A 114,564-nucleotide genomic window follows, 5' to 3' on the forward strand; every position below is an offset into this window, starting at 1 on the left:
GCAGATCGCCGAGAAGCCCAGGGCGAGGAGAAGGGAATTGTAATCAAGCATCATGCCGGGCGCGCTCTTCAGCGTGAAATAACCACATCTCTCACGCGGCGCACATTAGCCACCGCCTCTATCAAACCAGTTACCTGAATTATTAAAATGCTAAAAAATACCCGAACGATAACGTGCCGGATTTCAGCACAGGCGCAATCGATACCCTGACAGAATACTCTTTCCAGAACGTTTCGAACTCCAGGATGTCGCTACAAAAGCAGATCAGGAAGAGGACAGCAAGCGGAAGGCCGCGTTGGGTGAGAAACCGTTGCCTTCTCAAAGCGCTGACGGCGGGCCCCCGCCGCGTAGTGCCGACCGATAGCGGGGTGGTTCTCGTCTCGAAAATCAGGCGATTGGGCCTGGTCGTTTTGTCCACTCAAGGCATTGCCGTCCCGGTCTCCCTATCCGCCCCAGACAACCGCCTGTTCGTGTCTCTTGATGAGGTGTTTCAACTCTTCGAAGCGGTGGGCAATATGCTTTGCGAAATTTTCAACGGCCGGCATGCGCGCCGCATCCTTCTGTCGCAAGAGCACCAAAGCGCGTTCGGGATGAGGGATCTGCACGGGCAAGGCCGTGATGGATCGATCGTTTCGCATCGAAAATACCGTCGAATGCGGGAGAATTGTCAGGGCGTCCGATCCCTTGAGGTAGTTGACGACATTCATCAGCGAGCCGCCGGAGTAGCGGATCTTGGCTTCCGTTGCTCCAAGTGACAGAAGCAGGCTGTGCAGGTCGGCCAAAAGGGGGCTGGTGGGCGGCGGGGCGATCCAGGGATAGTCAAGCAGCGCCGCCGGCCGCAGTTTCCTGCTTATCAGCAACGGATGTGTCACCCGACAGGCTATCACATTGCGGCCGGGCAGTATCTCCTGTGCAATCAGGCCGGATCCCTCATCGAGAAGATCGATCGGGCAGATCGCCAGATCCAGTTGCCCCGATGTCAGTCCTGACTTCAGATCCTGGATATACCCATAGCTCTGTTCGATACGGACATCTGGATGGCCGGTCTGGAAGTCGGCGGCCATGCCGGCGATCAGGCCGTCCATGAAGTAGGGGGTTCCCCCGATGCGCACCACACCGCTACGTCCGAGGCGGAAACTGTCAATTGCCTCGCTCGCCTTGCGCGATGCCGTAATGACCGCCATGCCATGTTGCGCCAGTTCGCGGCCCAGGGGCGTGGGCATGAGTGGACGCCGGCCCTTGACGAAGAGCGGTTCGCCGACCCGCTTTTCGAGGATCGCCAGCGTGCGGGAGACCGCCGGTTGGGTCAGCCCCAGCAGGGTTGCGCCTTCGACCACGCCGCCGGCCTTAACGACGGCAGCAAGCTGCACGAGATGCTTCTCTTCGATCTTCATACCAAATGCTTATATTATTTGACAAAGAAATCATCAAACGTGTTTTTCGTTCTGCTACCTTTCGGATGGGAGACGTTCTGGGAGGAGCATTCCATGGTTACAGCTCGCAACAAGGCGGGCGCCGGCATGTCCATCACGCCGGACATCTTTGCCGAACGTTTCGGCGATCGCCGAAGCGAAAAGCTACCGGCGACCCTGATTGCATTCGCCTTCCATTTGCAGGCGCTGGTACGCGAGATCCGTCCGTCACGCGCGGAATGGCGCGCCTTCCTCTCGCTCCTCAGAGACATTGGCGACTACAGCGACACGCGACGTGACGAGTGGGTGCTGATTTCGGATCTCTTTGGCATTTCTGCGCTGGTGGAGGAAATCAACGATCGGCGTCCGGCAGCGGCAATCCCCAATACAGCGCGTGGACCGTTTTACCGGGCCGATACGCCCGACAGGCCGCTCGGCGCGAATATCTGCCTCGATGGCAAGGGCGAGCCGCTTTCCGTTTCCGGCAAGGTGGTCGACCTCGATGGCCTGCCGATTGCGGGTGCGCGCGTCACGACATGGCAGGCCAATGGCGAAGGCTTCTACGAAAACCAGCAGCCGGATCGCCAGCCCGAGTTCAATCTGCGCGGCCGTTTCACGACCGAGGCGACAGGCTGCTTCCACTACAGGACGGTCATGCCTTCGGGTTATCCGGTGCCGCTGGTGGGTCCCGCAGGCGAACTTCTGGCCCGTGCCGGATTTCCTCCGCAGCGGCCTGCTCATCTTCAGTTCCTGATCGCCGCAGAGGGTTTCGAAACCATCACAACCCACATCTTCGATGCGGAAGATCCGGCCCTTGTATCCGATCCCCTGTTTGCCGTGCGGCCGCAACTCGTCAAGTCGTTCCGGCGCACGCCTGCCGGACGGGAACTTGAGGTGAGCTTCGTCATGGTGCGCGAACGCCAGGAGGCACTGCGATGAGCCGTGATTTCGTCTACGAGGTCAATCGTGCCACGGTTGTCTTTGGCGCCGGGCGTCTGAGTGAAGCGGCCGAATGGGTGCGCAAGCTTGGCAAGTCTCGGGCGCTCGTCCTGTCGACGCCGCATCAGGCGCGGGAGGCGGAAGCGCTGGCGAACGATCTCGGCGAACTCTCCGCCGGCTGCTTTGCCGGCGCCGTGATGCATACCCCCGTCGATGTCAGCGAGCATGCCGTCGCCGTATTGCAGGCGGCCGGGGCCGACTGTGTCATTTCCTTTGGAGGCGGCTCCACGACCGGTCTCGGAAAGGCGATCGCATACCGAACCGGCGTCGCGCAAATCGCCATTCCGACCACTTACGCCGGGTCCGAGGTCACGCCGATCCTGGGCCAGACCGAAGGGGGCCGCAAGACCACGTTGCGTGATGTCAAAATCCTGCCGGAAGTGGTGATCTACGATCCGAAGCTCACGCTCGGCCTGCCGGTTCCGATGACTGTTGTCAGCGCACTCAACGCACTCGCGCACGCCATGGAAGGGCTCTATGCGCGTGACCGCAATCCCATTTCCACGATGATGTCCGTCGAGGCTTTCCGCACCTTCAAGTCATCGCTGCCGGGTCTCGTCGAGAAACCGGACGACCTCGATCTGCGTGCGGAAGCGCAATATGCCTGCTGGCTGGCCGGTACAGTCCTCGGCACGGTCGGCATGGCGCTGCATCACAAGATCTGCCACACGCTGGGCGGCAGCTTTGATACGCCGCATGCTGAAACCCACGCGGTCATGCTGCCTTACACCACCGCCTACAATGCTGTTGCGGTTCCTCGGCTCCTGGCGCCGATCGGCGACATCATGGGCGGCAGCCCGGGGGCCGGCCTCTTTGATTTCTCGAAGTCGCTGGGCGCTCCCGTGTCGTTGCGCGATATCGGTTTCGACGAAGCCAACCTCGACCGCGCCGCAGATCTGGCTGCGGAAAACCCCTACTGGAATCCCCGGCCGATCGATCGTCGCTCGATCCGGGACCTCCTGCAGGCCGCTTATGAGGGGCGCCGGCCGGAGAATTGAAGACGAGATAATGCACTCAAATCATGCAACAGGGAGGAAGATGCATGTTTACGAGACGCGATTTTATGAAGACGACGGTCGCCGCCGGCGCTCTGGTCGGTACATCCGGACTGGCCATGCCGGCCCTGGCCAAGGGCTCCAAGATCAAGCTTGGCTATGTCAGTCCGCAGACGGGTCCGCTCGCCGGCTTCGGGGAAGCGGACAAGTTCGTCATCGATGCCTTCCTGAAGGCCAATGGCGACAAGTTCGACGTGGTGGTCAAGGACAGCCAGTCCAATCCGAACCGGGCGGCGGAAGTCGCCAAGGAGTTGATCGTCAACGACGAGATCGACCTGATGCTGGTGGCCTCCACCCCGGAGACGACCAATCCGGTTTCGACCACATGCGAGGCTGAAGAGGTTCCCTGCATCTCCACGGTTGCACCATGGCAGCCCTGGTTCATCGGCCAGCAGGGCAATCCCGGCGATCCGCAAAGCTGGAAGCCCTTCAACTTCGCCTATCATTTCTTCTGGGGTCTCGAAGACGTGATTGCCGTCTTCACGGGCATGTGGTCCCAGATCGAGACCAACAAGCAGGTCGGCGGTCTTTTCCCGAACGACGGCGACGGAAATGCATGGGGTGACCCGAATGTCGGCTTCCCGCCTGTGCTGAACGCGCAAGGTTACGGCCTCACCGACCCCGGTCGCTATCAGAACATGACCGACGACTTCTCCGCGCAGATCGCCGCGTTCAAGAAGGCGAATTGCGAGATCCTGACGGGCGTGATGATCCCGCCGGACCTCACTACCTTCTGGAACCAGGCGCAGCAGCAGGGCCTCAAGCCCAAGATTGCCTCGATCGGCAAGGCCATGCTCTTTCCGCAGGCGGTCGAAGCGCTCGGCAAGGGCGGGCACAACCTGTCGACGGAAGTCTGGTGGACGCCGACCCATCCGTTCAAATCGTCCCTGACGGGCCAGACGGCGGCGGAAGTCGCGGCGGAGTTCACCAAGGTGACCGGCCGTCCCTGGACTCAGCCGATCGGTTTTGCGCATGCGCTTTTCGAGCTTGCCGTCGACGTGATGAAGCGGGTGGAAGATCCGACGGACGGAGAGGCCGTTGCCGCCGAAATCGGCAAGACGAAGCTCGATACGCTGGTCGGGCCCATCGCCTGGGGCAGCGACAAGCTGCCGCCCTTTGCCCAGAAGAATATCGCCAAGACACCGCTTGTCGGCGGACAGTGGCGTCTCAAGGACGGGGGCAGCTACGAGCTCGTCGTCGTCGAGAATTCCACGGTGCCGGAGGTGCCGCTGGGCGGCAAGATGGAAGCGTTGAGCTGATATGCAAGAACTGGCCGGCGGCTCGTCCGCCGGCCGCAAACCTGCTCGGGAACGATCGATGACATTGCTGCAACTCGATGGAATTTCGAAAAGCTTTGGCGCACTGACGGTGGCCGAGGCGATCGCCTTTTCGGTTTCGGAGGGCGAAGCGCTGGGTATCATCGGGCCCAACGGCGCGGGAAAGTCGACGCTTTTCAACCTGATAACCGGGACCATGGCCTCGGATGCCGGAACGATCCGCTTCCTCGGCAAGGACGTGACCCGGGTCAGTCCCATGCAGCGCTGCCTGTCAGGCATGGGGCGGACCTTTCAGATCCCGCAGCCGTTCGAGAAGCTGACGGTCTTTGAAAACCTGCTGGTCGCAGGCACTTTCGGCCAGCAGAAGCGGGAAGCGGACATCGTTTCGGACTGCGCGGACATCCTGGTCGAGACCGACCTTATTGCCGAGGCCAACACGCCTGCCGGCAGCCTGTCGTTGCTGCAGCGCAAGCGGCTGGAACTGGCGCGTGCGCTGGCAACCCGGCCCAAGCTGCTGCTGCTCGATGAAATCGCTGGTGGCCTGACGGAAGGTGAATGCAGCTTGCTGGTCGAGACCATCCGTTCGATCCATCGCAGCGGCGTGGCCGTCATCTGGATCGAGCATGTCCTGCACGCCCTGAACTCGGTCGTCGAACGACTTCTCGTCCTGCATTTCGGCCGCATCATCGGCATCGGCACACCGGATGAGATGATGAACTCGCCGGAAGTTCGCGAAATCTATCTGGGGATGGAGGTGTGATGACGCTGCTTCAGACATCCGGCCTGACCGCCCATTACGGGGATTTTCAGGCGCTTTTCGGCGTTGACATGCATCTTGAGGCCGGAGAAACGGTCGCCGTCATCGGCGCAAATGGCGCGGGCAAGACGACGCTCATGCGGGCGATATCGGGGGTTCTTGCAAGTCAAGCCGATGCGATCCTCTTCAACGGCCGACCGATCGGCGCGCTGTCCTCGCCGGATGTCGTGAGACTTGGCATCGCCATGGTGCCGGAGGGGCGCAAGCTCTTTCCGTCCCTCACGGTCGAAGAGAACCTCCTGATCGGAGCCTACGGAACAGAGGGAAGCGGCGCCTGGGATCTGCATAGGATCTATGATCTCTTTCCGGTTCTCAAGGAGCGCCGCCGGTCTCCGGGGACCGCGCTCTCCGGCGGGCAGCAGCAGATGGTGGCAATCGGGCGGGCGCTGATGTCGAATCCCAAGCTGCTCTTGTGCGACGAGATCAGTCTCGGTCTGGCGCCGGTCGTCGTGAAGGACATTTACGCCGCCTTTCCGCAGATCAAGGAGACCGGGGCTTCCATCGTGATCGTGGAACAGGATATCGGCCACGCGCTGCGGGTCTCCGATCGCGTATACTGCATGATGGAGGGTCGCATCACGCTCTCGGGCCGTTCGGCGGACGTGTCGCGCGAGGACATTCACAAGGCCTATTTCGGAGCCGCGACCCATGAACATCATTGACACACTTGTTCAGGGCATCCTGCTTGGCGGTCTCTACGCGCTGTTTGCGGCGGGCCTCAGCATCGTGTTCGGCATTATGCGGCTGGTCAATCTCGCGCATGGCGACCTCATCGTGTTTGCTGCCTTTGTGATCCTGACGCTGACGTCGCTCCTCGGGCTCAATCCGTTCCTGTCCGCCCTTGTCGCGGCGCCGTTGATGTTCGCTGCCGGCTGGATGCTGCAGTATTTTCTGCTGAACCGGACGCTCGGAAAGGATATCCTTCCGCCGCTGCTCGTAACGTTCGGCCTTTCGATCATCATTCAGAACGGATTGCTGGAGGGCTTCACCGCCGACAGCCGGCGCATTGCGATGGGCTCGCTTGACGCGGCGACGATCTCGCTCGGCAGCGTCAACATCGGCGTCATGCCGCTTCTGACCTTCCTCTCCGCCATTGCCGTGATCGTCGCGCTGAACCAGCTGATTTACCGCGCACCCATCGGCCGGGCATTTCGCGCCACGTCGGATGACCCGGTGACGGCAGGGCTGATGGGGATCAGGCCGAAGCGGATCTTCGCCACCGCCACGGGCATCGCCATGGTCGTCGTGACCGTTGCCGCACTCTATCTCGGAACGCGTGCCAATTTCGATCCCTCGGCCGGCCCGTCGCGCCTGATCTACGCTTTCGAGGCGGTCATCATCGGAGGGCTTGGTTCCCTTTGGGGGACACTCGTCGGCGGCGTGATCCTCGGGGTTGCCCAGACGGTCGGCGCTAGCATCAATCCGGAATGGCAGATCCTGGCTGGCCACATCGCCTTTCTCGCTGTTCTGGCCTTCAAGCCGCGCGGCTTCTTCCCGCGCGCTTTCGATTGAGGTGCAACGATGACTTCAAAAGCTCCGAGCTGGACCATGGCGACTGGCACGCGCGCATCTTCGCTCTTCGGCGTTGCGGCAGCCGTGCTCGTCCTGGTCGCAGCGGCGGCGCCGTTCCTGGTTCCCCGCGACGTCCTTCAGGACCTGTTTTTCATCCTGACCATGCTGGTTCTGGCGCAAAGCTGGAACCTCCTGGCGGGCTATGCCGGCCTTCTCTCCATCGGCCAGCAGGCCTTTGTCGGGTTCGGGGCGTATTCGATGTTCGGCTGCGTCATCCTCCTTGGAATGGATCCGCTGCTGGCGACGCTGCTTGCCGGCGTCCTTGCGGTCCTGCTTGCGATCCCGGCCGGCTTCTTTTCCTTCCGTCTTCAGGGGGCCTATTTCGGCGTCGGCACCTGGGTCATTGCCGAGGTGGTCCGACTGATCGTCGCGCAATGGAAGACACTTGGCGGTGGCACGGGCACTTCCTTGCCGACCGAAGCACGCAAGGAGATGCTCGGCGTCGGTTTCCTGAAAGACGCCTTCGGCATGAAAACGTCCGAGGCGAGCGATGTGCTGACCTACTGGTTTGCACTTCTTCTCGCCGTTGCCACCATCCTCGTCTTCTACCGCATCCTTCGCACGCGTCAGGGCCTCGGCCTCGCCGCAGTGCGCGACAACGAGACGGCGGCCCGCGCCGTGGGTGTCAATGCGCAGCGCATGAAGGTTTTCGTGTATCTGGTCACGGCCTTCATCACAGGCATCGCAGGCGCGCTGATCTACGTCCAGAAGGCGCGCATTTCGCCGGACGCGGCCTTCTCCGTCGTCGACTGGACGGCCTATGTGCTCTTCATCGTCGTCATCGGCGGCATCGGTACGATCGAGGGTCCGATCGTCGGCATCATCGTCTTCTTCATTCTTCAGAAGACGCTCTCGGATTTCGGATCGATCTACCTCCTGATCCTCGGCTTCATCGGCATCGCGACCATGATCCTTGCGCCGACGGGTCTCTGGGGGCTCTTTTCGGAAAAGACAGGCATTCAACTCTTTCCGGTCAGGCGCAGGCTCGTCCTCACGCAACCGGCATCCGTTCAAAATCAGGCCAGTTAGGGAGGACTAAATGGCAGACTTTTCAACTGACGTTCTCATTGTCGGCATGGGCCCGGCGGGCGGCGCAATGGCGGCGCTGCTTTCGAGCTACGGCGTCGACAATATGGCGATCAACCGCTACCGCTGGCTCGCCAACACACCGCGCGCGCATATCACCAATCAGCGCACGATGGAGGTCATCCGCGATCTCGGCCTGGAGGTCGAGCAGGAGGCCTATCTCTATGCGACAGCCCAGGAATACCTTGGGAACAACGTCTTCTGCGCGTCGATTGCCGGCGAAGAGATCGGCCGCATGTACAGCTGGGGAACCCATCCGAAGTCTAAGGCCGAGCATCTTCTGTCGTCTCCGAGCCTGATGAACGACCTTCCGCAGACCTATTTCGAGCCGATCCTTCTGAAGACGGCGTGTTCGCGCGGCACGCAGCCGCGAATGTCCACGGAATATCTGTTCCATGTCCAGGACGCCGACGGGGTGACGACCACCTGTCTGGACCGGCTGACCGGGGCAGAGTTCACGGTTCGCTCGAAATTCCTGATCGGCGCGGATGGCGGCAATTCGAAGGTGGCCGAACATGCCGATCTCCCCTTCGAGGGGAAGATGGGCGTGGCGGGGTCCATGAACATCGTGTTCAAGGCCGATCTCAGCAAATATGTCGCGCATCGGCCTTCGGTTCTCTACTGGGTCCTGCAGCCCGGCGCGGATGTCGGCGGCATCGGGATGGGCCTTGTTCGCATGGTGCGGCCCTGGAACGAATGGCTCATCAACTGGGGCTACGACATCAATCAGCCCGCGCCGCAGGTCGACGAGGCCTTTGCGAAGAAGGTGGCGCGCGACCTGATCGGCGATCCCGATATTCCGATCGAGATCACCTCGACAAGCACATGGACGGTGAACAACATGTTCGCGACCCACATGCAGAAGGGGCGCGTCTTCATCATGGGCGACGCCGCCCATCGTCATCCGCCGTCCAATGGTCTGGGCTCCAACACATCCATCCAGGACGCATTCAACCTAGCCTGGAAGGTGGCGCTGGTCGCCAAGGGACAGGCCGGAATGGGGCTTCTGGACAGCTACAGCGCCGAGCGTGCGCCCGTCGCACGCCAGATCGTCACTCGGGCGAACAAGTCGATCGAGGAGTTTGGTCCGATCTTCAAGGCTCTCGGGCTGCTCGATTCCGTCGATCCGGTGAAGATGCAGGAAAACATGGATGCCCGTTGTGGCACGACACCGGAGGCCGAAGCGCAGCGCAAGGCCATTCGCGAAGCCATCGCCTACAAGGTCTACGAATTCGACGCGCATGGCGTGGAGATGAACCAGCGCTACACGTCAAATGCCGTTGTGACGGATGGTCAGACGGAGCCCGCATTCACCGAGGACGCGGATCTGCACTTCCAGCAGACGAGCTGGCCCGGTGCGCGTTTGCCACATGCCTGGCTGTTCTCCGACGACGGCGGGAAAACCTCCACGCTCGACCTCTGCGGACATGGCATGTTCAGCCTTCTGACTGGTCCCGGCGGTGCCGATTGGGCGAAGGCTGCTGCGACGGTCAGCCAGGCGTTCGGCATTGATGTAGCGGTCCATATCATCGGCCCGCGCCGCCCCTGGCAGGACTTCACGGGCGACTGGGCACGCATCAACGAGATCTCCGACAGCGGCGCCTTGCTGGTCCGTCCAGACCATCATGTCGCATGGCGTTCCTTCGGCGCCGTTGCCGATCCGGCCGCCGAACTGCACCGCGTGCTCGCGGCAATCCTGAACAGATAGAGGGAGGCAAACATGGAAGCGCACGAGAAAGGTTTTTTCACGGAAGAGAATTCCGTCGAGGTCGTCACAGGGCGCAATGCCAAGGCCGAGAACCCGCGCCTTGTGCAGGTGATGGAAGTTGTCACCCGCAAGCTGCACGAAGCCGTCAAGGAACTGGAGCCGACGCAGGACGAGTGGCTTGAGGCAATCATGTTCCTGACCAGGACTGGCCAGATATGCAACGAGTGGCGCCAGGAATACATCCTGCTTTCCGATATCCTCGGGGTGTCCATGCTCGTGGATGCCATCAACAATCGCAAGCCGTCCGGCGCGTCGGAATCAACGGTTCTCGGACCCTTCCATGTCGAGGGAGCGCCCCATCTGGAAATGGGCGCCAATATATGCCTCGACCAGAAGGGGGAGGACATGTTCATTGAAGGGCGTATCCTGGATACCGACGGCAAACCGATCGAGGGTGCGGTTATCGACGTGTGGCAGGCCAATGATGAAGGCTTCTACGACGTCCAGCAGAAGGGCCTGCAGCCGGACTTCAACCTGCGTGGCATCTTCAAGACCGGCGCGGATGGCCGTTACTGGTTTCGCGCCGTCAAGCCGAAATACTACCCGATCCCGAATGACGGCCCCGTCGGACAGCTGTTGGAGGCGCTTGGCCGCCATCCCTATCGCCCCGCACACCTGCATTACATCATCAAGGCCGATGGCTACGAGACGCTGACGACCCACATCTTCGATCCGGATGATCCCTATATCAATTCGGATGCCGTCTTCGGCGTGAAGGAAAGCCTGCTTGCAGAGTTTGTCATGACCCACGACGAGGAGCGCGCGGCACGCTATGGCTTTGCTGGAGATTTCTGGGATGTGAGACACGATTTCGTGCTCGCGTCAAAGGCGACGAAGGCTCATTGAAGGGCACTATTCCATCGCGCAGTGGCCAAGGTGTACCATCTTTTCCACCTGCAAATGAGAGAGGCCTGCCAATTTCCATTGGCAGGCCTCATAGCAATTGAAAGCGGTGCGCCGTCAGGGACGCACGGCCTTTACTGCATTTTCCGCCACCGCCGGCGCTGAGTTGCCCCATGCGCTGCGCAGGAAGGTTTCAAGCGTGGCGATCTCGCCATCCGAAAGCCGGTCGGCGAAGGCCGGCATCTTCAACCGCTCGGGCCGCTTTTCGGTGGAGGGCATCTCTGCGCCGTGGAGAATGACCTCGGTCAGCCCCTTGGTCGTATCCGCCATCACCAGCGAGTTTCCGGCCAGTGCCGGGAAGACGCCGGGCGCTCCCTGACCGTCCGGCATGTGACAGGCACTGCAGTTGTTGAGATAGAGCAGCTCTCCATCGCTGAGGTCCTTCGCCGCCTTGAGCTTGGCCGTCGTCGGATCGTCGGCGGCATCGAGGCGATCCGTGGTGCGTTTGTCCGCAGATACCGGCTTGGGGTTTGGCTTGACGTCCGAAATCGCCCGCAGGTACGCGACCATTGCGTCGGCATCCTCGTCCTTCATGTACTGAAGCGAGTCACCCACAACGAGCTGCATCTCACCGGTAACCGCGGAATGGGCGTTGCGGCCGGTGGTGAGATAGTCCTTCAGGTCCTGATCGGACCAGGTCTGAAGAGCCGACTTGGCTGTGCGGAGATCCGGAGCTATCCAGCCGTCGATTTCGCCGCCGGTCAGGAAGGCAGGATCGTCGGCACTCTTCCCGTCCTCGGCCATGAACTGATCGCGCGGGCTGTGGCAGGCCGCGCAATGGCCGAGCGCCTGCACCAGATAGGCGCCTCTTGCCAGAGCATCGCTCTCGGATGCCTTGCCGTCGGGATGGAAGCCGGGCTTGTCGAGTGCCAGCCAGTTCCAGAGGCGGATGCCCCAGCGCTGGTCGAACGGAAAGGCGAGTTTCGTCTCCTTCACCGCGTTGTCGACCGCCGCGACATCGTTATGGACGTAGTCCCAGATTGCGCGGATATCCTCTTCCTTCAGATGCCGGTAATTCTCATAGGGCATCGCCGGGTAGAGGTGCACGCCGCCGGGCGCAATCCCGTCGACGAGGGCGGCATGGAACTGCTCATAGGTCCAGTTGCCGATGCCGGTCTTTGCATCGGGGGTGATGTTGCTTGACCAGATTGTGCCCATCGGGCTTTCGATCGCGCGGCCACCGGCAAACGGTTTGCCGCCTTCGGCGGTGTGACAGGCCTGACAGTCGGCCATCTGCGTGGCGTATTTGCCTTGGCCCGCCGCCGGCTTCCAGTCGGCGGCAACGGTGCCGTCCGGCTTGGTGAGAAAGGGCGGCACAAAGATGATGGCCGCCAGCGCCACGAGGCCAATGACGGCGAGCGCAAGGATGATGCGAATAAAGGTTTTCATGATCCGCACTCCTCACATCAACGGTCTTGGGTTGGGCAAGTAGTCCTTGCGCAACGCCTCGAGCGCCCAGTAGGCGAGACCGCCGACCGCGCCTGTCGGGTTGTACTGCAGGTTCTGGGGGAAGGCGGAGGCGCCCATGACCCAGACGTTATGACAGTCCCAGGTCTGGAGATGCCGGTTGATCGCCGAGGTCTTCGGGTCGATGCCCATGATCGCGCCGCCGACATTATGGGTCGACTGGTAGGGGCGCACGTCATATTGCGCGCCGTCGACCTTGTAGCCGGAGGCCATGGCATCCGGGTTCATGCTCTTGGCGATTTCCTCGATCCTTGCCTTCATGAACTGGGTCATCTTGATGTCGTTGTCCTTCCAGTTGAAGGTCATGCGCATCAGCGGACGGCCGTGCCGGTCCTTGTAGGTCGGGTCGAGATCGAGACAGGTATCGCGATAGGCCATGTTCGAGCCGTGCGAGCCGATCGAGAGATTGTGGCCATACCATTCTCCCACCGCCGCCTTCCAGCCGGCGCCCCAGCCGGGCGTGCCCGGCGGAAGCGACATCTGCTGGATCGGGCGGCCACCGGTGTGGCCGCAGGTGATATAGCTCCCGCCGATGAAGCCTTCCTTGCCGAAATCGATCTGCGACATCGAGAAATCGTCGATCGTCATGCCGCCGGAGCCGGTGCCCACGAACGGGTTGAACACCTTGTCCTTGAACCAGAGGCCGGTCCCGCCGGTCATCTGGTAGGAATAGTTCCGCCCGACCACGCCCTCGCCGGTATCCGGATTGTAGGGCTGGCCGATCTCGGAGAGCAGCAGAAGATGGACGTTGTGCAGCGAGTAGGCGCAGACCAGCACGAGATCGGCCGGCTGGAAGACCTCCTCCCCGGTATTGTCATCGAAATAGGTCACGCCCGTCGCGGTCTTGCCATCGGCGGCCTTTTCGATCTTCAGCACCTCGCACTTGGTCTTGTAGCTGAAGTTCGGCTTGCGTTTCAGCGCATCGAGAATGCAGACCTGCGGTGACGACTTCGAATAGTTGTTGCAGCCGAAGCGTTCGCAGAAGCCACAATAGTTGCAAGGGCCGAGCTGCATGCCGTAGTCGTTGACATACTGGACCGAGGCATTGGCCGAAGGGCGCGGGAAGGGGTGATACCCCATCTTGCGGGCGGCATCGGCAAACAGCTCCGAATCCCATGTGTTCTTCAGCGGCGGCATCGGATAGTCGGCGGAGCGCGGCGCCTCGAATGGATTGCCACCCTCCTGGATCTGGCCGTTGAGATTGCCGGCCTTGCCGGCGATGCCGGCGACGCTCTCGAACTTGGTGAGGAAGGGCTCCATTTCCTCGGCCGTCACGCCCCAGTCCTGAAGCTGCATGTCTTCCGGAATGATATCGGCGCCGAAGGTCTCCTCAACATAGGAGCGCAGCCGGTATTCGACCGCCTGCGGCCGCCAGGTCTGGCCGTTCCAGTGAACGCCGGCGCCGCCGACGCCGTCTCCCGGCAGGAACGAGCCGAGTTGACGATAGGGAAGTGCCGTTTCCTGCGTGTTGTGACGCACGGTCAGCGTGGAGTTGGCCGGTTTCTGCATCAGGCCGTAACGCACGCCGTATTTCAGTTCGTCGAATGTGTTGGGATACTGGAAGTCGGGAACCGTGTTGCGGTCCTCTCCGCGCTCGAGCGCGAGGATTTCAAGGCCTTCGCCGGCCAGTTCCATGCCCATGATCGCGCCGGTCCAGCCGAGCCCGATAATAACGACGTCCTTTTTGGGATCCGTTCTGGTTGCCATGGTTTACGCCCTCTCCCCGTTGATCGCGACGGGACCCAGCGGATATTTCGCATTCTCGCGACCCGGCCAGGAGGTGAAGGCACCACGCGCGCCCGGGAAGCCGATATAGACCCAGGCCTGCATGTCGTGATTGCCGCCGTAACCCGGATCGGCGAAATAGCCTTCCTTTGTGTTGGCGAGCAGGAAGGAGAAGAAGTCCCGAAGCTCGGGATCGAGCGGCACTTCACCCTTTTGCAGCGAGGTCAGTGCGGCGTCTTGTTTTGCTGGGTCGAGGGTTTCGAAACTGCCGCCATGGGTCTTGTCGCACCAGTCCTGAAACGCCGGAATTGCCTTCCGGTAGATTTCCGCCGGCGTCAGCGGGCTCTGGAAGCCGAGCGTGGGCGTGGCGGCCGGGTCAAACGGGCCTTGCATGTACCAGTCCGAAGCCTTGCCGAAGTCTCCTGCGAGCTGCCGGTCGATGAAGACCGGCACCCGACATTCGATCGCGCCGGGTCCGTCGCCGTCCGAGGGAATGAGTCGGGCGCAGGCGGCCATCACGAAGGCCCATTCCGCGTCGTTGAGATAGACCCGCTCGTATTGATCAAGCGGCGGTGGGGCTTCCTTCTCGGGCGTTTGTGCACTGGCCGTACCGGCAAGCGAAGCTATCGCCATCCCTACGGCGCTTCCCTTGAGGAAACCGCGCCGGGAGGGGCGTCCTGGCATATCTCTCATGATGTTTTTCCTTTCGCCGGCTGATGCCGGACTGATCCTTCCGCCGATGCCGGTTCCGGGACATTTCCCGAATTGGCAACCGCTCCGTCGTTCCCGGCGCGCCCGGAAACGTATGTCAGTTGCAAGCGGCAAACTGACAAACGCTAAAGTCTCACATTCCGTTCCCTACCGCCAGAGAGTTGTCACCCTATCGTGATACAATCAAAGGGTACCTGCATGTTTCGGGATCGGGTTTTCGCGAGCGCAGACGAGAATTTTTGCGCTCGATCACTAGTAGCCACGACGTTTACCTGCATCCTGCCCGACACCGATGCGGGATTGAACCGACACCAGTTTTTGGCGCCCTGACCGCAGACGGCTGCTAAGCCGCGGCAACCGGTATGGTGCTTTCGCGTGACCATGTCAGCGTGACGGCCTCGCCGTCACCGAGACTGTTCGATCCGGTATTGGGAAGGCCCACTCGGATTTCGCGACCGTTGTGATTGACGAACAGCGTGGTGCTGTTGCCGGCGAAGAGCCGGCGCTCGATACGGCCTTCCAGCACGTTGTCCAGTCTCGGCTGTTCAGCCGAGACGATTCGGATCCGCTCCGGTCGAACGGCACAGCGGATCACCCCGGACTGCATGTCGTTGCTGTCGGCGACGCGAACTGCGCGGCCGTCCGTGAGCATGACGCCACTGTCCTGCCATTCGCCCTCGAAAATATTGGCGTCCCCGAGGAAGGTCGCGGCAAAGAGGGTCTTCGGGCGATTGTAAATATCCTCAGGCCGTCCTTCTTCGATCAGTCTTCCATCCTTGAGAAGGCCGATGCGATCGGCCATGGTCAGGGCTTCCTCCTGGTCATGGGTCACGAAGACGGTGGTAATGCCAATTTCCCGTTGAATACGTTTTAGTTCGACCTGCATGTCGAGACGCAGGGCTTTGTCCAGTGCCCCGAGGGGCTCGTCGAGAAGCAGTACGCGAGGATTGATGACGATCGCGCGCGCGAGCGCCACACGCTGGCGCTGTCCACCGGAAAGCTGATGCGGCTTGCGACCTTCGAGCTTTCCGAGCTGAACCAGATCGAGGGCGTTCATGACCTTCTTTCGTATTTCCTCGCGCGCGACGCCCCGCACGCTGAGGCCGAAGGCGACATTGTCGAACACCGTCATATTGGGAAACAGCGCGTAGTTCTGGAACACCATGCCGATGTTGCGCTTTTCCAGGGGAACCCGCTCGACGCTTTCGCCATTCATCTCGATGTGGCCGGTGTCGGGATAGTCGAAGCCGGCGATCATTCGCAGCAGCGTGGTCTTGCCGCTGCCGGACGGGCCGAGAAGTGCGTAGAAGCCGCCATCCTCGAAGCGCACCGAGATGTCGTCGAGCGCCTTGTAGATGCCGAAGCTTCGTGACAGGTTTTTCACCTCGACGCTGGCCATCAGCTATTTCCTCCGAATTTGTAGAAGCGGGCGGTCACCAGCATCAGGACCATGGACATGACGATGATGATCGTCGACACCGCGTTGATCTCGGGCGTGAAGCCCTTGCGGATCGCTGCGTAGATTTCAACTGGAAGCGTCGTTTGCCCCGGGGTCGCCAGGAAATAGGAGACGACGAACTGGTCGAAGGAAACGGCGAAGGCGAAGAGCCCGCCGGCGACGACGCCCGGCGCAAGATAGGGCAGGGTCACCCTGCGGGTGATCTGCCACTGGCTGGCGCCCAGCGAGCGGGCCGCCTCCTCCAGCTCCGGCGCGAAGGTCTGGAGGCGGGCATTGAGCACGATGATGACATAGGGCAGGGCGAGCGCCACATGGCCGAGTATGATGGCGTGCAGGCCGCGGCCTATTCCAATGCCGTAGAAGAAGACGAGCATCGCCGTGCCGGTGATCAGCCACGGAATGGCGATCGGCGGCAGCAACAGGGCCTGAAGCAGCTTCTTGCCCCTGAACTCGTAGCGGAAGAACGCCAGCGATGCGGCCGTGCCGATAACCGTCGCGACAATCGTGGTGATGACGGCGATCTGTAGGCTGTTGAGGGCGGCGCCGATCAGTTGGCCGTCCTGCGACAGCGCCTGATACCACGTCGACGACCACGTCAACGGTAATTGATAGAAGGGCGAGGCGTTGAACGACATCAGTCCCATGATGACGATCGGCAGATACAGGAAGGCCAGGAGAAGGCCGACGTAGAGACGTCCGACGGCGTTGAGGAGGCGCGTGGTCTTGCTCATGCGGCTTTCCTCATGACGGGGGAGGCCAATGCCAGGATGGCGAGGACGAGTGCCAGCAGGATGAAGGAGAGTGCGGCGCCGAGCGGCCAGTTGAAGACGGCGACGAACTGGTCCTCGATGACGGTTCCGTAGAAGGTGCCGGTCCGGCCGCCGAGGATGCGGGGCTCCATGAACGAGCCGATCACCGGCACGAAGACGAGAACGGCTCCGGCGATGATGCCCGGCAGCGACAGCGGCAGAATGATGCGCCTCAAAATCCGGAAACGCGATGCGCCGAGCGACCGCGCCGCCTCGATGAGGCTGTCGTCGATCGCCTGGATGCTGAGGTAGCAGGTGAGCACGATATAGGGCACATAGGAATGCACTAGGCCGATGATGACGGCCGGATAGGAATACATCAGGTCGATATTGACCTTGAACTGCAGGATGGCGTTCAGCGCCGTATCCAGTATGCCGCCGCTGCGCAGCACCATCGCCCAGGAGAAGATGCGGACGAGCCCATTGCTCCAGAAGGGCAGGATGACGAGCAGGAAAATCGCTTCCCGGGTTCTGCCCTTGAACACCTTGGCCAGTACGTAGGCCGACGGAAAGCCGAGAATAATGCACCATACCGTGACCTCGAAGGCCAGGCGCAACGATGACAGCAGAAGCTTTGCGTAAACGTCGCTCGAAAAGAAATCGGCGTAGTTCGACAATGTCAGCGACCAGGGCTTGCCCATGAAAGGCATGTCGCTGGCAAAGCTGAAGAAGACCATGGCCGACAATGGCAGGAAGATTGCCACCATCAGCCAGAGATAGGCGGGAAGGAGCAGCGGCGCGGCGGCTTTCGCCGTCGAACGATGCCCAAGCCGGGATTGTGATGCGCCCATGCCGTGCTCCTTCCCTGATCGTGACTACTTCACATTGACCTTCAGTTCCTGCCAGATCTGCAGGTACTTCTCGCGGTCGGCATCCGAGACGGGCGCCTGGAACTGGATGCGCGACGCGACCTGCGGGTCGCCCATGACCTTTCGGTTGAATGCGTCTTCCGGCAGTTCGGCGACGGCTGCAGTGTTGGCCGAAACCGGTGCGCCGACCTTGTTGTCCCATTCCATGTAGAATTTCGGATCGATCATGTAGTTGATGAAGGCTTCAGCGCCCTCGACGTTTTTCGACCCCTTGGGGATGGAAAAGGCGTCAAGCCAGCCGACCGCGCCTTCTTCCGGAACGACGAATGTGACCGGAAGGCCGAAGTTCTTCTTGGCGCGCGAAGCCGAACCGCTCCAGTAGGTGCCGACGTCGATCTGGTTGGCGGCAACCATCTGGTTCCAGTCGTTCTCCGCACTCCAGAACATGCGGATCTGGGGCATCAGGGACGCAAGCTTGGCCTTGACCGCATCCATGTCCTTGATGTCGTTGATGTTCTGCCCGGTTGCAATGGCGCCGAACTGAATGGCTTCGAGGGCGTCGTCGCGCAAGACCACGCGTCCCTTGTGGGCTTCATCCCACATCACCTGAATGGAGGTCGGGGTCTTGTCGAAGGCCTTGTCGTTGACGGCGATGGAGGTCAGGCCCCAGACCCACGGCACGCCATAGGTCTGGCCGTCGTGGTTGAGCAGGGGCGACTTGGCCTTTTCCTCGCTGATGTTCGCCGCATTGGCGATCTTGCTGGTGTCGATCGGCTGGATGAGCCCTTCCGACGTCGCCTGGTCGTTGAAGGCCGCGTTGATCATCACGACGTCGTAGAGGCCGGGATTGGTCCGCAGCTTGGTCAGCATTTCCTGTTCGGAATTGAAGTAATCGTTGATGACCTTGTTTCCGGTGGCCTTTTCGAAGGCTTCCACGGCCCAGGGCTCGTCGGTGCCGTAGCCCTTCCAGTTGAGAACATGGACGTCGGCTGCCATTGCGCCGGATTGCATCAGCACTGTCATTATGGCGGTGGTCGCCAGTATCGAATAGGATTTCATGTCTGCTTCCTCTCAGATTTGATGTGCCTGTTCTTCTTCTTTTTCAGTCGATTATGGTTTCCCCGGCACGTTTCAGGAATTCTTCGACTTCTTGTCTGTATGGGGCATTGGAGCCGCCGCGGCGGGTTGTCGAGATGGCGGCGGCGGCATTGGCAATGCGCAGTGCATTCAGGGGCGGCTCATTGCGGGCAAGCGCCGCGGCCATCGCGCCGGAATGGACATCACCGGCGCCATTGGTGTCCACCACGTCGACCCGGAAGGCGGGGACAAAGGCGGGTTGTTCGTTTCTCAAGGCCAGCAGCGCGCCATCGCCGCCGCAGCGTATGATCACGCCTTTCGCATGTGGACAGGACCGGTCAAGCAGCCTTGCTGCCAGATCCTCCAGACCGGCTTTGCCGGCGATCGCTGTTGCTTCCGCACGGTTGCAGGTCAGCCAGTCGGCGCGTTTCATGACCCGTGCCAGGATATTCTCCGGGATATGGTCGACTACGCCGGTGGGATCGAACATGAAGGTCACATTGCCCGGCAGGCCTTCTATGAAATCTGCCAGGATATCGCGACATTCCGGATAGGCGAGCGTGTATCCGGAGGTGAAGAACCAGTCCCCGGCCTTTGGGGCGATGGAGCGAAGATCGTCGGCCTCGATGAGTGCCTCCGCCCCCTGTCGGGAGACGAAGGTTCTTTCCCCGTCTGCGGTGACCAGCACGATACAGGTACCGGTGTCTGCGCCGGTTGCCCTGGTTTGGATGCAATCGATGCCTTCCGCCTGGAATGCCGCCGCGAGCAGGGCGCCGACGGGTCCGGACCCGATCTTGCCGGCATAGGCGCAATCGAGGCCGCTTCGGTGCGCCGCGACCAGCATGTTGAAGCCGCCGCCGGGCAGGGCCGAAAAGCCTGACGCCAGGAGGTCTTCGCCGGGTATGGGCAATCGATCGATTTCATAGACGTAATCGACGACGGCGCTGCCGATATGAAAGAGCCGGGGTTCAGGCATGCCGCACCTTCTGGCTCTCGGCCAGTGTCAGGCGACGATCGACAAGGGCCTCAGCCAGTGAACGGGCCTTCTCCGGATCGAACTCCTTGAGGCCGGTGATCATGTCGTCCGCGACCGACGAGAGACCGCCGCAGGCGCCTGCCATAGAGCAGGCGATGGCGCCGATCGTGTCGGTGTCGCCGCCGAGATTGGCGGCGATGACGGCCGCCTTCCAGCAATTGCCATCAGCCAGGGCCAGGACCGCAAAGGCGGCCGGAACGGATTCCTGCGAGGCGACGCTCGTACCGATGAGATCGAACATTGCTTGGATATCCGCCGTGGTTCGGGCCTGTTCGGCCAGAGATACAGCCCAGGCGATCCGTGCAGAAATGCGTCCGCCGGCAACCCAGGCTCCTTCGCTCTCCGCAGCCTTTGCAGCTTCCAGTGAGGCCGGTATGGCTTCACGCCACACAGCGCCGTCCAGCCCGCAACTGACGACGGTGGCAACGGCCGCCGCGGCGGCAATGGCGATCGAGGTATTGTGTGTCGAGCGGCACGTCTCGGCGACGGTCTGCACCAGTTGGCGCGACGCAGGCAGCATGATGCCGGCGGGTGCTATGCGCATGGCCGCTCCGTTCGTGTCGCCGTATCGGCCGGCCTGTTCCGGCGGGACGCCGGCATTGATCGCGTCAATGGCGCGCTTGGTCGAAGGGCCGAGGAGATCATAGCCGCCACGGGCGCGGATGCTCTCTTCCCAGGCGAGCAGCGCGTCGATCCACAGCCTGTGATCGAAGCCATCCCGCGATTGCAGAAGGACGTCGCCAAGAAGCAGGGTCTGCTCCGTGTCGTCGGTGATCGCGCCGGCCGCAAGGCCTCGGGAGACAGGGTGATCGTCGGTCGGCGCGACAAAGCCCTCGACGTGCCCATAGAGTTCGGCGATCCGCTGGGGCGAGAGAAGTTGCGTCGGCATTCCCATGGCGTCGCCGATTGCGCCGCCTGTCAGTGCCGCTACCGCTCTGTCGACCATCTTCTCGCGGGAAACCGTCATGCTCAAAATTCCAGATGAAGTGCAAAATATGTGGGGTTCAAAAGGCTGGTGACATATTCGATCGGGCGGCCGTCCGCGCTACGCGACAGGCGCCTTGTCCGCAGAAATGCGGCACCTTCGGCGCATTCCAGGAGGGCTGCGTCCTCCGCCGACAACAGGGCAATGTCGGCCCACTCTTCGCCGTTCGTCGGAATGAGCCCCGCAACCCGCAACGTCTCCCGCAGCGAGCCGGACTTGAGACCGCTTAGCGGTACGCTCTCCAGTTCCGGCGACATCGGCAGGCGGCTGCGTTCCAGCGACACGGGGACCTGCCCTTCGGACAGGCGGCGCAGGCGATCGACGGCGATGAAGGTGTCGTCTTCGATTGAAAGCTGTTCCGCAAGATCGGCATCCCGCAGCATCTCAATTCGCAAGACGCGCGTTTCGGTCTGCGCTCCGGCATCGGCAAGGGCTCTCGACCAGCCGGCCGCATCATCGATGGTCTTTCCGTTGAAGGTCACAAAGGAGCCGATCCCGACCTTGGTGGTGATCAGGCCACGGCTGTTCAGTTCTTCCAATCCCTTGCGGAGTGTGTTGCGGCTCACCGAAAACCGCCGGACAAGCTCGTTCTCGCTCTGCAGCCGATCGCCGAAGGCCAGCCTGCCGGAGCGGATTTCCTCTTCCAGCACGCTGGCGATCTGCCGCGGCTTGGCGACGCCGGGTTCGAGCTTAACCTTCATTGCGGCTGTATTCTCCAGTCAACTTGTTCATTGAACCTGTTCAAACCTGTTTACATACGTTCCATGGCGCGACGTGTTAGTCAATTGGGAAAATATCTCGCACCGCGATGCGTTATGCTTCGCGGCAAGCCGTGCAGGCGGCAACCCGATGGCTGGGGGTAACGAGCCGGATCTTGAGAACCTGCCGCAGAGCTGTCGAGAGCCAGTGTCGCGGGCTCAATGCATCGCGTGAATGCGCGTCAAAAGGTCGTCGGGGCGGGTTGAAAGAAGACGAACTGGCCATTGGAAACGCGGAACATGTCGCAGTTCCTGCGAACCGTCCCGTCGGCGTGCAACCTGAATACGCCGGCCGCGCCACGGAAGCCGGACGGCGTCGTCAGATGCGCCTCGTCGAGGCCCTGGCGGCCATATCGGCGGGCTATGCCAAGGGACATGGCGGCGGCGTCATACGCATAGGCTGCGTCGAGGCTGACGGGAAAGCCGGTCTCGCGGAGATAGCGATCGCCGATACGATTCTGGATGTTGTAGCCGAAGCGGCAGACGAGCGCGCCGGAAAGGTCCGGCGCGCGAAGCGCGTCGACCGGGGTTGTCTCGGCGATGACGAGCTTCGCACGGGCGGATGCCGCGCGCCCTTCCTGGATGCTCCTTACGATCTGTGGCGCATTCTTGATGCCGGGAAACAAGACGATGAGGTCGTATGCTTTCATCGCCTCCGCCTGCTTGCCGCTCGGCGGAGCCTCGCCCACGGGGATGGTTGCTGCGATGGAGCCGCCGAATGCGGCAACCTCCTGCTTCGCGCGCTCGATCTCTGCCTTGCTGTAGCCCGCCGGGGCGAGCAGCACACCCTTTTGGGCGCCTTCGGCCGTGGCGAAGGAAACGGCCTCGATGATGCCGTCGACGGCGTTGGATTTGAAGAGATACGCATCGGATTTTGGCGGCAGGGCTCCGTTGTCTGAAAGCAGGATGATCTCTGCATCGCGTCCCGCGAGCGCCCGGCGTATGTCCGGCAGGTAGGACGGTGGCGCGGACGTCAGCAGCACCTTGATGCCGGCTGTACCGAGCTTGCGGGTTGCCGCCTCCACCTCATCGGGCTTGTCGCCGCTTTGCTCCACCCGCATGGAAAATTCGCCGCCACCTAGATCGCGGACGGCCATCGACGCTCCGGCTCGCCTGTCGCGCTCCGCCTGGCTGGCGGGTTGGTCCGCCGGCTGAAAGCCCAGATATCCGATGAGAGGATCGCCGGTGCCGATGGTCTCGCTCTTCGGCTGCGGGCCACCGGCGTGCGCCGACGTCTTCCCCGCCGGTGTATCGATGCCTTCGGCGAGGTCGCCGGTCTGGCAGCCGGCGAGAACGGAAAGGAGCAGGGCCACGCAAAATGGCTTCCTGAGTTCCACGCGCATCACCATGTTGATCCTAACCTCATACGCACTCGACCAGACCGCGATTGGAGGCGCTCCTCAGTGCCATGTGGACAGCTTCCTCCATCGCGACATACACAACTACGCATCGACCAGCCAATGGCACGTTGCGCGGTAATGAGACTTTATCACCGACAGCGCTGCCACATCAGACATTGGCCTGATGTGGCGTGCTGGTTCCGTCATCATAGAGGATATGAACGGTGTTCGAAGCGTAATTGAACCCGTTGAGAATTGCGACGGTCTGATAGTTGTCGCCGCTCCCGTTGGTATCCACCTGAACAAGTGCGTCGCTACCGGACTGCACCACCTGCACATAGCCGGAGGCATGCGGGTCCGTGACGCCCGCCAATCCATTCAGGAGCGACGTGAGGTCCACCGTATCCTCGTTCGCATGATAGTCCGTGATGATGTCGTCAATGCCGATGGCGAGAGTGTCCGCACTGATGACGAACGTGTCGTTACCGATGTCGCCCGTCATGTGATCCGCACCATAGCCGCCGTCGAGGAGGTCATTGCCAAGTCCGCCCAGCAAGGTGTCATCGCCCAGCCCGCCATGCAGCGAGTCGTTGCCCCCGCGTCCTTCAATCAGGTCACTCAAATTTCCACCGGTAAGGGAGTCATTTCCGGTTTCGGAGCCGTAGATAACATTCGGTTGATCATCGACACCATTAACCGTAATCGATGGGTTTCCGGGGTTGTAGAAATTGAGTTCGTAGTTGAGAAGGCGGGCTTGCTCATTCCCCCCTACAACGTCATCGTAGATGAGCTCCCAACTGTCACCTGTAGCCGGATGATTGGTGGCAAGGTAGTTTGCGAGCGTCTGGGAGAGGTTGTTCGTATTGTATATATCCGTGAATTGAATGGTTGTTTCCATCAATTGACCATTGAAGGTCCAAGTATTGTCGTCGGTTGGAGTGTGAAACACAGCTTGGAAGAGAATGCCATCAACCTTGATGTATACGTCGACCTGCTTTTCCAGATCGGCACCATTTTGATCGCCTGACTGAATGGGAACTGTCGCACCATTCTTGTGCTGAAAGTCGGTTTCAAATGTTATTGACCCGGAGGATGGGTCGCCGGCAATGGAACTGGCGAACGCAGCATCGAGAATAATACTGCCCACTTGGTCGTGACCCGAAGTGAGCGGAGAGTTGCCGTCGCCGATCTGCCCATCGGGACCCGGGAGATTTGTTGGTGCAACTTCGTTGATGGAGACAGTGTAGGAGGTCGTTGCATTTCCGTCAGTGGCATCGAGGTTGAGGACGACTTTCGGCGTATCGTCAACTGCGGATGTTGGTCGATAGACGAGATCGTCTAATCTATTGATGCCATTTTGAGAATCAAAGAGCACAGTGGTTCCGGTCACAGCAAAGTAAGTACCAGAAACACTGTCATAGTAGTACACGCCGGTCGGTGAATTGGTTGCCGTAACAATCAGGTGGTCTGCAATGTCTACGTCTGTCGGAATGTTTACATGTAGGGGATAACCAGCGGAATATTCCGGTGCCTGCTGAGCGGGATCGCTGGGGAGCCAGGCAGTACTACTCTGCACAACCGGCACGTCGTTTGTGCCGGTGATTGTGACGGTTATGGTGCGATCGACGGTTCCGGAATGGCCGTCATCGAGCGTGATGGTGAAGGTCTCTTCCTTGGTCTGTCCTGCGGCGAGGTATTCGACGGCAGATGCCGCAACGGAATAGTTCCAGGTGATGACACCGCCGGTTCCGTCGCTGTCGGAGGCCTGGGTGGTGACGCTTGCCGTGAGCGTGCCGAGGGCACCACTGGAGCTGACGATGGTCGGCTGGATGGTGTGGGTGTCGAGCAGGTCGACATCGGAGAAGCCGATTGTGCCGCTGTCGGTGAGGTTGCCGACGGGAGTGACGAGTTCGGTGACGGCACCTGTGACGTCAGTGGCGTCGACGACCGGCACGTCGTTTGTGCCGGTGATTGTGACGGTTATGGTGCGATCGACGGTTCCGGAATGGCCGTCATCGAGCGTGATGGTGAAGGTCTCTTCCTTGGTCTGTCCTGCGGCGAGGTATTCGACGGCAGATGCCGCAACGGAATAGTTCCAGGTGATGACACCGCCGGTTCCGTCGCTGTCGGAGGCCTGGGTGGTGACGCTTGCCGTGAGCGTGCCGAGGGCACCACTGGAGCTGACGATGGTCGGCTGGATGGTGTGGGTGTCGAGCAGGTCGACATCGGAGAAGCCGATTGTGCCGCTGTCGGTGAGGTTGCCGACGGGAGTGACGAGTTCGGTGACGGCACCTGTGACGTCAGTGGCGTCGACGACCGGCACGTCGTTTGTGCCGGTGATTGTGACGGTTATGGTGCGATCGACGGTTCCGGAATGGCCGTCATCGAGCGTGATGGTGAAGGTCTCTTCCTTGGTCTGTCCTGCGGCGAGGTATTCGACGGCAGATGCCGCAACGGAATAGTTCCAGGTGATGACACCGCCGGTTCCGTCGCTGTCGGAGGCCTGGGTGGTGACGCTTGCCGTGAGCGTGCCGAGGGCACCACTGGAGCTGACGATGGTCGGCTGGATGGTGTGGGTGTCGAGCAGGTCGACATCGGAGAAGCCGATTGTGCCGCTGTCGGTGAGGTTGCCGACGGGAGTGACGAGTTCGGTGACGGCACCTGTGACGTCAGTGGCGTCGACGACCGGCACGTCGTTTGTGCCGTAAATCGTAACTGTGAGTGTGGATGTGCTTTCCCCGCCACGCCCATCACTGACAGTGTAGGCGAAGGTGTCCGTGGTTGTTTCACCTGCTGCGAGCGCCTGGACCTTCGCGTCGGCGTTGTCGAGGGTATAGGAATAAGTGCCGTCCGGATTCAGCGTCAGTTTGCCGTATATTCCCGCGACTTCAGTGCCGACGTTTCCTGCCTGGCCGTCGACGGCGACCACGGTCAACGGGTCATTGTCGGGATCGGTGTCAGTCTGATCGCCGTACGCGGTTTCATCTGACGAATGAAAATGTGAAAGGGTCTGTAGAATATTGCCGGTTGCGATTGAGGCGAGCTTCCCGTCCTCTTCCACCCAGTTTGTGTCATCGAGGGCGATCGGTGGAGTGTTGATTTCGATGCTCTGCTGTTCCGCCGGCGGGGTGATGATGTCTTCGGTTGGGGCGCCGAACTGCAGTTCAGTGGCGCCCAGCAGATCGATGACGGGGCCGGCGGAGCCGATGTCGGCGGAAACATCCGAGTTGTCGCCACCCGAGCTCTGTGTGTTGTTGGCGACGGCCACGGTGCCGTCTGGGCCGGCGGCGACGTTGATGCCGTTGGCCTGCAGGGCTGCGACCAGCGTCTGGGGGGTGATTTCGACATTGCCGATGAGGAAGGTCGGGATGTTTTGCGAGCCCTTCTCGATGATGATCTCGGAACCGTCGGGCTGAACGAGGACGAGATTGTTGCCCTTCACCACGATGTTGTCGATCGAAACGCCGGCCGGCAGCTGGACCTGGTTCTCGGCATTGGCGGTGACAGTGGTCGGCTGGCCGGGCGTGGGAAGCAACGGCTGTTCTGGCTGGGGCGGCTGCGCGGCATTTCCGGTCGCGGGGTCGACAAAGGTCGGTTCGGCATTCTGCGCCACTCGCACGGTGCGGTTCGAATGGTCGGCGGCGCTGTCCGTGCCGCTTGTGTTGTTTTGAGCCGAAGTTTCCGTATTGACGCGATCCAGCATGGTCTTCTCCCGTTCGTTAGGGATTTGTAAACCACGCCGGTTTTTACTTATCAATTCGAATTTTACTTATTCAGAGTAAGTATATATATCCCGTTATGCTATTTAATGTTATTTTTACCGATGGTTAATTGCTGTATATATCTAAATATATACGCCCGGAATTTCCGACGTTAACGATCGTCGGACGTGTTCTTCACTTTTGGCTTCGGTCGCCCCCATGGCTCGATCGAATTTCCAGCGCCTATAGGGTTCGAGCTGCTGTTTCCCGTTTCGCGGCGGGATGGCCAGCTTGGCGGCCGTTTGCCCCTTCAAACGACGGGCGCCTCAGGTTGCGGTTTCTCATAAAATTTTAGCTGATAAATTATGTAAATATAAGTCAAGTATATTCACCGAGTATTTCTCCCTAGTTGCTATTCTTATTTGCAAGAACGGGGAAATATTCGATGGTCAAGAACAAGAAGAAACCAATCTTTCTTCAAGCAGCCGCTCTGGCCGGGGTGATGGCGCTTGCCGGTCCCGCAAAGGCAATCGAGCTGCCGGTTCTCAACGCCTCTTCCAGCCTTGTCATGGCTGCCAACAGCCTTGTCTTCCAGGTGAGCTCATTGCCGGCGGTGGCGTCGGTAATCAGCAACATGGCCGGTCGGTTGTCGACGGATATTCTGGGCAAATCCATGCCCCAGAGGCAAGCGCCGCAGACGTCCGAGGCGACGGCGGTGTTCGCGTCGGTTCCGATCAGCTTCAATCGTCTGCCGGCTTCCGACAGCTGGAAGAAGGTGAGGCCCTATCTCGATCTGCGTGTGTCAGATGCCTGCGGGCAGAAGTCCGGTTGCGCCAGCCGCGAACAGCAGCTGGAGCGGATCGTTTCGACCGCCAAGAGCATGCCGTTTGCCGACCGGCTTTCGGCCGTCAACCGCGCGGTCAACGGCATGATCGCATACACGTCGGACAAGGCGCTCTACGGCAAGCGCGACTATTGGGCGAAGCCGTCCGAAACACTGCAGCTCGGCAAGGGGGATTGCGAGGATCTCGCGCTATTGAAGATGACTGCGCTGAAGGCCATGGGCGTTCCGGAGAAGAGCATGTCCATCGTCGTCCTGAAGATCACCAACCGGAACATTTTCCATGCCGTGCTGGCGGTTTCGACCAGCCAGGGTCACTATATCCTCGACAACCTGCGGACCAACGTCGCCATGGACACCAGCTATTCCAACTATGTGCCGCTCTATTCGATGAGCGCCGACCGGTCGTGGATCCATGGCTTTGCCAAGGGGAGCGCCAATGTGGCCGCACAGGGCGTGGCTCTGGAAGGCAGCCTGCCGGGCTGATCCCGGCGGGAGTCCCTTGGTGTCCGTCAGTTCAGAATAAAGCCGATGATGGCGCCCTGGCCCGAAGGGTCGGCTAGTACCGTGTTGACGCGTCCCTTGACCACGCGATCCTGCATGGCGATGGCATAGGTGGTGGATACCGGGCTTCGCGGTGACGCCTTCAACTGCGTCATCAGCGTTTCGAGCGGTGTTTCGAGCTGCAACTTCATGCTTGCCGAGAGAGATTCCGATGCGACGTGCGACAAGCGTGCCTGCAGCAATGTCAGGAACGCGGCGTTATAGGTTATGATCCGCTTGTTGCCCGAGATGGCGAAAGATGCTGTCGGGCTCGCGGCCACCAGGCCGATGATCAGGTCGGATGCGCCCGGCCTAAGCTTGTGGTGCTTGCGAATATCCTCGAGGATGCCGAGGCGTATGGCGGCTGTCAGGTTGCCGAGATTGACGTAGCGCTCTGCGTACTCGCCGATGATTGCATTCGCCCGCTTGCCTTCGTGCGCGGCGATCTCGGCAAGAGCATTCCAGAAGCCGTCCTCAAGGCGCACGCCGCGTCTTGTTCCGCCGAGGGATATCACTCGAAATCTCAGGTTGTCGGTATTGTCTTCCACAGTCAAAGGTCTCAACGCTCCCTCATCGCTTCCCTTTGAGCCTTGATAAGGGGCTTCAACAGATAGGCTAATACGGTTTTCTTGCCGGTGACGATGTCAGCGGTCGCAATCATGCCAGGTGAAATGGGGTAGGATTTTCCGTCTTTCGTCAGGGCGGCGGTGTCGGTGCCGATGCGCACAAGGTAATAGCTTTCGCCCTTCTGCTGATCGACGATGCTATCGGCCGAAACGGTCTGGACCGTTCCCTGCAGGCCGCCATAGATGGTGAAGTCATAGGCGGATATCTTGATCGTCGCAGACTGCCCGGGGCGCACGAAGGCCACGTCCGAAGGCGAGAGGCGGGCTTCCACCAGGAGCTTGTCGGAGGTCGGCACGATGCCCGCGACGACCGCGCCGGCGTTGACATAGGCGCCGACCGTGTTGACGTCCAACGTGTTGATGATGCCGTCGACGGGCGAGCGGATGTCGGTGTTCGTCACGCGACTTTCGGCGCCCTTGATCGTCTGCTTGAGCACGGAAAGCTGGGACAGCGCCTCCGTCTTCGTGGCCAGCGCTTCCTGCTGCGCCTGCAGTTTCAGTTCGTTCAGCTGAAGCTTCGCCTCATTGCCGGCCGCCTGCACGCGATCGACCGTTTCCTTGAGCTGCTTGATCTGACCTTGCGTGTCGGCAATTTCCTTGCGGATCTTCAGGAGGTCGGTCTGGGCGGCGAGCTTGCGCTGCACGAGGGGCCCGAGAAGGGTTTCCTCCTGCTGGGAGATCTTGAGGCTTTCCTGCAGTCGGGAGATGTTCTCCCGGGCTTCCGAGAGTTCCTTCACGCGCTGTTGCAGGCGCTCCTTCAGCACGTCCATCTGGTTGTAGAAATTGTCAGCCCGTGCCTTCAGCAGGCTTGCTTCATTCAGGCAAACCTCGGGGGCAATGCTGGCAACGTCCTGAGGGCAGGCGTAGGTGGTGTCGAAATTGCCGCTCTGCTCTATGTCGAGCCTGGCGATCTGGGCGCTGAGCGAGCGGGCCTTGGCTTCGGCCTCACCCAGCGAGGAGGCCGTCATGGTGTCGTCCAGCCGCAGCAGCATATCGCCCTTCTTCACGGTCTGGCCGACCTGCACCAGAATGTCCTGCACGATGCCCGGTTCGCTGGACTGGATGATTTGCGTCTTGGAAACGGGAATGACACGGCCGGTTCCGCGGGCGATCTCTTCCAGTTGCGCGCTGGATGCCCATACCAGGAAGGCGGCAATCAGGCCGCAGATGAGGTAAAGCGTCGCCCGGATTTCCGGCGCCTGCCTTTCCTTGGCGATGATCGGTCTGCTCTTGCGTCGCGCAAATCGCTTAGCCCCCGCCATGGCACGTCACTCCTGAACCGGAACGGGTGCGCCGCCGTTTGCGGTGGCCCCCTTGAGGAACTCGATGACCTTGGCCTTCGGGCCGTCGGCCATGACGCGGCCCTGATCGAGGACGATCAGCCTGTCGACGAGGTTCAGCATGCTGTAGCGATGGGTGGAGATGAGAATGGTCGTCTCGCGCGGAAAGCAGGTCGACAGACGATCGATGAGCTCCTTCTCGCTTGCCAGGTCCATGGCGCCGGAAGGCTCGTCGAGGAATATGATTTTCGGCTTGCGTAAGAGAATGCGGGCAATGGCGATCGACTGCCGCTGGCCGCCGGACAGCAGGCTGCCGCGCTCGCCGACCGGCATGTCATAACCGGCGGGATGGCGCGAGACGAAGCGTTCGACGCCGGCATTGCGGGCGGCCTCGATGATCTCCTCGTCGGTCGCCTGCGGCGCGGACATCAAGAGGTTTTCCTTCACCGTGCCGGCAAACAGGTCGGAGTTCTGGGAAACGAAGGCGATGGCGGTGCGGACGGCGGCGGGATGATACTGGCGGATGTCGACGCCGTCGATAAGCACCCGGCCGTTGCTTGCCGAATAAAGTCCGGAAACCATGCGGCCCATCGTCGTCTTGCCGGATCCGATGCGGCCGATGATGCCGACCTTCTCGCCCGGCCGCACCTCGATGTTGACGCCGGCGAGAACCTGGTTGTCGGTGCCGGGGTAGGTGAAGTCGACCTGGCGGAAGGCCACGGCGCCCGAGGTGACGTCGCGGTTCACAAAGCTCGCGGAGGCCGGCCGGTCCTCCTCCTGGGACATGATGCCGTCGACGATCCGCAATGAGAGCATCGCCTGGCGGAAGCGGGCGATCGTCAGAGCCAGCTGGCTCAGGGGCGCCACTGCGCGCGACGATAGCATGGAGGCGGCCACGATCGCGCCGGAGGTGATGTTGCCTGCCGAAAACTCGTAGAAGCCGCCGACAATGATCGCCACATAGGCGACCTGCTGGATGAACTGGGTGACGTTGGCGGTCCAGGCGGACAACCGCTTGATGTTTTCCCCGGTGCGCGATGCGTTGCTGGACAACTGGCTCCAGCGGCGCAGCAGCGGCACTTCGGCCGTCAGCAGCTTGACCGTTTCCAGGCTTGCGATCGTCTCGACCAGCAGGGACTGCTTGAGGGAGCCCTCGTTCAGTGAGGTGGCGATCACCCGGTTCATCCGCAGTTGCGCGTAATAGCCGATCATGACGACGAGCACGAACGCGATCAGCGGAATGACGGCGACCCAGCCGGTGATGACATAGATGATGCCGATGAAGAGGAAGACGAAGACGCAGTCGATGGCGACGCTGATGGTGTTGGACGTGAAAAACTCGCGTGCGAATTCATACTGCGACACCCGGTTGGCATATTCGCCGGTGGACATCGCCGTCGACTTCAGACTGGTGTTCAGGATCTTCTCGTAGAGCATGTAGGACAGGCGGAGATCCGCCTTGCGTCCGGCAAAGTCGATGATCGATGCCCGGAGCGTGCGCAGCGTGAAATCGAACAGCGACGCGCCGGCCACACCGATCGCCAGAACCCAGAGCGTCGTCGCCGCCTTGTTCGGCAGTACGCGGTCGTAAATGTTCATCGCGAAAAGCGGAGTGGCGAGTGCCAGGAGATTGATGAACAGCGTTGCCAGCGCGACTTCCACATAGGAGCGCATGAAAGGTTTCAACGTGGAGCGCAGCCAATGCTGCTTTTCCACTTCGGCGGCAACGCCGGAAATGCCGTCTTCCGAGGCATTGCTGTAGACCGGCTGGAAGGAAAAGGCTGTCAATGGGGTGCGCTTCAGCATCTTTGTGGCATCGGACAGCATATCGGGGCCGGGAACCGGCCTGTATTCGAAAGCAACTGTTCCGTTGGGGCGTTCTTCCAGAAGGGCGGCGGAAGTTCCATCCCGATATATTATGAGCAGGGGCAGATCGAAGGCGTGGCGGGCAAAGGCTTCCGGCTTGATTTCCCTGACCTCGAGCCCGAGCCTGCTCGCCAGCCGCTCTACCTCTTCGAATGTCGGCTGGACGGCGTCAAAGGGAACGCCGGAGAAAAGCACAGCATCGGACGTCGGCTTGCTGTAAAAGCCGGCGACACTGCGAAATGAATCCCTGAACGTCGTTGCCCCATTTAAAGCTTGCAGATCAGGTACTTCCCCGGCAACGGTCAATGGCACTCGCCCTTACACACTCAATTGCCGGAAGGCAGCAGAAGATCCATCGGAATGCCTGGATCCTGGCGGGACGGACGCCGGTTGTACTGCGGATTGTCGACGCTCCTCACCTTGAACGATCCGCGGGCATAGGCCTCGGCCTGGTTTGGCGGCGTGATCTGCATGGTGCGCAGCAGGCTGCCGGTGGCGGCGAGCAGACGATAATCCGCAAAGATCGCCGCGTACTGGGCGGTCTTGGAAAGAATGTCGACGTTGTAGCGGGTGTTCTGCGCTCCGAGCACATCCAGGAGCGAACGCTGCCCGATGCTCATCTGTTCGCGGTAGCTGGAGACCAGCTGGGCATTTGACGAGGCCTGCTGGCTGAGGATGCCGGCCAGCTCCCTCTGCTTCATCCGGCTGTCCCAGGACACGCGGACCGCTTCCTCCACTTCCCGGTGCGTCTGGGTGAGTGCGAGGCGCTGCTCGCTTGCCCGACGGATCTGCTCCTGTTCGTTGGCGATGTCGATGCCGCCGCGATAGAGGTTCCAGCGGGCGACAAGACGGACCTGCGCGTCGCCGGTATGGCCGTCGCTGCCGTCGATGTCGTTGCCGGTCCGCAGGCGGCCTTCTGCGGAAATCTCCGGCAGGTAGTTGCTGCGTGCGCTGCGCACGTTGGCGTCGGCCGCGTCGATGTCGGCATTGGCCACGCTGATGCGGGGATTGCCGCGACGCGCCAGATCGATGGCGGCCTCGAGGCTCTTCGGCAACGCGCCCGCCACCGGCTTCGGCATGCTCGGATTGGTGAGCTGCTGTCCGAGCAGGCGGTTGAGGCTGGCCTTGACCGTTTCAAGCGTCTCGGTTGCCTCCTGCAGTCGCGCCTGGGCGCCGAGAAGACGCTCGTTGGCCTGCTGGCGATCGGCGACCGTCAGCGTACCGCTTGAGATCAGCGAGCCGATATCCTTCAGGATACCTTGATGGAAGGCGATGTTCTTCTTGGATTCGGCGATGATCTGCGTCTGCAGCATGTATTCCAGATATTCACGCACGACCTGCAGGCCGATCGTCTCGCTGCGTTCGAGAACGCGGAAGGACGCGCTGTCGACGCGTGCGGCTTGAAGGTCGAGCCCGGCGCGACGCTTGCCGCCGTCAAACAGCTTCTGCGTGACCACGAGGTCGACGCCGGACGGATAGAGGGCATTGTCGTCGAGTCCGATGCTGCGACGGCTCGGGCTGTCAAAACCACGGACGCCCACGGAGGCCTCCAGATCCACGCTCGGAAGGTAGAGGCCGCGCGCCTGGCGCAGCTCGAACTCCACCGCTTCGCGGTTTTCGAGTGCCTGCCCCACTTCCGGATTGGTCGTCACCGCGAGGGCCAACGCTTCATGAAGCGTCATTGCGCCTGCGCCATTTGCAGACAGAATCGTTCCTACGAGCAAGACTGCTCCCAGAACGGCCTTCAACTTAGAATTCATATCCCACCCCAATCAACGCGAATACTTTAGACTTGGACCCGGTGTAGATTTTACAGTCATCCCTAATAAAATCCATGCATAGGTCGTAATGCATTGCATCTTCGCGCAATCAACTCTTGAACGTGAAGTATCATGATATCGCAACCTATCCAAGGAGATCATTTTTGGTATTTAAATTGTTAAGTGGCAAGTGTAGCATCATTGCCTCATTATATTTAGTTATATTATGACTTTTTAAATCAGATTTATATTTACTTATTAGTGTGCAAAGTTGCCCTAAATATATTCAAGATTGTATATATAGGAATATATTAATTCAGCCCTGATCAGCTTGCCAACTGACGCTTTTGCCAGGGCCGGCGACAGCGGCAACGCGTCGATGCGCGCGCAGATTCGGCGGCTTCGTCGTCGGCGCGGATGCGCCTGTGATCGGCAGGCTGGGAGCCCTGAGCGGATAGAGATGATCCGGAGACGCGGCGACTTCGTCGTCAACCCGCGCGTGGTTGCCGTTCATCGAAAGATGAAGCCTGATTGTGAGGGCGCGCGGGTAGCGTCTCAACGCCATGATGCTTGTGTCACCGCCGGCATGGAGGCTTTCCTCCATGCCGGCGGTGTGGTCTCATCTGTGTCAACCGGGTGGGCGGACTACCAGATCTTGCGGATGAAGCTCAGCTGAAGGTAGTCGCCCTCGAACGCGTTTCGGCTGTAGACATCCGTCAGGTATTTGAGCGTCAGCGTCGAGCGGTATTCGGGCAAGTCGACCGACAGAATCGGACCGATCCGGATGGACTTGTGCCGCTGTCCGTCGGAGGCGGGCGTGGCCGGCGTGCCTTCGTCATCCTGGATCTGCCACTTGATATTGCCGGCGAGGCCGAACTGGAAGCGGCCGTAGCGCTCGGTCACCGCGAAATCCGCAGACAGATAGTCGCCGTCCCGGTAGGTGAAGCCGCCGGTTGAATCGTCACGCTCAAAGTTGTGATTGTAGAAGAGGCGGGCGGAGAACTCCGTGGCATCGAGGAAGATCGGCTTCGTCCGGTATGTGAATGCAATATTCGGTGAAAGCACCCAGTTGTTGAAGCCCGGATAGCCGACGGACGTGTTTTCGAAGCTGCCAATCGGGACCGTGACGCCGAGGCCGACGCCGAGAGTGAAGCCGACCGGCATGGGCGGCACGAAATCCTCGGTGGGCGCGGGCTGTCCGGGTGCTCCCGGAGGCGGCCCTTCATACCAGCTCTTCGACCAGAAAAACACGTCCGAGTAGGCGTCGTAGAAGCCGGTATGCTTGGCACTGAGGTCGACCGGCAGCGTGTTCGTCACCGTCAGGTCGTGCCTGCCATAGGCGAAGATTAGCGAGGACGCCATCCGGCCGCCGAGCACCTCTTCCGGATAGACGTAGAGACCTCCGAGCTGTCCCATGAACGTCCGCTCCTCTGTGTCGGGGTACATGGCATCGCCATCCCCGTTGTTCAGCCGGTCGCGCCAGCTTCCCCAAAGGCCGCCGATGGCATAGAGGCCGGGTTCGGGCGGCAGTTCGGCCGCCCTGATGTCGGTCGTCGCGCCAGGCGTTACGGTCTGGTAGAATTCCGCGGCATTCGAGACGCCGCCCAGCAGCAGAAGCGTGAGTGCAGACAGTGACGTCAGTCTGCCGATTGATCGCTGGCTTTCCATTCAAAATCCCCCCTTTTTGGATGTTGATCAGTGCGTAGGTGTAATGGCCGCTCCGCGGGTCACCGGTTCGCGCAAAGAGCGTCCGAATGCGGAACCCAAAAGAAAGGCGAGAGCGGCAAGTGCCGTCAGGACCGCGAACACGGCCATGGTCGCAACCATGCCACCGGCCAGGCTGGCGATGGCGCCGACCGTGAGCGGGCAAATGAACTGACCGATGAAGAACATCGAGGTCCAGATGCCCGAGGCGCGGCCACGATGACTGTCCGGCAACCTGCTCATGGTGAGTGCCAGCACCAGCGGCAGGGAGACCCCGCAGCCGATATTGTTGACGAACATGCCGATGATGCCGCCGGCAAGCGAAGGCTGGGTGTAGAGCGTGGCGTAGCCGATCGCCTGTGCCGCCAGGGCGCCCGTCAACAAAACGCCGATCGGAGCCCTCGACTGAAAGCGGAAGAGCATGGCGCCGGCGACCACGCCGAGCGATCCGATAGCGCTCGCCAGACCCAGCACGCCGGCCGCGGAGAAGCCGCGCTCGCTGAACACGAGGGAAATGTGAACCGGCGTGACGTAGAAGAGCAGGCCGCAGACCAGGGTTAGCGCAAGGCAGCTTGCGAAGCGGACGGTGAACAGGTGCTGCGAAGCCTCCTGCGCCGGGCGTTCGGCAGTCCTTTGCGGCGCAACGTGCTCGGCCTCGAAGATCAGCTTGAGGACCAGAGGAATGAACAGCGCCGTCCCGCCATAGATGAGGAAGGGCACGCGCCAGTCATATCCGCCGAGGAAGCCGGCGATGACGAAACAGACGGTTGCGACGAGTGAGGCCGAGCCGAACTGCACGGACAGCCAGTGTGCCCTGCGTTCTCCGGTGAAGTAGTCGCAGATCAGTGCCGTGCTGGCCGTCATGACGCCCGCCTCGGCAATGCCGACCACCGCTCTCGTCAGGATGATGGCGTGCAGGCTGTCCAGCCAGAATGGCGCTATGCCGGCCAATGCGTAGAGCGCCAGGGCGGCCATCAGCAGGCGCTTGCGCCCGATCCGGTCGGCGAGAAGCCCCGCCAGCGGCGCAAGCAATGCGACGAACAGGGCAGGGGTGACCAGTGCGACTGGTGCCAGCACCGAGGCATGCGGCACCGCCGAGAAATACTGGATCATGTGCGGCAATACCGGGGCGAACAAGGTCGACCCTATGGGCGCAAGCCACGCGACGGCCACAAGCAACAGCCCCTGAGGGGCGCCCGCTATACGATTTTGCATTTCGTCCTCCTCTACGGCACACGCCCTCGCACGACTGCAAGGCGCGCCGCCCATCTCCCAGATTGCGTATTCAGAAATTCGTCTCGGGCCGCGTGTCCCGATGCCCCCGGTTGGGGGGGGGGCGGCATCGCTCTCCTCCAGCGATGCCGGCTCCTTATCGTTGGATCGAGATAAAGTGATCCGTGGTCAGTTCCTCGACGATCCACTTGCCGTTGAAGCGGCCGAGGCCGGAGTTCTTCTCGCCTCCGAACATCACGTGCGGATAGTCGTGGATGGTTATGTCGTTGATATGGGTCATGCCGGCTTCGATCTGCTGGGCAAAGGCAAGGCCTCGCGCTTCGTCCCGGGTGAAGACCGCACTGGACAGGCCGAACTCGGTGTCGTTGGCAAAGGCCAGCGCCTCGGCCTCGTTGGCGGCCCGGATCAGCGGCGCAACGGGTCCGAAGATTTCATTGCGCGCGAAGTCAGAGTCGTTTGCCACGTCCGCAAAGACGTGCGGAGATACCACGCGGCCATCGATCGTGCCGGAAACACATTCCCGGAAGCCGCTCTCTCGGGCGCGGGCAATGCTTGCGGCAACGCTCTTCAACTGGCTGTCGTTGCACAGCGGTCCGACCAAAGTGTCCGGTTCGTTCGGATCACCGTATTTCACGGTCTTGGCCGCGGCGGTGAATGCTTCGACGAAGCGATCGTAGATCGCGGCGTCAATGATGATCCGGTTGGTGCTCATGCAGATCTGTCCCTGATGCATGAACCGGCCGATCAGTGCGGCGCCGACCGCCTTTTCCAGATCGGCGTCATCGAGGACCACCAGCGGCGCGTTGCCTCCGAGTTCGAGGCCGATGCGCTTGAGCAGCGACGATTCCCCTGCCACCTGGGCAATATGCCGTCCTACCGGCGTGGAACCGGTGAAGGTGAGGACGCGCGGCACGGGATGGCGTGAAAAGGCGTCGCCGATCACGCTCGAGCTGCCGACGATAACGTTGAGCACGCCAGCCGGCAGGCCGGCCTCTTCATAAATCTTGGCGAGGAGCAGGCCGCCCGTGACCGGAGTGTCGTTGGATGGCTTCAGCACGACCGCATTGCCGAGGGCAAGCGCCGGCGCCACCGACCGGTTTGACAGGTGGAGCGGAAAGTTCCACGGGCTGATCACGCCGACGACGCCAACGGGCTTCTTGTAGACGCGTGCCTCCTTGCCAGGCTTGTCGACGGGGATGATGTGGCCCTGGGCCATGGCGGGCATGGTCGCGGCTTCCAGCATGCCGGCACGCACGGCGCCCCATTCGATGCCGGCCTTGATGCGCGTGCTGCCCGATTCCCGAACGAGCCAGCCGATGATCTCTTCCTTGCGCATGTCGAGAATGGAAACCGCCTTGAAAAAGACGGCGGCACGCTCGGCCGGCAAGGTCTGCGCCCACTGCCGCTGCGCCGCTTTCGCGGCCTGGAAGGCAAGGTCCAGATCGGCAAGGCTCGCCTGAGAGATCTCGGCGAGCACGGCGTCATTGTAAGGGTTGCGGTCGAGAGCCGTGGTGCCCTGGGTGCCGGCGACCCACCGGCCGGCAATGTATTGTCCGGAAAATCCATCGTAGGACGACGGGAATAACGCGGATTGATCGATGCGCTGCTGCAAAGTGTATCCTCCTCTTGGCGATCAACAAGACGTCGCAGACGGCGCTGAGCGCTGCCGTGTTGTGTCTCGTTATGTAAAGAATTCGCCCCCTAGAGATACACTCCCATAAAAATGAAATTTATCAATATTAATTGTGGTTTTCTTGTATAAGAAATACGTATAATCGTATTTATGCTATAATTTACTTAAGTGAAAATGAGTTTATCTCCGAGTATTGGCAATACTCGGAGTTTTTGTTTGGCTTCAGTGTCGGCCGACGCGGGTCTTTTCGCCGCCGAGCCGGAGGGCTGGACGGTCGTCCCAGCGTCAGTTCGCTTGCAGCACGCTTCCCGGCACCCAGTTGCCGTGCAGGGACATGCGCAGCCGCATCGGCAGCTTGATCGTTGCAATCGGCCCTTCGTCCAGGTGCTGGGCGTCTAGTACCAAAAGGTCCGTAGACTGTTCGGCCAGGCGGTTGCAGAGGCCGATAACGTAGCCTTCGCCTTCCGGAGAGTCGGCGCGTTTCGGTACGAAAATCGGCTCCTGGAAACAGGACTGGTCGTCGGCAAACCAGGTCTTCGTCTTGCCTGTCGCCACGTTGACGTGGGCGAGCAAGTTGAAGAACTGGAACGGCCGAGGTCCGATGCGGGTCTCGTCAAAAGGTCTACTCGGGTCCATGGCGATGACGAAGCCGTGCTGGTAATGCCGGCCCATGTAACGGTCGTCGCTTCGCGGAAATTCGCAGGCAAAGGCGGTGAGCGGCGTCATCGACAGCGTGTTGCCGCGTGCGTTCATGTCGATGGTCAGCCGCATCAGGTTGGACGAGAGCGTCTCCGGCGGCGGCACTGTCCCGTCTGCCTGGGGGAAGAAGTAGAAGATGTTACCGCTGGTGACGGGCATGTCGACATAGATGCGTCCGGCATCGTCGAAGGCGTTCAGCGTATGTCCCTGGAAGCCGTTCGGTGCCGTGAACCATCGCACGTCGCTGCCGTCGCCGTCGCGCCGGAGGACGCCAAACAGCTGGTCGAGGCCCGGCTGCCACTGAAAATGCTTTCCGCCGTTCTTCAGCCGCTCAAGGTCCACGGTCAGCGGCATGAGCGGAAAGATGACGTAGTTTTCGGTGACGGCGAAGTCGTGGATCATTGCCGCGTAGGGCGCGACAATCCATGTTTCGCGCTTCTTCCGGCCTCTTGCGTCGATCTCGTAATAGACGATGTCCGGTGTCGCATCGCCCTTGGCTTCGTATCCGAAACAGAGAAGGTCCCCGGTCGCCGGATCGAACTTCGGATGTGCCGTGAAGGTGGCGCTGGTCAGCTGGCCATCGAAGTCCCAAAGGCCGATCGTTTCGAGCGTTACGGGATCGAGCGCGTAAGGCGCGCTATCCTCTTTCAATGCCAGCAGCTTGCCGGCGTGGACGATCACGTTGGTATTGGCCGTGCTGTTGTTCAAATCGCGCACGGTCGGGTCATTGGTATACTGGTTGCGATAGGTGCCGTGGAGCGATGCGCGCGCTGCACGCTGCGCCTTCAGACGCTCGGTCATGACGTAACGACGCTGGAAGTCGACGTGCCCGCCCTGGAAACGGAAGGCGGAGATGGCGCCGTCGCCATTGAAGAATATGTCTTTGCCAAGCATCGGCGGATATTGCGGATCGGGAGCCACCTGGAAAAAGGTGCCGTCGATCTCGACCGGGATCTTTCCTTCCACCTCCAGATCATAGACCTGTCCTTCAAATCGGGCAGGCTTGTAGAGCGCGCCGGTGAATTCAGGTGCGCTGGGGAAAGGTCCAGTCATCATATCTCCTCCTCATAACCGTACTAATGTGTACTATTATAGGTTTTGGCATATGTCAACTTAACAATACAGGTCGATACGGTTATAAGGCGCCATGCGAGTCAGAAGTCAGAAGAAGCGAAACGAAATCATCGCCATTGCCGGCGACCTTTTCCGCAGCCAGGGATATGGCACGGTGTCCATGGCGACGATCGCCGCCGCGGTCGGCGGCTCGAAAGGGACGCTGTACGGCTACTTCTCATCGAAGGAGGAATTGTTCGCGGCCTTCGTCGTCAATGCCGGCCTGCAGCGATGGGAAGAGTTCATCAGCTTTCCGGAAACGTCCGACGGCATCGAATCCAAGCTCAGGGCGCTCGGGAAGAACTATCTGCGCTTCGTGCTGTCGGATGAAATCATGTCGGTCAACCGGCTCGTCATCGCGGAAGCCACGCGCTTCCCCGAGCTCGGAGGCATCTTCTACGAGAACGGGCCGAAGAGCGTGATCGGTGTGATCGTCACCACTCTGAATGAGGCGGTCGAAGCTGGAGAACTGCAGCTTGACGATCCGGTGGCTGCGGCATGGCGATTCAAGGCACTCTGCGAAGCCCGCCTGTTCGAGCAATATCTATGGGCCACACGCAACAGCGTCACGGAAACCGAAATCCTCGAGAATGTCGGGCCTGCCTGCGCCATCTTTCTCGAAAGCTACGGTGCCGGAGATGGGGCGCGCGGCTAGCGGCCACGAACTCGGCGATCCGCGGCTTCCCTAGGTCACCGAGGTCATCCGGCGTGCCGCCCCATGCGTTGCGGGCGCGTGGGAATGATCTCCCCGCCACGTGCGTCACATCCCGGCTTCGGTCGCGCCTCATTGGCGATCGAGGCGCAATCCGTCTTCGCCGAAATAGCGGCGCTTCTCCTGCGCGACGACCAGCCGGATGCTTTCGCCGCCCTTGTAGTCGGGGCCTTCGCGCTGTTCGGCGACAAATGGCTGACCGTCGGAGAGGTTGCAGTAGAGATAGCGCGTTCCGCCGAGATACTCGCTGAAGTCGACGGTGGCGGCCAGCCCTTCATCCCCGTCGTCGAGGACGGTGACATGCTCCGGGCGCATGCCGACGGTGACCATTGCCCCAGGTTTGCCCGGTAGACCGGCAAGCGGCGCTTCGATCGTCGTGCCGGCCAGCGATATCCCGCCGCCCTCCAGCCATTCTCCCTGGAGAAGATTGATCCGCGGCGAGCCGATGAAGCCGGCAACGAAGGTGTTGACGGGGTTCTCGTAGACTTCGCGCGGCGATCCGCTCTGTTCGATGCGGCCGTCGCGCAGGATGACGATCTTGTCGGCGAGTGTCATCGCCTCCGTCTGATCGTGCGTGACGTAGATCATCGTATTGCCGAGCTCCTTGTGCAGCTTGGCGATCTCCACCCGCATCGACACTCGAAGCTCGGCGTCGAGGTTGGAGAGCGGCTCGTCGAACAGGAAGACGTCGGGTTCGCGCACGATCGCGCGGCCGATCGCCACGCGCTGGCGCTGGCCGCCTGACAGCTGGCCCGGCCGGCGATCCATCAGATGGTCGATCTTCAGGATTTCGGATGCCCGGCCGACGCGCGAGGCGATTTCCTCTGCGCCGGCATGCGCCATCTTCAGGCCGAAGGCGAGATTGTCGCGCACGGTCATATGCGGATAGAGCGCGTAGGACTGGAAGACCATGGCGATGCCCCGTTCCGACGGATCGAGATCGGTGACGTCACGGCCCTTGATGGCGATCTCGCCATCGGTCACCTCTTCAAGGCCGGCGATCATCCTGAGCAGGGTGGATTTCCCACAGCCAGACGGGCCGACGAAGACGACGAACTCGCCACCGGCGATATCGAGGTCGATCCCGTGGATCACCTCGACTGCCCCGAAGTTCTTGCGCACGTCGGTCAGCACGACGCCCGCACTTCCCGCAGACTGCCTCATGCCGCAGGGCCTCCAGTCGCTTGACGATCACCGGCCTGCAGCCAGACGAGCATGGCGCCGGGATCACGGTTGTCCCACAGATGATAGGGCACGAGCCGCAATCGTGCAGGAACGCGTTCCGCGGGCCGGCTGCGATAGAGCGCGGCTCCCCAGCCGTCGATATCCTCCTTCGCAACCTCGATGTCGACGGCGACAGCGTCGCCCAGTTCCGCGATCCGTTGGCTGCCGACCTCTGATATGGCCGGGGACACGACATAGGCGTTCAGATCGGCGCCGTTATCGACTTCCTCCGCGCAATAGACCAGCGGTCCGCGCGTCAGCGCGACGCGGCCGGCATCCTGACGCACCTTCGGATTGGCGTATTGCGGGCGGAGCGCCATCGGCAGATCGAGAAGGATCCGGTCGCCTTTCTGCCATGTCCGCTCCAGCCGGGCATAGCCGTCCTTCAGGCAACCAGCTATGTCGATCGCCTCGCCATTGACCGAGAGATTGGCTCCGACAGCCCACTCCGGAATTCTCAAAGACATAGCAAAGGCCAGCGGTTCGGCAATATCGACCGTGATCGAGACGGCCCCCTCCCACGGATAGGCGGTTTCCTGGCGCAGTTCGACATCCTTGCCGGCCACAGTCAGCCGCGCGGTGTTCTGGCCGTAGAGATGGACTGCCACCTCCTCGTCGGCGACGGCGTACATGTAGGAGCCGATCGATGCGACAAGGCGGGCGATGTTCGGCGGGCAGCACGGGCAATGGTGCCATTTCCAGCGGTGATGCTTGCCGGTGCTTTCCAGCGGGTTGTCGTAGAAGAAGGTCTTGCCGTCGAGCGACAGGCCGGACAAGGCACCATTATAGAGGGCCTGTTCCATGATGTCGGCGAAGCGCCGGTTCGGGCCCCGGCCGAGCATGCGGCTTGCCCAGAAGACGAGCGCCACGGAAGCGCAGGTTTCCGCATAGGCGGTATCGTTCGGCAGGTCGTAATAGTCGGTGAAGCCTTCATTGCTTGCCGATGGTCCGATGCCGCCGGTGACATACATCTGCTTGGTGGTCACGTCGTCCCAGAGCGTTTCTAGCGCATCGGTCAGCGTGTCGTCCTCGTATTCGGTGGCGAGGTCAGCCATGCCGGAATACATGTACATGGCCCGGACCGCATGGCCGACGACCTTCTTCTGTTCGCGCACCGGCTGGTGCGACTGGCTGTATTCGTTGTTCTTCTGAATGTATTCGGCCGGGGCGCGGCCGTCGCGCATCGCCTCTTCAATGAAGAAGTTCGGCTCCCGTCCGCGCTCGTCGATGAAGTACTTCGACAGATCCAGGTATTTGCGTTCGGCGGTCACCCGCGCCAGCTTGACGAGAGCGAGTTCGATTTCCTGGTGACCGCAATAGCCCGGGATCTGGCCCTCACCATGTCCGAAAACGGTGATCATGTAGTCTGCAAAGCGGCACATGATGTCGAGGAGCTTGCGCTTTCCCGTCGCCTGATAATAGGCTACGGCCGCTTCGATCAGGTGGCCGGCGCAATAGAGTTCGTGGTGATCGCGCAGATTAGTCCACCGGCGGCCGGGTTGGATGCGCTGGAACCAGGCATTCAGATATCCGTCGCTGTCCTGCAGCCTTTCATACATGTCGATGATCTCGTCGGCCCTGGCTTCAAGCCCGGCATCGGGCTGGCGATACAGGGCATAGGCGATTGTCTCGATCGATTTCGCCAGGTCGCTGTCCCAGAACATCTGCGTTGTGCCGCCCCAGGGCTGGATTGGAATGATGACGCCGGGGCTCGGCTTGCGGACATCGATGGCGTCGAGCATTCCGGCTTCCACGCAGCGGTCGAGAAGGATACCGGCGGTCGCGTTGCAGATGGCATCCTGCCACTTGCCCCAGAAGCCATCGACGCGGACGGCGGGCACGGCAGGCGGACGGAATTGCTTTTCCAGGTTCGGCATAATGCTTGTTTCCTTGTTTTACTTGACCGCACCGGCCATCAGGCCGCGCAGGTAATAGCGTTGCAGGAGAAGGAAGACGACGAGGCAGGGGACGATCATGACGACCACGCCCGCCTGTACGGCGCCCCAGTTGATCGCCCCCAATCGGCCGACCCTGACGGCTGTCATCAATACGGGGAGCGTATATTGCTCGTTGCTGGAAAGCAGGATGAGCGCCGCCAGGAACTCGTTCCAGGCGTTGAGGAAGGCGAAGATCGCCACGGTCGCAACGCCCGGCATGACCAGCGGCAACAGCACGCGCGTCAGCAGCCTGATATCGCGAGCCCCTTCGATGCGGGCCGCTTCCTCGATTTCCTTGGGCACCGCATCGAAGGCGTTGCGCATCATGAAGACCGAGAACGGCAGCTGCAGCGTCACATAGACGAGCACGAGGCCGACGAGCGAATTGCTGAGCCCGAGCTTGGCAAGGATGATGAAGAGCGGCGTCAGGATCGACTGGAACGGGATCATCAGCGTCGCGATCAGCAGGATGAACAGCACGTTCTTGAAGGCGAAGCGGTAGCGCGAGAAGCCATATCCAGCCAGCACGCTGACGATCACCGTGAGAATGACGGTGGCAAGCGAGACGAGAAGCGAGTTCATCGTGTGCTGCCAGACGCCGGCGCCGAATGTGTCGAGCGCGCGATAAGCATCCAGTGAGAAGCCGTGCATCGGCCATGGCGGCAGCGGTGGCGTTCCGGCTTCCTGTCCGCGCCGGAACGAGGCGAGCAGGGCGATGGCGAACGGCGCGAAGAAGAAGAGGGAAACAATGATGCCCGTCGAATGAAAGGCGACGTTGCCGAGACGTTTCCGGCGTGTCCTGAGGTCCTTTGCCGATGCCATTATTGCTCCTCCCCGACGCGCAGAAGCCAGAGCTGGAAGACGCTGATGGCGACGAGGATGACCAGCACGGCCATCGAAAGCGCCGCGCCATATCCTAGGTGGAACGAGACGAACGACTGGTTGACGATGTAGTAGACGACGGAGATCATCTTGTTTTGCGGTCCACCGCTCGTCATGATGTAGAACTGGTCGAAGGCAAGCACCGAGCCGGTGATCGACAGGATGAGGGCGAGGGCCAGGGTCTTGCGCATCAACGGCAGCGTGAGATGCCGGAAACGCTGCCACGAGCCCGCGCCGTCGATTTTCGCCGCTTCCATCAGTTCCGACGGGATCGACTGCAGCCCGGTCAGCAGGATGACCATGGTGAAGCCGGCGATCTTCCACACCACCATCACGATGATGATGGCGAAGGCCTTGTCGAACGTGGCGAGAAGGTTCAGCCGACCTTCGGTCAATCCGAGCATTTCGAAGAGCGGCGAGAAGAAGCCGCTGTCGACATTGGAGAGCCAGACCCAGAGCAGCGAGGCGGAGGCGAGGCCGACCACCACGGGCAGGAAGATGAGGGTTCTATAGGCGGCGACGAAACGGCGCTGGCGTTCCACGAAGATGGCGAGCGGAAACGCCACGGCGAAGATCGCGATCGTCACGATGACCGTGTAATAGGCCGTGAAGCCGAGTGCATCCATGAACCGGGCGTCGGAAAACATGCGGATGTAGTTGCGCAGGCCCACCCATTTCGGATTTCCGAGCAGGGACCAGTTGTGCAGGCTCATCCAGGCGGTGAAGAAGACCGGAATGATGAAGAAGACGGCGACCAGAAGCATGGCCGGCGCGATATAGAGCAGCCCTTTCCATGAGCCGCGCTGGGTTGAGCGGCGGCGTTTTCTGATCGGCTCGACTTTGATGTCATGCGTCATGGAGACCGTCATCTGTGTTGATGACCTCTTGTTGAAGAATTTGCCGGTGCCGGCCGGAAGCGTTTCGCTGGACTTCCGGCCGGTTTCGAAGCCGCCGGAAGTCCAGCGGCTGCCCGGGAGCTTTTACTGGGCGTCGTCGATGATCTGCTGCATCTGCGACTGCGCATCCGAGAATGCCTGGTCGACATTGTCTCCGAAGATCGCCGCATGCGTGAAGCTGGCCCAGGGACCGTTGGCGCTGTTGATCAGATCGTTGAACTGCAGCGTGTAGGGTGTCTGCGCAACCTTGATCGCATCGACGCCCACCTTCAGCCGCGGATCAAGGCCGTCGAGAACCTGATCCGCCAGATCGCCGCGTGTCGGGAGGCTGCCGTATTTGGCCATGATCTTCTGGCCGTCCAGCGAATAGACATAGTCGAGGAACGCCTTGACGTTTTCGAGCTTGCTCGTGCCCTTGGTGACGACGAAGTTGTCGCCGCCGGCAAAGGACGAGGTCTTGCCGTCGACGGATGGGATCAGCGTGACGCCGAAATCGAGTTCGGGATGCTGGGTGATCATGGTGCCGATAGCGAAGGCGCCGAGCGTCTGTTGGCCGATATTGCCGTTGACGAGGCTGAGGAAGTTCGAGCCGTTATCGGTGGCTGCGCCCGCCGGCACCGTGCCCTTCTGCACAAGGTTGCGGTAGATATCGACGGCCTTGCGCATCTGCGGCGTATCGAGCGTCGCCGTCTTGCCGTCTTCGGACAGGATGTCGGCCCCGGCACCCCAGACGAGCGGGGTGAAGGTGAAGATCATGCAGCCGCCGCAGCCGCCGCCGGAGAAGTAGAACCCGTAGGTGTCATTGCCGAGCGCCGTGATCTTCTCGGCATTGGCGGTGATTTCGTCCCAGGTCGTCGGCGCCTTGTCCGGATTGAGACCCGCCTTGCGGTAGAGGTCCTTGTTCCAGGCGAAGATCGAGGTTTCGACCGACAGCGGCAGGCCGTAGATGTGATCCTCGTATGTTCCGAGCTTCACATGGGAAGGCGAGAGGGAATTGAAGTAGGGCAGGGACTTCGCCCAGTCGGTCAGGTCCTCGAGCTGACCTGCGGCGGCAAAGGCCGGAGTATAGATGAGATCGAGCGACAGCGCGTCGGGCGCCTGGCCGCCGGCGATGGCGATCGCATATTTCTGCACCAGTTCGCTGAACGGCACTTCCGTCAGTTCGATCTTGTCCTCGTGGCTGCCGTTATAGGCTTTCACGGTTTCCTTGAAGGCATCGCCGATGCCGCTTCTCACCCACATCTGCACCGTTTCGGCCGATGCGCTGCCGGCAAAAAGCAATGTCGCGAGCGCTGTGGATGTCATAATCCGACTGAGCATTTCCATTCCTCCCTTTGATAAGACCGCGTGGCACACGGCCTTCTTGATGACCCTTGCATTCTCAGGATGCGCCTGCTCCTCCGCAGGACCGGCGAACAACCAGCCGGCATGGTAGTTTTCTGATGCCGAGTTCCACCGGCTCACCCTCTCCCAGTGCGAGCACCGTAAGGCCGGCCTGCCGGCCGAGTTCCTTCAGGTTCATGTCGATGGTGGTCAGGGGCGGGCGCGTGTGCTCCGCCATGATCCCCCAGTTGTCGAAGCCGACGACCGAGACATCCTCCGGCACATTGACGCCGCGCTCTCGCAAGCCATCGATGACACCGCGGGCAATCTGGTCGTTGCCGCAGAAGATGCCGTCCGGTTTCTCTCCGTGCCGGCTCCAAAGCTCGGAGACGGCCCTATGGCCCCAGTCCTCCGACCATTGGCCGTGAAGAATTTCCGCGCCGTCGCCGGCGTGGCTGCGAAAGGCCGCTGAGCGCTCGCTGACGGCGGCGAAATCCTCCGGGCCGGTAACGTGCACCAGCCGTTTGCGGCCGATCTGCCTCAGCCAGTCGGTCGCCAGCCCGGCGCCTTGCGCGTCATCCGAGGTGAAGGTCACGCTGTCCGGCGTGCCCTTCGTGAACGCGTAGACGACTGGCACCGGAAGACCCGAAAGGTCGACCGGCAGCGACCGGTCCATGCGCTTTCCGGTCGCGATGATGCCGTCCACCTGCTTGTCCAGCATCGCGTCCACATGGATCTTGCCGAGCGCTGGATCGTCCTCGATCGCGCAGAGGAAGACGGATACGCCCTGATCCACCAGCGCCTCGGAGATGCCGGCCATGACGGGCAGGGTGAAGCGACCATAAGTGTCGTTGGTGAGAAGGCCGATCGTCAGGGAACGGCTGGACAGGAGACCGCGGGCAAGCGCGTTCGGACGAAAGCTCAGATCGGCGGCAACCTTCTTGATCCGCCGGCGCGTTTCCTCCGCCATTCGGCCGGTATCATTCAGCGCCTTGGAGACCGTCGACACGCTGACGCCGGCCGCTCTGGCCACGTCATGAATCGTCGCGCGACGCAATGTCCTGTCCGAATTCGCCAATCTGGCCTCCCTCCAAATTTCACCCGAGAAAACCTTTTCTCACTTGAGGTGTCAATATGAGAAAACGTTTTCTCAAAATAATTCGTTGGATGCGCAGGGAGGGGTTGGCCGACGCCCTTTCAAGGCGACACGGCCGATGAAGGTGGTTCGCGCCAGACGACGTGCGGCCCAAAACTGGCGGGTGACGGCGGCGGCGAAGTTGGCTGCCGCGTCGCCATGACCAAATTGCTCTCGCCAGTCTCAGCCAAGCAGTGCGAGCGTCAGCGGATGCTCAGGATCGAGGAGGCCGTCGAGGATGTTGAAGTGATGGCGGTCGGGCTCCTCGACGCAATCGGTCGTCGCGCCGAGACCTTTCCAGATATTGGCGAGAAGCGCGTTCTGCCGCAGGAATTCCGAGCGCTCGCCGGCGCCTGCCCAGCAGGTGATGCGGGCATTGGCGGCCGGGTGCAGCAGCGCCGGGCTTTCGCGGACCGCTTCCTCGGCATCGAGGCGGATCGCGTCGTTGAGACTGGTCGGCAAGAGCGAGCGCAGATCGTGCAGGCCGGACAGCGACACGACATGGGCGATGCGGGACGCGACGGGCGCGGAGAGCGGCGAAGTCGACGAGACCATGCGGGAGACGAGGTGACCGCCGGCGGAATGCCCGATCAGGCGGATCGGTCCGTCGACCGCGGCGGCTGCCGTATCGATCGCCTTGCCGATTTCCGCAGTGATGCCGCTGACCCGGTTTTCGGGGCACAGCGTGTAGGAGGGCATCGCCACCGCATAGCCATGCGCCAGCGGTCCCGCGGCCAGGTGCGACCAGTAGCTCTTGTCGAGGCGGACCCAGAAGCCGCCGTGCACGAAGACGACGAGACCCTTCGGCGCCGTTTCCGGGAGGAGCAGGTCGAAGCGGTTGCGCTCGCCGTCGCCATAGGGGAGGTCGAGTTTGGCGCGACCGGCGGCCACCAGTGTTTCGCGCATGGCCTTTGCCGGCTCGACCCACAGTCCGGGCCAGCGGTCGCCTCCGGGAATGTTCGCGCCATTGGCGTAGGCATCGGACCAGTCGGTAATTCGGTGCAGCATCGTTCCTCGCAGCGTTTCTTGTCGGGCCGTCGCCCGTTCGGAGAGGGTTTCACATGACCCGGAATGTCCGGGCGAAAGGGGCTGAAGTCAATGGAAACAGGGCTGCCGCAAAAAATATTATAAACTTGAAATTTCTTTCTTGCGAGGAGGCGCAGACAGTGCAATGCTTCGATTTAGGGTGAATTGCGCCGCCATGGATCGTCAAAGGGCAGGGAACAGGCCCGGCGGTTCGCGCTGACTAAAACTGGGAAAGACATCATGCTTGGACCTTCGGCTCACGCGGACACGTTCGCGCGGGATAATCTTCCTTTGCCTGCAGACTGGCCCGAGATCGACCTGTCGGGCTTCGACTATCCGGAGTGGCTGAATGCCGGCGTCGAACTGAGCGACCGGATGGTTGATCGCGGCTTTGGCGACCGTGTCGCGCTGATCGGCAATGGCCGCCGCCGCACCTACAAGGAACTCACCGACTGGACCAACCGGCTCGCCAATGCGCTGGTCGAGGATTTCGGCCTGAAGCCCGGCAATCGCGTGCTGATCCGCTCTGCCAACAATCCGGCCATGGTTGCCTGCTGGCTGGCGGCGACGAAGGCGGGCGCCGTGGTCGTCAACACCATGCCGATGCTGAGGGCGAAGGAACTCGCCAAGATCGTCGACAAGGCCGAAATCTCGCTGGCGCTCTGCGACAGCCGGCTTATGGACGAGATGGTCGCCTGTGCCAAGGAAAGCGCCTTCCTGAAGCAGGTCATCAGCTTCGACGGTACCGCCAATCACGATGCCGAACTCGACCGTGCGGCGCTCGACAAGCCGGTGCAGTTCGAGGCGGTCAGGACAGGCCGCGACGACGTCGCTTTGCTCGGCTTTACCTCCGGTTCGACCGGCATTCCCAAGGCGACCATGCATTTCCACCGCGACCTGCTGATCATCGCCGATGCCTATGCCAGGGAAGTGCTGGATGTGCAGCCGGAAGACGTCTTCGTCGGCTCGCCGCCGCTCGCCTTTACCTTCGGACTGGGCGGATTGGCGATCTTTCCGCTGCGTTTCGGCGCCAGTGCCGCGCTTCTCGAAAACGCCACGCCGCCGAACCTCATCGAGATCATCAAGAAGTACAAGGCGACGATCTGCTTTACCGCGGCAACCGCCTATCGCGCCATGCTCGGCGCCATGGAGCAGGGGGCGGATCTGTCGTCGCTAAGGGTGGCGGTGTCCGCCGGCGAGACCCTGCCTGCGCCCGTCTACGAGGAGTGGGTGAGGAAGACCGGTAAGCCGATCCTCGACGGCATCGGCTCGACGGAAATGCTGCACATCTTCATCTCCAACCGCCTGGACGACCACAAGCCGGCCTCGACCGGCAAGCCGCTTGCGGGCTACCGGGCGATCGTGGTCGATGACGAGATGAACGAGGTGCCGCGCGGCACCGTTGGCAAGCTCGCGGTGCGCGGTCCCGTCGGTTGCCGCTACCTCGCCGACGAGCGGCAGGCCGATTACGTCCGCGACGGCTGGAACCTGACGGGCGACAGCTTCATCGAGGACGAGGACGGCTATTTCCACTTCGCCGCGCGCTCCGACGACATGATCGTATCGGCCGGATACAACATTGCCGGCCCGGAGGTGGAGGCAGCCCTTCTTTCCCACGAATATGTCCGCGAATGCGCGGTCATAGGCAAGGCGGATGACGCTCGCGGCCACATCGTCGAGGCGCATGTGGTGCTCGAAGCCCATGCCGTTCCGGGCGAAGCGCTGGTCAAACTGCTGCAGGATCATGTGAAGGCGCAGATCGCGCCCTACAAGTATCCGCGCTCGATCGTCTTCATCAAGGAACTGCCCAAGACCGAGTCCGGCAAGATCCAGCGCTTCCGGCTGAAGGCCGAGACTGTCAACTAAACCGTTCAATGGCTTGACGAATGTCGTTTCGCCGTTGGACATTGCCTTCGCCAAGTCGGGGGGAGGGCGAATGGTTCCATGTACCCGGCGTTCGAGATAACCAGAAAGAGGGAACAATGAAGACAATCATCTCCGCCGCAGCCCTGGCCTTGAGCCTCGGCGTCGCCGGCTCTGCCGCCGCCGAGCCGGTCAAGATCGGCATGATCACCACGCTTTCCGGCGGCGGCGCCGGTCTCGGCGTCGACACCCGTGACGGCTTCATGCTGGCCATCAAGCGGGCTAACAATCCGGACGTGTCCGTCGTCGTCGAAGACGATGCGCAGAAGCCGGAAATCGCAGTCCAGCTCGCCGACAAGCTGATCCAGCAGGAAAACGTCGACATCCTGACGGGCATCGTCTGGTCGAACCTGCTCATGGCCGTCGAGCCGGGCGTGGTTGCCCAGGGCAAGTTCTACATCTCGACCAATGCGGCGCCGGCTCCGCTGGCCGGCAAGGGCTGCAACCCGCTCTACTTCAACGTCGCCTACCAGAACGACAATCTTCACGAAGCCATGGGGCAGTACGCCAACCAGGACTATAAGAAGATGTTCATCCTGGCGCCGAACTATCCGGCCGGCAAGGACTCGCTGACCGGCTTCAAGCGCTACTACAAGGGCGAACTGGCAAACGAAATCTACACCCAGCTCGGCCAGACGGACTATGCCGCCGAGATCGCCCAGATTCGCGCGTCGGGCGCCGATGGCGTCTTCATGTTCCTGCCGGGCGGTATGGGCATCGCCTTCATGAAGCAATATGCCCAGTCCGGCGTCGATATTCCGGTCATGGGCCCGGGCTTCTCCTTCAGCCAGGACGTGCTCGGCGCGATCGGCGATGCGGCGATCGGTACGAAGAACTCCGGCCAGTGGTCGCAAGACCTCGACAACGAAGCCAACAAGACCTTCGTCGAAGCCTTCAAGACCGAATACAATCGCCTGCCGTCGATCTATGCCATGCAGGGCTATGACGCCGCGCAGATCATCCTTTCGGCCGCCGCCAAGGCCGATGTGAAGGACACCGAGGCTTTCCGCGCCGAACTGCTGAAGGCCGACTTTGCCTCTCCGCGCGGCAAGTTCAAGTTCAATACCAACCAGCATCCGATCCAGGACATCTATGTCCGTGAAGTGGTCAAGGAAGGCGACGTGATCACCAACAAGATCGTCGGCACCGCCTTTACCGATCACGGCGACGCCTACGCGCAAGACTGCAAGATGTAAGGACGGATCGTGACTGTGGCATTGGCGATCGAGCAATTGCTCAACGGCCTTCAGTTCGGCGTCATGCTGTTTCTGATGGCCGCGGGACTGACCCTTATCTTCGGCGTCATGGGCCTTATCAACCTGGCCCATGGCTCCCTCTATATGGTCGGCGCCTTCGCCTGTGCCGCGGTGGCTGCCGCTACCGGCTCCTTCTGGCTTGGCCTTGCCGCCAGCCTGATTGCCGCGGCGGCGGCGGGAGCGCTCGTCGAAATCCTGGTCGTGCGCAGGCTTTATGCGCGCGACCACCTCGATCAGGTGTTGGCGACCTTCGCCCTCATCCTGATCTTCTCGGAAGGCACGCGCTGGATCTTTGGCTCGTTTCCGCTCTACCTCAACATTCCGCCGATTCTTCAGGGTGCCGTCGCCCTTCCGGGAGACGTGCATTATCCCGTCTATCGCCTGGCGGTCATTCTTGTCGGCGGGCTGGTCGCACTCGGCCTCGCCATGCTGATCGGCCGCACGCGGCTCGGCATCCAGATCCGCGCCGGCGAAAACGACCGCGAGATGATCGGCGCGCTCGGGATCGATATACAGACTCTCTACACCGTCGTCTTCGCCCTTGGCGCAGCACTCGCCGGTCTGGCCGGGGCCATGGTCGGCGCGTTGCAGTCGGTGCAGGTCGGCATGGGCGAGCCGGTGCTGATCCTCGCCTTCGTCGTCATCGTCATTGGCGGCATCGGTTCGATCAAGGGCGCCTTCATCGGCGCGCTGCTCGTCGGCGTCGTCGATACGCTGGGGCGGTTCCTGCTGCCGCAACTGCTGCTGCTTGTCGTTTCGCCGTCGGCCGCCGGATCGGTCGGCGGGGCGCTGTCATCAATGCTGATCTATATCATGATGGCCTTCATTCTTGCCTTCAGGCCGCGCGGCCTGTTTGCGGCATAGGCGGGAACGGGCGACATGATCACACGCGAAACCCTCGTCAACGCCGCCATTGCACTCGGGCTTCTCATCGCCGCCTTCGCCGCGCAGGCGACCGGACAGATATTCTACATCACGCTCGCGACGCGGATCGCGATCCTCGGGCTCGCCGCCGTCGGCCTCAACCTCGCGCTCGGGCTCGGCGGCATGGTGTCCTTCGGCCACGCCATGTTCTTCGGCATCGGCGGTTACGCCGCGGGCATTCTGGCGAGCCATTCCTTCTCGGGCGAGCCGATTCTGCTTGGCATTCCCGGTACCACGCTGATGCCGGTGATCTGGATCGTCGCGGCCGTGCTGGCCGGCGTGATGGGCCTTGCGGTCGGCGCAATCAGCCTGCGTACCAGCGGCGTCTACTTCATCATGATCACGCTCGCATTCGCGCAGATGGTCTACTATTTTGCGGTTTCCTGGCCCGCCTATGGCGGCGAGGACGGACTGTCGATCCTGGTGCGCAACGGCTTTCCGGGCCTCAACACCATGAAGCCGATGAGCTTCTTCCTGATCACCTATGTCCTTCTGATGCTGGGACTTCTGGTCTTCTTCGTCCTGCGCCGCTCCCGCTTCGGCAGTGCGCTCGAAGTCTCCCGGCAGAACGAAGTCCGGGCATCCGCCGTTGGCATCGCCCCGTTTCCGGTCAAGCTCGTCGCCTTTGTCATCTCCGCCATGCTGACGGCCATCGCCGGCGCGCTGTTTGCCGATCTCAACCGCTTCGTCAGCCCGTCCATGCTGGCCTGGCACATGTCGGGCGAACTCATCGTGCTTATCATCCTGGGTGGCACCGGCCGGCTGTTCGGCCCGGTTGCCGGCGCGGCGCTCTACGTGCTGATCGAGTACTATCTCGGCGAGGTCACGGAGCGCTGGCAGTTCTTCCTCGGACTGATCCTGCTCGCCACCGTTCTCTTTGCCAGAGGCGGCGCGATCGGCCTCCTCGCCGGAAAGGCACGTCATGGCTGAGCCCGTTCTCGAGATTCGCAACCTCTTCAAGACCTTCGGGGCGCTGCAGGCAACCGGCGGCGTCAGTCTCGATCTCCGCCGCGGCGAGATCCATGCCCTGATCGGCCCGAACGGCGCGGGAAAGTCCACGCTGATCCACCAGATCTGCGGCACGCTGCAGCCCGACCGCGGCACAATCCGGCTCGAAGGCGAGGACATCACCCGCCTCGGTCCGGCTGCCCGCGCCCGCAAGGGGCTCGGCCGTACCTTCCAGATCTCGTCGATCGCGCCGGAATTCTCGGCGCTGCGCAACGTCATGCTGGCGGTCCAGGCGCGGCAGGGTTCGAGCTTCCGCTTCTTCCGCCCGGTGATGAGTGATGCGTCGCTGACCGACCCGGCCATGGCCATTCTCGAACGGGTTGGCCTTGCGGAACGGGCCAGGTTGCCTGCGTCCGAACTCTCACATGGCGAGCGCCGGCAGCTGGAAATCGGCATCGCTCTGGCGCTCGGTTCGAAGGCCTTCCTGCTCGACGAACCGATGGCCGGCATGGGACCGGAAGGGTCCAAGACGCTGACCGGCTTTCTCGACAAGCTGCGCGCGGAAACGCCGATCCTGCTGGTCGAGCACGACATGGACGCCGTCTTCGCGCTCGCCGACCGTATTTCCGTGCTGGTCTATGGCAAGATTGTCGCCACCGGCAGCGTCGACGAGATCCGCCGCGACCCGACCGTGCGTGCCGCCTATCTTGGAGAACACGCCTGATGCTGCTGGACGTCAAGGACATCGAGACCTTCTACGGTGCGAGCCAGGCGCTGTTCGGTGTCAGCCTCGCGATTGCCGAGGGCGAGGTGATGGCGCTGATGGGTCGCAACGGCATGGGCAAGAGCACGACCATCCGCTCGATCTGCAACCTGACGCCGCCCCGTCGCGGCGAGATTTCCTTTGCGGGAAAATCGACGAGCCGTCAGCCGGCCTTTCGCGTTGCCCGCCGCGGCATCGGCCTGGTGCCGGAAGGCCGGCGCTGCTTCAGCGCGCTGACGGTGCATGAAAACCTCGTGGCCGCCGCAAGGCCGGGACGGTGGACGCTGGAGCGGGTCAACGAACTCTTTCCCCGGCTTGCCGAGCGCCGCAACCAGCTGTCGAAAACGCTGTCGGGCGGCGAGCAGCAGATGCTCGCCATCGGTCGTGCGCTGATGACGAATCCGACGCTGCTCATTCTTGACGAGGCGACGGAAGGGCTGGCACCGGTCATTCGCGACGACATCTGGCGGGCGATCAAGGCCTTGAAGTCCGACGGGCTGTCGATCCTGCTGGTCGACAAGACGCTGTCCGAACTGCTGCCGGTCGCCGACCGCTGCGTGATCCTCGAAAACGGCCGCTCCGTCTGGACGGGCCGGCCGGGCGACATCGACGGCACGATCAAGGATCGCTATCTCGGTATCTGACCCTATTCCTCTTCGGGGCCGGAGAGGTGCGTGCGGGCGGATTGGCGCAGCAGGTCCGCATGCGACAGCATGCTGTTGATCGTGGCCGGTTCGACATCCGCCATCATGTCGCGGATCCAGCCTTCATGCGCCTCGGCCATTTCCGCGAAGGACGTGCGTCCCGTCTCCGTCAGCCGGGCGACCGTCACGCGCCGGTCGCCGCCGGGCGTCTCGCGGATCACGAGCCCATCCGCTTCCAGCCGTTCGACGAGCCCGGTAATGTTGCCGTTGGTGACCATGGTGCGCTTGGAAAGCTCGCCGAGACGCAGGCCTGCGGGCTCGCGGTAGAGCTGCGCCAGAAGGTCGAACTGCGGCAGGGTCGCGCCGAATTCGCTGCGCAGCCGGCGGCGGATCTCCTGTGAAATCAGCTTCGTCGTGGCGAGCAGCTTCAACCACAGCCGGAGCTCGTCCTTGCCTTCATGCGTGTCCTCGACGACGACTTCCAGATCGACTGCTTTGCTCAAGGTTGAACCGTTCCCGTGCGTATGAATGAGCGGTTGTCCGGAACGCGATGCGCCGTCGGGCAAACTATTTGAACTCTAAAGCAGCTCCGGGAATTGTCATAGCCTTCCGGCACGAAAACGCGGTGGAAAGATCGTGTTCGCCGGCGCTTGCTGTCACCCCCTGCGGATGCCGGCGGCAAACATCGGTCCGCCGTGCCGTGCCGGAAAGCCATAGCCGTGCACCATCACCACGTCGATGTCGTCCGGGCCGGAGGCGATGCCTTCGTCGATCAGCGCCCGGCCTTCGCGGACCATCGCGTCGAGCAGCCTCTCGACGATCTCGGCGTCCGGGATTTTTCTGACGGCAAAGCCCTTTTCTTCACGGTAGTCCGAGATCATGCGGTCGATGTCCGGGTCGACCATGCGCTTACCGTCCTCGTAGCGGTACCAGCCGCGGCCCGTCTTGCGGCCGAAGCGGCCGGCCTCGCAAACCCTGTCCGGCAGTTCGCAATAGGGCAGGGACGGATCGCGCTTTGCCGCCTGCCGTTTTCGCCGCGTCCAGGCAATTTCGAGGCCCGCCATGTCGAAGACGGCAAAGGGACCCATGGCAAAACCGAAACCTTCCGCCGCCCGGTCGATATCCTGCGGCAGCGCGCCTTCCTCCAGCAGCCGCTCGGTGGCCGTCCGGTAGGCGGAGAAGATGCGGTTACCGATGAAACCCTCGCAGACCCCGGTGACGACGGGTATTTTCTTCAGCTTGCGCGCGAAGGCGAGCAGCGTGGCCATGGTGCGCGGCGTCGCCCTGGCGCAGCGCACGACCTCCACCAGCCGCATGATGTTGGCCGGCGAGAAGAAATGCAGCCCGGCGACGCGCTCCGGATGCGCGGTAGCTGTCGCGATCCCGTCGGGATCGAGATAGCTGGTGTTGGTGGCAAGGATGGCGTCCGGCCGGACGATGCCGTCGAGGGTGCGGAAGAGCTGGGTCTTCACTTCGAAGTCGTCGAAAACCGCCTCGATGACGAGGTCTGCTTCGGCGAGGTCTTTCGGATCGGCCGATGCCGTCAGGCGCGACAGCTGATCGTCGGCTGCTTCGCGGGTCAGGCGTCCGGATGTGACCGACTGTTCGATCATGCCGCGGATGCGCTGCAGACCTGCCTCAGCGGCCTCCTCGGTCTGGTCGAGTGCCACCACCCTGTACCCGGCGGCAAGGGTCGCGACAGCGATGCCGCAGCCCATCAGCCCGGTGCCGGCGATGCCGATCACCAACAAGGGATAGGGTTCGACGCCGGAAAGGTCGATCGGCTTGCCGACGGCCCGCTCGGCAAAGAAGATGTGCCGCAGCGCAGCCGACTCCGCCCCATCCCGCAGACGGATGAAGGTCTCGCGCTCGACCATCAGACCCTTTTCAAGATCGGTCCCGGCGGCAAGCCGGACGAGCCTGATTGCTTCGCCGGGAGCGGTCTGCCCGCGCGCCTTCTTGAGGAACCGTTCCGCCAGCGCTTCGAATGCCCCTTCGTCGCCCTTGGGGACGGAAAGCGCACCGGTGCGGCGTGGCGGCTTGCCGGCCAGTTCACTTGCGAGTGCGGCCGCTTCACCGATCAGGTCGGCACTGGCAACCTTGTCAATCAGTCCTGTTTCGAGCGCTTTGGTGGCCTTGACCGGTTTGCCGCCGGCAATCATGTCGAGGGCAGCCGTCATGCCGATGAGGCGGGGCAAGCGCTGCGTGCCGCCCGCACCGGGAACGAGGCCGAGATTGACCTCAGGAAGCCCCATGGACGCGGAGGCGGATGCGATGCGCGCATGGCAGGCGAGCGCCAGTTCCAGCCCGCCGCCAAGTGCGGCGCCGTTGATGGCAGCGACGACCGGCTTGCCGCTCGCCTCGATGGCTGCCACGACGGCGGGAAGAGACGGCTCTACCGGCAGCTTGCCGAATTCCCGGATATCCGCGCCGCCGACGAAGGTCTTGCCGGCTCCCGTGATGACGACCGCTGTCACGCCGTCGTTGTTTTCCGCATGGCTGATCGCGGCTGCCAGCCCGGCACGCACCTCCGCCCCGGCGGCGTTGACCGGCGAATTGTCGATGGTGACGACGAGCGTCGTTTCGTCGATCCGTGCCCGGACAGCGGAGGAAAACGAAAGCGTGTCTGTCTGGAGGCTTTCTCCGGTCATCGCTTTTCCCCGTCAGTCCGGAATGACGGCGGTTGCCTGGATTTCGATCTTCGCGCGATCCTCCACAAGGGCGACCACCTGCACGGCCGCCATGGCCGGGAAGTGCCGGCCCATCACGGCGCGATAGGCTTCACCAAGCCCCTTCGGATCGGCGAGATACTCGGTCTTGTCGATGAAATACCAGGTCATGGTGGTGATGTGATGCGGTTCGCCGCCGGCCGCGGCGACGACGTCGACGACGTTCTGCAGCGTCTGCCTGACCTGGCCGACGAAGTCGTCGGTTTCGAACCTGCACTGTCCGTTCCAGCCGATCTGGCCGCCGACGAAGACCTGGCGGCCACGGGCCTCCATGCCATTCGAATAGCCGACGGGCTTCGCCCATCCTTCGGGTTGGAGGATCTTATGCATCTTGTATCTCCAGATAGGGCATGAAGGCGCTGCGTATGTCGTCGGGCCACGGGCAGGCGCGGTGGGTGTCGTTCGAGATGGCGACAATGCGATGGTCCGCGCGCCAAAGAAGGGCGCTATTGGCCGAAACTTCGTGTTCGAGGTCCATCGAGGACGTGCCGATCCGCTTCAGCCTCACCGCGAAGTCGAGCCGGTCGCCATGAAAGCCGGGTTTCGAGAAGGTGAGGTCGAGTTTTACGGTCGGCACGCCGATCCGCCGTTCTTGAATGAGCGTCGGCCAGGGAAAGCCGGCAGTGGTAAAGAACTCCTCCAGCACGCCGACGAGGTGATCGAGATAGGACGGGAAGTAGGCGATGCCGGAAGGATCGCAATCGCCGAACTTGAGGTAGCGCGTTGTCTGGAACATGGCTTTCCTCACGCCGTCTCGCTGCTGGCATGCGCCTTGATCAGTTCGCGCGCGACGATGAGCTTCTGGACTTCCGTCGCCCCCTCGTAGATGCGCAGCGCCCGGATTTCCCTGTAGAGTCGTTCGACCATCTCGCCGCTCTTGACGCCACGGCCGCCAAACATCTGCACGGCGCGGTCGATCACGGCCTGGGCGTTCTCCGTCGCCGTCATCTTGGCCATGGCCGCCTCCATCGTCGTCGGCAGTTTCTGAACGTCACGACGCCATGCCGCGCGGTAGGTCAGCAGCGCCGCCGCATCGACGGCGGTTGCCATGTCGCCGAGGGCCGCCTGCGTCAGCTGGAGATCGGAAAGCGTACCCCCGAGCATCGGCCGCTCGCGGCTGTAGGCCAGCGCTTCGGAAAGCGCGCGGCGCGCAAAGCCGAGGGCTGCGGCGGCGACCGAGGCGCGGAAGATGTCGAGCGTGCGCATGGCGATCTTGAAGCCTTCGCCGGGCGCGCCGAGCCGGCGCGAGGCGGGGATGTGGCAGTTCTCAAAACGGATCGTCGCCAGCGGGTGCGGGGCGATCACGTCGATGCGCTCGGCAATGGAGAAACCCGGATCGTCGGCGAAGACCACGAAAGCTGAAATGCCACGCGTTCCCGGCGCCTCGCCGGTGCGGGCAAAGACGGTGTAGACATCCGCGATGCCGCCGTTGGAAATCCAGGTCTTTTCGCCGTCGAGCACATAGCCGTCGCCGTCGGCCCGCGCCGCGCAGGACATGGCGGCGACGTCGGAGCCGGCATCCTTTTCGGAGAGGGCGAAGGCGGCGATCCATTCGCCCGAGGCGACCTTCGGCAGGACGCTGTCCTTCAGCGCGTCGGAGCCGCTGAGGCTGATGGCGCCACTGCCGAGACCCTGCATGGCGAAGGCGAAATCGGCGAGACCGTCGTGAAAGGCCAGCGTCTCGCGGGCGATGCAGATTTTGCGGCTGTCGATTGCCTCTCCGCCCGAAAGGCCGACGGCGGCATGGAGCAGGCCGGCGTCGCCCAGCGAGCGGACGAGCGCGCGGCAGGCGCCATCGACATCGTTGTGGTCGACATGCACCATCGCGTCACCCGCCGCGAAGGCGTCGAGCTTTGCGGCCCAGTCGGCATGCGCGGCGTCGAAGAACGGCCAGGCAAGATGGTCGCGGTCGAGCGCAGGGGCGGGTGATGTCTGCGTCATCGCCTCAGTTTCCTTCGAATGCCGGCTTGCGCTTTGCGGCGAAGGCCTCGAAGGCGCGGCGGAAATCCTGCGTCGCCATGCAGATCGCCTGCGCCTGCGCTTCGGATTCGATCAGTTCCTCGATCCCCATCGCCCATTCCTGGTTCAGCATGGTCTTGGTCATGCCGTGCGCAAACCACGGGCCGTCGGCGATCGACTGCGCCAGCCCCGTCGCCTTGGTCTGAAGGTCGGCCTGCGGGTGCAGGGCGTTGTAAAAGCCCCAGCGCTCGCCCTCGTCGGCGGTCATGAAGCGGCCGGTATAGAGAAGCTCGGCGGCGCGGCCCTGGCCGATGATGCGGGGGAGCATGCCGCAGGCGCCCATGTCGGCGCCGGCAAGCCCGACGCGGGTGAAGAGGAAGGCGGTCTTTGCCTCAGGCGTCGCCAGCCGCAGGTCGGAGGCCATTGCGAGGATCGCGCCGGCGCCGGCGCAAATCCCATCGACGGCGGCGATGATCTGCTGTGGGCACCGACGCATCGCCTTGACGAGGTCGCCGGTCATGCGGGTGAAGGCCAGAAGCTCGGGCATGGCCATATTGGTCAGCGGTTCGATGATCTCGAACACGTCGCCGCCGGATGAAAAATTGCCACCGGCGCCGGTCAGGACGATGGTGCGGACATCCGAAGCATAAGCGAGGTCGCGGAAGAGGTCGCGCAGTTCGGCATAGCTCTCGAAGGTCAGCGGGTTCTTTTTGTCCGGCCGGTTCAGCGTCAGCGTCGCCACGCGACCGTCGTCGCTCGTATCCCAGAGAAAGTGCTCGGCCTTGTAGTCGCGGAACGGCCGCGTCATGCCTTGCATAGCGTTGGTCATGTTGAGCTCCTCCTCTTGGGGTGCCGGCCGCAGCATGACAGCGGCCGGCGTCTTTTCGTGTTGTTATTCGTTCGCCGACGGAGGCAGGAAATCGACCTCGTGTTCGCCCGAGACGCGGACGATCTCGTCGACGTCCGTCATCTGGTCGAGCTTGCGGAACAGGTCTTCCAGCTTGCGCGCGGGCGACACCCAGAACAGCGCACGGCAGGGCTTGTCCGATTTGTTGAAATAGCCATGGGGCACGCCGCGTGGCATGCGGACCAGATCGCCGGCCCTGGCCTTCGTCCATTCCCCGTCGAGCTTCAGGTCCAGTTCGCCTTCCTGCACGAGGATGAACTCGTCCTGGGTCGGATGGACGTGCACGGGCACGAACTGTCCGGGCTCGCTGTTGGTCTCGAATGCAAATGTGTCGTCACAGAGCGCTTTCGGGAAATACACCTGCCCGAGGATGTTCCACTTCACGCCCTTGAAGCCGGTCCCGTTTGCCGTAATGCCTTTTTCCAGTTCCATTCCACACTCCCGCTTGTCGTTGCTGTAGCTCAGGCGGCTAGCCCGCCATGACTTCTCCGCCGGCCACCGCGATCGCCTGGCCGGTCACTGACGATGCGCCGGGAGAGGCGAGCCATGCAACGGCATCGGCGACCTCCTGCGGCTGCACCAGCCTTCCCTGCGGATTGGATTTGACGAATTCCTTGAGCGCATCCTCTTCGCTGCGGCCGGTCTTTTCGACGATGGCGGCGATCGACTGCGTGATGATCGGCGTGTCGGTGAAGCCGGGGCAGACCGCGTTGACGGTGACACCCTTCTTCGCAAGCTCCAGCGCCAGTGCCCTCGTCAGGCCGATGACGCCGTGCTTTGCGGCGCAGTAGGCCGAGACATAGGCATAGCCGGTCAGCCCCGCCGTCGATGCGATGTTGATGATGCGCGCGCCCTCGCTATGCGCCTTCAGGTCGGCAAGGGTGGCTTGCGTGACATTGAAGACGCCGGTCAGGTCAACATTGAGCACATGCGCCCACATCGCCGCATCGGTCTTCTCGAAGGGCGCGCTCGGCGCTTCGCCGGCGCAGTTGACGAGGATCGAAACTGGGCCGAAGGCAGCGCGCGCGGCGTCGAGGCCAGCGGCGATCGCGGCCGGGTCCGTCACGTCGAAGCCGTCGGCGATGAACACCTTGCCGCCGTTCGCCTCGCCGGCGACCGCTTCCAGCGGCGCGCGCCGGCGGCCGGCGAGGGTGACCGATGCGCCGTCTGCCAGAAGCCGCAGCGCGATGGCGGCGCCGATGCCGCTGCCGGCTCCGGTGACCAGGGCATGGCGCCCCTTGAGAACTCCGTTCGTCATCGGCGGCTCCCTACTTTGCAGCCGGTGCGGCGTTGGCGCGGGCGAGGTTTGCCTCGTACTGATATTTGCCGGACTGGTACTGCTTCGGCCAGGCAACCGAGGAAATGCCGATGCTGGCGGCCTCGTGCAGCGTCCAAGCCGGATCGGCCAGATGCGGACGGGCGACGGCGCAGAGGTCGGCGCGGCCGGCGGCGATGATCGAATTGGCGTGGTCGGCTTCCGAGATCGCGCCGACGGCGATCGTCGGAATGCGGATCTCGTTGCGGATCTTGTCGGAGAACGGCGTCTGGAAGAGCCGGCCATAGACGGGCTGCTCCTCCTTCCACACCTGGCCCGACGAGCAGTCGATCAGGTCGGCGCCGGCATCCTTGAACATCTCGGCGAAGATCGCCGCATCCTCCGGCGTGTTGCCGCCCTCGAACCAGTCGTTGCAGGACAGGCGCACGGAGATCGGCTTCTCCTTCGGCCAGGCCTCGCGGATCGCCCGGAAGACTTCCAGCGGATAGCGCGCGCGGTTCTCGTGGCTGCCGCCGTATTCGTCGTCGCGGCGGTTGGTCAGCGGCGACAGGAAGCTCGATATCAGGTAGCCGTGCGCGGCATGGAATTCCAGCCAGTCGGCGCCGGCCTCCGCCGCGCGCTTGGTGGCGGCGACGAAGTCGGCCTTGACGCGATCCATGTCGGCCCGGTCCATCGCCTTCGGCACCTGGCTGTTCTTCAGGTAGGGCAGGGCGTAGGCCGAGATCAGCGGCCAGCCGCCATCCTCCAGCGGTTGGTCGATGCCGTCCCAGGCACGTTTCGTGGCACCTTTCCGGCCGGCATGACCGAGCTGGATGCCGACCTTCGCGGCACTGTTGGCGTGGATGAAGCGGATCACCCGTTTCCAGGCTTCGGTCTGTTCGTCGTTCCAGAGGCCCAGGCAGCCGGGGGTGATCCGGGCATCGGGAGACACGCAGGTCATCTCCGCGAAGACGAGGCCGGCTCCGCCGAGTGCGCGGCTGCCGAGATGCACCATATGGAAATCGTTGATCAGGCCGTCGTCGGCGGAATACATCGCCATGGGCGAGACGACGATGCGGTTGGCGAGTGTGACGTCGCGCACCGTATAGGGCGTGAACATCGGCGGCAGGCAGCGCTTGCCCTCCTCGACGTTCAGCCCCTGCTTGCGGGCGAACCAGCGCTCGTAGCCTTCCAGCCAGTCCTTGTCGCGCAGACGCAGGTTCTCGTGGCTGATGCGCTGCGAACGCGTCAGCATGGAATACATGAACTGCTCGGGCTCCAGCGTGTCGGCATAGCGGCGTCCGACCACCTCGAACCATTCCATGGCGTTGCGGGCGGCATTCTGGATGCGGGCGACATCGACGCGGCGGATGTCTTCATAGGCTGCCAGCACGGCCGGGATCTTGTCTGTCTGGTGGCCGAGCTTCTGGAACTGGTTGGTGAGTTCGATCGCGTCGTCGATCGCCAGCTTGGTGCCCGAGCCGATGGCGAAATGTGCGGTATGGGCGGCGTCGCCCATCAGCACCACATGAGACTTGCCGTTGTGGAGGCTCCATTTGCCGCAGATCAGCCGGCTGAAATTCAGCCAGGCCGAGCCGCGCATATGGCGGGCATTGGTCATCAGCTTGCCGCCGTCCAGCACCTCGGAGAACAGGTCGGCGCAGAAATCGATCGAGCCCTGCTGGTCGAGCGTGTCGAGCCCGTGGGCCTGATAGGCCTCCTCCGTCGTCTCGACGATGAAGGTCGAGGTCTTGTCGTCGAACTTGTAGATATGCGCCTGGAACCAGCCGTGCTCGGTCTTGCGGAAATCGAAGGTGAAGGCGTCGTAGAGCTTGTCGGTGCCGAGCCAGATATAGCGGTTCGGACGCACGACGAGGTCGGGCTCGAACTCGGTCTCGTATTTCCGGCGAATCCGGGAGTTCAGTCCGTCCGACGCGATGATCAGGTCGGCATCCGGGAAATCGAGATCGCTGTCGACCTCCGTCTCGAAGACGAGTTCGACGCCGAGCGCCTCGCAACGGGCCTGCAGGATATTGAGGAGCTTCTTGCGGCCGATGCCGACGAAGCCGTGGCCGGTGGTGCGCTGGCGGGTGCCCTTGAACAGGACCTCGATATCGTCCCAATGGTTGAACGCGTCCTCGATTTCCGCAGCGGTTTCCGGATCCCAGACGCGCATGGACTGCATGGTCGCATCCGAGAAGACGACGCCCCAGCCGAAGGTGTCATAGGGACGGTTGCGCTCGACGACGCGGACATGATGTTCCGGATGGAACTTCTTCATCAGGAGACCGAAATAGAGACCGGCCGGTCCTCCACCAATGCAGACGATGCGCATGTCCGTTCCCTTTCGTCGAAGACGTTTTCCTGTTTTCAGGAATTATTTTAAGATTAAAGTAATTGCCTCTGCCCATGGCTGTCAATTCCAAAAGGGCTGTGAGCAGAATTATTTTGAGCTTAAAATTTCCGAGCGTGTGAGATCGTACGCCCAGCGCATGTGGCGCTGCGCGCAGCAAGATGGCGCATCATCCCGCCGGAAGCGGCTTAGAGGCGGAGGCTTGCCGTCAGCGCTTGTGCAAGCCGTCGACGAAGACGTCGACGAGGCGGAGCGCATTGGGTTGCCAGTCGGTCGGGCCGAGCGAGTACAGTATGCCGGCCAGCGCACGCAGGATGTCTTCCGGTGGAATGTCATCGCGCACGTCGCCCGCGGCCACTGCACGTGCCAGCAATACGCCGATCGCATCAGCCATCCGGTTGCTGGTGTAGGCCTTCAGTTCCGAAGATCCGTAGGCGGCAAGCTGCAGCGCCTCGATCATGCCCTTCTTTGTCGCGACGAGCTGAATGTTGGCGCGCATCCACTTGCGCAGGGCTTCCACCGGATTCTCGTCATTTGCGAGCTCGGCGGCGAGGTCTGCGAGCTGGTCCACTTCATGACGGTAAACGGCGGCGAACAGGTCTTCGCGCGTCGGGAAGTGCCGATAGAGCGTGCCGATGCCGACACCGGCTTGGCGTGCCACCGCCTCCAGGCTCGCCTGTTTGCCGCCTGCGCTGAAGATCTGCGTTGCTGCGGCGAGCAGGAGTTCACGATTGCGCAGGGAGTCTGAACGCGGCTTTCGTCTTGCTTTTTCGGCTTTCGGTTCCATCTTCTCGCACAGGCTGGATTTTGACTTGCTAAACGGAGGCATCCTCCGTATATTGCATTGTACACCCGGAGCAGTGGAGAGGAAACACTCTCCTGGTGCCGGCGGTCGGCCGATCGCCCCCTATGTGTGAAATCGCCACTTTTGTCGCCTGCGGGCGGCCCCGATCCATAAAATTCAATCTATGAAATGGAGTACTTCATGTCACTCTCCATCAGTCTGACTATCAATGGTCAGTCGCGCAACATTGCGATCGACGACCCGCGCGTCACTCTGCTCGATCTTTTGCGCGAGCGCCTGGATCTTGTTGGTACGAAGAAGGGCTGTGATCGCGGCCAGTGCGGCGCCTGCACCGTTCTTGTCGATGGTCGGCGCATCAATTCCTGTCTGACGCTTGCAGCAAGCCTCGACGGCGCGGAAGTCACCACGATCGAAGGTCTTGCCGATGGCGACGACCTGCATCCGGTGCAGGCAGCCTTCATCGCCTGTGACGGTTTCCAGTGCGGCTACTGCACGCCCGGCCAGATCATGAGCGCCGTCGGTCTCATCAACGAGGGCAGGGCGGGCGATGACCCCGAGCGCGTCCGCGAACTGATGAGCGGAAACCTCTGTCGGTGCGGTGCCTATCAGGGCATCACCGAAGCCGTCATCGAAGCCCAGAAGATCCTTGTCGACGAGAAGGGGAGGGACGCGGCATGAAGCCCTTCGATTATCTGAAGCCCGAAAGCGTCGCCGAAGCGATCCGCATGGCTGGTGAGCCCGGCACAGCCATCCTTGCGGCCGGTACGAACATGCTGGACCTGATGAAGGTCGGTGCGGCGGAGCCCCAGCGGCTCGTCGACATTACCCGATTGCCCGGTCTCGACCGGATCGAGTGGCGTGACGACGGCAGCGTGCGCATCGGTGCGCTCGTCCGCAATTCCGATCTCGCCTATGACGACAGGTTCGCCAAGCGCTTCCCGGCGGTTGCCGAAGCGCTGCTGTCGGGTGCGTCGGCGCAGTTGCGCAATGCCGCGACCGTTGGCGGAAACCTGATGCAGAAGACGCGCTGCGCCTATTTCCAGGACAAGATGAGCGCCTGCAACCGGCGGGTGGCGGGCTCGGGTTGCGACGCCATTGAGGGCGAGAACCGGCTGCACGCCGTCATCGGCTGGAGCGATCAGTGCATCGCCACCCATCCGTCGGATTTCTGCGTGCCGCTCGCCGCTCTTGACGCGGTCGTGGAGATCGAAGGGCCGAAGGGACAGCGGACCATTCCGCTAGAGGCGCTGCACCTCCTGCCTGGCGATACGCCGGAGAAGCAGACGGCGCTTGAGCCGGGAGAACTCATCGTTGCGGTCACGTTGCCTGCGGAAGCGTCATTCTTCTCGGGTCATGCCCGGTATCTGAAACTGCGCGAGCGCACGTCCTATGCCTTTGCGGTGGTCTCCGCCGCAGCGATGCTGACCGTCGAGAACGGCGTCATCACCGAGGCACGCATTGCGCTTGGCGCCGTCGCAGCAAAACCGTGGCGGGCACGCGAGGCGGAAGCGGTCCTTGCCGGCCTCGCTCCGACGCCCGAAGCCTTCGCCAAGGCTGCAGAACTGGCGCTCGCGGAAGCGAAGCCTTCCGGTGACAATGCCTTCAAGATCGAACTGGCGCGCCGCATCCTGGTGCGCGCCCTCACCCTTGCATCGGAGGGAACGCCGGCCGAAATGCCCGCGCTGCCCGGTTCCGTCCTCTCCTCACATACGGGAGCACACCATGTCGCCTGATACATCCAAAGCGAAGAACCCGCGGTTCGGCTCGAATATCGGGCAGCCGCTCACCCGCCGCGACGGCGTGCTCAAGGTGACAGGTCGGGCGACATACGCCGCCGACAACCACCCGGCCGGCATGCTTTATGCGGTGACCGCCACCAGCACGATTGCACGCGGTCGCGTGACCTCGCTGAATGTCGATGCGGCCAAGGCCCATCCCGGCGTCGTCGAGGTGATCACGCCGCAGAACCGCCCGCCGCTTTCGCACGACCCGGACGAAAAGATGCCGCCCTTCGGTTTCCGGACCGAAGTGCTGCAGGACGATACCGTCCGCTACGCCGGCCAGCCGATCGCGCTGGTCATTGCCGAGACGCTGGAGGCGGCAACCGAAGGAGCGGCCCTGCTCAATCCGCAATACGAGGCGGAGGCGGCTCGCACCGACATCAACAATGGCGTGCGCTTTGCGCCCGAGGCGATCGGCATCGGCTCGCCGAGCCGCACTGCCCATGGCGACATCGAGGCGGGCATGGCGGCGGCGGAGCGGATCGTCGAGGCCGAATATGTGGTCCCGTCGCAGTATCACAACGCGATGGAGCCGCATGCCGTCGTTGCCGAGTGGGATGGCGACAAGGTCATGCTCGACATGCCCAATCAGGCTCTGGCGCTGAGCTGCGAATCCTACGGGGCGTATTTCGGCATACCGGCCGAGAATGTCACGATCCGGTCGCCCTTCATCGGCGGTGGCTTCGGGTCGAAGGCGATCCTCAACGGGCCGCAGATCCTTGGCATTCTTGCCGCCCGCATGCTTGGCCGCCCGGTCAAGCTCGTGCTCACCCGGGCGCAGATGTACGGTCCCGTCGGACACCGCGGGCAGACCTGGCAGACCCTGCGCATCGGTCTCGACGGCGCCGGCAAGCTGACAGCGCTGCATCATCACACGATGGCGGCCACGTCGAGCTTCGATGATTTTCTCGAATCGTCGTCGAATGCGTCGCTGCCGCTCTATGCCAGCCCTGCACTTCTGGCGGAGCATAGCGGCGTCCGCCTCGATATCGGCACGCCGGGGCCGATGCGCGCGCCGGGAGAGGCATCCGGATCGGCTGCCCTGGAAGTGGCCATGGATGAGGCGGCGGAAGCCTGCGGCATGGACCCGCTCGACTTCCGCCTGGCCAACTACGCCGAGACGGAGCCGGGAACCGGCAGGCCGTTTTCCTCCAAGGCCCTGCGTGCCTGTTATGCCGAAGGCGCCAAGCGTTTCGGCTGGTCGAAACGACCGCTGAACCCGCGGCAGATGCGCGATGAAAACGGTTTCCTGGTCGGCTGGGGCATGGGAACGGCGGTATTTCACTGCCCGCACTTCCCGGCAGATGCACGCGCCACACTGCGCGCCGACGGTACGGCTCTCGTCGAGACGTCCGGCATCGACATGGGGCAGGGCGCCTGGACGGCACTGGCGCAGATCGCCGCCGAAGCGCTCGGGCTCGACATGGACCAGGTCGAGTTTCATTCTGGCATCTCGACATTGCCGAGCGGCGGTATTGCCGGCGGCTCCGGTCATACGGCAAGCGCCGGCCTGGCGCTACATAATGCCGGCGAGGATGCCATTGCCCGACTGACGGAGATTGCCACCGCCGATTCCGCGTCACCACTGTTCGGCGCTGGCAATATCGGGGTGATTGCGCGTGGCGGGCGGCTCTATCGTCGTGACGACGAAAGCCGCAGCGAAAGCTATGCCGAGATCATTGCCCGCGCCGGCGGCCGTGTCGTCGTCGGCACCGGCAAGTCCGGGCGCGACGCTGATGTCACGGCGTCGCATGCCATGTTCTCGCATGGCGCCGTCTTTGCGGAAGTGAAGGCCGATCCAGATCTCGGACAGGTGCGGGCGACACGGCTGGTCGGCGCTTTCGCCGCCGGCCGGATCATCAATCCCCGGCTTGTGCGCAGCCAGTATTTCGGCGGCATGATCTGGGGCGCATCCTTCGCTCTTCACGAGGAAGCCGTGTTCGACCACCGGAGCGGCCGGATCATGAATGCCGATCTCGCCGAATACCATGTGCCGGTCAATGCCGACATTCCCTCGCTCGACGCGATCCTCATCCCGGAGGAGGACAGGCTCGTCAATCCGCTCGGGGTGAAGGGCGTCGGCGAAATCGGCATCACCGGCACGGTCGGCGCGATCGCCAATGCGGTCTGGCATGCGACGGGCGTTCGCGTCCGCCGCTTCCCGATCCGGATCGAGGATCTGATCGAAAGCCGGTCGGCCGCGTAAGACAACGATGCCGGCGGAGCATGAAAGTGCTTCCGTCGGCACCGTTCAGCGGCAACACGCACGGTTGCCGCCTGACAGGACAGATGCCGGGCATCTCCGGCCCGTACCAATTCATTTGGAGCAGGCAATGCTGGATAAACCAATTCGCAAAAGTCGACCGTTGCCGGCGCGGTCCACTGCGTCCGACGATCCGGCCGAAATCCTCGGCTTTGCTGCCGATGCATGTGACGACCGTGGTGCTGCGATCGCGACGCTCGTCGCCATTCGCGGCGGCGCGGCGCGGGCCCTCGGATCGCATGTCGTCGTTGCTGCCGACGGGCGCTTCTGCGGATATGTATCGGGTGGATGCGTCGAAGCCGCGGTCGCTTCCGAGGCGCTTCTCGCCCTGGAGGAGGGGCGCGACCGGATGGTGATGTTCGGCGAAGGTTCGCCCTTCTTCGATATCGTCCTTCCCTGCGGCGGCGGTATCACGGTCGCCATCCACGTGTTGCGCGATGCCAAGCCGATCAGACATGTTCTGGCCAGTCTTGAGCGACGGCAGCCGGCCGCGCTTCTCTATTCGCCCGAAGCGCAGACGCTCGTCGCGACCACTCCTGTCGGGCGTGCCGGCTGGGACGAGGATGCCTTTGCGACGGTTTATCGCCCCGCAACCCGGCTGATTGTCTCGGGACAGAGCAACGAGGCCGACATGGTCAGCCGCGTGGCGGAGGCTGCTGGATTCGACGTGTTCAACCTGAAGCCAGGAGATGCTGCCGGAAAACTGGCGGACCTGATCGACCCGTTCACCGCCGTCGTCCTGATGCATCATGACATCGATAACGAGCTGGATGTCCTTGACGCTGCACTGCGTTCGCAGCCGCTCTATCTGGGAGCGCTCGGCAGTACGCGCACGCATGGCAAGCGGCTGGAGAGGCTTCGTGCGCTGGGCTGGGCAGAGGATTCTCTCGCGCGGATCAAGGCGCCGATCGGCATGTTCGGACCCGCGCGCGATGCCTCTTCCCTCGCGCTTTCAGTGGTGGCGGATGTCGCCGTCTGCCGTCTTCAGCATTACGCCTGATCTTGTCGCAGCGAGCGATTTGGGCTGTGAGAATGCATTGGGACAATAAAGTTTCAGCATAAACATTTTAAGATTGAATTATATTGCCGTCCGCGCTCTAGTCATGGTATCGACTGGGAGCCGCACCTGTTTCTGACGCGGCTTGACGCGGGAGATGTAACTGGTGGCGGATCTGGAAAGTCAGGGCGCGAAGGCGCAGCTTTCGAAGGACCGGCTTCGCCTGTGGCTGAAGCTCATCAAGTCGACCGGCCGCGTCGAGGACGAAATACGCCGACGGCTGCGCGCGCAGTTCGCCACGACGCTGCCGCGCTTCGATGTCATGTCCGCGCTTTCCCGCGCGCCGGATGGCCTGAAGATGAAGGACATCTCCCGTCTTCTGCGGGTCTCGAACGGCAACATCACCGGTATCGTCGACAAGCTCGTTGAAGAAGGGCTGGTGCTGCGCACCACGCCGCCGCAGGACCGCCGGACGCAGATCATCCAGCTGACGGACAAGGGCCGGCAGGAGTTCGAAACCCTGGCGCGAACCCATGAAGCCTGGATCGACGAGATTCTCGGCGGGCTTAATGCCGATGACGTCGACGGCATGATCCGGCGGCTGGATCACCTCATCCATGCGCTGGAGGCGGGGCCATGACCGACGCCGACATCCTGCGCATCGCCGGCGGCAGCGCGCGGCTTTCAAATCTCAGGAGCATCATGTGAGCAATCAGTCTTACAATCCCGGCGCTGAGGGCGCGAAGATGAACTTTGCCGATGCCATGTCCTACGGCGACTATCTTCATCTCGACGGCATTCTCGGCCAGCAGCATCCCTTGAGCCAAGCGCATGACGAGATGCTGTTCATCATCCAGCATCAGACGAGCGAACTGTGGATGAAGCTGATCATCCATGAACTCGGCGCGGCGCGCGAGGCGCTGAAGCGGGAGGACATCCCCGCCATGTTCAAGATGCTGGCGCGCGTGGCCCGCATCTTCGAACAGCTCAACAGCGCCTGGGACGTGCTGCGGACGATGACGCCGGCCGACTATACCCGTTTCCGCGAAGCACTCGGGCCATCGTCAGGCTTCCAGTCCCACCAGTATCGCCTGATTGAATACATTCTCGGCAACCGCAACGCCAACATGCTGAAGCCGCATGAGCATGTGCCGGAGGTGCACGCCATGCTGACGGCGGAACTGGACCGCCCGAGCTTCTACGACGAGGTCGTCCGGCTTCTGTTCCGCACGGTCGACGGTTCGGAGGATGCCGTCCCGGCGCCGCAGTTGCGCACACCGCATGCCGCCGTTCCCGAGATCCAGGCGCGTTGGAGGATCGTCTATCAGGACATCGACCGCTATTGGTCGCTCTACGAACTGGCGGAAAAACTGGTGGATCTGGAAGACTATTTCCGGCGCTGGCGGTTCAACCATGTGACCACCGTCGAACGCGTCATCGGCTTCAAGCGCGGGACGGGCGGGACGTCCGGCGTCAACTACCTGCAGAAGATGCTGAGCGTCGAACTCTTTCCCGAACTCTGGCAATTGCGAGGAGAACTTTGAACATGACGGCCTCCAACCTTCCCCGCAAGCATCTGTTCGATCTTCCCGAAGGGGTGATCTATCTCGACGGGAACTCCCTCGGCCCGCTTCCGAAGGGCGTTGTCGAGCGCGCCGGCCATGTCATCGCCGAGGAATGGGGCCGTGAGCTCATCAAGGCGTGGAACACCGCCGACTGGATCTCCCTGCCGCAGCGTGTCGGCTCCCGCATTGCGCCGCTGATCGGCGCGCCCACCGGTTCGGTTGCGACCGGCGACACGCTGTCGATCAAGGTCTACCAGGCGCTGGCGGCGGCGCTGAAAATGCGGCCCGACCGGCGCATCATCCTCTCCGACAGCGGCAACTTCCCGACCGACCTCTACATGGCGGGCGGGCTGATCGACGTGATCGGCAAGGACTACGAGTTGCGCACGCCCGCGCCGGAGGATGTCGCCGATGCGATCGACGACCAGGTCGCGGCGGTGCTTTTGACCCAGGTCGACTACCGCACCGGCCGGATGCACGACATGGACGCCGTGACGCGCCGGGCGCACGAGGCGGGCGCGGTGATGATCTGGGATCTCGCCCACAGCGCCGGCGCCGTGCCAATCGATCTTGCCGGCTGCCGGGCCGAGTTCGCTGTCGGCTGCACCTACAAATACCTGAACGGTGGCCCCGGCGCCCCGGCCTTCATCTATGCCCGGCCGGACATCATCGAGGACGTGAAGCCGGCGCTTGCCGGCTGGATGGGCCATGACGCGCCGTTTGCCATGGAACTCGGCTACAGGCCGGCGATGTCGACGGAGCGGCTGAGGGTCGGCACGCCGCCGATCGTGCAGCTGTCCATCCTCGATCAGGCGCTTGATGCCTGGGAGGGCGTCGACATGGCCGACATCCGGGCGGCCTCCATCGCTCTCTCGGAGTGCTTCATCGAAGAGGTTGGTTCGAGATGCCCCGCGCTCGCGCTGGTCTCGCCCCGCGATCCGTCGAAGCGCGGCTCCCAGGTGTCCTTCGCCTTCGAGCACGGCTATGCAGCGATACAGGCGCTGATCGATCGCGGCGTGATCGGCGACTTCCGCGCGCCGAACATCATGCGGTTCGGCTTCACGCCGCTCTATCTCGATGAGGATGACGTCGTCAGGGCTGCCGAGATCATCGCCGAGGTCATCGACGGACGGCTTTGGGACGATGCGAAATACAGAAAGGTTTCGCGCGTAACCTGACGGGCCTGCAGAGCCTCTTTACAGGTTCGTCGCTCTCCGATTTCGTTGCGATCATCACCGACTCGCGCTGAAGGATTGCGGGAATGCTGAACGACCCACGCTCGCACGGCCTCTGGGAAAAGACCGCGCCATCTGCTCCGGAAACCAGCGTGCTTCGTGGCGATTTCCTCGCCGAGGTGGTGATCGTCGGCGGCGGCTTCACCGGCATGTCCGCCGCGCTCCATCTGGCGGCGGCTGGGCGGCGGGTGATCGTGCTCGAGGGGGCCGAGATCGGCTTCGGCGGTGCCGGCCGCAATGTCGGGCTGATCAATGCCGGCATGTGGGTGATGCCCGATGACCTGCCGGGCGAACTCGGCGAGGTCCACGGCGAGCGATTGCTCACCATGCTCGGCGGCGGCCCGAAGGTCGTCATGGATATCATCGACCGGCATGGGATCGCGTGCGAACTGGAGCGGAGCGGCACGTTGCACTGCGCCGTCGGCGAGGCGGGCCTTAAGGAAATCTCCGAGCGGGAAAGGCAATGGCGCAAGCGGGGAGCGCCGGTCTCGTTGCTCGATGCCGCCGAGACGGCGAGGCTCGTCGGCACCGACGCCTATGCCGGCGCGCTTCTGGACAGGCGGGCGGGCACCTTGCAGCCGCTTGCCTATGTCCGTGGTCTGGCGCATGCGGCGGTTGCCGCCGGCGCGACCATCCACACCGGATCGCGGGTGACCGGCTGTAAACGGTCCGGGGCGGCCTGGACCGTCAGGACGCCGGACGGAAGCGTGGCGGCGCCGTGGGTGATCGTTGCGACCGATGCCTACAGCACGGGGCCATGGGCGAGCGTACGGCAGGAGCAGGTGCATCTGCCCTATTTCAACCTGGCGACCCGGCCGTTGTCGCCCGATCTCCTGCAGACCATCCTGCCCGAAAAGCAGGGCGCCTGGGATACGAAGGAAATCCTTTCCTCGTTCCGGCTCGATCAGGCAGGTCGCCTGGTCTTCGGCAGTGTCGGCGCCCTGCGCAATACCGGGCGCGCCGTCCATGTCGCCTGGGCGAAGCGATCGCTGAAGCGGCTCTTTCCTGCACTGGGTCCAGTCGAGTTCGAAAGCGAATGGTTCGGGATGATCGGCATGACCGACAATGCCCTGCCGCGCTTCCACCGGTTTGCGAAGAATGTTGTGGGCTTTTCCGGCTACAACGGTCGTGGCATCGCGCCCGGCACGGTCTTCGGTCGCGCGCTGGCGGAGCTTGTCCTCGGGAAACTGGACGAAGCGGATTTGCCGCTGCCGCTCACCGAGCTGAAGAGCGAGCCGCTGCGGCCGGTCAAGGAAATCTACTACGAGGCTGGCGCGCAGATCGCCCATTTTGCCGGTGAGCGCTTCTGAAAGATTGCGGATCGCAAGCGGCGCTTTCGTGATCGAGGTCGGCTGCGTTCAGATATCCCGTATGTTTCTCGCGGAGGCCTGTAGCTGCCTGAAGGCGTCGTAGCGCCTGGCGTGCAGGTCGAGAAAGCTTGTGGCCGGAAGGCAGGTCGCTTCAGCCGCGGACATCTGTCGCATGGCCGTCTGGAGACTGTCGACGCTGCCGGATGCGACGGCGCCGAGCATGGCTGCGCCGAGGAGCACCGGCTCGCTTGTTGCCGGCGCAATCACCGGCAGGCCGCAGGCGTCGGCGAGCAGCTGCCGGATCAGGGGATGCTGGCCGGCGCCGCCGCTGATCACGATGTTTTCGGTCGAGATGCCTGCCTCGGCCTGCGCGCCGACGATCTGTCGCAGGCCGTAGCCGATCCCGCAGATGCCGGCGACATAAAGTGCCACGAGGCTGTCAATGTCGCGGTCCATACCGAGGCCGGCGATGAGGCCGCGGGCATACGGGTCGGCGAAGGGAGCGCGATTGCCGAGAAATTCCGGCACGACGTGCAGGCCGCGCGCGAGTTGAACGGCTGCGGAGGCGGATCCCGATTTTTCGACTGCCGTGTCGGCGAGGAATACCGGTAGTGACTGGCCGGTCGATTGGGCGCGGCTTGCGGCTTCGGAAGAGCAGGGGTGCAGCGTCAGAAGCTGGTCTATCGCGGCTCCGGCCGCGCTCTGGCCGCCTTCGTTCAACCATATGCCCGGCACCATGGCGGAATAATAGGGCCCCCAGACGCCGGGAACGAAGACCGGGGCTTCCGTGGTTGTCATGGTGCAGGACGACGTGCCGAAGACATAGCCGAGATTGGCCGCCGCGCCCTTGCCGATGCCGACCGTGCCAAGGCCGCCGGCATGGGCGTCGATCAGCCCCGCGCCAACGGCAAGGCCGGCCGAAAGGCCCAGATCCTGTGCGGCTTCCGCCGTCAACCCCGTCCCAAGTGCGGAGCCGGGCTCGACGATCGTCTGGCCGATACGGACGAAGTTCTCCTCCGCGAGGGTGCCGAGGCCGATCTTCTTGAAATAGTCGGCAGACCAGCGGTTTTCATGGGCGAGGTAGGTCCATTTGCAGGTGACGGTGCAGGTCGAACGGGCAAGGTCGCCGGTCGCCTTCCAGGTCAGGAAGTCGGCAAGATCGAGGAACTGCCAGGCGCTGTCGAAGACCTCCGGCCGGTTTTCCTTCAGCCAGAGCAGTTTCGGCGTTTCCATTTCCGGCGATATCCGCCCGCCGACATAGTCGAGGACGGGATGGCCGAGCGTATTGATCCGTTCCGCCTGGTTGATCGCGCGATGATCCATCCAGACGATGATGTTCCTGTCGGGGTCTTCCGAGGGGCCGACGGGCAGGGGCTCTCCGCCTTTGCCGAGCACCACCAGCGAACAGGTTGCGTCGAAGCCGATGCCGATCGCGGCAGATTCCGGCCTTCCGCAGCCGGCGACCGCCTCGCGGACCGCTTCCGACACGGCCGACCAGATGTCGCGGCTCGATTGCTCGGCAATGCCGCCGGCCTCCCGATACAGGGCGATATCGCGTTTGGCGACGGCGAGCAGTTTTCCGGAGAGATCGAATACGCCGGCGCGGGCGCTGCCCGTGCCGACGTCGACGCCGATCAGGAACCGGGCGTCGTCGCTTCCGCCCATGGTCGCCGCCTGCTCATTCATGCGGAGGCCAGCAGCGCTTCGATTTCGCCGCGTTCCGGCATGGCCGGCGCCGTTCCGGGGCGGGTGACGGCAATGCCCGCGGTCGCGGCGCCGAAGCGCACCGCATCGATTGCGGCCTGACCTTCGGCGATTGCCGTTGCAAAGCCGCCGAGGAATGCATCGCCGGCGCCGGTCGTGTCGATCACCTTGCCGACGGAAAAGGCCGGTACGAATTCGCTGTGGCCGGCCGTGTGGTAGAGCGCACCGCGGCCGCCGAGCGTGATGACGACGCCGCGTGCGCCCCGCTTGAGCAGCGTTTCGGCCGCCTTGACAGCCTGCTCGTCGGTATCGACGTCGTGTCCGACGATGCCAGCCGCTTCCACCTCGTTCGGGACGATGAAGTCGCAGAGCGGGTAGATGTCATCCGGCAGGGCCTGGGCGGGAGCCGGATTGAAGATCGTCGTTACCCCGGCCTTCTTTGCGATCGTCAGACCATGGATGGCGGCTTCGATCGGCTGCTCCAGCTGGGTCATGAAGATCGCGGCGCCTTCGATCTCGGCGCGATTGGCGTCGACGTCTTCCTTGCCGATCAGGCCGGCGGCGCCCGGGGCGACTATGATGGCGTTGTCGCCATTGTCTTCGTTGACGAAGATGAAGGCGGCCCCGGTCGACACGCCGTCCATGCGCATGACATTGGCTTTCACGCCTGCGGCATCATAGGCTGCGAGTGCCATGTCGCCGAAGGGATCGTTGCCGACGCGCGATATGAAGGTGACCTTGCCGCCCGCCTTGGCTGCGGCGATTGCCTGGTTCGAACCCTTGCCGCCGGGGCCGAGCGAGAAGCCGGACCCGATCAGGGTTTCGGCTATCTGCGGCATGCGCTTGGCCTTGTAGGCGGTATCGGCTGCAAAGATGCCGAGAATGACGATCGCTTTCTTGTCGCTCATCGTACGACGTCCTCGGCCGGGATGACGCCCTTCGTCAGGATGAAGCAGCCGTAGAAGCGCATCTCGCCGGTGGCGATGACGCAATAGGCCTTGCGGGCAATGTCGTAGAAGGCCATCCGCTCGATCGGGTACATCGGCGCGGGCTTGCCTTCGACGCGATCGACGATGGCCTGCACTTCCGCCTGGACACCCGGGATTTCGTCAGGCTTGCCGATCACTTCCATGCGGCCGACGGACGGCTGCAGCGGCGTGTCGAGCGGCAGGACGGACAGGATGGCGTCGATCGCCTGCGGCGCGGGGATGTTCTCCATGGTCAGGAGCTTGCCGAGTCGCGTCTTGTGCGCGACGGAATCGGACGGGAAATTGGTGTCGGAGACGACGAGGTAGTCGCCATGGCCCATATTGCTGAGCGCTTGCAGAATGTCGCCGTTGAGTTCCGCCCTGATACCTTTGAGCATTGTTTCATCCCTTCTAATGGCCGCCGTTCCGGCGTGTCTTCAATTCCGTTTCAATTGCGATATGCGACGGGTGGCCCGGTCGAGCCGCGCACCACGAGTGTAGCGCTCATGGCTTCGTCGGCCGGGTGTGGATGGGCTTCGAACAGGAGTTCGACGGCACGCCTCGCCAGTTCGTCGGTCGGCTGGTGCACGGTGGTCAGTCGCGGCACGACGAGATTGGCGAGGTGGATGTCGTCAAAGCCGGTAACGGAGAGTTCGCGGGGTATGTCGATGCCGAGGTCGCGGGCCGCCCGCAATGCGCCGATCGCCTGCTGGTCGCTGGCTGCCGCAATCGCCGTCGGGCGCTTGCCTGCCGGTCGCGACAGCAGCTTGCGCGCGACTGCCTCGCCGGATTCATAGTCGAACTTGCCGTAGAAGATCTCGAGGTCGATGGTGTCGCCGAGCGCATTGATCCGATTGACGAAGCCGTCGCGCCGGGCGCGGCCCGCTTCGGTGTCCACGGGACCGGAGATATAGGCGATCCGACGGTGGCCGAGCTCGAAAAGATGGTCGGCGACGAGGGCCGCCGCCTGCGCGTGGTTGGTCGAGACCAGCGGGTAACTGCCGAAGCGGCGGTCGAGCGAGATGATCGGTACGGAAGATTTCAGGCGGGAGGCCGGGCTGTCGCTGGCGGCGACCACGATGATGCCGCGCACCGAACGGTCGAGGAAGGCGAGCATGTGGCTTCGCTCGGCGGCATGGTCGTTGTGGGAGCTGCCGAGCATCAGCGAATGCTTGTGCTCGGAGGCGGCGATCTCGGCGCTTGCCGCCATCTGGCCGAAGAACGGATTGGTGATGTCGGGGACAATCAGGCCGATGACATCGGTCTTGCTGGTGCGCAGGGCCCGCGCCATGACGTTCGGCCGGTAGCCGAGCGTCGAAATGGCTTCGTTGACCTTGTCGCGGAGCGCCGGCTTGACGGCAGCCTCGCCGGCAAGCACCCGCGAGACCGTACCCACGGAGACGCCAGCCTCGACGGCGACATCCTTGACTGTGGGTATCTTGTCCATCTCGAATTCACCGCTCTTACTTCACCGCACCGGCAGTCATGCCGGCGATGATGTGTTTTTCAAGCAGGACGCCGACGAATACAAGAGGCAGGATCCCGGCCGTCGACAAGGCTGCCATCGACCACCAGTTGATGCCCTGGCTGCCGGTCTGGCTGGCGATCATCACCGGTAGCGTGTTGGTATTGGTCGAAGTCAGCAGGGCCGCGAAAAAATACTCGTTCCAGCACAGGATCAGTGCCAGGATGAAGGCGGCGACCATGCCCGGCGCTACCAGCGGTACGATGATGCGCAGGAAGGCGCCCCAGATCGACAGGCCATCGACGAGGGCCGCTTCCTCGAGCTCCACCGGTACCGTCGCGAACTGGTCGCGCATGATCCATATGACGATCGGCAGCACCATCAGGGTGTAGATGGCGATCATGCCGGCATAGGTGTCGAGCAGCGCCAGCTCCTTGTAGAGAACGAGGAAGGGCAGGGCGAGCACGACGGGCGGCATGATCAGCTGCGAGAGGAAGAAGAAGGAAATGTCCGAATTGCGCATGTAGCCGAACTTGTAGGAGAAGCGGCTGAGGCCATAGGCTGCCAGCGATCCGAGGACGACCGCGAGCGCGGATGACGTTCCCGAAATGATGATGCTGTTCCACAGCCGGCGCATGAACTCCTCGCGCACCGTGGAGGTCGCGAAGATCGTATCGGGTGAAAGACCGAGAGAGCGCCAGCCGAGCCAGTTCGGGTGGAAGTTCAGCCACGGCACGAGATTGCCGCGCATGACGTCGGCGGCCGTCTTGAACGAGGTCGTGACGGTCCAGAACAGCGGGAAGATGCAGATGATCGCCCAGAGCGTCAGGAGACCGTAGACGACGAACCGCATGCCCCACCAGCGCAGGCGCTGGCCGCGGTCGAATTTGTCGAGATCGATCGAAGCCATCAGAGCCTCCCTGTCATGCGGCGGACGATCCGGTCCGATATCTTCATGAGCCCGGTCATGCCGATGACGATGATCACCAGATAGACGAGTGCGAGTAATGTGCCGTAGCCGACATTCGACCGGTCACGATATTCGCGGTAGATGAAGCTGGTCACGGAATCTGTGGCGCCGCCGGGCCCGCCGGAAGTCACGGTGATTATGATGTCGGCGAGCTTCAGCTTGAAGATGATGCGGATCATCACGGCGGTGACGGAGACCGGCAGCATCAGCGGGAAGATGACCTGCCAGAAGCGCTGCCATTTCGTGGCGCCGTCGACTTCGGCTGCCTCCAGCACTTCGCGCGGGAGGGCCTGAAGGCCGGCCAGCAGCATGATCATCATGAAGGGAATGAAGGTCCAGGCGTCCATGATCATGATGGAGAGGCGCGCCGTCAGCGGATCGCCGAAGAAGGAGGGGTTCTCCCAGCCGAGCCAGCGGGCAAACCGCGCGATCGGGCCGAAGCGGGGCTCCAGCATCGACTTGCCGACCATCCAGCTGATCGCCACCGGCGACAGCATCAGCGGCACCAGGAAGGTGACGCGCCAGAACTTGCGGGCGACAATCTCCTGGTTCAGCAGCAGCGCGAGGCCGAAGGCGATCGCGTATTCGATGGCGATCGCCAGGCAGTAATAGACCATGTTCAGGAGTGCATTGCCGTAGAACGGATCGGCGATCATCTGCTTGAGATTATCGAGCCCGTTGAACTGACGGCCCGTCAGCGATGCGAGGTTCCAATCGGAAAATCCGACCCAGAGCGCAAACAGCAGCGGAAACACCACCATCGACACGACGAAGAGGGCTGCAGGCAGCACGAACAGCGCCTTCTTGCCGGATTCGCCGTAGATGATCACACGGGTCACGCACAGAACGAACGCCCAGATGAAATAGGCGTAGAGCACCGGCCGCCAGTTGTCGAAGCCGAACTCCGTCCAGCCAAGATCCTGGGCCGCTTGCAGAAAAAAGGATGCAACCAGCCATAGGGCGCTCAGCCATAGGGCCGCATGGCCCCAGAAGCGCCTGCTCGTGGAAATGGAGCCGGTTTCGACCGTGTGCAGCAGGTCGCCTTCGGTTGTCGACATGATATTCCTCGTCCGGGCCGTTTTGAACGCCGGCGGAACGGAAGGTTCCGCCGGCGTGATCGGTTCAGGAGATCAGAGCCCGAGGCTCGCGCGGTACAGCTTCAGCTGGCTTTCGCGGCCGATCTGATCGGTGATCTTCTCCCAGGCGGCGGCAATCGCGTCCGCGGTTTCCTGGGCCGACTTGTACTGTCCGGCAAAGCCCTTCGCCAGTTCGTCTTCCGCAACGGAATAGTACTGGAAGATACCGGGGATGCGCGGTTCGATGGCAGCGTTCGGATGGTTGTAGCTGTCGGCGTTCGAACCGAGGAAGTCCTCGATATAGGCGCGGTCGTAGCCGGCCTTTTCCCATTCGTCGTACTTGAAGTGCGATTGGCGGTAGGGCTGGAAGCCGGACGGATAGGCCGACGTCCAGAGCGACAGGTCCTTGCCGCCGAGATGGGCGGCGGCAGACCAGGCGGCCTTGCGCTTCTTCTCGTCGCCGGAGACGCGGTTGGTCACATAGATGCCCCAGCCGAGATAGGCCATGTTCGGGGCTTCGTTGTACTTTTCCTCCCAGGCGCCGGTCTTGCGGTTGTAGACCTTGTCGGAGCCACGGTTGATGCCGAAGCCGACGACATCGCCGACGACCGAGGTGTCGGAGGTGCGGGCGGCCGCGCCGACGTCACCCCACCAGGTGAGCATGGAGCCCGTGCCGGCGAGGAACTGCGAGAAGGCGGTGGTGCCCGGATCGGCGTTGATCTGGTCCGCCGGATAGGCGTTGGCTGCGATGAGGTCCATCACGTCCTGGATCGCCTGGACCCAACCCGGATTGTTGACGAGCGGCTTCATCGTGTCCGGATCGAACAGCCATGCGGCGTCGCCCGGATATTTCACATACGGCGTTGCCCGGTCTTCGAGGAAGTAGAAGCCGAAACCGCCCCAGCCCTTGAGCGGGTCGAGGAAGCCGTAGGTCGGAAGGCCGGTGAGCGGGTCGGTCTTGCCGATAACCGCCTTGGAGACTTCGTTGATTTCCTGCCAGGTCTTCGGCGGCTCCGCCTTACCGCTGACGGAGCCTTCGCCGAAGTAGTCCTTGCGGTAGGCGAAGGTGTGGCAGTCGCCGTCGATGGTGACGCGATAGGTCTTGCCGTCCCAGGTGCCGACCGGCGGCTTCAGATAGTCCACGAGGTCGTCGGATTCGATCTGCTTGCCGACCCAGTCGGGCATCTCGTCCAGAAGCCCGCGTCCGGCGGTGTCGCCTTCGAACGGGGCGCCCATTTCGATGATGTCGAAGTCGACGGTGCCGGTGGCAATCGACTGCTGCAGGCGGGCGTTATAGTCGGCCTGCGCCAGGTCGATCCAGTTGATCTTGGCGCCGGTATAGGCTTCCCACGATTTCAGGAAGCCGCGGAACAGGAAGTTGTGCTGGTTCTGGTTGTTGAGGCCCATGAAAGTCAGCTCAACGCCGGCGAATTCGCCTTCCTTCACGTTTGCCTTGGTCGGGCCGAGGCAGAGCTCGCCGACCTTCTGGTAGTCCGCGTCCGTCGGCGAACCCTTGCCGACGCCAGGGATCTGCAGGATCTGCGCGCGGATGTCGTCTTCGGCGAATGCCATTCCCGGCAGGCCGCCGATCGCACCCGAAACGCCCAGCAGGGCCGCAGCACTTGCCGTGCCGCGCAAGATGTCGCGGCGGCTTGCATGCCGGCGCATCAATGCATCGTATATCTCGACTTTCATGTGGTCTCCTCCCACGTTTGTCTGATGTGCTGCCCGCAGGGCCCGGAGGCGTCACTTGCCGGTCCGATTTTTGCGCTGGTCTCGGGCAGAACTATCTGGTAAGCAAGAAAATGAAACGTTTCATATCTTGCGTGAAACCGCTCCTCTCGGTCTCGGCAACGAGCATTAGACGGGAGCTGGAAAATGTCAATATGAAATGAAACGTTTCATGGAGGAGGGTATCGCGGGCTTTTCGGAAGCGGTTCGGGGCGCATTTTGCCCGGTTTCCGCGTGGAAAATTCGCGACTTTTGAAAGGAAGCTTCGGGTTCCGGTTCCGTGAGGACGGTCCGGCGCGAGGCGATGGGAGCGAGATGGCTGAGGTCAATATTTCCGGGGCAAAGAAAGCCTATGGCGCCCTGAACGTTCTTCACGGAATCGACATCGATATCAATGACGGCGAGTTCGTCGTGCTGGTCGGCCCGTCGGGTTGCGGCAAGTCGACCCTTCTTCGCATGGTCGCCGGTCTGGAAAGCATCACCGGCGGCACGATCTCGATCGGCGGGAAGGTGGTCAACAACCTGCCGCCGAAGGATCGCGACATCGCCATGGTGTTCCAGAGCTACGCGCTCTATCCGCACAAGACGGTCGCGGAGAACATGGTCTTCGCGCTGCGGCTGAAGAAGATGCCCGCCGACGTCATCAAACAGCGCCTGCAGGCCGCCGCCGAGACGCTCGACCTCGTTCCCTATCTAGACCGCTATCCGCGCCAGCTTTCCGGCGGCCAGCGCCAGCGTGTGGCCATGGGCCGCGCCATCGTGCGCTCGCCGCAGGTGTTCCTGTTCGACGAGCCGCTGTCCAACCTCGACGCCAAGTTGCGCGTGCAGATGCGCAAGGAAATCAAGGAGCTGCACCAGCGGCTGAAGACGACGACCGTCTACGTGACCCACGACCAGGTGGAGGCCATGACCATGGCCGACAAGATCGTGGTGATGCAGGGCGGCAATGTCGAGCAGATGGGCACGCCGCTGGAACTTTACGACCGGCCGAACAACACCTTCGTCGCGACCTTCATCGGTTCGCCGTCGATGAACCTGATGAAGGGTATCTACAAGGCCGAGCGCGGCCTGTTCGTCTCCGAAACCGGGGATGAAATTCCGCTGGGTTTCAAACCCGAGGCCGCCGACGGTCAGCAGGTGCTGCTCGGCGTTCGGCCCGAGCACCTGTTGCTCGGCGACAGCGGGCTTACGGCAACCGTGATCGTCACGGAGCCGACGGGCCACGAAACCATGGTCTTCCTGCGCTATGGCGAAAGCGAACTGGTCGCGGTGTTTTCCGAGCGGCACGAATTCAAGCCCGGTCAGCAGGTCGTGGTCGCCCCACGTCCTGAAAAGCTGCATCTCTTCGATGCGAAGACGGGCAAGAGCCTGCGTCGCGACTTCGCCTGACGGGAGCCGGTCTATCGTCTGGGGTAGTCGCTGTCAGGCGCCGAGTTTGCGCCGTTCCGCGATGCGCCAAGCACGCGGCGACAGGCCGGTGTGGCGAACGAAGAAACGCGAGAAATAGGCGGGATCGGAAAAGCCGAGGCTGAAGCTGATTTCCTGGACGCTCGCTCGCGTGAAGACCAACTGGCGGCCGGCTGCCGACAGCAATTTTCCGGCGATGACTTCCTGCACGCTCTTGCCGGTCGCCGCGCGCACGACCCGGTTCAGATGGGTTGGGGAAATGTTCAGTTCGCTTGCATAGAAGGCCGCAGGCCGGTGGGTGAGGTAGTGCTGCTGCAGGAGGGCATTGAACACCTCCATGCGCCGTTCGTTGACGGTCTCGTCCTTCGCACCCTCGTCGGGACGCAGCTGGTCCAGGCGCTCGGTCAGCATCAGCACCGTCATCAGGTGACTGTCGAGCAGTGCGGTGCGATGGCCGCGCCGGGTCTCCCATTCGTTTGCCATTCTTTTGAGGGTCTCGGCGATATAGCGCCCGTCGTCGCTGTCGCCGAGAATGGTCAGGTGCGGCTTTGCTAGCCAGCTTCCAAGCCTGCTTCGCCCGCCCGGAGCCGCCGGCAGATGCGAGGCGAGAATGGTGAAGACAAAGCCGTCGACATCGCTGGAAAAGCGAAAGCCGTGCTTTGCCGTCGGCGGCACGGTGATGATTGCCGGCGGGGCGAACGCCCGCGTGCGCTCGCCGAACACGGCATCGCCGGAACCGTCCGCGATGTACAGGATCTGAAAGAAATTCTCGTGCCGGTGCAGCCCGATTTCCCAGTGATGCAGCCGGCTGCGGGCGGGTATGGTTTCGCAATGCATCCAGAAATCGGGTCTGTCGACGCTCTCTTCGCCGTAGAGATCATATGTCGGAACGGGTTGGCGCATGCGTGCTTCCTGATGCTCTATGTTCGATTTGTGCAAGTTTTTGACGGAAAAGTCCATTGAGATAAGACCTGTCAAAACGCAAGTTTCTCCTGCAATCGAATGATCCCAGACACAGGTCCGGGAGGAAGGAGCCGCGGTGGGAGCCGCGGCCGCAGGAGGAAAAATGCGTACTCAAGTCGTCATCATCGGATCCGGTCCGTCCGGGCTTCTGCTCGGCCAGTTGCTGACGGATGCCGGCATCGACAATGTTATTCTCGATCGTGTCAGCAAGGAGTACATCCTTGGCCGCGTCCGCGCGGGCGTTCTGGAGGAAAGCACGGTCCGGCTTCTGGACGAGGCGAATGCCGGCAAGCGCATGCACGCCGAAGGCCTGCCGCATGACGGCTTCTCGCTTGCCTTCGACGGACGCGATCACCGGATAGACCTGTTCGGCCTGACCGGCGGCAAGCGCGTGATGGTCTATGGCCAGACGGAACTGACCCTCGACCTGATGAAGCGTCGCGAGGAGACCGGCGGCCTTTCGATCCACGATGCCGCCAACGTCACGCCGCATGATTTTGCCGGCGAAAAGCCTTACGTCACCTATGAGACGGATGGCGTCACGCATCGCATCGACTGCGATTTCATCGCCGGCTGTGACGGGTTCCACGGTGTCAGCCGCAAGTCGGTGCCCGACGGCGCGATCCGCACCTATGAAAAGGTCTATCCCTTCGGTTGGCTGGGCATTCTGGCCGACGTGCCGCCGGTCAACCACGAGCTGATCTATGCCAACCATGCGCGCGGTTTCGCGCTCTGCTCCATGCGCTCGACGACCCGCAGCCGCTATTACATCCAGTGCGCCCTCGACGAGAAGATCGAGGATTGGAGCGATGACCGGTTCTGGGACGAGTTGCGTCGCCGCTTGCCTGCCTTCCATGCCGAAAAGGTGACGACGGGGCCGTCGTTCGAAAAGTCGATCGCGCCGCTGCGCTCCTTCGTCGCCGAGCCGATGCGCTTCAACCGTCTGTTCCTTGTTGGCGACGCGGCGCATATCGTGCCGCCGACCGGCGCCAAGGGACTGAACCTGGCGGCAAGCGACGTGCATTACCTGTTCCAGGGGTTGCTCGAACACTACAAGGAAAAGTCGGACGCCGGGATTGACGCCTATTCGTCCCGGGCGCTCGCACGAATCTGGAAGGCGGTCCGCTTCTCCTGGTGGATGACGACAATGATGCATCGCTTCCCGGACACGCTCGACTTCGACCAGAAGATCCAGGAAGCTGAACTCGATTATCTGACCCATTCGCGTGCGGCGTCGACGGCGCTTGCGGAAAACTACGTCGGCCTGCCGTTCTAGCTAGGCAGGTCCGGCTGCTGCCGGCCAGTCGGCCGGAACTACGCCCTCAAGGACATGCCGGGCGAACGCGGTCCGGCACGTCCATTTGGCATATTCGGCGAGCAATTCCCGATTTTGTTATGATTGCATATTGTTCATTGACAGAACAATATTTTTGAATAACAAATATCAACAGGGAGGAATTGTCGATGATCAAGGGACACGTTGCCGTGGTGACGGGAGCGGGTAGCGGCTTGGGTGCCGCGACCGCGCGCCACTTGGCCGGGCTTGGCGCCCGGGTCGCTTGTATTGACCTGTCCGAAAGTGCCGCTGCCACAGTCGCCGTCGAGATCGGCGGGCTGGCGATTGGCGCTGATGTTTCCAGCGAAGCCGAGGTCGGCGCCGCTTTTGCCCGGATCGTCGATGAACTCGGAACCCCGCGAATTGCTGTCTCCTGCGCCGGCATCGGAACGGCCGCCCGTATCCTGCCGCGCGACGGAAGTCTTTCCATCGGCGCTTTCGAGCGCACCCTCCATGTCAACCTGCTTGGGACCTATACGGTGATGAGCTTCGCCGCTCGGGCGATGGCTGCGGCCGAGCCTCTGGACGCTGACGGCGCACGCGGGGTCATCATCAATACGGCCTCCGTCGCCTTCGAGGACGGACAGATCGGCCAGTCCGCCTATTCTGCCTCCAAGGGCGGAGTGGTGTCGATGACGCTGCCGGCCGCGCGCGAGCTCGCGCGCTTTGGCATCCGGGTGATGGCGATCGCGCCGGGGCTGTTCGAGACATCGATGAGCGAAGGCCTGCCGGATGACGTTCGGGCGGAAATCCTGAAATCCGTGCCTTTCCCGTCCAGGATGGGCGAGCCGAAGGAGTACGCCCGTCTCGTCGAGGCGATCATCGAAAATCCGATGCTGAACGGCTCGGTCATCCGCCTCGATGCCAGCGCGCGCATGCCAATCAAGTAGGAGACGTTTCTTGTCACAGGCACATGTCAAACCCGGGGATGCGAACCAGATGCTGACCGTCGAAATCGATGGACCGCTGGCAATCCTCCGGATGAACCGACCGGAAAAGCGCAATGCCATGTGCGACGCGTTGCTCGATCAGATCGATGCCTTTTTCAGCCGGCCGCCAAAGGGTGTGCGCGTCGTCATCCTGACCGGAACGGCCGGCCATTTCTGTTCAGGTCTGGACCTTAGCGAGCATGTCGCTCGCGATGCAGAAGACACGATGCGCCACTCGCGCAACTGGCACCGGGTCATGGAGCTCGTGCAGTTTTCCGGCCTTCCCGTCGTCTCCGCGCTGTTCGGCGCGGTCATCGGCGGCGGGCTGGAGCTTGCGGCATCGACGCATGTGCGTATCGCCGAGCCTTCGACCATTTTCCAGCTGCCGGAGGGGCGGCGCGGGATCTTCGTCGGTGGCGGTGCCAGCGTCAAGATTGGCCGTATCATCGGCTCGGACCGAATGTGCGAGATGATGCTGACGGGCCGCAAATACGGTGCCGAGGAGGGGCTGGCGCTCGGACTCGCGCATTATGCGGTGGGTGAAGGCGAGGCGATGGCGATGGCGCGCGAACTGGCGCTGAAGATCGCCGACAACGCCCAGCTTTCCAATTTCATGATGATCCAGGCGATCAGCCGGATATCCGACATGTCGCGCGCCGACGGTCTCTTCACCGAGAGCCTCGCCGCCGCCGTGTCGCAGACAAGCGCAGATGCCGTGGAGGGCCTTAAAGCCTTCCTGGAGAAGCGAAAGCCGGATTTCCGGTAGACGCGACAAGCGTGAATTGAAGGTCGAGATAGTGGGAGGAACTTCGATGACCAGCTTCACAAGACGTACAGTATTGGCTTCCATCGGCGCGGCATTGGCCACGCCGGCAATCCTGACGCGGGCGCATGCGGCCGAGGTGACGCTTCGGCTGCATCACTTCCTGCCGGGAGTTGCCCCGATGCAAAAGCAGTTTTTCGAGCCCTGGGCCGCCGAGATCGCGAAGGCCTCCAACGGGGCGATCGAGATCCAGATGTTCCCGGCCATGCAGCTCGGCGGAAAGCCGCCGCAGCTTGTCGACCAGACACGCCAGGGCATTTGCGACATCGCCTGGACGCTGCCGGTCTACACGCCGGACCGCTTCCCGGTGGCCGAAACCATGTCCAACCCGTTCATGGTGACAACGGCGGAGAAGTCATCGGTCGCCATGCACAAGCTTATGGACGAGTTCGGCCCGAACGAATATCGCGGCATGAAGGTTCTCGCCTATCACACCCATGCCGGCGGCAAGCTGCACACCCGCAACGCGCCGGTGCTCAGCAAGGCCGACCTGAAGGGCCTGAAGCTGCGCGCGCCGAACCAGGCGACGGGCGACATGCTGACCTCGCTCGGCGCGGAAGTCGTCTTCTTCCCCGTCACGGAAATGGTGGTCGGGCTGTCGAGCGGCGTGATCGACGGCTGCTGCCTGCCGTTCGAAGTGGTACCCGCCTTCAAGCTGCAGGAGCTGACGTCGTTCAGTGCCGAGCCGGCGCCTGCGGCGCGTGGCCTTTACGCCAACACCTTCGCCTTCGTCATGAACCAGGCGAAATACGAAAGCCTTTCGGACGACCTTCGCGGCGTCATCGATGCCGCATCCGGCATGGAACTGTCGCACCGGATCGGCAAGCAGTTCGATGCCTTCGAGGCCTTTGGCCGATCGGTTGTCGAAAAGCAGGGCAACAAGATCGTCGAAATCCCGGCCGAAGAAATCGCCACCTGGCAAGAGGCAGCCGTGCCAATCCATGCGGCATGGACCGAAAAGCTCAACAAGGCCGGCCTTGACGGTGCTGCCATCATGGCGCGCGCAAACGCACTGCTTGACGAGAGCTGATCATGTCTGAACGCCTTCCAGTAGAGGCTGGACAGGAGGGGGATACCCTCCTGTCCAGGACGCTCCGCGTCCTGTGCACGGCGCTCGCCGGCCTCGGCGGGCTGGTGGTGCTCGGTGCATCGATTACGGTCACCCTGTCCGTGCTCGGCGCGACCTTCGGCTTCGGCGCGGTGCGCGGCGAGTTCGAACTGGTGGAAATTTCCTGCGCCGCCTGTGCATCGCTCTTCCTGCCGCTCTGCCAGCTTTCCAGGGGACACGTCATGGTCGACGTGTTCACCAACTGGCTGCCGGGACCAGCCAATCGCTCCATCGATGCTCTCTGGACGCTGATCTTCGCGCTCGCCTGGGCGTTCCTTTGCTGGGAACTGGTGCAGGGCATGATCGACATGCGCGGCTACGGCGACCAGACGATGCTGCTGCGCGCGCCGATCTGGTGGGTCTACTGGCCGGCCATCCTCGGCACCGGCATGTCCGCTCTGGTGGCGGCCATCCAGGTCCTCGAAGCCGCCTTTCCCCGCAGTTTCCGCACCGGGATTGAAACATGACGCCCTTCGCCATCGCGATCGTCCTGATCGTTGCCCTCTTCATCCTGATCTTTATCCGCATGCCGATCGCGCTCGCCATGGGTCTCGTCGGCGCCGCCGGCTATATCCAGCTGAGCTCGCTTGCCGGCCTGACCGCCTATCTAAAGTCGGCCTGGGTCGACAAGTTCATGTCCTACGACTTTGCCGTGGTGCCGCTCTTCATCCTGATGGGGCACCTGGCGACAAATTCGGGCATCTCGGCGTCCATCTTCGCAGCCGCGCGCTCCTGGATCGGCCACCGACGTGGCGGTCTGGCGATGGCGGCAGTGGCGGGCTGCGCGCTGTTCGGCTCGATCTCCGGCTCGTCGCTGGCGACCGCCTCGACAATGACCCGCGTGGCGATGCCGGAAATGCGCAAGCACGGCTTTTCCGGTGCGCTTTCCTCCGGTGCGCTTGCCGCCGGCGGTACGCTCGGCATCCTCATCCCGCCATCGGTGGTGCTTATTATCTATGCGCTCCTGACGGAGCAGAACATCGTCAAGCTGTTCCTGGCCGCGACGGTTCCGGGCATCATGGCGGTCATCGGCTTCATGATCGCCATCTCGGTCTATGTCCGGCTGCATCCGTCGGAAGGGCCGACCAGTGAGCGCGAGAATTTTCGCCAGAGGCTGCGCACCCTGCGCGACATCTGGCACGTGGCGCTGATCTTCGTCATCGTTCTCGGCGGCATCTATGGCGGCTTCTTCACGCCGGCGCAGGGTGCTGCGATCGGTGTCGTGCTCACCCTGGTCCTGGGCATCCTCAAGGGTGGTCTCAGCCTGCGGTCGATCCTCGACAGCCTGGTGGACACCGCCGGTTCGACGGCGATGATCTTCGCCATCGTCTTCGGCGCCGATCTCTTCAACGTCGCGCTGGCGCTGAGCCGCATGCCGGTGGAAGTGGCCGAGTTATTCGCCGGTTCGGGAATCCCGCCGATGCTGATCCTGCTGGCGATGGTCGTCTTCTACCTCGTCATGGGCTGCCTGATGGACAGCCTGTCGATGATCCTGCTGACGGTGCCGGTGTTCTTTCCGACGGTCATGGCGCTCGATTTCGGGCTGACGCCGGAGCACATGGCGATGTGGTTCGGCATCATTTCGCTGATCGTCGTCGAAATGGGTCTGATCACGCCGCCGGTCGGGATGAACCTGTTCGTCATCTCGGCGCTCGCCAAGGATATCCCGATGACGCAGATCTTCCGCGGCACGCTGCCCTTCATCATGGCGGAGTTCACCCGCATCGCCATCATCATCACATTCCCGGCCTTGAGTTACTGGCTGGTCGATCTTGTCGCGAACTGAGGAGGGCCTGCCAGTGTCCACCAATGCCGTTGCCAACCAGAATCTCGACGTCAAGGCGCCGGACGACCGGCTGCTGCGCCAGTTCGTCGGCTACAACATGAAACGGGCGTTCATCCCGGTCCAGGAGGACATCAGCGAGACGCTGGCGCCGCTCGGCCTGCGGGTCGGCACCTTTTCTGCACTGGCGGTGATTGCCGCCAGTCCCGGCATCTCGCAGACGCGGCTGTCGCAGGTGCTCAACATCAAGCGCTCCGGGGTCGTCGTCGTCGTCGACGAGCTGGAAGAGCTGAACGCCGTGGGGCGCATGCCGGTAGAGACGGACAGGCGCGCCTATGCCCTGCAGATCACGCCGGAGGGGGCTGATCTCTGGCGCCGGGCGGAAGCAGCCGTTCAGAACCATGAGGTCGCAATGTTTGCCGATCTCTCGGTCGAGGAACTCGATGTCTTGCGGACCCTGTTGAGCCGGGCGGCGCGCAGCGGTGCAAAGCGCCGGCGGGAGCAGTCGGATGACTGAGACGATGACAGCGCTGCGCACCGTGCGCCATTCCGTGACCATGCAGAGGCGGGACGGGCATCTCCTGCTGACGTCCAATCTTCCGCTCGATCCGGTCGTCGGTCGCACGGCTGACTGGCTGCATCATTGGGCGCGGACCGCGCCCGATCGCGTTTTCCTGTCGGAGCGGGCTGGCGATGGCTTCCGTGATGTCACCTACGCCCAGGCGCTCGGGCATGTCCGCGCCATCGCCTCGGCGCTCGTTGCCCGTGGACTGGGGCCGGAAACCCCGATCGTCATCCTCTCCGGCAATTCGGTCGACCATGCCTTGCTGTCCTACGGCGCCCAGTTCGCCGGCGTGCCGACCGTGCCGCTTGCCGAACAGTATTCGTTGATCCCGGAGGCCCATGCCCGGCTGCTCTACATCGTCGAGAAGGTCAGGCCGATGCTCGCCTTCGTCGAGGACGCGAGCGTCTATGCCGCCGCTCTTGGCTTGCCTGCACTTGCCGGCGTGGAAATCGTCGCCAGCCGGACGAACGGCGCCCCACGGCCGGTGACGCCGTTCGCCGATCTTCTGGCGGGAGACCCGGCGGTCGATGTCGACGAACGCCTGGCCTCCGTCGGGCCGGACACCGTCGCCAAAATCCTCTTCACCTCCGGTTCCTCCTCCGATCCGAAGGGTGTCCTGACGACACAGAGGATGATGTGCGCGAACCAGTCGCAGATGGCTTCGGTGCTGCCTTTCCTCAAGGATCGCCCACCGAGCATCTGCGACTGGCTGCCCTGGAACCATGTGTTCGGCGGGTCGCACAATCTCAACATGATGCTGGCGCATGGCGGCACGCTGACGATCGACAACGGCAAGCCGACCAAGGCGCTGTTTGCCGAAACCGTCCGCAACACCATCGAGCGGCCGGGAACGCTTTCTTTCAACGTGCCGGTGGGATTTTCCATGCTGGTGCGGGAGATGGAGACGAATGCCGTCCTGCGCGAGGCCTATTTCCGCGATCTGGACATGATCTTCTATGCCGGCGCCTCGCTGCCGCAGGATGTCTGGACCAGCCTGGAAACGATGGCGATGAAACTGCGGGGCCGTATCCCGCTGATGATCTCGAGCTGGGGCATGACAGAGACCGCGCCGGCGACCGTCATGGTGCACGAGCCGATCGGCCGCTCGGGCGTCATCGGCGTGCCGCTGCCCGGCACCGAGATCAAGCTGATCCCGGACGAGGAGATGCGGTGCGAATTGCGGGTCAAGGGCCAAAACATCATGCCGGGTTACTACGCCGATCCGGACAAGACGGCCGAGGCCTTCGATGAGGACGGGTTCCTGAAGACCGGCGACGCGGTCCGCTTCGTCGACCCCGGCGATCCCGACCGTGGCCTGACCTTCGACGGAAGGGTGTCGGAAGATTTCAAGCTGCAGACGGGCACCTGGGTCCAGGCCGGCAAGCTGCGGCTCGACGCGCTGGAGGGGTTGCGGGGGCTGGTTCAGGACGTCGTCGTCTGCGGCCATGACCGGGACGCGATCGGTCTCTTCATATTTCCGCGCCCCGACCAGGTGCACGGCGACAACTGCTCGGATGGCGCCGTGATCGACAGTATCCTGCAGGCGATGATCGAGGAACGGCTGAGGGCCATGGCGAAAGCCGCGACCGGGTCCGGCCGACGCATCAGTCGGGCAATGATCCTTGCCGAACCGCCGTCGCTCAAGGATGGCGAGCTCACCGACAAGGGCTCGCTCAACGTGCGCAAGATCATCACGCGCCGGGCCCGTCTGCTCGAGCGCCTTTACGACAACGAAGACCCGGCGCTGATACGCGTCTGACGGAGGTATCAAATGGTGGATTTTGCCAAGGTCCGCGCGATCGACATCCACACCCATGCCGAGGAGCCCTGCGGTTGCCATGCCGACGACGGCTATGACGAACTGCAATGCACCATGGCCGGCTACTTCGGCGCGCCATGGACGCATCCGCCGACCATTCCGGAAACGGCGGCGCATTACCGCGAGAAGAACATCGCCGCGGTGATCTTCCCTGTCGATGCCGAGCGGGAGACCGGCTATCGCCGCTATTCCAACGACGAGGTGCTGGAACTCGTCAGGCAGAACGACGATATCCTCATTCCGTTTGCCTCGATCGACCCATGGAAGGGCAAGATGGCGGTGCGCGAGGCGCGGCGGCTGGTCGAGGAGCATGGGATCAAGGGCTTCAAGTTCCATCCGACCATGCAGGGATTCTATCCAAACGACCGCATGGCCTATCCGTTTTACGAGGTTCTGGCCGAACACCGCTGCGTGGCTTTGTTCCACACCGGCCAGACGGGGGTGGGGTCGGGCATGCGCGGCGGCAACGGTATGCGGCTCAAATACTCCAATCCGATGTATCTCGATGATGTCGCCGTCGATTTCCCCGACATGAACATCATCGCCGCCCATCCGAGCTTTCCCTGGCAGGAGGAGGCGCTGGCCGTCGCCCAGCACAAGCCGAACGTCTATATCGACCTTTCCGGCTGGTCGCCGAAATATTTCCCGCCTATCCTGGTGCGCTACGCCAACAGCATTCTGAAGAAGAAGATGCTGTTCGGTTCCGACTGGCCGATGATCTCGCCGGAAAAGTGGCTCGACGCCTTCGACAAGGCTGACTTCAAGGACGAGGTGAGGCCGCTGATCCTGAAGGAAAACGCCATGCGCCTCTTGGGCGTTGCCCCATGATCCCCTTTGCCGCTCCCGTCGATGACATCCTCTTCTCGCTGACGCGGGTGGCGGACGCGGCTTCGCTGCCTGAATGGGATCAGGAGCTTGCCGAGGGTATTCTCCGTCATTTCTCCGACTTCGCCGAGGGCGTGATCGCTCCCCTGGACGAGACCGGTGATCGGCAGGGGGGCCGGCTTGAAAACGGCCGGGTGCAGATGCCGGACGGCTTTGCCTCAGCTTTCCGCCAGCTCTCCGAGATGGGCTGGCAAGGGCTGACGGTGCCGGAGCATTTCGGCGGTATGGGGCAGGGCGGGCTCGTCGCGGCCGGTGTCTCGGAAATCTTTTCCGGCGCGTGCCATTCGCTGCAGATGGTCTGCAATCTCGTTCCGGGTGCCGTCTCCACATTGCTGGCCTTCGGCAGTCAAGCGCAGCAGGCCGAATGGATCCCGCGTCTGGCGGCGGGCGAGGTGCTGTCGACCATGTGCCTCACGGAGGCCGGCGCCGGTTCCGATCTGTCGCGCATCCGCACCCGCGCGCTGCGCGACGGGGATGGCTGGCGCCTCGATGGCGAAAAGGTCTTTATCTCCGGCGGCGACCAGGACATGTCGGATGACATTCTGCATCTGGTTCTCGCCCGGACCGGTGCGCCGGAGGATGGCGTCAAAGGCCTGTCGCTCTTTCTCACCAGCCGTTCCCGGGCCGGGGCGACGGTCAGCATCGCGCGGATCGAGGAGAAACTTGGTCTTCACGCGTCGCCTACCTGCCAGATGGCGTTCTCCGGCACCCCGGCAGAACTCGTCGGCAAGGAGGGCGAGGGGTTGAAGGCGATGTTCACGGTGATGAACCATGCCCGGCTCGATGTCGCGCTGCAGGGCGTGGCCCATGCCGCCCGCGCGTCCGCCATCGCCGCCGCCTATGCCGGCGAGCGCGTGCAGGGCCGCCGGGACGACGGCGCTTCGGCGGTATTGTCGGACCATGCCGACGTGCGCCGGATGCTTGACGAGCAGCGGACGCTCGCGCTTGGCAGCCGCGCCATGGTGCATGTGACACTGGTCGAACAGGCCCGCGGCGATGCCGGGCCACTCGTCGATTTCCTCACGCCGGTCTGCAAGGTGTTCTGCACGGAGGCGGGCATCCGGTCGGCCGATCTCGGCATCCAGATCCTTGGCGGATACGGCTACCTCAACGAGTACCGGGTGGCCCAGACATGGCGTGACGCGCGGATCACGTCGATCTACGAGGGCGCGAATGGCATTCATTCGCTGGCGACGGTAACGCGCGGGCTTCGGGCGAACGGCGGTGCTGGCGCCGAGGCTTTCGACGCGTTGATCGCCCGGCTCACGGACCATCCCGACGTGATGGGGCTGCGTGATCGCTGGCGGGCGATGCGCGCCGCTCTGCTGGCAGACGCCGATCCGGCCTCGCATGCCCATGAATTCATGACGCTGACGGGCAAGCTGTTTTTCCAGGCGGCGTGGGCGCGGATCGCCGCCGTCAGCGACGACAGGGAAACGTCACGACTGTTCGAGTTTGTCCTGTCCCGCCGTCAAACGGTCGGCATCATGAGTGCCGCATAGCGGCATTGCAATGTTGCGCTGTGAGGAGAGGAAAGGGCGACCGAAGCTTGTCGAGGTGCTTCGACGTTAGTAGTCGGTTAACCATGAAACTGTATGATTTTCTTCGGAAATGTCTGCTTGCCATCAGCTTCGGAGCACATCATGACGGTCATCACTTTCGCGAATACCAAGGGCGGGGCCGGCAAGACCACGGCGGTGCTGATCATCGCGTGCGAGCTTGAGCGCATGGGCTATTCCGTCGCCGTCCTCGACTGCGATCCGCAGAACTGGATCTCGAAGTGGTATGAGCAGCTCGGCACCAATGTTCCGTCCAGGCTTTCCGTCGTGTCCTATGTCTCGGCTGCCAATCTCGATCGCAATATCCGGGGCGCGAAGGCCAAGAACGACTTCGTCCTCATAGACCTGCCCGGCTCACGCAGCCCGCTTCTGGCGCAGGCGCTCGGGCATTCACAATATGTGATCATTCCGGTCCAGGGCTCGGCCATGGACGCGCAGGGTGCTGCAAACGTGATCGAGATCCTGCAATATCTGAAGGTCCGGGCCGGCATTCACATCCCGCACTCGGTCGTGCTGACGCGCATCAATCCGATGGTCACGACGCGGGCGTTGCAGGCCGTCAAGACGCTTCTCGAGGAAAAGCGGGTGCATCTCCTCGACACGCCGATCATCGAACGCTCGGCCTTCCGCGATGTGTTCGGGGCGGGCGAGACGCTCTACACGATGGATGCCCAGCGCGTCAGCAACCTCGACAAGGCGCAGCACAATGCGCATATGCTCGGCATGGAAGTCTTCCGCCGCATCCTGCCCTATACGGTCGGCAAGCAGACGGAAGAGAATGCCATCCTCAACGTCGCCTGACGGCGATCAGAAGAGGGCGTCCTCGAAGAGATCGTCGTCGTCCTGCTGTTGCTGGACGGGAGCCGCAGCCGCCGAAGCGGTTTCCGGCAACCCAAGCACGTGGGCGTGGACATCCCGCTCCGATTTCATCGTATAGGTCTTGAAAACCTGCGCGGATATGGCGGAGACAATCTCCTCCAGTCCCGACAGGTCGGTCACGGCGTTGCGGGCCGAAGCGGTTCGCTCGGCGCAGGCCGCGATGATGTCCTGAATGCCATGGTGGAAGTTGAGGCCCGTGGTCGCGGCGGCGAGCTGGGCCGAAACATTGTTGCCGCAATCGCGCAGCTCGCCCATTTGCAGGTCGACGGTGTCGGCGGCCGTAGTCACGTGGGCAAGAGCGATGTCGATGTGGACCGACAGGTCCTTACCGGTTTCATCGTTCCGGTTGCGCTGCAGGTCGGCGGCCAGCTGCTCCAGCCGGCGCAGGTTGATCAGCGCGCGTTCCGCCGCTTCGTCCAGCTTGCCCGAGAATGCCCGCAGCTCGCTGGTGACCACGTTGATCGCACGGCCTTCCTCGCCGAGCCTGCCGCAGCGCAGATTGGTGTTCAGCGCCATGTACTGGATGTCGGTGCGCACAAGCTGAATGGTTTCGACGCTGCGGACCAACTCTTCCACCACGCCGTTCGCCGAGGTGCTGAGGCGCATGGCCTCGGCGGCCGAGCCTTCGATGGCGCCGACCGTGCCGCGGGCGGATTCGAGACCCGCCTTGACCGCGGTCAAGGGTGTCGTTTCGGTACCGCCATGTCGCGGCAGCAGCGTTTCATAGAGGGACATCAGCGATGCCGCGTCGTTGAAAAAGGCGCGGATATTGGTGACGATCGTGCTGCATTCGCGTGAGAAATCGCTGCTGAGCGCGTTGATCTGTTCATGAACCAGCTTCGTGACGGCCTGCAGAAGCCTCTCCCTGCCGTCGTCGCCAAGGGTTGCCGCGTTGGCCGCGATCTGGGCCTCGGCAATGGAATAGGCGGCCTGGCAATGTTCGATGCGCTGGCGGGTGACGTCGCCGATCTGCAGTGCTGACAGGCTGCTCGCCAGCCGGCCCTGCACCTTGTGCGCCATGTCGGTGATCTTGGTGGCAACCTTGCCCAACGCTTCGCGTTGCGCCTTGATGGCCTTGGCGTTGTTTTCGAGGTCGGCAACGATCCGGGGGATGTCATCGTCGTGCCGGCTCATCTTCGAACCGCTGGCCAGCGACGCCTGCCGGATCATGCCGTGCAGGGTGGCGATTCGGTCTGACAGGCTCTTGACTTCCTTGGTGGCAAACTGGATGCGCTCGATGATCTCCACGGCGAAGCCGGCAAAGTCGGGGATATGCGCGCCGGTTATCTTGGCTGTGGTCGCAAACGTTCTCAGATAGCGAAGCGTTTCCTCCATGGCCTGGATTTCCCGGCCGAGGGCCTGACCCTCGACGCCGATTTCCCCGAGCCTGGTGTCGCGGAACGTCTGTGCCTCGGGCAGCTTGGCGATCAGGCTGGCCGTCAGGGCCAGTTCCTGCGATGCTTCCGCGGCCTCTTCTTCCTTGAGCGAGCCACTGACCTTTTCCAACACCTGGGTCAGTTGCGTGAAGACCTCAAGCACGGAGACCAGCAGCGTGCCGCCCTCCAGAAAACGCTGTTCGATCTGCGCACGGGCCTCTTCCAGCCTGTTCGCGATCCCATCGGTTTCCGCCGTTTCCGTCCCGTAGGCGGCTGGTGTCAATCTCGCCAAAGCATTCATGGTCGCTGTCGTGTCCCCGTTGTCTGCTCCATAAGAGACAACAATCTGAAATGTCTGGTAAATTCCGCAGGCTACCTGTGATCGTGATTAACGCTCGGTAACAGCGGAAACTTTAGCCCAGATGCCGGCGGTCGGCCGCCAGCAGTTCCCGGGCAATCTGCTCGAGCGGCACGACGCGGTCGACGCCGCCGCGGGCGATCGCTTCCTTCGGCATGCCGAAGACCACGGAGGTCGCCTCGTCCTGTGCCACGGTGAATGCGCCGCCATTGTGCATCTCCTCCATGCCGCGGGCGCCGTCGTCGCCCATGCCGGTCATGATGATGCCCATGGCATTGCTACCCGCCGCTCTTGCCGCCGAGCGGAAGAGGACGTCCACCGAGGGGCGGTGACGGGAGACGAGCGGACCGTCCTTGACGGCGACGCAATAGCGGGCGCCTTGGCGTTCCAGGAGCATGTGCCGGCCGCCGGGCGCGATCAGGACATGGCCGCGCAGCACCGGGTCGCCGTTTTCCGCTTCCTTGACCTCGACCTCGCACAATCCGTTCAGGCGGTTGGCGAAGGCGGCGGTGAATTTTTCCGGCATGTGCTGGACGATGACGATGCCCGGCGTATTGGCCGGCAGGGCGACGAGGAATTCGCGCAACGCCTCGGTGCCACCCGTGGACGCGCCGACGCAGACGACCATTTCCGTCGTCTTGGCCATGGCCTTGCCTGTCGGGGGAGGGAGCACGGCGTCGGCCGTCAGCTTGCCCTGCACCTTGCTCGACGCCGGCACGAGGCGGCGTCGCGCACCCAGCCGGGCAGCGGCGGCGCCCTTGACCGTTTCGCGGATCATGGCGCCGCTTTCTTCCAGATGATCGGCAGCCGCAATCTTCGGCTTCAGGATGACGTCGACGGCACCGGCTTCCAGCGCCTGCATCAGCGTTTCCGAACCCGCCTCGGTCAGCGACGAGCACATCACCACGGGAATGGGATGTTGCGACATCAGCTTGCGGAGAAAGGTGATGCCGTCCATGCGTGGCATTTCCACGTCCAGCGTGATGACGTCGGGAACGACCTCCTGGATCTTCTTCGCGGCCATGAAGGGATCGGACGCGACGCCGATGATCTCGATCTCGTTGTCTGCCTCCAGAACTCTGGTCAGCGCCTGGCGGACGCTGGCACTGTCGTCGACAATCAGAACACGGATTTTCCTGCCGAGATGCATGGCCTAGACCTTCCTGAACACCGTATTGGCCACCTGTTTGACAGGCAGCTTGAAGCCGGTGATGGTTTCCGAGTGGCCGACATAGAGGTAGCCGCCATCGATGAGGTTGTCGCACAGCCTGGTCAGCACCTTTTGCTGCGTCGGCTTGTCGAAATAGATCAGCACATTGCGGCAGAAGACGATGTGCATGGGATCGCCCACCTTGTAACTGTCGTCCATCAGGTTGAGCCGGGCGAAGCCGACGTGGGAGCGCAGCTGCGGATGGATGCGGACCTCGTTGCGCGCCTGCTCGCGCGATTCCATGACGTAGCGGGCGCGCTGCGCCTTCGAGACCGGCTGGATCATGCCGGTGGGGTAGATGCCGCGCTGGGCGATCTTCAGCACGTCCGTCGACAGGTCGGTCGCGAGGATCGTGTAATCCAGCTTCAGCTTGGCGTCGGACTTGAAGTCCTCCATGACCATGGCGAGCGTGTAGGGCTCGGCGCCGATGGAGCAGGCCGCGCTCCACAGCCGCAGACGCTTGTGGCCGGCGGCGACGAGATCGGGCAGGCCGGCCTGCATCATATGCTCGAAATGTTTGGGCTCGCGGAAGAAGTCAGTCTTGTTGGTCGTGACCGCGTCGATCAGGTGCACGGCCTCGCTTTCAAGGCCTCCCTGCTTGAAGAGGTAGTTGCAGTAGTCGTTCGGGTCCTGCATGCCCGTCGGCCGCAGTCGCCGCCTGATGCGCCCTTCCAGCATGGTGCGCTTGGACGGGGGCATCTTGATGCCGCTGTAATCGTAGATGTAACGCGCCAGCATCTCGAAATTGCGATGGCTGAGGCCGGAGACGTCGCTTGGCGACGCCTCCGTCTCTGCCTGCCGGTGCGCTCTTGCCGCACTTCCAATCATGCCATTTCCACCTGTTTTTGACCGAAGCCGGTCAGGGATTTCGCGTCGCTGTCGGTAAACAGCCGCGCGAGGTTGACGATGACGACGAAATCCGTCTCGCGCCGCACGACGCCGGCGATGTAGTCGGAGGGCCAGCGCACACCGATATCCGGCGCACCCTCGATCGCGGCCCCCTGGAAGGAGGCGACTTCGTGCACCCGGTCGGCAACGAGGCCGAGCGTCAGCATGCGGCCGGCAAGCGGTACGTCGATCACCAGAACGCGCGTGTGCAGGGTCTTCTCCGTCCTGGACATGCCAAGACGCAGACGCAGGTCGATGATCGGCACACCCTGGCCGCGCACGTCGCGCAGCCCCAGCAGGTAGTCCGGACCATGCGGGATGCGGAACACATCCTCATGGTCCAGGATTTCCCGAACCACCTCGACCGGAACGGCAAAGCATTCGTCGTCGAGGCTGAATGTTACGTATTGTCCTTCGGAAGCCTTGTCAGCCATCATGCGCTCTCCTTGAAATCTGCATCGTCACCATCGGGGCCACCCATCGACATATCGAGCGCGAAACCCTTGGCGCGGGCCTGCTGGCCGGCGACGGTGTATTCGCGCTTCGGCGCGGCCTTTGGCGCAGCCGCGCGGACTGCCGGCTTTGCCGGGCTTGCGGCGCGATAGGGCGCCGAAGCCTTGCCGACCATGCTGTTGTCGACCTTGAAGAATGCGATCGAGGCCTGCAGTTCCTCGGCCTGGGCGGCGAGCTCTTCCGAGGTCGCGGACATTTCTTCGGAAGCGCCGGCGTTCTGCTGGGTGACCTTGTCGAGCTGCTGGATCGCTTCATTGATCTGCGAGGCGCCGATGTCCTGCTCGCGGCAGGCGGCGGAGATTTCCGAGATCAGTTCGGCCGTCTTGCGAATGTCGGGAACAAGGCGGTGCAGCATTTCGCCGGCTTCGGTTGCGACGGAGACCGTTTCGCCGGAAAGACCGGAGATTTCGGCGGCTGCGGCCTGGCTGCGCTCGGCAAGCTTGCGCACTTCGGAGGCGACCACCGCGAAGCCCTTGCCGTGTTCACCGGCGCGGGCCGCTTCGACTGCAGCGTTCAGGGCCAAGAGGTCGGTCTGGCGGGCGATTTCCTGGACGATGGAGATCTTCTGGGCGATCGTCCGCATGGCGCCGACGGCCTTTTCAACCGCCTGGCCGGAGACTTCCGCATCCTTGGCAGACTGCCGGGCGATCTTTTCCGTCTGGGCGGCGTTGTCGGCATTCTGCTTGATGTTGGCGGCCATCTCTTCCATGGAGGCGGAAGCTTCTTCGGCGGAGGAGGCCTGCTCGGTCGCGCCCTGCGAGAGCTGCTCCGAACCGGAGGAAACCTGCTGGCTGCCGGACGAGACGTTCTCCGATGCGGAGAGTGCGTTGGCGACGACGCCGCGCAGGCGCTCGACCATCGACTGAAGGGCGATGCCGAGGGTGTCCTTGTCGGAGAGAGGCTTCGGGCTGACCATCAGGTCGCCATTGGCGATCTGATCGGCAATCGTCGCGGTGCCGCGCAGATTGGTGATCATGTCGGTGAGGTTGCCGGCCACTTCGCTGCTGAGAGCGCCGTAGTCACGCTCAAGCTGGCGGGAGAGGTCGCCGACCGAAACAGCCTGCAGGACCGAGGAGATGTCCCGGAATGCGGCTTCCACCGCCTGCGAGGCACCCTGCATCTGGCCAACTTCGTCGTGACGGCCGGTTTCCAGCGGCTTTGCCAGCTTGGCCAGTGCTTCGTTGACGTTGCCGATCGGCTTGGCGATCGTCCTGGTCATCACGATGCCGGTGACGACGGAGATCAGCACGCTGATGATCATGCCGGCGATGATGACTTGCGTCATCAGGCTCAGGGCATCCTGCTGGGCAGCCTGGCGGGTTGCAAGCAGACCGGATTCGGTCTCGATGACCTCGGCCACCTTCTTGCGCAGGCCGTCCATGGATTCCTTGCCGGCGCCGGAGATTTCGACGTGGCGGGCCTGGTCCATGGTGGCCGGATTGGCCATCAGCGTGATCGCGCGCTCGGCGACCGAGTTGTGCCAGGTTTCGGCCATCTGCTTGATTTCATCAAGCCGCTGCTGCTGGGCCGGATTGTCCGACGTCAGCGTCTTGGCTTCGTTCCAGGACTTGTTGAAGGTTTCCCAGCCCGACTTGTAGGGCTCAAGGAACTTGTCCTGGCCGGAAAGGAGATAGCCACGGAAGCCGGTCTCCTGGTTGACCATGCCGGAAACGATTTCGTTGGCGGCGCTGATGACCTTCATCGTGTGGTCGTTCCAGAAGGTCGTCTGCTTGACCTCGTTGGACTTGAGCAGCACAACGGCGTTGATGGAGAGCGACGCGAGAATGATGAAGCCGAGGAAGAGCATCAGTTTCTTGGGAATGGAAAGATTATTGAGCATGGCGCGATCCTATGTCGAATGAATGAATTGATTGCAGGGCAGTTTTATTCTTGGGTCTTTCAGTCTTCGCGCCACGCAACACTTTTGCGTCGAAGAAGAGTTTGAAAGTCGATCGGCCTGTGGATGCGTCATGCATTTGCGTGCCTTTCGGTCTTGTTGGGATGCAGCCGCTTGCGGCTGCATCCTGTCTTGCTGGGCCGACCGTCAGGCGGTCTGCCGGAAATCGGCGTCGTCGGCGTCCGGTCCACCCATCGACATGTCGAGGGCGAAGCCTTTGACGCGTGCCTGCTGGGCGGCGACGTCGTGCTGCTGCTTCGGCGCCGTCTTTGCTGTCGCCTTCGCGGCTGACGGGCGCACGGCAGGCTTGGCCGCGGGCGCCTGACGGTGCAGGGCGGAGGGCTTCGCCGTGCCCGCAGTGTCGACCTTGAAGAATGCGATCGAGGCCTGCAGCTCCTCGGCCTGGGCGGCGAGCTCTTCCGAGGTCGCCGACATTTCTTCCGAGGCGCCGGCGTTCTGCTGGGTGACCTTGTCGAGCTGCTGGATCGCTTCGTTGATCTGCGAGGCACCGATGTCCTGCTCGCGGCAGGCGGCGGAGATTTCCGAGACGAGTTCGGCTGTCTTGCGGATATCCGGGACGAGGCGTGCCAGCATCTCGCCGGCTTCCGTAGCGACGGAAACCGTTTCGCCGGAAAGACCGGAAATTTCCGCGGCTGCCGCCTGGCTGCGCTCGGCAAGCTTGCGCACTTCGGAGGCCACGACCGCGAAGCCCTTGCCGTGTTCACCGGCGCGGGCCGCCTCGACTGCGGCGTTCAGGGCCAGCAGGTCGGTCTGGCGGGCGATTTCCTGGACGATGGAGATCTTCTGGGCGATCGTCCGCATGGCGTTTACGGCCTTGTTGACGGCTTCGCCTGAGCTTTCCGCGTCCCTGGCGGACTGACGGGCGATCTTTTCCGTCTGGGCGGCGTTGTCGGCGTTCTGCTTGATGTTGGCGGCCATCTCTTCCATGGAGGCGGAGGCTTCTTCGGCGGAGGAGGCCTGCTCGGTCGCACCCTGCGAGAGCTGCTCCGAACCGGAGGAGAGTTGCTGGCTGCCGGACGAGACGTTGTCGGAGGCCGACAGCGCGTCGGCGACGACGCCGCGCAGACGTTCGACCATGGACTGAAGCGCGATGCCGAGGGTGTCCTTGTCGGACAGCGGCTTGGGCTCGATCGTCAGGTTGCCGTTGGCGATCTGGTCGGCGATATCCGCGGTGTTGCGCAGGTTGCCGGTCATGACGTTGATCGTGTTGACCAGGTCCTTGATTTCGTCATTGGTCTTGATCTCGATGTTCTGGTCCAGATCCCCGATGGCGACCGCCTCGGCAACGGCCTGGATCTTCTTCAGGCCGTTATTGATGCCGAGTGCAATCCAGAAGGCGACGGCGACGGAGAGGACGAACATGACGCCCAGCGCGCCGAGCAGAAGGTTGCGCGAGAAGGCATACTGCTGATTGGTCGAATTGTCCGTGGCGGCAAGGTCAGCGGCAATCGAGTCATTGAGTTCACTGAGCGATTTCAACAGCTCGGCAGCAGCGGCGCGACCCCCGTTCATGGAGAGTTCTCCGGCCATCCGGTTGCTTTCATCGGTGTTTTCGATGGCCAGCTTGATGACCTTTTCCTGCACCTGCCGCCAGGCGGGCAGATTGGTCAGGAACTGGCTGATCTTCGACTGTATGTCCGGATTCTTGTCGAGCTGGATCTTGTCTGCCAGCGTTTCGATCTTCTGCTGGTTGGCACGCACTTCGGTGACGAAAGTGTCAACGAGCCTCGGATCGGTGTTCAGGATCGCGTTCTTCTCGTTGCGGATCGCATTGAGAACGGCGTCGGACAGGTCACTGGAATTGCGCAGATTGGCGGCGGGCCCCTGAATGATGTCAGTGATCGCCGAGTTGAGAGATGACAGGTTCATGATTGCCATGACCGACATGCCGGTCGACAGCAAGATGAGAAGTGTGAAGGCAAGTGCGAGTTTCAGCTTGATCGTAAAGCGCATGGAGGCGGTCCCCGAAGGATAAGGGTGAATGTTGACTTTTTCAGTCGGTTGTCTGGCGGGTGGGTTCACATGTCTTTGAGAGAAGTTCGGGAGGGGCCTCTCTCTGACCGGCGATCATTCACCGGCTTTGGTACGGCGCCTGTTGGCGCCGTACGTTATCGGGAAAAGGCGGAGCTCAAGCGCTCTGCCGGAAATCGGCGTCGTCTTCGTCCGGTCCACCCATCGACATGTCGAGGGCGAAGCCCTTGACGCGTGCCTGCTGGGCAGCAACGCTGTTCTGCGGCTTCGGTGCAGCCTTCGCCGCGGCCGGGCGGGCAGGACGCTTTGCCGGGTTTGCAGCAGGATGCACGGTCGCGGACTTGGTCATGGCAGAGCTGTCGACCTTGAAGAAGGCGATCGAGGCCTGCAGTTCCTCGGCCTGGGCGGCGAGTTCTTCCGAGGTCGCCGACATTTCTTCCGAGGCGCCTGCGTTCTGCTGGGTGACCTTGTCGAGCTGCTGGATCGCTTCGTTGATCTGCGAGGCACCGATGTCCTGCTCGCGGCAGGCGGCGGAGATTTCCGAGACCAGCTCGGCCGTCTTGCGGATGTCCGGAACCAGACGAACCAGCATTTCTCCGGCCTCCGTGGCAACCGTCACCGTTTCGCCGGAAAGGCCGGAGATTTCGGCGGCTGCCGCCTGGCTGCGTTCTGCAAGCTTGCGGACTTCGGAGGCCACGACCGCGAAGCCGCGGCCATGCTCGCCGGCGCGGGCTGCTTCCACGGCGGCGTTCAGTGCCAGAAGGTCGGTCTGACGGGCGATTTCCTGGACGATGGAGATCTTCTCCGCAATCGTCCGCATGGCGTTGACGGCCTTGGAGACGGCTTCGCCGGAGACTTCCGCATCCTTGGCGGACTGGCGGGCGATCTTTTCCGTCTGGGCGGCGTTGTCGGCGTTCTGCTTGATGTTGGCGGCCATCTCTTCCATGGAGGCGGAAGCTTCCTCGGCCGAAGATGCCTGTTCGGTCGCGCCCTGGGAGAGCTGCTCGGAGCCGGCGGACAGCTGCTGGCTGCCGGACGAGACGTTGTCGGAGGCAGACAGGGCGTCGGCAACGACGCCGCGCAGGCGCTCGATCATCGAGTTGACGTGACCGATCAGATCGCCGATCTCGTCGCGGGTCTTGACCTCGGCGAGTTCGGTAAGGTCGCCGTCGGCAACCGTCTGCACCGTGCGGACGGCCATTGCGATGCCCTTGTTGATCGACATGATGATCCACAATGCGGCAATCAGAGCGACGACGGATGCAACGGCGGCAACGGAGATGACGATCGTGCGGATTTCGGCGTACTGTTCGGCGGCGTTGTTGTCTGCCGCGATCAGACGTTCGCGTTCCAGATCAAAGACTTCGGCGAGAAGATCGTCGATCTTCGATGCTGCTTCGCGCGCCGTGGTCGACGAAACGCGCATGGCGCCGGTCGTGTCTCCTGCGAGAAGCATGCGGCGCATCTCGTCGTCGTCCTGACGGAAGTCTGCGGTCAGACCCTTCAGTTTCGTCCAGTAGACCATTCCCTGTTCGGTTGCCTTGGCAAGAAGCGCATCGAAATCCTTGTCGAAGGCAGCGCGCTGTTCGTCGCTCTTGACGATGTAGCCTTTCAGTTCCGAGATCGAGGTTGCGTTCAGCATGTTCTTCTGCTGACGGATCTGCTGCAGCTGCGCGATGTTGAGGTCCTGAGCGTAGCTGAGGCGCTGGGCGGGACCATGGACGGCCTCGGACCAGTGATCATTGACGGCGGCCAGGCTGATCACGTTGTAGACGGCGGTGCCAACGAGCATGGAGATGATGAAGCCGAAGGCCAGTAAGAGCTTGAGTTTGATGGTAAAACGCATTTTAGTATCCTCTGGTTCAGTGGTCACGCCGTGGCTTTGATCGGTTGCCCGCTCTGCGACGAGAAGATTGCTTGAAGATTGGGGACGATGATGAATTCACCCTCGCGCTTGACGAGCGCGTGAATGTAGTCGGGGCGCCAACGCATCCCGACGATGGGAGGCGGTTCGCTGGCGCCGGCGGAAAGACGGGTAACTTCGTAGACCTTGTCCGTCCGAATGCCGATCAGGGCGAGTTCGCCGTCGAGTTCGAGTTCCGTGACGACGATCCGGCTGTCGATCGTGACCTCCGCGGCTTCCATGCCGAAAGCGACGCGAATGTCGGCGAGCGGGATGACCTTGCCGCGGAAGTTGATGACGCTGCCGACGAATGGCAGGCTGCCCGGTACGCTCGTTTCCGGTAGCAGATCCAGGATTTCCTGGACGATAATCGCTTCGATCGCGAAGATTTCGCCGTTGAGGCTGAAGGTGAGGACGGAGAGTTCCTCTTCGTCCTTCCACAGAGCGCTGTGGTCCGCTTTGCTGGCTGTGTTTGTCATCCTGCTGCCCTCACTTGTGCTTCCTGGTGCTGGCCCGCGGCGACCAGATGCGTGACGTCGAGAATGAGCGCCACGTTGCCGTCGCCTAGGATCGTCGCCCCCGAGAAGGACGAGACGTTGTTGTGGAGTTTCGACATGGACTTGATCACCGTCTGGTGGTCACCGATGATCTGGTCGACGACCAGCCCGACGCGTTCGCTGCCGGTCGATATGACGACGACCTTCTGGAATTTTTCCGGTTCGGTGCCCGTGCGGAAGAGTTCCCGCAGCCGGATGAAGGGCACGAGATGATCGCGCAGCGAGATGAAGCTGCGTCCGCGCGAACGAAGGTCCTCTTCCACCGACAGTTCGAGGCATTCCTCGACCGCCGAGAGCGGGATGACGTAATTGCCGTTTCCGACCCGCACCAGAAGACCGTCGATGATGGCGAGCGTCAGCGGAATTCTGAGGGCGATTTCCGACCCCGTGCCGAACTCCGACTTGACGTCGATTGCGCCGCGAAGCGTCTCGATCGTCTTCTTGACCACATCCATGCCGACGCCGCGGCCGGAGAGGTTCGTGACCTTCTCGGCGGTGGAGAAGCCCGGCTGGAAGATCAGCTGAAGCAGTTCCTGGTCCGTCAGCTGCTGGCCGGGCTGGATGAGTCCGTTGGCTTCTGCCTTGGCGCGGACCCGTTCCCGATCGATGCCGCGGCCATCGTCCTTGATGGTGATGACCACTTCGCTGCCCGTCTGGTGGGCGGTCAGCTGAACGCGTCCGGTCGGAGACTTGCCGGCGGCGATGCGGTCCTGCGGGTTTTCCAGGCCATGGTCGATGGAGTTGCGGACAAGGTGGATCAGCGGATCGGCGAGCCGGTCGATGACCGTCTTGTCGACTTCCGTGGTCTCGCCTTCGGTGACCAGCTCGATGTCCTTGCCGGTTTCCCGGGCGAGGTCGTGCACGAGACGGCGGAAGCGGCTGAAGAGGCTCGCCACCGGCATCATCCGCAGTACCATCATCGTGTCGCGCAATTCGCCGGACAGCCGCTCGATTTCCTCGGAGACCGACCGCAGGCCGAGATCGGGGAGCGAACTGGTCATCTGGCTCAAGCGCGACTGGGCGATCACGAGTTCGCCGACGCGATCCATCATTTCGTCGAGGCGGAGAGCCGGAACACGGACATTGTCGGCCTGTTTCTGCGCCTTCGCGTCCTGCGGCTGGGCCTTTGCGTTGTCGCCGGAAGCGGCAGCTTCGCGGACGGCCGGCGTCGGTACGGACCCGGTCTTTTCGGCCGTCACTGCCTCGGAGCCGGCTTCGACCGCGACGTCTGTCGCCGCCGGGGTGACATCCTTCAGGTCCATGGTCATGTCATCCATGACAAAGATGAAGACGTCCTCGATTTCGCTCTGCGGCTTGTCGGTCACCAGCGAGACGGTCCAGGAGAGGTGGATCTCACGCGGATCAAGATCGTCGAGCAGCGGGATCTTGTCCGTTTCCGCGACGATTTCGCATTCACCGAGGTCCCTCAGCTCATCCAGAAGTCCGAGCGGATTGGTGCCGTTGATCATGGCATTCGCCGGCAGACTGAACTTCAGCAGCCACGAGCGCTTTCCGGATGCGACGGTGCTCACAGCCGCAACAGCAGCGGCGGGTGCGCCGGTTGTGGCACTGCGAACCGGTGCGCCGCCGGCGCCGTCGACGGCGCGCTGCAGGTTTTCCAGAAGCCTGCGGCTCATCTCTTCGTGATCGCCGTTCGGTGTTTCAAGCAGCGCCTGCATGTGGCCCTGGGCATCGAGAACGGCGCCGACCAGCTCTTCCGTGGCCGGTGCCTCGCCCTTGCGGACTCGATCGAAGGCCGTTTCGCAGTGATGCGTGAAGGCGGCGAGCTGATCGAAACCGAACATCGAGCCCGAGCCCTTCAGGGTGTGCAGGCCACGGAAGACGGCATCGATCTGGGCACGATCGTTGAGATCGCGCGTCAAATCGAGAAGACCGGCCTCGATCAGCTCAAGCTGTTCGGCGGCCTCGGTCATAAAAACTGCGATCGGATCCAGATTGTTCATCGACCGAGAACCTTACGTACGATCTTGACGAGAGTGTCGGGCTCGAACGGCTTGGTCAGCCAGCCTGTCGCGCCGGCGGATTTGGCTTGCTGCTTGAGCTCTCCATCGGATTCGGTCGTCAGGAAGACGACCGGCGTGCCCATATAGGCCGGCAACTGCCGCAAGCTGCGGATCATGGTCAGGCCGTCCATGTTGGGCATGTTGAGGTCGGTGACGATCAGGTCGAAGCTGCCGGCCTTCATCTTGTTGAGGCCGTCAGCGCCGTCGACCGCTTCCGTCACCGTGTAGCCGGCTCCGGTGAGGGCAATGCGCGTCGTCAGCCGAATGCTCGCGGAATCGTCGACGGTCAGAATGTTTGCGCTCATTGTTGAAATCCTTTTGTCCAGTATTCTTTCGATTCAGCGCCGTCGGCCAGAAAGCCGCCGCGCTGCAAAGTGGTGGGAAACGAGCCCTCGGCGGGGGCGTTCAAGACCAGGTCGATGCCCTTGCTCTCCGCCGTCTTGAAGGCAGACAGCAGCAGCTGCGGCGTCGTCAGGTCGCATTCGGCGTCTTCGTCGATGTCGATGCGCAAAGGCACGCCGCGGGCAGAGGCGGCTTCCATTGAGGCGGAGATCCGCTCCTTGACATCGGCCGCAGTCTTGATCGTCAGCGCGCCGTCGAGGCGCAGAATTTCGTCATGTTCCGTCATGCGACTTTCCCGGTCTTTGAGAGTGGGTGGGGGTGAGCGGAGGACCGTGCGTCGTCCGCCGAAGACTGGTCCGGCTCCTTGTAGAGCTGGCTGATTTTCTGCCATTGCCGGCAGAAGGCCGCCACGCAGGCGGGATCGAAGTGGCTGCCGCTGCTGCGGACGATCTCCTGGAATGCCTTGTCGACTGGCCAGGGCTTCTTGTAGGGGCGTTCACTGCAGAGGGCGTCGAAGACGTCGGCTACGGCGACCACACGACCCTCGATCGGAATCTCGTCCTGCCGGAGACCCTTCGGATAGCCACTGCCGTCCCATTTCTCATGATGGCTGTCGGCTATCCGGGCGGCCATCTGCACGACCGGCGACGAACTCTCGCTGAGGATTTCGGCGCCGAGGGCGGAATGCTGGCGCATCTTGTCGAACTCTTCGGCGCTCAGGCTGCCTGGCTTGAGCAGAATGGCGTCGGGAATGCCGATCTTGCCGACATCGTGAAGCGGGCAGGCGAGATAGATCGTGCGCACCAGCTTGGCGTCGAGACCGAGTTCCTCGCCGATCAGGCTGGCGACCGCGGCGACTCGAGCCACATGTTCGGCCGTCTCTCCATCGCGGCAGGCCATGGCTTTCGACAGCCGCCAGATGAGTTCTTCTTCCTGCCGGGCGATCTGTTGGCGGGCGGCAGCGATATCGCGTTCGAGCTGCGTTGCCCGTTCCCCCAGGCTGCGCTGCGCGCACCAGAGGTTCATCAGGTTGCGGACCCGGATCGTCAGTTCCGCCGTATCGATAGGCTTGTTGACGAATTCCGTCGCGCCGGCCTCCATCGCGGCCAGCTTTATGCCGGCGTCGGTTTCGGAGGTAAGCATGATGATGGGGATGTCCGGGGTCATCGCGTGACGCCTGACCTTCCGGATCAATTCGACACCGTTCATCCGTGGCATCGTATAGTCGACGAGCAGGAGGTCGGCTTCATTCTGTCTCAGTTCGTTCAGCGCATCGAGCGGCTTGGTGAACGTGCTGATTGTCGTGCCTTCGATTTTGGCGATGGCGTTCTGCAGGAAGGAGACGACAGATGCACTGTCATCGACAATTACTACACGCATGAAATTCCCCGCTTCGCGCGAGGGCATCACCGACGCGCAAATTAAAAAAGCTTGAAATGGTGTTCAGTTGAGAACCGCATCATGCGGAAGAAGCCATTACACAAAGGCTTGGGGCGGGTATAGCTAATGGTTGTAAACCTTAATGTCGCCTTAAAATTCCGCTGTGTTTACATTAGGATACTGAAATTATGCGTTCGCGTGATCGCTTTTCGCATTTGTGATATATCTTTAGGTTGGTCTTGCCCGCTTTTTCCGCGTCTCGGATGGTGATTCGCCGTAGAGGGTTCGATAGCGCGACGCGAAATATCCGAGATGCCGAAACCCCCATTTGAAGGCGATTTCCTTCACCGTCCCCGGACATGAGGGATCAAGAAGGTCCTGGCGGACCCTCTGAAGGCGCAACTTCTGGACGTAATTCGTCGGACTTGCTCCAATCTCATCCTTGAATGCCTGCTGGAGGCCTCGCATGCTGACGCCTGCCACCCGCGCGACATCCTCAATCGTGAAGTCTTCCGAGAGGTGCTCGTGCAACCAGGAGATGGTCCGCCTCACCGTGCCGCGATACGCCGTCATTCCGCCGGTCGAGGCCTTGGACGGCCAATATTCTATGAAAGCGGCCACGATCGCCTCCTTCACCTGAAGGGCGGCAAAGGGAGATTTCAGCAAGGGGTGCACCTCGGATCCGTCGCCAATCAGCACCATTGCCATCTGTTCGACGATCGAAAGTCCGTGCGCTTCGATGCTGGCCACCGCTTCCAGGCTCGCGAGCTTCTCTGTCGGATCGATCTCATGCGTCGATGCGAGCGATGCGTATCGTGCCTGGGGAATTTCCGCGCAGACGAGACTCGATCCGGCGGAGGCGTTTATGACCATGTCATCCGTATTGACCGCCAGATAGGCGGCGCCTTCGCCTATGTCGACGCTTTCGCCTTTGCGCTTGAAGCGGATGCGTCCCGACTTGACGAAGAATATCCCGAAGCAGTCGCTGTTGCCGAGAGCTTGGGAGAAGACGTATCCGCTCCGCGTCGAGGCCTGCGTCAGCTTCATGTTGCGGACGGTGGAAACCTGGAATCGGATGTCCAGCTCGGTCTGTCCAGCTATCGGATCCAGCCTCGGGGCACTGATCAGCGCTCCCACCGCTTTCCGGAACTCGGCGGGATCGCTCGTCTCGATCAGGCATTTGCGTAACATGTTTACAGGGCTCCCGGCCGCGGGAGGTGTGGCAAATCTTGACCCCGCGCCGTGTCATCTTCTTACATTGTTCAAGATGTAAGTGCACATGACCTGGATGTCATCGGTCAAGGCCGGAACGACCATTATTGGTGTCGTCGGGCCATGCGACCGGCAATTTCCGCCCCACCCGGCTCCGGCGCTGCCGGATTGAAACCCTAGCCCTTGACCCCCGACGAGATCATCACCGCCTCCGTCACCTTCTTCTGGAAGATGAGATAGGCGACCGCCACCGGCATGGCGGCGAGCAGGGCGACCGACATCAGCCGGGCGTAATGCACGCCGAAAGCATCGTTGACCTGGGTGATTCCGACCGGGATCGTCATCATGTCTTCCGACGTGATGATCAGGAAGGGCCAGAAGAAGGCATTCCAGACGCCGATGAAGGTGATGATCGCAAGCGCGGTGGTGATGCCCCAGTTGAGCGGCAGATAAACCTTGAAGAGGATGGTGTATTCGCCACCGCCGTCGAGCACCGCCGCCTCGCGCATTTCCTTCGGCACGGCGTCGAAGAACTGCTTGTAGACGATGATCACCACCGGCACGATCAGCTGCGGCAGGATGATGCCGCCCCAGGTGTTGATGAGACCCATTTTGTGCATGAGGATGAACTGGGTGACGACGAGAGCCTGGGTCGGTACCATGAAGCTTGCAAGGACGATGCCGTAGAGCAGCCGGCGGCCGGGAAAGCGGATCTGCGAGATGGCGTAGGCGCACATCAGCGAGAACAGGATGACGACCACGGTGACGATGACGGCCGTGCCGACCGAGTTGAAGTACCAGGTCATGATCTTCGTATTGAAGATGGCCTCAATATAGGCAGTGAGCTGGAATTCGTCCGGCAGGAGGCTGGCATTGCTGACGACGCGCTCTTCCGAGCGGATCGAGGTGATGAATGCCCAGTAGAGCGGAAAGATCCAGATGGCGGCTGCCGTCAGCGTCGCCAGCGTCAGGATGATGTTTTCGGTGCGGCGCGCCGGGCTCATTGACCCCTCCTGATGCGAAGAAGCTGGAACTGAAGCACCGAAACGCCGGCGATCAGGATGAACAGGACTGTGGCGACGGCGGAGGAATAGCCGCCGTGATTGAGCTGGAAGGCTTCGCGGTAGACCTTGAGCAGCAGAACGTAGGACGAGTTGAATGGACCGCCCTGGCTCAGGAGATAGATCTGGTCGAAGATCTTCAGCTGCAGGATCAGTTGCAGGGTGAGGACGAGCGCGGTGACCGGCCACAGAAGTGGCCAGGTGACGCGGCGAAACCGCTGCCAGCTGGTGGCGCCGTCGAGTGCGGCCGCCTCATAGAGTTCCTTCGGGATGTTGCGCAGACCCGCGATGAACAGAAGAACGTTGAAGCCGTTCGTCCACCAGATCGTGACGACGGCGACCGTCGGCATGACCCAATAGGGGTTCTTGAAGACCGCGACCGGCTTGCCCGAAATCAGCGAGATGAGGGGCTGCAGGACGCCGAACTGGAAATCCAGCATCCACGCCCAGATTTCCGTGACCACGGAGACCGGCAGGACATAGGGCAGAAAGAAGAGCGTCATGACGAGCGCCTGCAAGGCGCCGCTCAGCCGGTTGACGGCGAGCGCGATCATCAGCGCGATGATCGTTGTCGGAACGACCGTCAGCAGGATGAAATAACCGTTGTTCTTCAGCGAGGTGATGAACAGGCGATCGGTGATCAGCTTGACGTAGTTGTCGAAGCCGACCCAGTTGCCGGGGCCTATCAGCGGCGCGTCGGTGAAGCTGAGGCGCACCATTTCGACGACCGGATAAAGAAAGAAGAGCGTGAAGGTGATGACGAACGGCGCCACCATCGACAACGCGATCAGCGACTTCTTGCGCCGGTTTTCAATCATGGCCATGGCATGTTTCTCCGTCTGGACGGCCCCGGCCGGCGGGAAGCCCGCCGGGGCGACTAGGCGCTATTTCAGCTGGCCCTGCAGTTCCTCCTGGATCTGCGTCACAGCGTCCTCGGGGCTCATGTAGCCATGGATCGCCGGTGAGATGATGTTGATCGCAGCATCATAGGCAGGCGAGGCGACGCCGGTCACGCGGGTCTGCGGGTCGTAGGCGGCATGTTCGGCGAGCGACGCATAGGTCGCG

The 114,564-nt window shown here is 62.5% G+C and carries 101 protein-coding genes (2 of these 101 cut by a window edge); 37 read left to right on the top strand and 64 right to left on the bottom strand.

All coding sequences use genetic code 11. From position 1 onward, the window contains the following. Positions 1-54: the 5' portion of a GGDEF domain-containing protein gene (locus tag ACU5AY_RS02400; protein WP_446823195.1), read on the bottom strand. It extends 1,131 nt beyond the left edge of the window; the window shows 54 of its 1,185 coding nt (coding positions 1-54); it begins with the start codon at positions 52-54; its stop codon lies beyond the left edge, outside the window. Between the two features lie 389 nt (positions 55-443). After that, the gene (locus ACU5AY_RS02405; protein WP_446823196.1) at positions 444-1,394 is read right to left on the bottom strand and encodes a LysR family transcriptional regulator; all 951 of its coding nucleotides are present in this window, start codon (positions 1,392-1,394) and stop codon (positions 444-446) included. 93 nt (positions 1,395-1,487) lie between these two features. Here ACU5AY_RS02405 and ACU5AY_RS02410 point away from each other — a divergent pair, with 93 nt between their 5' ends. From ACU5AY_RS02410 to ACU5AY_RS02450, 9 genes are read left to right on the top strand one after another with little or no spacing between them, the layout of a single operon-like run. After that, entirely contained in the window at positions 1,488-2,351 is an 864-nt protein-coding gene (locus tag ACU5AY_RS02410) for a dioxygenase family protein (RefSeq protein WP_446827847.1), read from the top strand. Next, positions 2,348-3,409 carry a maleylacetate reductase gene (locus tag ACU5AY_RS02415; RefSeq protein ID WP_446827848.1) on the top strand — a complete coding sequence of 354 codons (1,062 nt, stop codon included), beginning with the start codon at positions 2,348-2,350 and terminating at the stop codon, positions 3,407-3,409. The genes ACU5AY_RS02410 and ACU5AY_RS02415 overlap by 4 nt, the downstream gene beginning before the upstream one ends. Before the next feature lie 44 nt (positions 3,410-3,453). Continuing rightward, positions 3,454-4,725: an ABC transporter substrate-binding protein gene (locus ACU5AY_RS02420; RefSeq protein WP_446827849.1), complete on the top strand. Its 1,272-nt coding sequence runs from the start codon at positions 3,454-3,456 to the stop codon at positions 4,723-4,725. 58 nt (positions 4,726-4,783) lie between these two features. Beyond that, positions 4,784-5,503 carry an ABC transporter ATP-binding protein gene (locus ACU5AY_RS02425; RefSeq protein WP_446823200.1) on the top strand — a complete coding sequence of 240 codons (720 nt, stop codon included), beginning with the start codon at positions 4,784-4,786 and terminating at the stop codon, positions 5,501-5,503. Next, on the top strand, positions 5,503-6,222 hold the full coding sequence (locus ACU5AY_RS02430) for an ABC transporter ATP-binding protein (protein ID WP_446827850.1): 720 nt from the start codon (positions 5,503-5,505) through the stop codon (positions 6,220-6,222). Before ACU5AY_RS02425 ends, ACU5AY_RS02430 begins: the two co-directional genes overlap by 1 nt. Continuing rightward, the gene (locus ACU5AY_RS02435) at positions 6,209-7,072 is read left to right on the top strand and encodes a branched-chain amino acid ABC transporter permease (RefSeq protein ID WP_446827851.1); all 864 of its coding nucleotides are present in this window, start codon (positions 6,209-6,211) and stop codon (positions 7,070-7,072) included. Before ACU5AY_RS02430 ends, ACU5AY_RS02435 begins: the two co-directional genes overlap by 14 nt. A gap of 9 nt (positions 7,073-7,081) precedes the next feature. Next, a complete protein-coding gene (locus ACU5AY_RS02440; RefSeq protein WP_446827852.1) occupies positions 7,082-8,161 on the top strand; it encodes a branched-chain amino acid ABC transporter permease in 1,080 nt (359 codons plus the stop codon). Between the two features lie 10 nt (positions 8,162-8,171). Then, complete coding sequence (locus tag ACU5AY_RS02445; RefSeq protein WP_446827853.1) at positions 8,172-9,926, top strand: FAD-dependent oxidoreductase; 1,755 nt, start codon at positions 8,172-8,174, stop codon at positions 9,924-9,926. Positions 9,927-9,938: 12 nt separating this feature from the next. Further along, entirely contained in the window at positions 9,939-10,832 is an 894-nt protein-coding gene (locus ACU5AY_RS02450; protein ID WP_446827854.1) for an intradiol ring-cleavage dioxygenase, read from the top strand. A gap of 114 nt (positions 10,833-10,946) precedes the next feature. Here ACU5AY_RS02450 and ACU5AY_RS02455 read toward each other — a convergent pair whose 3' ends face one another. The 12 genes from ACU5AY_RS02455 to ACU5AY_RS02510 form a co-directional block, all read right to left on the bottom strand. Then, positions 10,947-12,278, bottom strand: a complete 1,332-nt coding sequence (locus tag ACU5AY_RS02455) for a c-type cytochrome (RefSeq protein ID WP_446827855.1) — start codon at positions 12,276-12,278, stop codon at positions 10,947-10,949. A 12-nt stretch (positions 12,279-12,290) separates the two neighbouring features. Beyond that, positions 12,291-14,063, bottom strand: a complete 1,773-nt coding sequence (locus ACU5AY_RS02460) for a GMC family oxidoreductase (RefSeq protein WP_446827856.1) — start codon at positions 14,061-14,063, stop codon at positions 12,291-12,293. A gap of 3 nt (positions 14,064-14,066) precedes the next feature. Beyond that, positions 14,067-14,774, bottom strand: coding sequence for a gluconate 2-dehydrogenase subunit 3 family protein (locus tag ACU5AY_RS02465; RefSeq protein ID WP_446827857.1), 708 nt, complete (start codon positions 14,772-14,774; stop codon positions 14,067-14,069). Between the two features lie 361 nt (positions 14,775-15,135). Then, positions 15,136-16,191: an ABC transporter ATP-binding protein gene (locus ACU5AY_RS02470; RefSeq protein ID WP_446827858.1), complete on the bottom strand. Its 1,056-nt coding sequence runs from the start codon at positions 16,189-16,191 to the stop codon at positions 15,136-15,138. Continuing rightward, positions 16,191-16,982 (bottom strand): ABC transporter permease, encoded by a 792-nt coding sequence (locus tag ACU5AY_RS02475; protein WP_446827859.1) that lies wholly within the window; start codon positions 16,980-16,982, stop codon positions 16,191-16,193. Before ACU5AY_RS02475 ends, ACU5AY_RS02470 begins: the two co-directional genes overlap by 1 nt. Continuing rightward, positions 16,979-17,851: an ABC transporter permease gene (locus ACU5AY_RS02480; protein WP_446827860.1), complete on the bottom strand. Its 873-nt coding sequence runs from the start codon at positions 17,849-17,851 to the stop codon at positions 16,979-16,981. The genes ACU5AY_RS02475 and ACU5AY_RS02480 overlap by 4 nt, the downstream gene beginning before the upstream one ends. A gap of 24 nt (positions 17,852-17,875) precedes the next feature. Beyond that, on the bottom strand, positions 17,876-18,928 hold the full coding sequence (locus ACU5AY_RS02485) for an ABC transporter substrate-binding protein (RefSeq protein WP_446827861.1): 1,053 nt from the start codon (positions 18,926-18,928) through the stop codon (positions 17,876-17,878). Between the two features lie 43 nt (positions 18,929-18,971). Then, positions 18,972-19,922: a PfkB family carbohydrate kinase gene (locus ACU5AY_RS02490; protein WP_446827862.1), complete on the bottom strand. Its 951-nt coding sequence runs from the start codon at positions 19,920-19,922 to the stop codon at positions 18,972-18,974. Then, entirely contained in the window at positions 19,915-20,949 is a 1,035-nt protein-coding gene (locus ACU5AY_RS02495; RefSeq protein ID WP_446827863.1) for an ADP-ribosylglycohydrolase family protein, read from the bottom strand. The genes ACU5AY_RS02490 and ACU5AY_RS02495 overlap by 8 nt, the downstream gene beginning before the upstream one ends. 2 nt (positions 20,950-20,951) lie before the next feature. Continuing rightward, a complete protein-coding gene (locus ACU5AY_RS02500; protein WP_446827864.1) occupies positions 20,952-21,668 on the bottom strand; it encodes a GntR family transcriptional regulator in 717 nt (238 codons plus the stop codon). A gap of 239 nt (positions 21,669-21,907) precedes the next feature. After that, positions 21,908-23,038 (bottom strand): hypothetical protein, encoded by a 1,131-nt coding sequence (locus ACU5AY_RS02505; protein WP_446827865.1) that lies wholly within the window; start codon positions 23,036-23,038, stop codon positions 21,908-21,910. Between the two features lie 196 nt (positions 23,039-23,234). Next, positions 23,235-26,768: a VCBS domain-containing protein gene (locus tag ACU5AY_RS02510; protein ID WP_446827866.1), complete on the bottom strand. Its 3,534-nt coding sequence runs from the start codon at positions 26,766-26,768 to the stop codon at positions 23,235-23,237. A gap of 443 nt (positions 26,769-27,211) precedes the next feature. Between ACU5AY_RS02510 and ACU5AY_RS02515 the strand changes: the two genes are divergently transcribed. Then, positions 27,212-28,093 (top strand): transglutaminase-like cysteine peptidase, encoded by an 882-nt coding sequence (locus tag ACU5AY_RS02515; protein WP_446827867.1) that lies wholly within the window; start codon positions 27,212-27,214, stop codon positions 28,091-28,093. A 26-nt stretch (positions 28,094-28,119) separates the two neighbouring features. Here the strand turns inward: ACU5AY_RS02515 and ACU5AY_RS02520 are convergent, their stop codons facing one another. From ACU5AY_RS02520 to ACU5AY_RS02560, 9 genes are all read right to left on the bottom strand, one after another. After that, complete coding sequence (locus tag ACU5AY_RS02520; protein ID WP_446827868.1) at positions 28,120-28,635, bottom strand: ribbon-helix-helix domain-containing protein; 516 nt, start codon at positions 28,633-28,635, stop codon at positions 28,120-28,122. A gap of 74 nt (positions 28,636-28,709) precedes the next feature. Next, positions 28,710-30,038 carry an HlyD family type I secretion periplasmic adaptor subunit gene (locus ACU5AY_RS02525; protein ID WP_446823220.1) on the bottom strand — a complete coding sequence of 443 codons (1,329 nt, stop codon included), beginning with the start codon at positions 30,036-30,038 and terminating at the stop codon, positions 28,710-28,712. Positions 30,039-30,044: 6 nt separating this feature from the next. Next, on the bottom strand, positions 30,045-32,117 hold the full coding sequence (locus ACU5AY_RS02530) for a type I secretion system permease/ATPase (protein WP_446827869.1): 2,073 nt from the start codon (positions 32,115-32,117) through the stop codon (positions 30,045-30,047). A gap of 131 nt (positions 32,118-32,248) precedes the next feature. Continuing rightward, the gene (locus ACU5AY_RS02535) at positions 32,249-33,682 is read right to left on the bottom strand and encodes a TolC family outer membrane protein (RefSeq protein WP_446827870.1); all 1,434 of its coding nucleotides are present in this window, start codon (positions 33,680-33,682) and stop codon (positions 32,249-32,251) included. A 316-nt stretch (positions 33,683-33,998) separates the two neighbouring features. Beyond that, the gene (locus ACU5AY_RS02540) at positions 33,999-34,286 is read right to left on the bottom strand and encodes a hypothetical protein (protein WP_446827871.1); all 288 of its coding nucleotides are present in this window, start codon (positions 34,284-34,286) and stop codon (positions 33,999-34,001) included. A 41-nt stretch (positions 34,287-34,327) separates the two neighbouring features. Further along, positions 34,328-35,350, bottom strand: coding sequence for a SphA family protein (locus tag ACU5AY_RS02545; protein ID WP_446827872.1), 1,023 nt, complete (start codon positions 35,348-35,350; stop codon positions 34,328-34,330). Between the two features lie 27 nt (positions 35,351-35,377). Further along, positions 35,378-36,601, bottom strand: coding sequence for an MFS transporter (locus ACU5AY_RS02550; protein ID WP_446827873.1), 1,224 nt, complete (start codon positions 36,599-36,601; stop codon positions 35,378-35,380). Positions 36,602-36,755: 154 nt separating this feature from the next. Continuing rightward, the gene (locus ACU5AY_RS02555) at positions 36,756-38,231 is read right to left on the bottom strand and encodes an aldehyde dehydrogenase family protein (RefSeq protein ID WP_446827874.1); all 1,476 of its coding nucleotides are present in this window, start codon (positions 38,229-38,231) and stop codon (positions 36,756-36,758) included. Positions 38,232-38,537: 306 nt separating this feature from the next. After that, positions 38,538-40,007 (bottom strand): carotenoid oxygenase family protein, encoded by a 1,470-nt coding sequence (locus ACU5AY_RS02560; protein ID WP_446827875.1) that lies wholly within the window; start codon positions 40,005-40,007, stop codon positions 38,538-38,540. Positions 40,008-40,098: 91 nt separating this feature from the next. On the opposite strand from ACU5AY_RS02560, the gene ACU5AY_RS02565 reads away from it, so the two are divergent. Further along, complete coding sequence (locus ACU5AY_RS02565) at positions 40,099-40,719, top strand: TetR/AcrR family transcriptional regulator C-terminal domain-containing protein (protein ID WP_446823227.1); 621 nt, start codon at positions 40,099-40,101, stop codon at positions 40,717-40,719. Between the two features lie 129 nt (positions 40,720-40,848). Here the strand turns inward: ACU5AY_RS02565 and ACU5AY_RS02570 are convergent, their stop codons facing one another. The 7 genes from ACU5AY_RS02570 to ACU5AY_RS02600 form a co-directional block, all read right to left on the bottom strand. Next, positions 40,849-41,940: an ABC transporter ATP-binding protein gene (locus ACU5AY_RS02570; RefSeq protein ID WP_446823228.1), complete on the bottom strand. Its 1,092-nt coding sequence runs from the start codon at positions 41,938-41,940 to the stop codon at positions 40,849-40,851. Continuing rightward, complete coding sequence (locus ACU5AY_RS02575; protein WP_446827876.1) at positions 41,937-43,877, bottom strand: glycoside hydrolase family 127 protein; 1,941 nt, start codon at positions 43,875-43,877, stop codon at positions 41,937-41,939. Before ACU5AY_RS02575 ends, ACU5AY_RS02570 begins: the two co-directional genes overlap by 4 nt. An 18-nt stretch (positions 43,878-43,895) precedes the next feature. Then, on the bottom strand, positions 43,896-44,759 hold the full coding sequence (locus ACU5AY_RS02580; RefSeq protein ID WP_446827877.1) for a carbohydrate ABC transporter permease: 864 nt from the start codon (positions 44,757-44,759) through the stop codon (positions 43,896-43,898). Beyond that, positions 44,759-45,676, bottom strand: a complete 918-nt coding sequence (locus ACU5AY_RS02585; RefSeq protein ID WP_446823231.1) for a carbohydrate ABC transporter permease — start codon at positions 45,674-45,676, stop codon at positions 44,759-44,761. The genes ACU5AY_RS02580 and ACU5AY_RS02585 overlap by 1 nt, the downstream gene beginning before the upstream one ends. Before the next feature lie 123 nt (positions 45,677-45,799). Then, positions 45,800-47,035 carry an ABC transporter substrate-binding protein gene (locus ACU5AY_RS02590; RefSeq protein ID WP_446827878.1) on the bottom strand — a complete coding sequence of 412 codons (1,236 nt, stop codon included), beginning with the start codon at positions 47,033-47,035 and terminating at the stop codon, positions 45,800-45,802. Between the two features lie 61 nt (positions 47,036-47,096). Continuing rightward, entirely contained in the window at positions 47,097-48,116 is a 1,020-nt protein-coding gene (locus ACU5AY_RS02595; RefSeq protein ID WP_446827879.1) for a LacI family DNA-binding transcriptional regulator, read from the bottom strand. A 240-nt stretch (positions 48,117-48,356) separates the two neighbouring features. Next, positions 48,357-49,181, bottom strand: coding sequence for an alpha/beta hydrolase (locus ACU5AY_RS02600; protein ID WP_446827880.1), 825 nt, complete (start codon positions 49,179-49,181; stop codon positions 48,357-48,359). 258 nt (positions 49,182-49,439) lie between these two features. Between ACU5AY_RS02600 and ACU5AY_RS02605 the strand changes: the two genes are divergently transcribed. The 6 genes from ACU5AY_RS02605 to ACU5AY_RS02630 all read left to right on the top strand — a co-directional run bounded on the left by ACU5AY_RS02605 (position 49,440) and on the right by ACU5AY_RS02630 (position 55,657). Continuing rightward, positions 49,440-51,065, top strand: a complete 1,626-nt coding sequence (locus ACU5AY_RS02605) for an AMP-binding protein (protein WP_446827881.1) — start codon at positions 49,440-49,442, stop codon at positions 51,063-51,065. Between the two features lie 116 nt (positions 51,066-51,181). Next, entirely contained in the window at positions 51,182-52,318 is a 1,137-nt protein-coding gene (locus tag ACU5AY_RS02610) for an ABC transporter substrate-binding protein (RefSeq protein WP_446827882.1), read from the top strand. Positions 52,319-52,327: 9 nt separating this feature from the next. Further along, the gene (locus ACU5AY_RS02615) at positions 52,328-53,242 is read left to right on the top strand and encodes a branched-chain amino acid ABC transporter permease (protein WP_446827883.1); all 915 of its coding nucleotides are present in this window, start codon (positions 52,328-52,330) and stop codon (positions 53,240-53,242) included. A 15-nt stretch (positions 53,243-53,257) separates the two neighbouring features. Next, positions 53,258-54,232: a branched-chain amino acid ABC transporter permease gene (locus ACU5AY_RS02620; RefSeq protein ID WP_446827884.1), complete on the top strand. Its 975-nt coding sequence runs from the start codon at positions 53,258-53,260 to the stop codon at positions 54,230-54,232. Beyond that, positions 54,225-54,974, top strand: coding sequence for an ABC transporter ATP-binding protein (locus ACU5AY_RS02625; RefSeq protein WP_446827885.1), 750 nt, complete (start codon positions 54,225-54,227; stop codon positions 54,972-54,974). Before ACU5AY_RS02620 ends, ACU5AY_RS02625 begins: the two co-directional genes overlap by 8 nt. Beyond that, entirely contained in the window at positions 54,971-55,657 is a 687-nt protein-coding gene (locus ACU5AY_RS02630; protein WP_446828926.1) for an ABC transporter ATP-binding protein, read from the top strand. Before ACU5AY_RS02625 ends, ACU5AY_RS02630 begins: the two co-directional genes overlap by 4 nt. Before the next feature lie 2 nt (positions 55,658-55,659). Here the strand turns inward: ACU5AY_RS02630 and ACU5AY_RS02635 are convergent, their stop codons facing one another. From ACU5AY_RS02635 to ACU5AY_RS02680, 10 genes are all read right to left on the bottom strand, one after another. Beyond that, on the bottom strand, positions 55,660-56,160 hold the full coding sequence (locus ACU5AY_RS02635; RefSeq protein ID WP_446827886.1) for a MarR family winged helix-turn-helix transcriptional regulator: 501 nt from the start codon (positions 56,158-56,160) through the stop codon (positions 55,660-55,662). Between the two features lie 153 nt (positions 56,161-56,313). Next, the gene (locus ACU5AY_RS02640) at positions 56,314-58,308 is read right to left on the bottom strand and encodes a 3-hydroxyacyl-CoA dehydrogenase NAD-binding domain-containing protein (protein WP_446827887.1); all 1,995 of its coding nucleotides are present in this window, start codon (positions 58,306-58,308) and stop codon (positions 56,314-56,316) included. A gap of 12 nt (positions 58,309-58,320) precedes the next feature. Beyond that, positions 58,321-58,716: a RidA family protein gene (locus ACU5AY_RS02645; protein ID WP_446827888.1), complete on the bottom strand. Its 396-nt coding sequence runs from the start codon at positions 58,714-58,716 to the stop codon at positions 58,321-58,323. Continuing rightward, positions 58,709-59,122, bottom strand: a complete 414-nt coding sequence (locus ACU5AY_RS02650) for an acyl-CoA thioesterase (RefSeq protein WP_446827889.1) — start codon at positions 59,120-59,122, stop codon at positions 58,709-58,711. The genes ACU5AY_RS02645 and ACU5AY_RS02650 overlap by 8 nt, the downstream gene beginning before the upstream one ends. Positions 59,123-59,130: 8 nt before the next feature. Further along, positions 59,131-60,327 (bottom strand): acyl-CoA dehydrogenase family protein, encoded by a 1,197-nt coding sequence (locus tag ACU5AY_RS02655; RefSeq protein ID WP_446827890.1) that lies wholly within the window; start codon positions 60,325-60,327, stop codon positions 59,131-59,133. Between the two features lie 4 nt (positions 60,328-60,331). Further along, entirely contained in the window at positions 60,332-61,174 is an 843-nt protein-coding gene (locus ACU5AY_RS02660; protein WP_446827891.1) for an enoyl-CoA hydratase family protein, read from the bottom strand. Positions 61,175-61,237: 63 nt separating this feature from the next. Beyond that, complete coding sequence (locus tag ACU5AY_RS02665; protein ID WP_446827892.1) at positions 61,238-61,684, bottom strand: cupin domain-containing protein; 447 nt, start codon at positions 61,682-61,684, stop codon at positions 61,238-61,240. A 37-nt stretch (positions 61,685-61,721) separates the two neighbouring features. Further along, positions 61,722-62,510, bottom strand: a complete 789-nt coding sequence (locus ACU5AY_RS02670) for an SDR family NAD(P)-dependent oxidoreductase (protein ID WP_446827893.1) — start codon at positions 62,508-62,510, stop codon at positions 61,722-61,724. 10 nt (positions 62,511-62,520) lie between these two features. Continuing rightward, entirely contained in the window at positions 62,521-64,842 is a 2,322-nt protein-coding gene (locus tag ACU5AY_RS02675) for a bifunctional salicylyl-CoA 5-hydroxylase/oxidoreductase (protein ID WP_446827894.1), read from the bottom strand. Between the two features lie 226 nt (positions 64,843-65,068). After that, complete coding sequence (locus ACU5AY_RS02680) at positions 65,069-65,647, bottom strand: TetR/AcrR family transcriptional regulator (RefSeq protein ID WP_446827895.1); 579 nt, start codon at positions 65,645-65,647, stop codon at positions 65,069-65,071. 198 nt (positions 65,648-65,845) lie between these two features. On the opposite strand from ACU5AY_RS02680, the gene ACU5AY_RS02685 reads away from it, so the two are divergent. The 8 genes from ACU5AY_RS02685 (at position 65,846) to ACU5AY_RS02720 (ending at position 74,816) form a co-directional block, all read left to right on the top strand. Beyond that, on the top strand, positions 65,846-66,343 hold the full coding sequence (locus ACU5AY_RS02685) for a (2Fe-2S)-binding protein (RefSeq protein ID WP_446827896.1): 498 nt from the start codon (positions 65,846-65,848) through the stop codon (positions 66,341-66,343). After that, complete coding sequence (locus tag ACU5AY_RS02690; protein WP_446827897.1) at positions 66,340-67,398, top strand: FAD binding domain-containing protein; 1,059 nt, start codon at positions 66,340-66,342, stop codon at positions 67,396-67,398. Before ACU5AY_RS02685 ends, ACU5AY_RS02690 begins: the two co-directional genes overlap by 4 nt. Next, entirely contained in the window at positions 67,388-69,652 is a 2,265-nt protein-coding gene (locus ACU5AY_RS02695; protein ID WP_446827898.1) for a xanthine dehydrogenase family protein molybdopterin-binding subunit, read from the top strand. The genes ACU5AY_RS02690 and ACU5AY_RS02695 overlap by 11 nt, the downstream gene beginning before the upstream one ends. Positions 69,653-69,779: 127 nt before the next feature. Further along, entirely contained in the window at positions 69,780-70,709 is a 930-nt protein-coding gene (locus tag ACU5AY_RS02700) for an XdhC family protein (protein WP_446827899.1), read from the top strand. 163 nt (positions 70,710-70,872) lie between these two features. Next, positions 70,873-71,346 carry a MarR family winged helix-turn-helix transcriptional regulator gene (locus tag ACU5AY_RS02705; protein WP_446827900.1) on the top strand — a complete coding sequence of 158 codons (474 nt, stop codon included), beginning with the start codon at positions 70,873-70,875 and terminating at the stop codon, positions 71,344-71,346. A gap of 64 nt (positions 71,347-71,410) precedes the next feature. Next, on the top strand, positions 71,411-72,250 hold the full coding sequence (gene kynA, locus ACU5AY_RS02710) for a tryptophan 2,3-dioxygenase (RefSeq protein WP_446827901.1): 840 nt from the start codon (positions 71,411-71,413) through the stop codon (positions 72,248-72,250). A gap of 2 nt (positions 72,251-72,252) precedes the next feature. After that, entirely contained in the window at positions 72,253-73,449 is a 1,197-nt protein-coding gene (gene kynU, locus ACU5AY_RS02715) for a kynureninase (protein WP_446827902.1), read from the top strand. A gap of 83 nt (positions 73,450-73,532) precedes the next feature. After that, positions 73,533-74,816 carry an NAD(P)/FAD-dependent oxidoreductase gene (locus ACU5AY_RS02720; protein ID WP_446827903.1) on the top strand — a complete coding sequence of 428 codons (1,284 nt, stop codon included), beginning with the start codon at positions 73,533-73,535 and terminating at the stop codon, positions 74,814-74,816. Positions 74,817-74,864: 48 nt separating this feature from the next. Here ACU5AY_RS02720 and ACU5AY_RS02725 read toward each other — a convergent pair whose 3' ends face one another. The 7 genes from ACU5AY_RS02725 to ACU5AY_RS02755 all read right to left on the bottom strand — a co-directional run bounded on the left by ACU5AY_RS02725 (position 74,865) and on the right by ACU5AY_RS02755 (position 82,694). Continuing rightward, positions 74,865-76,481 carry an FGGY-family carbohydrate kinase gene (locus ACU5AY_RS02725; RefSeq protein ID WP_446827904.1) on the bottom strand — a complete coding sequence of 539 codons (1,617 nt, stop codon included), beginning with the start codon at positions 76,479-76,481 and terminating at the stop codon, positions 74,865-74,867. Positions 76,482-76,498: 17 nt separating this feature from the next. Beyond that, positions 76,499-77,428: a ribokinase gene (gene rbsK, locus ACU5AY_RS02730; RefSeq protein ID WP_446827905.1), complete on the bottom strand. Its 930-nt coding sequence runs from the start codon at positions 77,426-77,428 to the stop codon at positions 76,499-76,501. Then, the gene (locus ACU5AY_RS02735) at positions 77,425-77,886 is read right to left on the bottom strand and encodes an RbsD/FucU family protein (RefSeq protein WP_261929243.1); all 462 of its coding nucleotides are present in this window, start codon (positions 77,884-77,886) and stop codon (positions 77,425-77,427) included. Before ACU5AY_RS02735 ends, rbsK begins: the two co-directional genes overlap by 4 nt. Positions 77,887-77,936: 50 nt before the next feature. Beyond that, positions 77,937-78,935: a LacI family DNA-binding transcriptional regulator gene (locus ACU5AY_RS02740; RefSeq protein ID WP_446827906.1), complete on the bottom strand. Its 999-nt coding sequence runs from the start codon at positions 78,933-78,935 to the stop codon at positions 77,937-77,939. Between the two features lie 16 nt (positions 78,936-78,951). After that, complete coding sequence (locus tag ACU5AY_RS02745) at positions 78,952-79,863, bottom strand: carbohydrate ABC transporter permease (RefSeq protein ID WP_261929245.1); 912 nt, start codon at positions 79,861-79,863, stop codon at positions 78,952-78,954. Next, positions 79,863-80,981 (bottom strand): carbohydrate ABC transporter permease, encoded by a 1,119-nt coding sequence (locus ACU5AY_RS02750; protein WP_446827907.1) that lies wholly within the window; start codon positions 80,979-80,981, stop codon positions 79,863-79,865. The genes ACU5AY_RS02745 and ACU5AY_RS02750 overlap by 1 nt, the downstream gene beginning before the upstream one ends. A 72-nt stretch (positions 80,982-81,053) precedes the next feature. After that, positions 81,054-82,694 carry an extracellular solute-binding protein gene (locus tag ACU5AY_RS02755; protein ID WP_446827908.1) on the bottom strand — a complete coding sequence of 547 codons (1,641 nt, stop codon included), beginning with the start codon at positions 82,692-82,694 and terminating at the stop codon, positions 81,054-81,056. Between the two features lie 351 nt (positions 82,695-83,045). On the opposite strand from ACU5AY_RS02755, the gene ACU5AY_RS02760 reads away from it, so the two are divergent. After that, a complete protein-coding gene (locus ACU5AY_RS02760; protein WP_446827909.1) occupies positions 83,046-84,119 on the top strand; it encodes an ABC transporter ATP-binding protein in 1,074 nt (357 codons plus the stop codon). Between the two features lie 33 nt (positions 84,120-84,152). Here ACU5AY_RS02760 and ACU5AY_RS02765 read toward each other — a convergent pair whose 3' ends face one another. Then, complete coding sequence (locus ACU5AY_RS02765) at positions 84,153-85,040, bottom strand: helix-turn-helix domain-containing protein (protein ID WP_446827910.1); 888 nt, start codon at positions 85,038-85,040, stop codon at positions 84,153-84,155. Positions 85,041-85,203: 163 nt separating this feature from the next. Here ACU5AY_RS02765 and pobA point away from each other — a divergent pair, with 163 nt between their 5' ends. From pobA to ACU5AY_RS02820, 11 genes are all read left to right on the top strand, one after another. After that, positions 85,204-86,376, top strand: coding sequence for a 4-hydroxybenzoate 3-monooxygenase (gene pobA / locus ACU5AY_RS02770; RefSeq protein WP_446827911.1), 1,173 nt, complete (start codon positions 85,204-85,206; stop codon positions 86,374-86,376). Between the two features lie 188 nt (positions 86,377-86,564). After that, positions 86,565-87,326, top strand: a complete 762-nt coding sequence (locus ACU5AY_RS02775; protein ID WP_446827912.1) for an SDR family NAD(P)-dependent oxidoreductase — start codon at positions 86,565-86,567, stop codon at positions 87,324-87,326. A gap of 10 nt (positions 87,327-87,336) precedes the next feature. Further along, positions 87,337-88,131 carry a crotonase/enoyl-CoA hydratase family protein gene (locus tag ACU5AY_RS02780; RefSeq protein WP_446827913.1) on the top strand — a complete coding sequence of 265 codons (795 nt, stop codon included), beginning with the start codon at positions 87,337-87,339 and terminating at the stop codon, positions 88,129-88,131. 46 nt (positions 88,132-88,177) lie between these two features. Beyond that, the gene (locus tag ACU5AY_RS02785; protein WP_446827914.1) at positions 88,178-89,218 is read left to right on the top strand and encodes a TRAP transporter substrate-binding protein; all 1,041 of its coding nucleotides are present in this window, start codon (positions 88,178-88,180) and stop codon (positions 89,216-89,218) included. A gap of 2 nt (positions 89,219-89,220) precedes the next feature. Then, positions 89,221-89,763 (top strand): TRAP transporter small permease, encoded by a 543-nt coding sequence (locus ACU5AY_RS02790; RefSeq protein ID WP_446827915.1) that lies wholly within the window; start codon positions 89,221-89,223, stop codon positions 89,761-89,763. Next, on the top strand, positions 89,760-91,082 hold the full coding sequence (locus ACU5AY_RS02795; RefSeq protein WP_446827916.1) for a TRAP transporter large permease: 1,323 nt from the start codon (positions 89,760-89,762) through the stop codon (positions 91,080-91,082). The genes ACU5AY_RS02790 and ACU5AY_RS02795 overlap by 4 nt, the downstream gene beginning before the upstream one ends. A 13-nt stretch (positions 91,083-91,095) precedes the next feature. Further along, entirely contained in the window at positions 91,096-91,596 is a 501-nt protein-coding gene (locus ACU5AY_RS02800; protein WP_446827917.1) for a MarR family winged helix-turn-helix transcriptional regulator, read from the top strand. Then, the gene (locus ACU5AY_RS02805) at positions 91,589-93,403 is read left to right on the top strand and encodes a feruloyl-CoA synthase (RefSeq protein ID WP_446827918.1); all 1,815 of its coding nucleotides are present in this window, start codon (positions 91,589-91,591) and stop codon (positions 93,401-93,403) included. Before ACU5AY_RS02800 ends, ACU5AY_RS02805 begins: the two co-directional genes overlap by 8 nt. A 12-nt stretch (positions 93,404-93,415) precedes the next feature. Next, complete coding sequence (locus ACU5AY_RS02810) at positions 93,416-94,291, top strand: amidohydrolase family protein (protein WP_446827919.1); 876 nt, start codon at positions 93,416-93,418, stop codon at positions 94,289-94,291. Continuing rightward, positions 94,288-95,850: an acyl-CoA dehydrogenase family protein gene (locus ACU5AY_RS02815; RefSeq protein WP_446827920.1), complete on the top strand. Its 1,563-nt coding sequence runs from the start codon at positions 94,288-94,290 to the stop codon at positions 95,848-95,850. Before ACU5AY_RS02810 ends, ACU5AY_RS02815 begins: the two co-directional genes overlap by 4 nt. Before the next feature lie 141 nt (positions 95,851-95,991). Then, entirely contained in the window at positions 95,992-96,708 is a 717-nt protein-coding gene (locus ACU5AY_RS02820) for an AAA family ATPase (RefSeq protein ID WP_446827921.1), read from the top strand. A 6-nt stretch (positions 96,709-96,714) separates the two neighbouring features. On the opposite strand, the gene ACU5AY_RS02825 is transcribed toward ACU5AY_RS02820, so the two are convergent. From ACU5AY_RS02825 to ACU5AY_RS02900, 16 genes are all read right to left on the bottom strand, one after another. Beyond that, positions 96,715-98,463, bottom strand: coding sequence for a hypothetical protein (locus ACU5AY_RS02825; protein WP_446827922.1), 1,749 nt, complete (start codon positions 98,461-98,463; stop codon positions 96,715-96,717). A 112-nt stretch (positions 98,464-98,575) separates the two neighbouring features. Next, a complete protein-coding gene (locus ACU5AY_RS02830; protein ID WP_446823277.1) occupies positions 98,576-99,670 on the bottom strand; it encodes a protein-glutamate methylesterase/protein-glutamine glutaminase in 1,095 nt (364 codons plus the stop codon). 3 nt (positions 99,671-99,673) lie between these two features. Further along, positions 99,674-100,468: a CheR family methyltransferase gene (locus ACU5AY_RS02835; RefSeq protein WP_446828927.1), complete on the bottom strand. Its 795-nt coding sequence runs from the start codon at positions 100,466-100,468 to the stop codon at positions 99,674-99,676. 86 nt (positions 100,469-100,554) lie between these two features. Then, entirely contained in the window at positions 100,555-101,052 is a 498-nt protein-coding gene (locus ACU5AY_RS02840; RefSeq protein ID WP_446826022.1) for a chemotaxis protein CheW, read from the bottom strand. Continuing rightward, on the bottom strand, positions 101,052-102,971 hold the full coding sequence (locus tag ACU5AY_RS02845; protein ID WP_446827923.1) for a methyl-accepting chemotaxis protein: 1,920 nt from the start codon (positions 102,969-102,971) through the stop codon (positions 101,052-101,054). Before ACU5AY_RS02845 ends, ACU5AY_RS02840 begins: the two co-directional genes overlap by 1 nt. A 204-nt stretch (positions 102,972-103,175) precedes the next feature. Next, complete coding sequence (locus ACU5AY_RS02850; RefSeq protein WP_446827924.1) at positions 103,176-105,002, bottom strand: methyl-accepting chemotaxis protein; 1,827 nt, start codon at positions 105,000-105,002, stop codon at positions 103,176-103,178. Positions 105,003-105,177: 175 nt separating this feature from the next. Further along, positions 105,178-106,866 carry a methyl-accepting chemotaxis protein gene (locus ACU5AY_RS02855; protein ID WP_446827925.1) on the bottom strand — a complete coding sequence of 563 codons (1,689 nt, stop codon included), beginning with the start codon at positions 106,864-106,866 and terminating at the stop codon, positions 105,178-105,180. A gap of 23 nt (positions 106,867-106,889) precedes the next feature. After that, entirely contained in the window at positions 106,890-107,402 is a 513-nt protein-coding gene (locus ACU5AY_RS02860) for a chemotaxis protein CheW (protein ID WP_446827926.1), read from the bottom strand. Beyond that, on the bottom strand, positions 107,399-109,444 hold the full coding sequence (locus tag ACU5AY_RS02865; RefSeq protein ID WP_446827927.1) for a chemotaxis protein CheA: 2,046 nt from the start codon (positions 109,442-109,444) through the stop codon (positions 107,399-107,401). The genes ACU5AY_RS02860 and ACU5AY_RS02865 overlap by 4 nt, the downstream gene beginning before the upstream one ends. Then, a complete protein-coding gene (locus ACU5AY_RS02870; RefSeq protein ID WP_446823282.1) occupies positions 109,441-109,809 on the bottom strand; it encodes a response regulator in 369 nt (122 codons plus the stop codon). Before ACU5AY_RS02870 ends, ACU5AY_RS02865 begins: the two co-directional genes overlap by 4 nt. After that, on the bottom strand, positions 109,806-110,132 hold the full coding sequence (locus ACU5AY_RS02875; protein ID WP_446823283.1) for an STAS domain-containing protein: 327 nt from the start codon (positions 110,130-110,132) through the stop codon (positions 109,806-109,808). Before ACU5AY_RS02875 ends, ACU5AY_RS02870 begins: the two co-directional genes overlap by 4 nt. After that, complete coding sequence (locus tag ACU5AY_RS02880; protein ID WP_446827928.1) at positions 110,129-111,226, bottom strand: HD domain-containing phosphohydrolase; 1,098 nt, start codon at positions 111,224-111,226, stop codon at positions 110,129-110,131. Before ACU5AY_RS02880 ends, ACU5AY_RS02875 begins: the two co-directional genes overlap by 4 nt. Before the next feature lie 228 nt (positions 111,227-111,454). Further along, a complete protein-coding gene (locus ACU5AY_RS02885; RefSeq protein WP_446827929.1) occupies positions 111,455-112,417 on the bottom strand; it encodes a helix-turn-helix transcriptional regulator in 963 nt (320 codons plus the stop codon). A 197-nt stretch (positions 112,418-112,614) separates the two neighbouring features. After that, positions 112,615-113,442 carry a carbohydrate ABC transporter permease gene (locus ACU5AY_RS02890; protein ID WP_446827930.1) on the bottom strand — a complete coding sequence of 276 codons (828 nt, stop codon included), beginning with the start codon at positions 113,440-113,442 and terminating at the stop codon, positions 112,615-112,617. Further along, positions 113,439-114,323 (bottom strand): carbohydrate ABC transporter permease, encoded by an 885-nt coding sequence (locus ACU5AY_RS02895; RefSeq protein ID WP_446823287.1) that lies wholly within the window; start codon positions 114,321-114,323, stop codon positions 113,439-113,441. The genes ACU5AY_RS02890 and ACU5AY_RS02895 overlap by 4 nt, the downstream gene beginning before the upstream one ends. Positions 114,324-114,383: 60 nt before the next feature. Continuing rightward, on the bottom strand, positions 114,384-114,564 hold the final stretch of the coding sequence (locus ACU5AY_RS02900) for an extracellular solute-binding protein (RefSeq protein WP_446828928.1). Its footprint extends 1,094 nt past the window's final position; the window shows 181 of its 1,275 coding nt (coding positions 1,095-1,275); its start codon lies beyond the right edge, outside the window — the gene reads right to left on this strand; its stop codon occupies positions 114,384-114,386.

Source organism: Rhizobium sp. PAMB 3174, assembly GCF_052908375.1.

What these genes read in the sequence shown, in the direction of transcription:
- ACU5AY_RS02405 (WP_446823196.1), bottom strand. Translation starts at nt 1,394, where the DNA reads ATGAAGATCGAAGAGAAGCATCTCGTGCAGCTTGCTGCCGTCGTTAAG.
- ACU5AY_RS02410 (WP_446827847.1), top strand. Translation starts at nt 1,488, where the DNA reads ATGGTTACAGCTCGCAACAAGGCGGGCGCCGGCATGTCCATCACGCCG.
- ACU5AY_RS02415 (WP_446827848.1), top strand. Translation starts at nt 2,348, where the DNA reads ATGAGCCGTGATTTCGTCTACGAGGTCAATCGTGCCACGGTTGTCTTT.
- ACU5AY_RS02420 (WP_446827849.1), top strand. Translation starts at nt 3,454, where the DNA reads ATGTTTACGAGACGCGATTTTATGAAGACGACGGTCGCCGCCGGCGCT.
- ACU5AY_RS02425 (WP_446823200.1), top strand. Translation starts at nt 4,784, where the DNA reads ATGACATTGCTGCAACTCGATGGAATTTCGAAAAGCTTTGGCGCACTG.
- ACU5AY_RS02430 (WP_446827850.1), top strand. Translation starts at nt 5,503, where the DNA reads ATGACGCTGCTTCAGACATCCGGCCTGACCGCCCATTACGGGGATTTT.
- ACU5AY_RS02435 (WP_446827851.1), top strand. Translation starts at nt 6,209, where the DNA reads ATGAACATCATTGACACACTTGTTCAGGGCATCCTGCTTGGCGGTCTC.
- ACU5AY_RS02440 (WP_446827852.1), top strand. Translation starts at nt 7,082, where the DNA reads ATGACTTCAAAAGCTCCGAGCTGGACCATGGCGACTGGCACGCGCGCA.
- ACU5AY_RS02445 (WP_446827853.1), top strand. Translation starts at nt 8,172, where the DNA reads ATGGCAGACTTTTCAACTGACGTTCTCATTGTCGGCATGGGCCCGGCG.
- ACU5AY_RS02450 (WP_446827854.1), top strand. Translation starts at nt 9,939, where the DNA reads ATGGAAGCGCACGAGAAAGGTTTTTTCACGGAAGAGAATTCCGTCGAG.
- ACU5AY_RS02455 (WP_446827855.1), bottom strand. Translation starts at nt 12,278, where the DNA reads ATGAAAACCTTTATTCGCATCATCCTTGCGCTCGCCGTCATTGGCCTC.
- ACU5AY_RS02460 (WP_446827856.1), bottom strand. Translation starts at nt 14,063, where the DNA reads ATGGCAACCAGAACGGATCCCAAAAAGGACGTCGTTATTATCGGGCTC.
- ACU5AY_RS02465 (WP_446827857.1), bottom strand. Translation starts at nt 14,774, where the DNA reads ATGAGAGATATGCCAGGACGCCCCTCCCGGCGCGGTTTCCTCAAGGGA.
- ACU5AY_RS02470 (WP_446827858.1), bottom strand. Translation starts at nt 16,191, where the DNA reads ATGGCCAGCGTCGAGGTGAAAAACCTGTCACGAAGCTTCGGCATCTAC.
- ACU5AY_RS02475 (WP_446827859.1), bottom strand. Translation starts at nt 16,982, where the DNA reads ATGAGCAAGACCACGCGCCTCCTCAACGCCGTCGGACGTCTCTACGTC.
- ACU5AY_RS02480 (WP_446827860.1), bottom strand. Translation starts at nt 17,851, where the DNA reads ATGGGCGCATCACAATCCCGGCTTGGGCATCGTTCGACGGCGAAAGCC.
- ACU5AY_RS02485 (WP_446827861.1), bottom strand. Translation starts at nt 18,928, where the DNA reads ATGAAATCCTATTCGATACTGGCGACCACCGCCATAATGACAGTGCTG.
- ACU5AY_RS02490 (WP_446827862.1), bottom strand. Translation starts at nt 19,922, where the DNA reads ATGCCTGAACCCCGGCTCTTTCATATCGGCAGCGCCGTCGTCGATTAC.
- ACU5AY_RS02495 (WP_446827863.1), bottom strand. Translation starts at nt 20,949, where the DNA reads ATGACGGTTTCCCGCGAGAAGATGGTCGACAGAGCGGTAGCGGCACTG.
- ACU5AY_RS02500 (WP_446827864.1), bottom strand. Translation starts at nt 21,668, where the DNA reads ATGAAGGTTAAGCTCGAACCCGGCGTCGCCAAGCCGCGGCAGATCGCC.
- ACU5AY_RS02510 (WP_446827866.1), bottom strand. Translation starts at nt 26,768, where the DNA reads ATGCTGGATCGCGTCAATACGGAAACTTCGGCTCAAAACAACACAAGC.
- ACU5AY_RS02515 (WP_446827867.1), top strand. Translation starts at nt 27,212, where the DNA reads ATGGTCAAGAACAAGAAGAAACCAATCTTTCTTCAAGCAGCCGCTCTG.
- ACU5AY_RS02525 (WP_446823220.1), bottom strand. Translation starts at nt 30,038, where the DNA reads ATGGCGGGGGCTAAGCGATTTGCGCGACGCAAGAGCAGACCGATCATC.
- ACU5AY_RS02535 (WP_446827870.1), bottom strand. Translation starts at nt 33,682, where the DNA reads ATGAATTCTAAGTTGAAGGCCGTTCTGGGAGCAGTCTTGCTCGTAGGA.
- ACU5AY_RS02540 (WP_446827871.1), bottom strand. Translation starts at nt 34,286, where the DNA reads ATGGAGGAAAGCCTCCATGCCGGCGGTGACACAAGCATCATGGCGTTG.
- ACU5AY_RS02545 (WP_446827872.1), bottom strand. Translation starts at nt 35,350, where the DNA reads ATGGAAAGCCAGCGATCAATCGGCAGACTGACGTCACTGTCTGCACTC.
- ACU5AY_RS02550 (WP_446827873.1), bottom strand. Translation starts at nt 36,601, where the DNA reads ATGCAAAATCGTATAGCGGGCGCCCCTCAGGGGCTGTTGCTTGTGGCC.
- ACU5AY_RS02560 (WP_446827875.1), bottom strand. Translation starts at nt 40,007, where the DNA reads ATGATGACTGGACCTTTCCCCAGCGCACCTGAATTCACCGGCGCGCTC.
- ACU5AY_RS02565 (WP_446823227.1), top strand. Translation starts at nt 40,099, where the DNA reads ATGCGAGTCAGAAGTCAGAAGAAGCGAAACGAAATCATCGCCATTGCC.
- ACU5AY_RS02570 (WP_446823228.1), bottom strand. Translation starts at nt 41,940, where the DNA reads ATGAGGCAGTCTGCGGGAAGTGCGGGCGTCGTGCTGACCGACGTGCGC.
- ACU5AY_RS02575 (WP_446827876.1), bottom strand. Translation starts at nt 43,877, where the DNA reads ATGCCGAACCTGGAAAAGCAATTCCGTCCGCCTGCCGTGCCCGCCGTC.
- ACU5AY_RS02580 (WP_446827877.1), bottom strand. Translation starts at nt 44,759, where the DNA reads ATGGCATCGGCAAAGGACCTCAGGACACGCCGGAAACGTCTCGGCAAC.
- ACU5AY_RS02585 (WP_446823231.1), bottom strand. Translation starts at nt 45,676, where the DNA reads ATGACGCATGACATCAAAGTCGAGCCGATCAGAAAACGCCGCCGCTCA.
- ACU5AY_RS02590 (WP_446827878.1), bottom strand. Translation starts at nt 47,035, where the DNA reads ATGCTCAGTCGGATTATGACATCCACAGCGCTCGCGACATTGCTTTTT.
- ACU5AY_RS02600 (WP_446827880.1), bottom strand. Translation starts at nt 49,181, where the DNA reads ATGCTGCACCGAATTACCGACTGGTCCGATGCCTACGCCAATGGCGCG.
- ACU5AY_RS02605 (WP_446827881.1), top strand. Translation starts at nt 49,440, where the DNA reads ATGCTTGGACCTTCGGCTCACGCGGACACGTTCGCGCGGGATAATCTT.
- ACU5AY_RS02610 (WP_446827882.1), top strand. Translation starts at nt 51,182, where the DNA reads ATGAAGACAATCATCTCCGCCGCAGCCCTGGCCTTGAGCCTCGGCGTC.
- ACU5AY_RS02620 (WP_446827884.1), top strand. Translation starts at nt 53,258, where the DNA reads ATGATCACACGCGAAACCCTCGTCAACGCCGCCATTGCACTCGGGCTT.
- ACU5AY_RS02625 (WP_446827885.1), top strand. Translation starts at nt 54,225, where the DNA reads ATGGCTGAGCCCGTTCTCGAGATTCGCAACCTCTTCAAGACCTTCGGG.
- ACU5AY_RS02640 (WP_446827887.1), bottom strand. Translation starts at nt 58,308, where the DNA reads ATGACCGGAGAAAGCCTCCAGACAGACACGCTTTCGTTTTCCTCCGCT.
- ACU5AY_RS02645 (WP_446827888.1), bottom strand. Translation starts at nt 58,716, where the DNA reads ATGCATAAGATCCTCCAACCCGAAGGATGGGCGAAGCCCGTCGGCTAT.
- ACU5AY_RS02650 (WP_446827889.1), bottom strand. Translation starts at nt 59,122, where the DNA reads ATGTTCCAGACAACGCGCTACCTCAAGTTCGGCGATTGCGATCCTTCC.
- ACU5AY_RS02655 (WP_446827890.1), bottom strand. Translation starts at nt 60,327, where the DNA reads ATGACGCAGACATCACCCGCCCCTGCGCTCGACCGCGACCATCTTGCC.
- ACU5AY_RS02660 (WP_446827891.1), bottom strand. Translation starts at nt 61,174, where the DNA reads ATGACCAACGCTATGCAAGGCATGACGCGGCCGTTCCGCGACTACAAG.
- ACU5AY_RS02665 (WP_446827892.1), bottom strand. Translation starts at nt 61,684, where the DNA reads ATGGAACTGGAAAAAGGCATTACGGCAAACGGGACCGGCTTCAAGGGC.
- ACU5AY_RS02670 (WP_446827893.1), bottom strand. Translation starts at nt 62,510, where the DNA reads ATGACGAACGGAGTTCTCAAGGGGCGCCATGCCCTGGTCACCGGAGCC.
- ACU5AY_RS02675 (WP_446827894.1), bottom strand. Translation starts at nt 64,842, where the DNA reads ATGCGCATCGTCTGCATTGGTGGAGGACCGGCCGGTCTCTATTTCGGT.
- ACU5AY_RS02680 (WP_446827895.1), bottom strand. Translation starts at nt 65,647, where the DNA reads ATGGAACCGAAAGCCGAAAAAGCAAGACGAAAGCCGCGTTCAGACTCC.
- ACU5AY_RS02685 (WP_446827896.1), top strand. Translation starts at nt 65,846, where the DNA reads ATGTCACTCTCCATCAGTCTGACTATCAATGGTCAGTCGCGCAACATT.
- ACU5AY_RS02690 (WP_446827897.1), top strand. Translation starts at nt 66,340, where the DNA reads ATGAAGCCCTTCGATTATCTGAAGCCCGAAAGCGTCGCCGAAGCGATC.
- ACU5AY_RS02695 (WP_446827898.1), top strand. Translation starts at nt 67,388, where the DNA reads ATGTCGCCTGATACATCCAAAGCGAAGAACCCGCGGTTCGGCTCGAAT.
- ACU5AY_RS02700 (WP_446827899.1), top strand. Translation starts at nt 69,780, where the DNA reads ATGCTGGATAAACCAATTCGCAAAAGTCGACCGTTGCCGGCGCGGTCC.
- kynU (WP_446827902.1), top strand. Translation starts at nt 72,253, where the DNA reads ATGACGGCCTCCAACCTTCCCCGCAAGCATCTGTTCGATCTTCCCGAA.
- ACU5AY_RS02720 (WP_446827903.1), top strand. Translation starts at nt 73,533, where the DNA reads ATGCTGAACGACCCACGCTCGCACGGCCTCTGGGAAAAGACCGCGCCA.
- ACU5AY_RS02725 (WP_446827904.1), bottom strand. Translation starts at nt 76,481, where the DNA reads ATGGGCGGAAGCGACGACGCCCGGTTCCTGATCGGCGTCGACGTCGGC.
- rbsK (WP_446827905.1), bottom strand. Translation starts at nt 77,428, where the DNA reads ATGAGCGACAAGAAAGCGATCGTCATTCTCGGCATCTTTGCAGCCGAT.
- ACU5AY_RS02735 (WP_261929243.1), bottom strand. Translation starts at nt 77,886, where the DNA reads ATGCTCAAAGGTATCAGGGCGGAACTCAACGGCGACATTCTGCAAGCG.
- ACU5AY_RS02740 (WP_446827906.1), bottom strand. Translation starts at nt 78,935, where the DNA reads ATGGACAAGATACCCACAGTCAAGGATGTCGCCGTCGAGGCTGGCGTC.
- ACU5AY_RS02745 (WP_261929245.1), bottom strand. Translation starts at nt 79,863, where the DNA reads ATGGCTTCGATCGATCTCGACAAATTCGACCGCGGCCAGCGCCTGCGC.
- ACU5AY_RS02750 (WP_446827907.1), bottom strand. Translation starts at nt 80,981, where the DNA reads ATGTCGACAACCGAAGGCGACCTGCTGCACACGGTCGAAACCGGCTCC.
- ACU5AY_RS02755 (WP_446827908.1), bottom strand. Translation starts at nt 82,694, where the DNA reads ATGAAAGTCGAGATATACGATGCATTGATGCGCCGGCATGCAAGCCGC.
- ACU5AY_RS02760 (WP_446827909.1), top strand. Translation starts at nt 83,046, where the DNA reads ATGGCTGAGGTCAATATTTCCGGGGCAAAGAAAGCCTATGGCGCCCTG.
- ACU5AY_RS02765 (WP_446827910.1), bottom strand. Translation starts at nt 85,040, where the DNA reads ATGCGCCAACCCGTTCCGACATATGATCTCTACGGCGAAGAGAGCGTC.
- pobA (WP_446827911.1), top strand. Translation starts at nt 85,204, where the DNA reads ATGCGTACTCAAGTCGTCATCATCGGATCCGGTCCGTCCGGGCTTCTG.
- ACU5AY_RS02775 (WP_446827912.1), top strand. Translation starts at nt 86,565, where the DNA reads ATGATCAAGGGACACGTTGCCGTGGTGACGGGAGCGGGTAGCGGCTTG.
- ACU5AY_RS02785 (WP_446827914.1), top strand. Translation starts at nt 88,178, where the DNA reads ATGACCAGCTTCACAAGACGTACAGTATTGGCTTCCATCGGCGCGGCA.
- ACU5AY_RS02790 (WP_446827915.1), top strand. Translation starts at nt 89,221, where the DNA reads ATGTCTGAACGCCTTCCAGTAGAGGCTGGACAGGAGGGGGATACCCTC.
- ACU5AY_RS02795 (WP_446827916.1), top strand. Translation starts at nt 89,760, where the DNA reads ATGACGCCCTTCGCCATCGCGATCGTCCTGATCGTTGCCCTCTTCATC.
- ACU5AY_RS02805 (WP_446827918.1), top strand. Translation starts at nt 91,589, where the DNA reads ATGACTGAGACGATGACAGCGCTGCGCACCGTGCGCCATTCCGTGACC.
- ACU5AY_RS02810 (WP_446827919.1), top strand. Translation starts at nt 93,416, where the DNA reads ATGGTGGATTTTGCCAAGGTCCGCGCGATCGACATCCACACCCATGCC.
- ACU5AY_RS02815 (WP_446827920.1), top strand. Translation starts at nt 94,288, where the DNA reads ATGATCCCCTTTGCCGCTCCCGTCGATGACATCCTCTTCTCGCTGACG.
- ACU5AY_RS02820 (WP_446827921.1), top strand. Translation starts at nt 95,992, where the DNA reads ATGACGGTCATCACTTTCGCGAATACCAAGGGCGGGGCCGGCAAGACC.
- ACU5AY_RS02825 (WP_446827922.1), bottom strand. Translation starts at nt 98,463, where the DNA reads ATGAATGCTTTGGCGAGATTGACACCAGCCGCCTACGGGACGGAAACG.
- ACU5AY_RS02830 (WP_446823277.1), bottom strand. Translation starts at nt 99,670, where the DNA reads ATGCATCTCGGCAGGAAAATCCGTGTTCTGATTGTCGACGACAGTGCC.
- ACU5AY_RS02835 (WP_446828927.1), bottom strand. Translation starts at nt 100,468, where the DNA reads ATGCTGGCGCGTTACATCTACGATTACAGCGGCATCAAGATGCCCCCG.
- ACU5AY_RS02840 (WP_446826022.1), bottom strand. Translation starts at nt 101,052, where the DNA reads ATGGCTGACAAGGCTTCCGAAGGACAATACGTAACATTCAGCCTCGAC.
- ACU5AY_RS02845 (WP_446827923.1), bottom strand. Translation starts at nt 102,971, where the DNA reads ATGCTCAATAATCTTTCCATTCCCAAGAAACTGATGCTCTTCCTCGGC.
- ACU5AY_RS02850 (WP_446827924.1), bottom strand. Translation starts at nt 105,002, where the DNA reads ATGCGCTTTACGATCAAGCTGAAACTCGCACTTGCCTTCACACTTCTC.
- ACU5AY_RS02855 (WP_446827925.1), bottom strand. Translation starts at nt 106,866, where the DNA reads ATGCGTTTTACCATCAAACTCAAGCTCTTACTGGCCTTCGGCTTCATC.
- ACU5AY_RS02860 (WP_446827926.1), bottom strand. Translation starts at nt 107,402, where the DNA reads ATGACAAACACAGCCAGCAAAGCGGACCACAGCGCTCTGTGGAAGGAC.
- ACU5AY_RS02865 (WP_446827927.1), bottom strand. Translation starts at nt 109,444, where the DNA reads ATGAACAATCTGGATCCGATCGCAGTTTTTATGACCGAGGCCGCCGAA.
- ACU5AY_RS02870 (WP_446823282.1), bottom strand. Translation starts at nt 109,809, where the DNA reads ATGAGCGCAAACATTCTGACCGTCGACGATTCCGCGAGCATTCGGCTG.
- ACU5AY_RS02875 (WP_446823283.1), bottom strand. Translation starts at nt 110,132, where the DNA reads ATGACGGAACATGACGAAATTCTGCGCCTCGACGGCGCGCTGACGATC.
- ACU5AY_RS02880 (WP_446827928.1), bottom strand. Translation starts at nt 111,226, where the DNA reads ATGCGTGTAGTAATTGTCGATGACAGTGCATCTGTCGTCTCCTTCCTG.
- ACU5AY_RS02885 (WP_446827929.1), bottom strand. Translation starts at nt 112,417, where the DNA reads ATGTTACGCAAATGCCTGATCGAGACGAGCGATCCCGCCGAGTTCCGG.
- ACU5AY_RS02890 (WP_446827930.1), bottom strand. Translation starts at nt 113,442, where the DNA reads ATGAGCCCGGCGCGCCGCACCGAAAACATCATCCTGACGCTGGCGACG.
- ACU5AY_RS02895 (WP_446823287.1), bottom strand. Translation starts at nt 114,323, where the DNA reads ATGGCCATGATTGAAAACCGGCGCAAGAAGTCGCTGATCGCGTTGTCG.